Below are 115,343 nucleotides of genomic sequence, written 5' to 3'. Positions count from 1 at the left end.
AGGTGGGGGCCAATGATTTTATTGCCAAGTTTGATCCGGACATTCTGGCAGAACGGGTAGTACGACAAGTGAATGCAGCGGGTTAGGCCATGTGGATGAAATTATGACCAAAGAAATGTCAGTGGATGAATATAACCGCTTCCGGCAGATGCTGGAAAAAAGCAGCGGCATCATGCTCGGAGAGGGCAAAGAATATCTGGTTACCAGCCGTCTGCGACGCATGATGGAACGTGAGTCGGTGGCCAGTATTTCAGACCTGTTGGTCGCTATGGAGCGCAACCGCAGCCTGCAGGAAAGTGTGATTGATGCGATGACGACCAATGAAACTCTGTGGTTTCGTGATGAGCATCCATACCGCATTTTCCGCGAAAAACTGCTGCCGGAGTTTGCGTCGCAGCGGCGTCCGTTAAAAATCTGGTCAGCGGCGTGTTCTACCGGGCAGGAACCTTATTCTCTCAGTATTGAGATGGAAGAGTTCAGAAAGAAACATCCTGGTCAGCTGATGGCGGGTGAGCGTATTACCGCAACGGATATCTCTCCCAGCTCTCTGGCGTCGGCCAAAGAAGGCGTGTATCAGCAACTGGCTATCCGCCGTGGTATGAATGATCAGCATCTGAAAGTGTACTTTGATGAGGTTGATTCTGACCGCTGGCGTATTAATGCCCAGGTGCGCAGCCGGGTCGATTTCCGTGCACAGAACCTGCAGCAGAGCTTTTCGTTATTGGGGAAATTCGACATTATTTTCTGCCGCAATGTGTTGATCTATTTTTCCGCCGATCTGAAGCACGATATCCTGAGACGCATGCATGGCAGTCTGAATCCGGGAGGCTATCTGATGCTGGGCGCTTCAGAAGCGATGAATAACCTCGGTGATTACTTCGAAATGGTGCAGTGCCATCCGGGTATTGTTTACCGGGCGAAGAAGATCGGAGGGGCATAACCTGCTTGCCGCCGGTCGGTAAAGGTTTGCCGTTGCCGTCGGATTGCCGCTCTGTTGCCGCCTTTAAAGGCGGCTTTTTCTTTTTAAATCCTTGAAAAACAACAAAAAAAATATTTGGCACAAGGGTTGCTATCTTCCAGTCATAGTCACGTAAGAGAATCGGATTATGGCCTCTATCAATTTCACTAATGCCCTCGGCGTTCACCCTTCTGCACTCCAGCTGCGTGCTGCGCGGGCAGAGATATTGGCGAATAATCTGGCCAACTCCGATACTCCGGGATTCAAAGCCCGTGACATCAACTTTCAGGCCGTTCTCGCCGGAGAAGTCAATTCCCGTAACAGCGTCGCCATGGAGCGTACCCACAGTGGCCACCTCAGTGGCCATAGCCAGCGCGACGATGAGCTGCTGTACCGTAATCCCATTCAGCCGTCGATTGATGGCAATACCGTCGATTCGCAGATGGAGCAGGCTCTGTATGGCCGCAACAGCATGAATTACAACGCCAGCTTTGAGTTTCTGAGTGGCAAATTCAAGGGCATGAAAGGCGCGATCCGGGGAGAATAAGTATGTCGTTATCGAATGTATTTGATATTGCCGGTTCCGGCATGAACGCCCAGTCGATCCGGATCAACACTACCGCCAGTAACATTGCCAATGCGGAAAGTGCTTCCAGCTCAGTGGATGAAACCTATCGTGCGCGCAAACCCTGGTTTGCGGTAATGCATAAAAGCTTTATGGAAGTGAATGCCAATAATGAATTTCAGAGCATTGAAGACGGTACCGGCGCCGGTGTGCAGGTGATGGGGATTGTCGAAAAAGATGCGCCGCTGCAACAACGCTTTCAGCCGGATCATCCGATGGCGAATGAAGATGGTTATGTGTATTACCCGAATGTGAACATCGTAGAGGAGATGACCGACATGATGTCCTCATCCCGCAGTTATCAGATGAATGTTGAGGTGCTTAAAACGGCCAAACAGATGCTGCAACGTACATTGAGTCTGGGTCAGTAAGGAGCAGGTTATGGCAATTAATGAAGTTGGTAACAACACTGCTGCGCTGGATCAGTACCGCCAACCCAGTAACAGCACTGAGCCAAAAGATAATGAGTTAGGGCGTGATGCGTTTCTGGAATTGATGGTGGCGCAGCTGAATAACCAGAACCCTCTGGAACCGACCGATAACCAGGCGTTTGTGGCACAGCTGGCGCAGTTTTCCACCGTGGAAGGTATCGACAAACTCAATACCACCAGTGAAAACATGATGTCGCGCTTTAACTCGGCATCGGCGCTGCAGGCCTCCAGCCTGGTGGGTCAATCGGTGATTGTCGAAGGTAATGAAACCGGTCTGCTGCTGAGTGGCGGTGTGGTCAGTGGTTACACCGAAGTGCCGGACAGCGCCAGTAATCTGCAGCTGAGTATTGAAGATGAGAACGGCGTATTGCTGGAACAGATTCCTCTGGGTAACCGTACGTCAGGTTCCATGTCGGTACGCTGGGATGGTCTGAATATGATGGTGGATGGCGAAATTATCGACATCGATGTGAATAAGCTTAACCGCCAGGAATATTACAAAGACGAAGACGGTGAGCTGGTGCTTGATGCTAACGGCGACAAAATTCCTGTGCCTTATCCGGCCGGCGAGTACGTGTTTAAAGTCACCGGCACGATGGGTGGCAAGTCAGAAGAGTTAGGAATGCAGATGAGCTCGCGGGTCGACAGCGTCACCATGAGCGGCAGTGGAACGGTCACTCTGAATCTGGCGGGTGGCCGCAGTGCCTCGCTGGATCAGATTAAACAGATTCTGGATGAGTAGTTCGGAACGGGCAACGGAGACTAGATTATGGCTTTTAATATTGGTTTAAGTGGTATTCGGGCTGCCTCGACCGACCTTGAGGTAACCGGTAATAACATTGCCAACGCCAGTACCACCGGCTTTAAGCAATCGCGTGCGGAATTTTCCGACGTGTACACCACCACGCTGCTGGGAACCGGTGTTAAACCGGTCGGTAGCGGTGTGATGGTGGATAACGTTCGCCAGCAGTTCAGCCAGGGCAATATCAGTGGCACTGAAAACGCACTGGATATGGCGATTGATGGCAATGGTTTCTTTGTACTGGAAGATCGCGGCAGTGTGTCGTACACCCGTGCCGGGATTTTCTCCCTCGATAAAGAAGGGTATGTGGTCGCCAATAATGGCTCGCGCCTGCAGGGCTATGCAGCCAATGAAAACGGTGTGGTAAACGGCGTTTTAGGTGATATCCGCATTCAGATTGCCAACCAGCCACCACGTCTGACCAATCTGGCGACCGCCATCCTCAACCTCAATGCCAGCGAATCGGTTTTGCAGGAACAGGGCTTGCAGTTGGTTTCTAATGGTCTGGCAATTGGAGCGGCGGATTCCGGTATCAGTGAATCCACCCGTACGATTCTGGATGCCTCCGGTCAGCCGACAACCGGTGGTACACCGGCGCTGGTGGCCTTTGATGGTGTTGGCGGTGGTGGTAATACCGTGGCCAACGTCGCAACCGCCGGTACCGCCGGTGGCGAAACCTTTGATGTTGATCTGGGCGATGGCAATGGTCTGCAGACTATTACATTGCAGGCGATTCCGGCGGCATCGACACAGGCCGAAGCACTGACTCTGATTCAGCAATCCGTTGATGCGGTATTGGGCTCTCAGCAATTAACGGCATCGGTGGATGGCAGCGGCAACCTGGTGTTCCAGCGTGCGGGCTACCGCGCAACCGATGGTTCCAGTTTCGCCTTTACCAACTCGGCTACCATGGCAGCCTTTGGTGCGGCGGGTGCGGTCACCGCAGGTACCCAGGGCTCATTGCTCTTCGTTGGTTCTGGCGCATTGACCGCCGATTTCCGCAGTATTCCCGGAACGTCTACGACGACCCGTACGACCGCCACGCCCTCGTTGAACATTGTTTCTTCAGACCCAGGGCAGTATGCCCAGCTGACTGCCAGCAACCTCTATGGTGCGCTGGATATCAGCGCCGGGGGCGGTAATGTGCTGGCCTTCACGATTGCTACCGAGACCGGTGCCACCTATCCAATCAACCTCAGTCAGGCGGCCTGGCAGGGCGCCGCTCCGGGTTCAGGTTACGCAACATTAAGCATTGCGGATGCTGTCGCGCAGATTAATACGCAGATCACTGCGACAGCGGGGGCGGGTAACGAAGAAGTGCTGGCCGTTAATAATGCCGGTCGCATCGAATTCCAGGTGCAGGCACCGGCGACTCAGGGCGATTATCTGCAGATAGCGAATAATGCCGTGTCTTCCGTGGGACTGAGTCTGGACAGCATCGGTTTTCTGACAGGCAACCGCTTCGACAATGGCGTTGAGCCGGTGCAGGCCAACAATGTATTTCAGCTGGAAGTGACCAGTACTACCGGCAATGGCGGTGGCCCGTTCAATATCACCATTCCACCGGCTAATTACGCATCGCTTGATGATCTGGCGGTGGCCATTCAGCAGCAAATTGATGTGTATATCGGTGCTGCCGGTATCGCCGGTAAGGTATCGGTCGATGCGGTGGGCGGTCAGCTGGTCTTTACCAACACCAATGTGGGTTCTGGTGAAGGTATTTCGATTACCCCTACCGTGGGCGAACCGCAGGCGGTTGCCGCGCTGGGCTTTGATAGCCTGTTTGTGGTTACCGGTGAAGACGAGGTGGATAAGTCCAACAGCTTCCGCATCAACCTTACCGTACCGGCACCGGACAGCGAAAACCGCAGCGGTTCGGTGCTGATCACACTGGATGAAGAATACCGTTCGGTACAGCAACTGGCGGCCAGTATTAACCGCCAGCTGAACAGTCAGGATGCGGATGGCTATATCGGTGTGCAGGCTTCTGCCGTTGAGATTGAGCCGAATGTTGTGCCGCCGCAGTATCAGCTGGAGCTGCGCGCCACCGAAGCTGGCGAAGCCTCGATCCTTTCCATCAGTAATATCAGTGCCTCAGGCCCGGATATTACCGCGGCCGATCTGTACGGCTTGCTGCAGGCTAACCCGTCCGACAGCACGCTGCTGACCACCGGTATTGAAGGTGTCAGCAACGAGTATCCTAAGCAAACGGTGGTGCTGACCAACCCGGACGGTGAAGAAACCGAGATTGTGATTCCGGAGCGCAGTGAGGCGAATGCGATTGTTGCCTTGTTTAACAAGCAGCCGGGCGTAACGGCTTCGGCACTCACCACCATGAATATTCCGCTGTCGGGTTACAACAGCCCCGGCAATGATATGAAGCTGACGCTGAATGGTCAGGTATTAACCTCCACGTCACTGGAAGATATCGCCGACGAAATCAATTCTTACCGTGGCACAACCTTGCCGGGGTTTCATGCCGATATTACCGCCGCCGGTGATCTGGTGATCACCAATGAAATCGGCCGTGATATTAAGCTGAGCATCGACAGCCCGGTTACGTCCGATTCGCTGGTGGTACAAGGCGCCGATAACACCGGTCCGGTGGTGTTGGGTGGCAGTACCAGTGCCGACTTATCTGCGGCTGTAGGCGGGGTTGTGACTTTTATCCTCAACGAGAATTACACCCTGAGCCAGCCCGATCCGGTCGTGTCCGGTATTTTTGGTGCGCTGACGCCGGATGAGTTTACTGCCTACACCCTGAATGCCTTTGATCCGAAAGATCAGGACACCTACAACCACGCAACCTCAATGAATATCTATGACAGCCTGGGTAATACCCATGTGATGACGCAGTATTTTGTTAAGGAACCGGTTGATCCAAGCCGGCCAAACGAGGCCAACCTGTGGGCGATGTATGTGCAGGTGGATGGTTTAGATGTCGGCGATCCGGATTCCACTCTGCCATTCCCGCAGAATCTGGAACCTACTGCAGCACGTTTTGAGCTGTTTTTTAATCAGGATGGCAGCTTTGATCCGTTATCGACCGGCGATATTTACATCACCAACTGGGATCCTAAGGATGTTGATGGCAATCCGACCGGCGCGTTGAGCTCGGTGAATGTGCTTGAGGGTGGCTTGCCGCTGTCCGATCCGCCAAGTAACTCTAACTTCCAGATTGATCTGAGCGGCTCTACGCAGTTCGGCAGTGCCTTTGCGGTGAACGAAGTGAGCCAGAATGGTTACACCACCGGACGTCTGACCGGACTGGAAGTGGATCAGGAAGGGATTATCTTTGCCCGTTTTACCAACGGACAGGCACAGACACTGGGGCAGGTGGCGCTGGCTAACTTCCGTAACCCGGAAGGTCTGACGCCACTGGGCGATACCGCCTGGGCTGAGTCGTTTGAATCGGGTGATCCCACCATTGGCTCACCAAGAACGGCCTCGTTTGGTCAGGTACGTTCATCGGCTCTGGAAGACTCTAACGTGGATTTATCGGAAGAGCTGGTCGGGCTGATTATTGCCCAGCGTAACTTCCAGGCCAGTGCCAAAACCATTGAAACCACCGATCAGGTAACGCAGACCATTCTGAACATCTGATGACCGTCCGGCGGCAAGCCTCTTCCCCTATAGCGGAAGAGGCTGCCGTTTTTCCCACGCTTTTCCCCGCCTGATACCGTCAAAAAACCATAAGTTATTGAAAATAATGGCTTTTGTGGATTTGGCACGCCCTCTGCAATGTTCTTGTTAACTCATTCGGTAAGCTGGCTTTCCCAACTTACCCGCAAGAACAGAGGCAACATTATGGACCGCGCTTTATACATTGCCATGTCGGGTGCCAAGCAAAATACATTGGGCCAGGCAGCACACGCCAACAACCTGGCTAACGCCAGTACCAATGGTTTCCGCTCTGATTACACCCAAAGCCGGGCGATGGGTGTATTTGGCGATTACTTCCCCACCCGTGCTTATGCCATGACCGAACGTCCGGCCAGTGATTTCCGTCAGGGGCCTCTGGTCGAAACCGGACACAGTATGGATGTCACCATTGAAGGCGACGGCTGGTTTGCCGTGCAAGGGCCGGATGGTCAGGAAGCCTACACCCGTGCCGGTGATCTGAGCGTCGATGCCGATGGCCGGCTGGTGAATGGCAGCGGCCTGCAACTGATCGGTGATGGTGGCCCGGTGGTTCTGCCGGAATTTCAGAGTATTGAAATCAGCCGTGCCGGGATTGTGACGATTCAACCTTTGGGTGAAACACCGGCGGCCGTGGCCGAGCCGGTGCAGCTGAAACTGGTACGTCCGGATCTGCAGGCACTGGAAAAAGGCGAAGATGGTTTATTCCGCTTTCGTGATCCGGCGACACCTCCGGCACTCGCAGACCCTAACATCACGCTGGTGAATGGCTTTGTTGAAGGCAGTAACGTGAATGCGGTGAGCGAGCTGACCAGTCTTATTGCGCTCAACCGCCAGTACGAAATGCAGGTAAAACTGATGAAACGGGTGGACGAAAATACCGCCGCAACCACACAAATTCTGGCCAACCAGTAACAGGAGCTGACCTATGTTAAATGCACTTTGGGTAAGTAAAACCGGACTGGAAGCACAGGATCTGGCGTTAACCACGGTTTCTAACAACCTGGCCAACGTATCAACCACCGGCTTTAAAAAAGATCGCGCAGTATTTGAAGATCTGCTCTACCAGATTCAGCGTCAGCCAGGCGCCAACTCTTCGGCCGACAGTCGTTTGCCTTCGGGTCTGCAACTGGGTACCGGTGTGCGCACCGCCGGTACGCAGAAAATCTTCACCACCGGCTCACTGCAGTTAACGGATCAGCCGCTGGATATGGCGATTAATGGTCGCGGTTTTTTCCAGATCGCGATGCCGGACGGCACCATTGGTTATACCCGTGACGGTACCTTTCATATCAACAATGAAGGGGTGGTGGTTAACGTTAATGGTTATCCACTGGAGCCACAAATTACCATTCCGGAGCAGACCAATCAGCTCACCGTCAGTAAAGACGGTATTGTGCAGGCCACCCTGTTTGGTGATCCGACACCACAGGAGCTGGGGCAAATTGAAACGGTGGATTTTATTAATCCGGCGGGTCTGCAGGCGGTAGGCGGTAACGTATTTTATGAAACGGCTGCCAGTGGTGCGCCACAGGTTGGCGTGCCGAACGAAGAAGGTTTTGGCACGGTAGAGCAGGGTGCTCTGGAAAACTCGAACGTCGAAGTGGTGGAAGAGCTGGTCAAAATGATCACGGTGCAACGTTCCTATGAAATGAATTCGAAAGTTGTATCCGCCGCCGACCAGATGCTGCAATTCCTGACGCAGAACGTGTAAGGAGGTTGTTATGAATAATGTATATTTACCTCGCGCAATATCGGCAGTGCTGATGCTGCTGGCCTTACAGGCCTGCACCTCGGTACCACTGGAACCTGAGGTGTTTCCGGACGATCCGGATTACGCCCCGGTATCGGCCGAAAGCCTGCAGCCACCACCAATGGCCAATGGTTCTTTATTTCAGGCGCGCTACAGTTTTGGCCTGTACACCGATCAGCAGGCACGCCGCGTTGGCGATATTATTACGGTGATTTTTGATGAGCAGTATCAGTCATCAAAATCTGCTCAAACCAAGTCGGATAAAAATTCGACCAACAGCATTGTGCCCAACAGTGTGATGGGTACAGTGCCTGGCTGGAAAAATCTGGGACTGGATTCTGATACCTCTGCCAACCGTAAATTTAACGGTAAAGGCGAGGCGGATCGTTCCAACAGTTTGAGTGGTCAGATATCGGTGTCGGTGGCAGAGATTATGCCAAACGGTATTTTACGGATTCGCGGTGAAAAATGGCTGACCCTGAGTGAAGGTGAGGAATATATCCGTATCAGCGGTTTGATTCGTCCGCAGGATATTACGCCGGATAATACCGTATCATCGAGTAAAGTTGCCGATGCCCGTATTTCCTTCGGTGGTCGTGGCAATCTGAATAATGCGACCAAGCAAGGCTGGTTTGACCGCATTCTTAATTCGCCCTGGTGGCCGCTGTGATCAGAATGAGGAAAACCGTTATGTTACGTTTTTTGAGTTCCTTTATGCTGGCGTTTGTTGTGGCAGTGCCAGTGGTTCAGGCAGAACGTATTAAAGACATCACCAGTATTTCCGGTGTGCGTACTAACCAGCTGGTGGGCTACGGTCTGGTGGTAGGTCTGGACGGCACCGGTGATAAAGCACCGTTCACCACCCAAACATTCCGCAATATGATGGCCGAGTTTGGCATTACGTTACCGGCCGGTGTTGACCCGAAATTAAAAAACGTAGCGGCGGTATCCGTTACGGCAGAATTACCCGCCTTTGCCAAACCCGGCCAGCGGGTGGACGTAACTGTTGCCTCATTAGGGAATGCTAAAAGTCTGCGCGGTGGTGCGTTGATGTTTACTCCGCTTAAAGGGGCTGACGGCAATATTTACGCTGTGGCTCAGGGCAACCTGGTGGTTGGCGGGTTTGGCGCGGAAGGTAATGACGGTTCAAAAATTACCGTTAATATTCCCAGCGTTGGGCGTATTCCGAATGGCGCTTCGGTTGAGCAGACCGTCCCCAGTAATTTTTCCCGCGGCGACAGCCTTATTTTTAACCTTGATCAACCGGACTTTACCACCGCGCGTGCGATGGTTGAGCGTATCAACACCTTGCTGGGGCCGGGAACCGCTGAAGCTCTGGATGCGACATCCATCCGTGTGAGTGCTCCGCGTGATACCAGTCAGCGTGTCAGTTATTTATCCATCATCGAAAATCTGGAAATTGAAACCGGTAAAGAGCGTGCCAAAGTGATTATTAACTCACGTACCGGCACCATTGTTATCGGGCAGAATGTCATGATCGAACCCGTCGCCGTTACCCACGGCAGCTTGGTGGTCACCATCACGGAAGATTTTCAGGTGGCGCAGCCCAATGCGCTGGCTGGTGGTGAAACAGTCGTTGTGCCGCAAACCAATATTAATATTAACAATGGTGGCGACAATCGCATGTTCAAATTTGGCCCCGGAGTATCGCTGGACAGCATTGTTAAAGCGGTTAACGAAGTTGGCGCGGCACCCGGTGATTTAATGGCTATCCTTGAAGCTATGAAACAAGCGGGCGCGTTGAAAGCCGAGCTGATCGTAATCTGATGTGAATAACAAAAGAGAATAGAGATTTATGAGTGCTGAATTGTTTGAACAGGTCAAAAACCTGTCGCTGGAAGTCCGTTCCCTGATTCGTCAGGGCGTACGCGAAGGGGTTGATGAACGGATTCAGCAGCGTAACCAGTTATTGCAGCAATGGTTCAGTCAGATCAATGACCTGATTAACCTGACCAATGAGCAGCAAGTGTTTCTTGAAACTCTGTTGCAGGAAGAGCAGCAATTGCTGACGGAGTTACAGCAGGAACAAAAAAATATTGCCAGCCATCAGAGCGGCAAGAAAAAACTGTCTAAGTACGAACAGTTGCCGCACTGACCGCATACGACAGACTCGGATATCTTTGCTGATACCGTTGCATTCCCACGCGGAGCCTGGGAACGAGAAAAAGCAGCGTTTTTAACACCCAGACCTACATCTGGCTCCCACGCGGAGCCTGGGAACGAGAAAAAGCAGCGTTTTTAACATCCAGACCTACATCTGGCTCCCACGCTCTGCGTGGTCGTCTTTGCTGCACCGCTGCATTCCCACGCGGAGCCTGGGAACGAGAAAAAGCAGCGTTTTTAACACCCAGACCTACATCTGGCTCCCACGCTCTGCGTGGTAGTCTTTTCTGCACTGTTGCATTCCCACGCGGAGCTTACGCTTTTTCCCACCAATAAAATCGCTGATACGGAAATACACCGCGAAGTCTTGCCGGTAATAGTGGCAAGCATCTTGCATTTTCCATAACAAAGGAGATTGCTATGATCCAGACACAGCCTCAGAGCGCCCAGATTTATACCGACCTGAATGCCCTTCAGGGTATTCGTACGTTGGGAAAAGACGATAAAAATGCCGCACTGATGGAAGTCGCCAAGCAGTTTGAGTCGATGTTTCTGAACATGATGATGTCGTCCATGCGTGACGCCAACCAGGTGTTTGAAGAAGACTCAATGTTCAATTCTCCGGAAACCGATTTTTATCGCAAAATGTATGACGACCAGATGGCGTTGTCGCTCTCGGGCCAGCAGGGAATGGGGCTTTCGCAGGTGATTTATCGTCAGCTGATGTCTAATTACGGTGATGAAAAAGACGCCGGCAGCAAAGATCTGGATCAGAATAAATTATTTGATCGACGTGCACGTTCACCGTTGTCAATGGTTCCTCCATCCCATATCAACGCCCTCAATGCAGGCTCGCCGGATGCCAGCTCTAATGCAACAGCTCTTAATGTAACAACGCTCAATGCCACGATGGACGAAGTGGATGCCGAATTACATCAATTGCCACCGCTGGCAAAAGTGCCGCAGGAAACGCCACAGGCAGCGGCCAGCGGCAGCGGAAATAAAGGGCAACAATTTGCCACGCCGGCTGACTTCGTTGCCGCTTTGTATCCGCTGGCGGAAAAAGTAGGCGCTGAGCTGGGTGTTGAACCTAAAGCCATCGTTGCTCAGGCAGCACTGGAAACCGGTTGGGGTAAATATATGATCAGTGATGATCAGGGCCACAACAGTTTTAATTTCTTTGGTATCAAAGCCGACAAGCGCTGGCAGGGTAACAAAGTGGAGGTGGTGACTCATGAATATCGCGACGGCCTGGCGGTAAAAGAACGGGCTGAATTCCGTTCTTATGCATCGATGGAAGATGGAGTGCGTGATTATGCCAACTTTCTGCAGGGTGCTGAGCGCTATCAGCAGGCTTTGGGGCAGAACCTGGGTGCTGGTCACTATGGCCATGCACTGCAGCAGGCAGGTTATGCAACGGATCCACAATACGGCGCAAAAATTCAGCGTATTTCGCAAAGCAGCACGTTGAATGCGGCACTTGAACAGATGAGCTCCGGTACATCGCTGACAGGAGATCGCAACGATGGCTAGTATTCTTGAAATTGGCATTTCCGGCTTGCGCGCAAGCCAGACAGCATTGACCATTACCGGCCACAATATTACCAATGCCGGCACAGAAGGTTACAGCCGCCAGGTGATTGGCCAGAGTGCTGTCAGTCCGCAAAATAAAGGCGGTGTCTGGGTTGGTTCGGGCGTTAATGTTGATACAGTAAATCGTGTTTATGATCAGTTTCTGACGGAGCAGCTCTGGCGTGATACTTCAACCTTTAACGGTTTTGATACGCTGGCGTTAAACGCCGAGCAAATAGATAGTTTATTGGCCGATTCCGGCACCGGGGTTCAGCCAGGTCTTGAGCGCATGTTTTCTTCCTTGCAGGCGGTGGTGGATGACCCATCCTCTTTGCCAGCCCGTGCGGTATTGATTTCTGAAAGTAATGGCCTGGTTGATCGTTTTACCTCTATCAGCGATCGCCTGTATGCACAAAACGATATTATTAACGGCCAGATGGAAGTGATGGCCGGGCAAATTACCACGATTGCAGAAGGCATTGCCGAGTTGAATGAACAGATTCAGTTTGCCACGGCCTCAGCTAATGGTATTGAACCCAGTGATTTACTCGATGCCCGCGATAAATTAGTTAAAGACCTTTCTGAGCTGGTAAAAGTCAATGTGGTTGAACAGGATGACTCAGTCTGGAACGTATTTATCGGTAATGGTCAGGCGTTGGTTATCGGCAATGATTTTAACGAAGTGTTTGCTGATTCCGGTGCATCCGACCCTTCGCGTATGGATCTTTATTTCCGTAAAGAAGATGTTATTCAGAACGTTACCAAAGAAATCACGGGTGGCCAGCTGGGCGGCACGCTGCAGTTTCGTGAAGAAGTTCTGGATCCGGTATTAAATGGGTTAGGTCGGTTAGCGCTGGTTATTAACCAGACCTTTAATGAACAGCATAAGCTCGGCATCGATTATGATGGCAAGATGGGCGAGAATTTCTTTACCGATATTAACGCCCCGGAGAAAGCTTATAACCGTGCCCTGGGTGACAGTCAGAATGCCCGCCCCAATGATCGTCTGCTCAGCGTTCATATCAAAGATGCAGGTGCTTTGACGATCAGTGAATACCAGCTGGAGTTTCCTGGCCCGGATGATTATACCTACCGTATTAAACGTCTGGATGACAATAAAATCGTCAGCAGTGGAGCATTAAGCGGCAGTTTCCCGGATTCGGTAGAAGTCGATGGCTTTGAAATTCGCTTTGAGTCCGGTAGTTTTCAGAAAGGAGATGACTTCCGCATTATGCCAACGCGCAATGAGTCGACCAAAGTTCAGGTGAATATCACCCGGCCTGAACAGGTAGCCGTTGCTTCTCCGATCGTTACGGATTCTGCTATCGGAAACCAGGGGAATGCAGCGATTTCTCAGGGCGGTGTATATGATATTAATACACCGTATTTCGCCCGCGAAGGTGAACTGAACCCGCCATTGTTAATTCGTTTTACCTCGCCAACCACATACGATGTTCTGGATAACAGTGATCCGGGAAAGCCGATTCCACTGTTTCCTCCGTTAATGAACCAGACTTATGTTCCGGGTATCAGTAATTCGATTTTACCGGCTGATGAAGGTAAAACAGCTTTTACCAGTTTTGGTGGTTATTTACCGGTTAATACGACCTATCAGGCATCGCCGCCAGCCGCCAATATTGCGCCTAAAAACGGATTCTTTCCTGAGCGTATTGCAATCAGTTATACCGATCCGGTCAGTGGCAAGGTCAGTACTCAGCCAACGTTAATCACCAGAGCCAATGCCTCAGCCAAAGATATTGCAACCGAATTGAGCAAGCGTGAGGGCATCGAAGCGCTGGCGCGTACCACGGTAGAACTGAGCAATTTCACCAGCGACAGCAATCCATTTCAGCCCATGACATTCAGTCTGAATGGCATTGTTCTGACGGATACGCTAGGCCCGAATCAAACCAAATACGACGCCGGTTACCCGGAAGACGTTCCTGACCCGATGACGCCGGAATTTATTGCCGACCGTATTAACAGTAATCGTGACCTTCAGGATCTGGGGATTGTTGCCCGCAGCGATGGCGCTAAAGTCATTGTTACCGCGCTCAATGGCGATGATATTAACCTGGAAATATCTGGCGATAATGGTGATGGTTTCAGTGTCAGTAACGGCCATGACATTATCCTGCGCGAAACCGGCGAAGCGCCATTTACTCCGTTAACCGAGTTTGATGGTTATGATTTCAGCGAAGGCGGGCCGTATACCTACGAATTTGATGTACCTGGCCAGGGTACTTTTAATATCGAACTGAACGATACCTATGCAACAGGTGCTGAAGTGGTTGATGCCATCCGGACTCAGCTGGAAAACTCCGGTTTTACTTTTTCTGGCAACCTTGATGTTGATATTGATGAGCGCGGTACGATCAGTTTTCAGCCACGATTGCCAATGAACGCAACCGGTGTTCATGGCTCTTCGAAGATATCAATGGGCGGTCAGGTAAAGGTGATTGCTGACCCGGGTTACAGTTTGGACATCGAACCACCGGGTAATAACTTATTTTCAGAGAGCCCCGTGGGGGAGCCGGTACATTTTGGTTTTGATGTCGAAATCAGCGGTCTGGTGCAGAGCGGTGATGAGTTTACCGTCGGTTTTAATACGGATGGCACTTCTGACAGCCGTAATGGTGTGGCTTTGGCGGCGCTACAAAATGAGAATACGGTGGCAGGGAATACCAGCTATTCAGAATCATACTCGCGGTTGGTGGAAGAAATTGGCTCTGTGACCAGTCGTGCTCAGATTAACCGTGATTCCAGTGAAGTGCTGCTGAGAAATTCTGAGGGTGCAGTCAGCAGCCTGTCCGGTGTGAATCTCGATGAAGAAGCCGCCGCTCTGATTAAATACGAGCTGGCTTACAACGCCAGTGCCCAGGTTATCCAGGTGGCACGCAGCATTTTTGATACTTTGATTTCGACCTTCCGTTAAGGTCAGGCGCAGGAGATAACGTATGCGTATCGCAACCTTGCAAAGTTTTAATACGGGTCTTAATGGCATTCTGGATAACCAGTCATCGGTAAATAAAACCCAGCAACAGGTTTCCAGTGGCCGGCGGGTACTGACTCCCGCAGATGACCCTATTGCCGCAACGAAAATTCTGCAATTACAGCAGGATCAGGCATTGCGGGATCAATACGATCGTAATATGACCGCTGCCGATAACCGGCTGAAACTCGAAGATGCAACGCTTGGTTCTATTACCGATAACCTGACCCGTCTGAAAGAACTGACAGTAAAAGCCGGTGGGGGTACATTAACGATTACCGATCGTCAGGCCATTGCCGCCGAGGTTTATCAGATACAGGAAGGTCTGGTCGATTTATTCAATACCCGCGATGCCAATGGAGAATATGTGTTTGCTGGTTTTAAAGGAGGTAATGCGCCTTTCGTTAAAAACGACAGTGGGCGCTATGACTATAAAGGTGATGAGGGGCAGCGCTTCCTGACGATTGGTGCTTCTACCAACGTTGCTACGGGTGATAACGGGAAAAACTTGTTTGTTGATGTGGAAGCGGCTAAAAATACCTTTACTACAGAACTCAACCCACTCAACAAGGGTACGATGCGGGTCAGCCCCGGATTTGTAGTGGATGAAGAAAAGTACTCAGAATTTTATCCGGATGACCTGATTATTACCTTTAATCCGGAGTCGGCGGTTACGCCATCAGGTCCTAACTACACCGTGCGTCGTGCCTCTGATAACCGGGTTGTCGAAGGAATGAATAATATGGCTTACAGCCCGGGTTCCGATGTTGTGGTTGCCGGTATCAGTATTACGTTGAACAGTGATCCGGAACCGGGTGATGAAGTACTAATGAAATCTTCACCCAAACAAAGCATTACCGATACGATCTTCCGTCTCACCGCAGGGTTGAACACGCTGGATGATAATGTCGTTGATTCAGAGACCCTGGATATTTTAATTGAAGATACGCTGACTAACCTGGCCTTTGCTCAGGCTTCGATATCGGAGATCCGAAGTCAGGTTGGTGCACGGCTTAACGTTGTTGAAAACACCCGTAACCTGTCAGCGGATGTTGGTCTGGTTAATAAAGAAGTTCTGTCAAAACTGTCGGATGTCGATTTTGCGGAAGCGGTCAGCCGCCTGTCGTTGCAGAGTTTTCTGCTGGAGGCTGCGCAGCAAAGCTATACCACCATCTCAAGGCTGTCATTATTTAATCAATTATAATCAGAATTTTCTGTCTATAGAGGTATTTTAATCATCAAATTTGGCTAAAGGAGCCTCGCACTGCAGAAGTTCTCTTCTTGCGCTCGCCAAACCTTTTCCTACGAAATTGAATAGGTTTGCGGTTGCGGCAGCATCAATAAGTGGGTGTTCCAGAGCCTGGCTCAGGTGGCTGCTGTGGCCTGCTCCTCCGGCCATTATTATGGGTACTTTCCAGTCATTGGGGACTGCGTTCAGAGCATCAAAGTCATAGCCCTGTCCGGTACCATCACGGTGTATGGCGTTAAGATAAATTTCGCCAACGTTAAGTCCTTCGAGACGTTTCAGGTGATCGTGCAGAAGGCCTTGCTCCTGAGCCGCACTATGACTGAATACTTTGAGATTATCCGGGCCTGTCCAGTCAATACTGGCAACCATACATTGACTTCCATAGCGGGATACTAACTCTTCGACGAGCTCCGGTTGCTCGAAACAAGCAGTGTTTACAACAAGTTTATCCGCACCGTGAGCAAGAAGGGCAGAGGCCATTTCTACGCTTCTTATCTGTCCTCCTGCCGCTACCGGAATCATACAATGCCCAACCATCTCTTTCAGCGTATTCAGAAAGCCCGGAATTTTAGTCTCATCGTCATCTAAGTTGAGAACAATCAATTCATCAATAGCATCGGATATGGTTTCAAAATGATAGTTTTTGAAAAGCCACTGTATGTCTCCGACCCGCTGTAGTCGAAAGTTCCTGCTGAGCAGAAAACTGCCATTTTTATACAGTAGGGTGAAAATAAGACGTTTCTTAAGCACGCTTAATCTCCAGGAAGTTTTTCAGTAACTTAAGTCCGGTCCTCTGGCTCTTTTCCGGATGAAATTGAACTCCAAAGATATTGTGCTTTCTGAATCCGGCAACAAATGGAGCGCCATAATCACAGTATATGTAGTCAGCACTCTTATCACTGTCCGTCATGGCGTAACTGTGTGTAAAATAAAAGTCGCTGTTTTGGTTAAGTTCATCCGTCAAAGCGTTAGCAGTTTTCCAGTACACGTTATTAAATCCTACGTGTGGAATGCGTATACCTGAACTGCTATCCAGCTTGGAAATTTTATTGTCGATGAGATGGAGACCCTCAGATGTACCATCTTCCGTGCTTTCAGAGCCAAGAAGCTGCATACCAAGGCATATCCCCAGCATTGGAATACCGTTTTCTGTTGCAGCTTGTATAATGGCCTCGCTCAGTCCGAGGCCATTAAGATTCTCCATGGCCCGCCGGAATGATCCTACACCTGGCAGAATGATGAAGTCGGAGTTTTTTATGACAATGGGATCCTGACTGATGGATGAATTGTATCCAAGCCTGCTCAGAGCATTTCTGACAGAGAGATGATTACCCATGCCATAATCAATCAGAGTGATCTTCATACAATTTCAAATTTTGGCATCCAGCGATCGCCATCTTTGTAGAAAAGGTCTTTATTGGCAAACTTATCGATGGTTTCATCGAATATTTCCCGACTGATCTGATAGTAATCAAGATATTTTTCGATGAACGGTTCCGGGTAGCAATTGTCGTACATCTGAGCCAGCATTACTCCCTGATCGCGTGACATGGCACCGCGTCTGATATCAATACCAGCATCCTGAGTGGCTCTGCCAAAACCAAATTTAAGATACATCAGGTAGGTGTGCAAGTCATACAGGCAAGTATCGTTTTGGGCAAAATTTGTATAGGTTCCAGTGTTGGATTCTTCTTTTTCCTGCAGGCCGCAATGTTCCTTAGCAATCATATAATTACGGTAAGGATCCCAGCTTTCAAAGTATGAAAAATGGGCGCACTCAATATTGCCTAATTTCTGATCATCTGCATCAAAGCGCCAGAAATAGGTTTGCTGACTGCTGAGATATCGCAGGGTTTTCTCATATTGTCCTTCCAGATAAACCCGTTTCATAAATTCTGCTGTGAACACCGGGCGGTTTTTACTTTCGGTTGAACCACCATACTCAATTTCACCGTCCTCCCCGTACATAACCAGATTGACGCCAAAGTTAGCCGCAGTTCTTATAACGCCAGCAAGAATGGCAATCACCCATCCGTAGAGCGGTCTTCCCTGTTCCAGGAAGCCACGACGATTAAGCTCCTGCATGACTTTCTGATTAGGGTTAATCTGGATGGTGTCATATCCTGATGCAATGTAATTCTGCAGATTCTGGTCGCCGATTGAAAAGCTGAGCGGAGGGGTAATCGTAACTGCCAGCGGATGCATACCAAATTCATGCTTCAGCATATGGCTGACGTATGAACCATCCTTTCCGCCGCTTACAGGAATGACAACATCAAACTCTCCTGTTTTACTGCGGTGCTTTTCCAGCAGGGCTTTTAGTTCATTCATTCTGGAAGACCAGTCAAATGTCTTCTTTTCTTCTGACCATTGGCAGGCATTACATCGCCCTTGGTCATTGAACTCTATGCGCGGACGTGTGGACATGTTCAGACATGTTTTGCACCAAAATAACGCTGGCTGGCCGGTAGCGGTTGTCATGCCGGATTCTCCATAAAAAAATCATTTAGTACCGAACCATTGTTCGGTGTGACGCGAATGTTAGGGTACATTCCGCTGTATATTCGGTTGTTACCTGAATCTGTTAGTTTTCGTACAAAGCTTCTGGCACCGATCACTGAGTTTATTCCGATCTGGCAATCACCTATGACGCTTGAACCTGAATACAGCACATTTTCACCGGAAAAAGACGGATATACGCCGTCTTTGTCTGATCCGATGGTAACATTCTGATAAATTACCAGATAATCGGAAAATTTAGCATTGCCTATAACACTGCCAACGGGGTGTACGAGGATAAATATATCGGGCATTTTTACACTGTAGAATAAATCTAATCCGTTAAGCGCTTTGTTCAGATAGAAAGCTTTTTCTGCCAGAGGAATATTGCCGGATAAGTAAGCTTCATGGGAAAGAAAATAGAGAAATGTTGCATAGTGGTCAGCGTTCATGTGGTTGAACACCGGCTTACCATTGCTTTGATAGTACTTACCCGGGATACTGTGGAAGCAATACTCAACCCTTTCCAGTGCCTTGCTGCAGCAAGCTTTAATAGCTTTCTTCCAGTCAGTTGTGTTATCGGGGAAGAAGTGGGTAAGCTGATTCTCAATGTAATTCTCAAGTTGAGCAGAGCTGATACTGGTGTACACGCAATCTCTCCTACAACGTAAATCCATCGTCGACAATCATGTTTTGCCCGTTTATGTAGCGGGACTCCTCCGACAGGAGAAATAACAGTGTGCCACATAAATCGTCAGGGCTGAGCATTCCTTTACTTGAACAGTTGTCTCCATACGCTTTCAGAAAGGTTTCAGGTTGGTCATCAAGAATACCTCCGGGACTGATCGCATTTACCCGTATGTTGTAACCTTTCAGACGTTTGGCCATGTAGCGGGTCAGATGTAGTATTGCAGACTTAATTGCCGCATATTCCACTGGCATGGTCATCTTTGTATTATCGTAGATTTCAAATTTTGGTGCGATGCATCCATAAACTGATGCGATATTTATAATGGTGCCACTATTTACACTGCAAAAGTGCCGGGAAAATATTTTTGACAGTTCAAAGTATGGCGTCACATTGTCTGAGAGGTTTTGGCTGAAGTCGTTGTAGGTGACATCGAAAAAATCAGCGCCGTAGTTCCCACTGCGGATATAGAGGTTGTTAACCAGGGCGTGCACATTACCAAAGCGTGTCAGACTGGTGTCCAAAAGCTTCTGAATGTCATTCGGTCTGGTTGCGTCAAAAATGCAGGCGTATGCTTGGTGGCCGTCTGATCTTATTTTCGCAGCAAGAGCTTCTGATCTTTCTTCATTGTTGTCTGCAATCACCAGGTTGTATCCGTGGCTTGCCACTGCATTGCAGAATGATGTGCCAATTAACCCGGCAGCGCCGGTTATTACAACTGTTTTTTTAATGGGCATTTTGACCTTCAGTTATACTGGCGGAATACGGGTTTTACAGGCTCACCGATCAGGTATTGACCGATCCCATCATCCAGTGCTTTGCGGATAATAGTCAGTGATTGATCCAGAGCACGCTCTACATGTTTGAGTTCTTTTTCGCCGTGATGATAGGCAATGGAAACCCAGGGCATCATCACTTGGCTTTTAAGCATCTCCTGCATAAATAAGGTACGCAAAAGCATAGATACCTTACCATCATGATCTTTCAGTGTAACGCCGGGTGAGCAGTCAAAGCCGGAGGCTATCAGATTGTCTTTCAATCCGTGTTCGAGCGCTTTACGATTAATCAAGAGTTTGAGTTTCTTACCGAACTCCCACATGTGACCGATGACGTCGTGATTGTCATAAAAATCCATAGTGGCCACAAATGCACCCAAGCCACTCATTTCAGCTCCGTGAGTTGTAGATAACAGAAATACACGTTCCTGTCCGGCTTCATCAATCGACCCTAGATCCATGATGTCGCGCTTACCTGCAACGGCGGCTACTGAGAATCCGTTTGCCATTGCCTTACCAAATGTTGTCAGGTCTGGCTGAATATTGTAAAGCGCCTGTGCGCCATATTGATGCCAGCGGAATCCGGTTATCATTTCATCAAGAATAAAAACGATACCGTACTTTTTACAAAGTAATTCTACATCGTTCAGGTAGGATTTTCCTTGTTCAAAAATGGATGCAACTGGCTCTTCGGTTGTGGCTGCCTCCATCACTAGGCAGGCAATACCGGAACCGTGTTCAGCCAGAATACTTTGCAATGCCTGCGCATCATTGTAGGGAAACGTGATGGTCAGTCCGGATATTTCTTCCGGGATGCCCCGGTTGATAACCGTTGACCCGATGAACCAGTCGTCGAAGGAAAAAAAAGGGTGGTCTGAACAGCGCAATACTAACTTTCTGCCAGTATATGCTCTGGCAAGTTTCACCGCTGCAGATACCGCAGTAGAGCCATTTTTGGTGAACTTTACCATTTCGGCGCTGGCTATCATGCCAGTCAGTCGCTCAGCAGCTTCCAGTTCAATCAGGGACGCTCGCGTCAGATTGTTGCCTGCCATGACTTGTTGGATGGCAGCATTATTTACCGAGGATTCGGCATAGCCGATCGCAACGGATCTGAGCGCCATTCCAAAATCAAGGAATTCGTTACCTTCGGCATCTTTTACATAAACACCGGAGCCACTGCTCAGAATTTCAGGAGCATTAGCAGGAAACTGATCTGAACCACGTGAGTATGTATGTGCACCACCAGGAATAACTGCTTTCAGACGTTGCTGGTAGCTTTTGCTGGCTGTTTTTTTTGCCGGAAGATTCACGATAGTACCTCTCTGTTCTTCATGATCGCTTCAATGCATATGAAATCCGTTAAAGAATCAATTTCATAGCTCTTCCATTCCGGTACTACAAAGCCCATTGTCCGATCATGGTAAAAACCACGTTTTTTTTGTAATACATCCACTTTACTTATGTAGAGCGTGCCATCCATCCGGTACACCGCGGATAATTCCTGGCGTCGTACTGCTTTGGAAAAATCGGTGTTAAGACTATGAATTTTTTTGTCATCGCCGAGTGTTAATAAGTACGCAGGATGAGATTTTATTTCCTGTGTTACGCCAACAACGGCATCTGTCTTTTCCCATGATTCAATCAGTGATTCAAGAGCAATATCAACATCGTTTGCTTCAGTAAGCGGCGACGTGGGTTCCAGTAAGACGAGGATGTCGTAGTTTTCCTGCAGCTGGTTTAAAAGGTCGTTGACAACGTCAATGGTCGTTGTCGTATCTTGCGCAAGCCCGGTTGGTCGGAGAAAGGGAACATCTGCCTGGTATTGGCGGGCAATAACTGCGTATTTTTCACTATCTGTGGAAACAATAATGCGGTCTATATACTTGCTGTCGCGGGCACAACAAACAGGCCAGGCAAGGAGAGGCTTTCCTGCCAGTTCGCGGATGTTCTTATCTTTCAGTCCTTTGCTGCCACTTCTGGCCGGAATAATACAGAGCACACGTTTATCGTCGATCATCCGCGTATTTCCCGGCCACTGAAGTCATTCAGAAAGTCTTGTTGAGCTTGGTTGTAATCCGGCATTTTGCCTATGTCGAGCCAATATTCATGAATTGGGAAGAGAGATACATTTTTACCGGAATTTATTTGGGTCTGCAGTAAGTCCGGCATATCAGTAGGTGAAGATGAAGAGACTTTTCTGCGCAGCTCAGGACTAATCACATAAATACCTGCATTGATAAAAAACGACTGGATTGGTTTTTCCACAATTTTTTCTATCTGATGGCCGTCGCTGTGTATTACGCCATAGGGAATCTGATATTCGTGACGTCGAACGCACATTGTGGCCGTGGCTTCATGTTCTTCGTGGTACGAAAGAAGTTGATTAAAGTTTACCTTGGTCAGCAAATCGCCATTCATCATCAGAATAGGTTCCCGCAGATCATCTGGCAGAAGGCTTAGTGCTCCGGCCGTTCCCAGCGGATATTCCTCGTGAACGTAGTGAATATCGACTCCCCAGCGTTCACCATTGCCAAAGTAGCCGGTTATTTTTTCATGGAGATAGTGGGTTGAAATATAAAACTGGTGGAAGCCGTGCTCAATAAAACTTTCCAGAATGGTTTCCAGAATGGGTTTATCACCAATCTTCAGCAGTGGTTTCGGGCAGTCGTCGGTCAGTGGTTTGAGGCGTTTACCAAAGCCGCCTGCCATCAGAAAAACCGGGTTGGACTTTCTTCTGGCGGAATCAAGTTCCCGTGCGGTGTACAGGTCGATAATAACACCAGCGTCGACAACGGGTACCTGCTGAACTGAATGCCGGCTCATCAGTGCGCGTATCTGTGCAATAGACTGTAAAGGTGTTGCCGTAACGGGTTCCTTGCACATGATCTCATGTAGTGGACACGCAAGATTTCTGTCGTTCAGAAGTGCCCGGCGGATATCACCGTCTGTCACTGTGCCAAGCAATTGGCATCGATCGTCACAAACCAGTGCAATCTGCAGACTGGTATCATTAATGACTTTAATGGCACGTTCTATCGTATCTGTTTCTGAAAGCAACACGCTTTGCCAATGTGTCATGATTACCCCCGTCTGGCTTCAGTGACGACCTCCGGACTACGTACCACCTGCATGGAATCGATTGACTGGGTGATGGTTGTACCGGCTCCTATTACAGTATCGGCACCAACGTCAATTTCTTGAATGATGGTCGCTCCTGCTCCTATATGCACCCTTTGTGCCAGCCGTACTGAACCACACAACGTGGCGCCGGGAGCAATGTGGCAAAACCCGTCTATTGCGCAATCGTGGTCGATGCGGGCACCAGTATTAATGATGACGTGCTTGCCGAGTACAGCGCCCGTCTGAATGATTGCACCGGCAAGTATTTGCACGCCTTCGGCAAGTTTTGTATCGGCGGCAATAATGGCTGATGGGTGAATAACACGGCAGAAGGAAAAGCCCGCGTTTTCATATTTTTCTGTTACCCGGTTTCGTGTATCTGTGAAGGGGACGGAACCAACGCCGTTAGCGAGTCTGACGGTGTCGGGTGAAAAGCTGGATAGAATGTCATCTGTGCCGAGATAAGGGATGTCCCGCCACTCAGTAAATTGAGGTACCGGATCCAGAAACCCTTGTATCTGTTGACCGTTGCACAGCAACGCGTCGGCCACGACTCTTGCATGTCCGCCAGTGCCTAATATGAGAATGGGTAAATCAGATGAATTCATCCTGATCGTAGTCCTTGCTGGCGATTGTATTGATGGTGTCCCAATAACAGGCTGGTGAGAGGCCATTGCCGGGTCTTTTGGCGGTAATATCGCGAGCTGTCAGTGTCTGACCACTTTTAATCCGTTGCGCAGCTACCAGGCTTTTTCTGGCCGCTTGCATATTGATGGCTTCGGCTGGACTGGCGCGTTTTTCGGCACTACCGAGCAGCGTTTCTGTGCGCCGGATAGCATCAACCAGCTGCCGTAGTTCATCGGCTTCCAGTGATGCCTGATGGTCAGGACCGGGAAGGTTGCGACTCAGCGTGAAGTGCTTCTCTATTACCGTTGCTCCGGCAGCGACCGCCAGTGGCGTGGCAAATATATCCGCTGTGTGATCAGAAAACCCGACGGGGCAGCGAAAGCGTTTACTCAGTCTTGGAATTACCCGCAGGTTTGCGTCTTGATCCGCAGTGGGGTAGGCCGTAGTGCACTGTAATATGGTAACCCGGTTTGAAAGAGTGTCATGCGGAATGTTTTTAAGGGCTGCGGCAAGTTCTTCCCGGCTGACGGGCTCGCGATCCGGGTAGCGAATAGCAAAAGCGACGGTTGCCAGCGCTTCTTGTATTTCTTCTTCCGAAGCCATGCCGGTTGACAGTATTAAAGGCAGGCCAGACTGTGCGTGGCGCAGAATGAAGGGCAGATTGGTCAGTTCTCCGGAGGGTATCTTCAAACGTTTTACATGCAGTTCTGACAGCATAAAATCTAATGAAGGTTCATCAAATGCAGTGGCCAGGAATTCGATCCCTTTGTCATGACAGTATTGGCTGATTTTTATAAAGTCTTCATGGCTCAGCTCCAGTGCCTTTAACATTGTCTGCTGGTTTTGGTTTCGATCACCTGATGCTTTTTGATAGTCAGCCTTTTCTGCCTGACGGGTCGTCAGCATGGTACTGTCAAAAATCTGGAATTTAACAATATCTGCTTTGGCATTGAGTGCTGCATCGACAAGTTGCAGGGCCATATCGAGACTTCCATTATGGTTGACTCCAGCTTCAGCAATAATCAGTACGTGCCCCGGGTTATTCATAAAACTCTTTCTCCAGCAGCGATGAGAAGCTCAAACCTCTCAGGGCATGCAATACGTTTGCGCTTGTATCGCCCTGATCATAAGGATTACTGAATGGACCTTTATTGCTATTCAGAATCGTTTTCAAGGCAGACAGAATGTCCTCTGTAATGGGCTCCGCGTCTGTGACCGAGAGTGCGCGTTCTCTGCCTTTTTGCCTGCTGCCTATATTCAGTGTTCGTGTGCCCATTGATGGCGCTTCAATGATGCCGCTTGATGAATTTCCGACGACGGCATCCACCGCTTTGATCAGGGTTAAATAACGCTGCACGCCCAAGCTCTTATGAACGCTTATCCGTTCCGGATTTCTGGACTGAAATTCATGAATTTTGTTGATGATTGCCTTGTGCCCTGAATCGGAGTTTGGGTAAGTAATAATGATGCCAAGCCCAGGTATTCTTTCAAAGGCAGAGAGTATTTCATTCAACTCTCGTTCGCTTACGTCTGTTTCCAGGCTGTCTGGGTGATAGGTAAAAAGAATATTTTTCGGCTGCCATTTGATGTCCTGTTCCTGAATAAGCTGCTTCAGGTTCACTAGTGGCTGTTTCCGGCAGTTTTCGACGCCTGGCGCACCGACCAGAAATACGTGCGCTGGTGATTCCCCCATTTTCATCAGTCGCGTTTGAGCGGTTTCTGTAGCGCAAAAATGAATATGTGACAGTTTGCTGATGGCATGACGGAATTGATTATCCTGGGAACCAAAACTCAGTTCTCCACCGTGCATATGCAGAATCGGGATATTCATCATGCAGCAGGCCTGAGCTACCGCCAGCGTTTCATAACGATCACCGAGAATTAACACAGCGTCTGCCGCCAATTCAGGCAGAATTTCAGCCAGTCCGTTCAATACCGCAGCCGAACGTGTAACATTCCCTTTGGGGCTATCGTCTGAATAGTTCAGAGGAAGTGTTTTATATGAGGTAATTCCATCGTTTTTAATGTCTTCAATGGTGTTACCAAATGTTTTATCCAGGTGTGTGCCGCTGATAATCAGGCTGACCGAAAAGTCGTCAGCTTCATTCAGCACTTTCAGTACAGGGTGCAGCAGTCCATATTCTGCACGGGTTGCAGTAAAGCATGCAATTTTAATCATAACGGCGAGCCTCAAGTGGCACGCTGCTTGGCAGGCTCACTGCTCTGCTGTATAGCCAGTCTGTTTGTGGCAGCGGAATTTCAACCGCCGATTGCAGATGTTGTTGCCGGTGTAGTGGATACCAGGCGGGTCTTGCCTGGATATCGTGTTCTTTAAGGAACTGTAACAGCTCTTCTTTTTCTTCAGCACTGTTCATGATGACAGTATTGAGCCAATGATTAGATTGAGCTTCCGGGTTATTTACCAGGTTGTAGCCAAAAGGCTGAAAGAATTTCTTATATTCTTTATAAATTCCTTTTTTTATGCTGAGGAAATTTGGCAGTTTTTTGAATTGCGCGATTCCCAGGCTGGCATTCAAATTGGGTAAACGGTAATTGAATCCGGCCTCACTGTGACGAAACTCAAATGGGTCCGGGATTTTGGCTGTTGTCGATAAATGTTTCAGGCGCTTGGCTAGTGTTTCATCTTTGCAAAGGATCATGCCGCCAGCACCTGTGGTCATGATCTTATTGCCGTTAAAGCTTAAAATTCCACAGATACCAAAGGTTCCGCAATGCTTCCCTTGAGTAAAACTGCCCAATGCTTCGGCGGCATCTTCAATTAATGGGATTGACCAATTACGGCATATCTCGGCAATTTCCGCTATCTTTGCCGGCTCGCCGAATGAGTGCATGGGAACGCATGCCGCAATCCGGCGTTTACTGGCTTTATGAATGCAGATGTTTTCCTGCTGTTTGCATTCTTCTTCGAGAAATTGAAGTAAGGCTACCGGGCACATACTACCTTCAGGTAAGGCAATATCGATATAAACCGGTTTAGCTCCTGTTTGCAGGATGGCATGTCCGGTAGCAGCAAAACTTAATGACTGAGTCAGTACAATGTCTTCGCTATGAACTCCTAAAGCATGTAACGAAAGATGCAGTGCAGCGGTGCCATTGACTGTCGCAATGGCATGCCCCGATAAACAGAAATCAGCCATCAATTGTTCAAATTTCTGGATTTCAGGGCCAACTGAAGATACAAAGCTACCGCGAACGCAGGCGGCAACAGCAGACTCTTCTTCCTGCGTAAAAGATGGCCGGTGTAAAGAGATTGCACTTTCACCGGAATATAGAGATTGCATTAAATCTTTCAGCTGCTCAAACATTGTATTGGTCTGCTTTATAACGTGACAGATTATCGGGAATGCAGAACCATTCGATGGTTTTCTTCAGACCTTCTTCCAGTGATATCTGATGTTTATATCCGGTAAGCCGGAGCAGTTTACTGTTGTCGCACACCAGGCGATGAACCTCTGATTTTTCCGGGCGGATACGGTTGCTGTCGTGAATAATGTCGACACCGGAATTCATGATGTCACGGATCATATGAACGGTATCCAGAATGGATACTTCGGTGTTGCTGCCGATGTTGATTACTTCGCCAAGAGTCTGCTCTTTACCCAGTAAACTGATTAGACCATTACAGGTATCTTCAACAAAGTTAAAGTCGCGCGTCGGAGAAAGGTCACCAAGCTGTATATGGGTTTTGCCAGCAGCAATCTGCGTGATAATGGTCGGAATGACAGCACGTGCAGATTGGCGCGGACCGTAGGTGTTGAAAGGACGCGCCAGCGTGACTGGAAGATCAAATGCGTTGTAGTAACTCATTGCCATTGAATCAGAACTGATCTTGGACGCGCTATATGGAGACTGTGGCTGCAGTGGATGGTCTTCATCTATCGGTATATAGCGGGCAGTACCATAGACTTCGCTTGTCGATGTCTGAATAAAATGCTCGATGTTTTCGTTGCGTGCCGCCTGAAGTAAATTGACGGTGCCTTCAATATTGGTGGCAACGTAGCTGGCCGGCGCCTGATAAGAGTAAGGAATTGCAATCAGTGCGGCCAGATTAAAGACAGAAGAGCAGCCCTTGACCGCTTGTTGGCAGAAAAATGGATCGCGGATGTCACCACTGATCATTTCCATATCTTGCGTAAACGCAGAATTGTCCAGCCATCCCCAGGAGTTAAAGGAATTATAGAGCGTCATAGCTCTCACCGGATATCCGGCTTTAGCCAAATGTTCGGCTAAGTGGGAGCCAATAAAACCATCTGCACCAGTAATCAGAATGGGTCTTTGCATCGTTATACTCCATCAACCGCTTCGGTAATCATTTTAGTCAGCAATGGATCATTTTCGACGCTGACATCGCGATAGACAATCGAGCAGTAGTGTTCCGGCCATTCGTTAAGGAAGTCTTTGAAAACTTTTAGCCAGAGCTTAATAAACTCTGTTCTTTTTTCGCCATCAAGTGCATAAGCATGTGCATAGCCGATTGATAAGAAAAACCAGACTGATCCGCGAAAAATGTAATAGATTGTCTTGAGTTTCTGGTAAATATCTTCCTCAAGAAAGCGTGCAATCCGATACGAAGTATCAGAAAGGCTGCTCATGCTTATTTCCATATGATCAAGTTCGTTAAGAATCCGTGTTGAGACGCGGCGTATGGCGTCTTCAAGTAATTTTAGCTTGTCATCTTGCTCTTCCTGGTAAACCGGATCTCCTGCTTGCCTGATGATGGTCAGTGCACTTTTATAATCACCAGGCAGGTTTCGAATCTTTTCTTTAAAAACACCGATATCATTCAGCCATTCTGCATTATCGATTTTTGCTCCTAATGAGCAGTTGTATGCATGAAGTGTTCGGGTGTTCATGACTGAGGCCAGCTCGACCTCAACACGACGTTTTCCGGTGTAAAGAAAAGGTATGGTTTTAATGTTATTTCCCTGAACACCGGGAGTTGGCATGCCTTGTTCAAGATTATCCCAGGTGCTGTCTATCAGATCTTCGGGATTCTCATCGGTATAATAGATGCTGTCTTTGGAATGGTGCTTCTCCGGGTCAATGTAACCAAAGTCCATTCCAAACAAGAAAAGATTTTCAAATCCAAGGTGAAGGAAAACACCAAGACCGGCATTGGTGGCTGACGGAGTGCAACCAGAAACCACATTGTTTTCAGAAAACAGACTGGCCATCGCGGTGGAATCTTTGAAGTACATCTGCCTGCTTTCATATAGAGCAAAAATCTTCGGAGGGACCTGAGCTGCCGCCATGAGAGTGGTGCCGTTGGTATCGGAACGGGTAACGGTTCTGGAATAAGCCTCTGCCGCAACATAATCGGATTCAAGTTCAACCTGAAAATCAGGATGAATGCCATTTCTGCGCAGTACGTCGCGGGCAGAACCGCAGGAAACAATAATAGCTTTCTTCTGTGCGGCCCGGATCCAATCCATTCTTTCATCTAATGACGGCCCTGATCCAATGATAAGTACAGGAGTATCGGTATGAGTGCTGAGTGGTTTGCGCAGGCGGGGGATACCTGCGCGGAAGTTGTGCAGAGCATTATTCAGCTGGTTGATCTCATCATCGTAGTTTCCCCACAGGCTGTAGTACATCGTGATGTCTTTGCGTACACGAGCCAGAATTTTTTCATTACGATTCGTTCCCCGGTGGTTATAGAAAACGGTTGCCGTAGGAAAAAACGGAGGTTGTTTAACCAGGTGATTCCATAAGATACCGAATGCCGCATTGTCGTTATTGCCTGGCAACAACATAAGCGTCACAGATCTATGCGGGTCATTAATCAGGGGGAGGAAGAGGGCTTCCCAGTCAATGGTAAACAGGCTGGCGTAAAACTCGTCTTTATCCTTTTCACATATCACCAGGTGGTCAACGGAGACACTTTGGAGCAACTTTTCAATATGTAAACCCAACCCGACCCCCATGACGCATAGCATGGGGATGTGGTTATCAAAGGGATAAAAATTGAAATTCTCTTGCGTCAGCGGGCTTTCGTCCACGATCTCAGCCAGCTTTTTTGCTGAAAATCTTGGAATGGTAAAAGTATTGCGGAATCCGGTGGCTACGGTGAACAGCCGGTTGTTCCGGTGGCAGCGGTTAATAAATGTCAACACTTCCGATTCGGCTGCTTCTTCTGCATTGTTGATTAGTATTTGACCAGTCTCGGTGTTCAGTAACTGGAATATGTCCTTTTGCGTATCGGCATTCAGTCGTTTTTTTTCAGGACTGTGCTCATTCAGTAGCGGATAAAGTGCCGGAAAATTATCTCTTATAAATGACAAATTTTTGACTTTCAATGCGGCAAGGCGCTCTAAATTCATAGCAGAGTCTCTGATTGGTGGATGGCCTCGGCAAGTCGGCGACTTGATGGCGTCTTTTTGACTTAACGTAGCAGAGACTGTGCCATATGGGCATGGGTTGATGGTTATATATAGTTTAATTTTTATTCCTAAAGGTTCTTATTATTCTTTAAAGGACTTGGAATTGTTGCCGTTAACAAGGATGTACAACACGAACGCGCTGTTCGGGACGATCCGGCGGCGATTGTGAAATCTGTCGGAGGAACGGTTATGCCTCAAATTATTAATACCAACATTGCGTCGCTGAATGCTCAGCGCAACCTGGATAAGTCCCAGTCATCAAATCAACAGGCTTTGCAACGCTTGTCTTCTGGTCTGCGTATTAACAGCGCAAAAGATGATGCTGCCGGTCTGGCGATTTCCACCCGTTTTACGTCTCAGATTAAAGGTCTGAACGTTGCTGTGCGTAACGCAGGTGACGGTATCGCACTGGCTCAGACGGCTGAAGGTGCGTTGGGTTCTATGAATGAAAACTTGCAGCGTATCCGTGAGCTTGCGGTGCAGTCTGCAAACGCCACTAACTCAGATGTTGACCGCGAGGCTCTCCAGGCCGAGGTGGATCAGCTGGTTGCCGAGATCAGTCGTACTTCTGAAGAGACCGACTTTAACGGCCGTAAGTTGTTGGACGGTTCTTTTTCTGCAACCTTCCAGGTTGGTGCCAACGCGGGTCAGACTGTTGATGTTTCTATCTCAGAACTGACAGCGAACAAGTTAGGTGCTTCTGAGCAATCAGGTATTTCTGCCCAAGGTAAAGGTGCGGCTCTGCAGAATGGTGATTTGATCATCAATAACATTGCTGTCAGCCCATCAAAAGCGGCAGACGATACAGCCTCTACCAAGAACGCTTCCTTTAGTGCTATTGCCAAAACGGCGGCTATTAATGATGTGTACGATCAGACTGGCGTTAAAGCTTTCGCTAACGAGAACGTAGCTTCGGGTTCTGAAATGACTGCTAAGGCCGGTACGGTTACGCTGACCTTAAATAATGTGGATATCTCCCTTTCAACATCGACCGACTCTGCGGGAACCCGGGCTTCTGTTGTTGAAGCTATCAATGCTGTTTCTGATCAGACGGGTGTAACAGCGGTTTCTTCCGGTACTGATGCCAATGGCGTGCAGCTGGTTGCTGCCGATGGCCGCAATATTGATATCGCGTTTGGTTCTTTCACTGGTGGTATCACCTCTGATGCGGATGCGGCTGCGGCTACAGGTCTGGCCGCAGAAGAGACTTACTACGGTGGCTATACCCTGGTGGCTGATGGTGATGTCGATTCTGTAGCGATTACCGGTGGTGATGGTACCGGTAACGGTAATCTGGCTAATGCAGGTCTTAATCGCGGTACTTATGAAGCCGGTGCTGCACAGGTTGCTTCGACAGTGACCACGCTGACTACTGGTGCAGAGTTCAGTACTGATTTACCAACAGGTACTGCTGGTGCCCAGTTGTCGACGGCTCAGGGTCTGGTTTCTGATGGTCGAATCGCTTTCGGTACTTCTGAAACTGTTACGGTAACAACGAATGATGGTCAGTCGGCCAGCTTCAGTGCAGGCAGTACAGGTAATCTGGGTGCTAAAGAAATTGCTGATGCTATTAACGGTTTGGATGGCATTTCTGTAGCAGCAGAAACCAAACTCAAACTGGAAGCCGCCGGTGGTGATGGTTATTTTACTGGTGGGCAGCTTCAGGTCTTTGACAGCTCTACCGAAGGTAACGCACTGATTTCCATCAGTTTGTCGTCAACCGCTTCAACGGTTGAAGATATCGCCAACGCGATTAATGCGACGCCGTCCTCTGGCCTTGTAGCTACCTATGTTGCTGGTGCGACCGGTGGTGCGACTAACGGTGATGTTTTTATCACTGATGCTGACGGTGACACACTGGTCATTACCGGCGGCGCTGCGGCGGGTGGTACCACATCCAGCTTTGATGTGACTGTATACGATGCAACAGGTACCAGTAGTGCCAAGGTTGCGGGTGTTGGTGGTACGCAGACCACTGGTGTTCTGGTAACCGGTTACTTAAAAGATGTTGATGTTACTGGTGATGACCTGAAAAGCATTAGTCTCAGCAGTAACCTGGCTGTTGCTGGAATTGCAACATCAGGTTCGGTCACTGGCGGTAGTATCTTCAACTTTCGTGAAACGAATACTGGTGCTACGGATATCAACAGTGTTTCTGTTGATGCTGCACAGGAACCGGTGCGTGGTCTTAAAGAAGGTGACCTGACTATTAATGGCGTGAATATCGAAGCTGCAGATGTAAGCGCAGATAAAGCGTCTGCGACGGTAGCCTCGGATGGTTCAGCCATTCAGACTTCTGTTAAATCTCAGTCTGCAATCGCGATTGCTGATGCGATTAACAAGGTATCGGATAAAACCGGTGTTACTGCAACAGCCAATGAAACGGTTGTGGTTGGCTCTGGCTCAGCTTCAGATATGACGGCTAAGCAGACTGCTGCCAAGGCGGCCGGTTATGAAGCTGGTGAAAGTGGCAAGTTGTATATCAACGGGGTTGATATCGGTGTGGTGAGTCTCGTTGATGACGGTACAGGTAATATTGATACTGATGCGACCAAGGCGAATACCATTGATCTGATTAACCAGAAAGCTGGTCAGACCGGGGTAACTGCGGAAGATAACGGTGTGTCAATCACGTTACGTGCTGCAGACGGCCGTAATATCTCCGTCGCGCTGGATAACGATGGCTCTAACAACGGTGTCGACCCGGCAGCTGCAGGCGCCAATGGTTTTGGTTCCCTGATTGGTCTGGACTCAGCGGTTGCTGGTATCGGTGAGGCGGATATCGGTACCGCTACTGTATCCGATAACATCGGTACCCGAGGTTCTGCAACTGAAGGCGCAACTTACGAAACTACTTATGGCACCGTGAGTTTGTCTTCAGCCAAAGAAATTTCTTTGGAAGCGGGTTCTAACGGTAAAGATGAGATTGAAGCTCTGGGCTTCAAGGTTGCGCAGTATGGTGGTGGTGAAGATGGTCAGTTCCTGAGCGAAATTGATATCTCCACGTTTGAAGGCGCAACGGCAGCAATCACTGCGATCGACAATGCTATTGGTCAGGTGGCCAGTCAGCGTGCGGATCTCGGTGCGATTCAGAACCGTCTGAGCTCTACAGTAAGTAACCTGCAGGTTACCTCCGAGAACTTGAACTCTGCGAACTCGCGGATTCAGGATGCGGACTTCGCGGCAGAAACCGCCGAGCTGTCCCGTACTCAGGTTCTGCAGCAGGCAGGTATCTCGGTTCTGGCTCAGGCGAATGCGGCTGGACAGCAGGTTCTGTCCCTTCTGGGATAATAGCGGACTAACGGGGAAGGCCAGCCTTCCCCTGGCTGCTTAACCAAGAACCTGAGAGGTGATTTATGAACGAGCTGAAATTGAATGTGATTGACCATACAGCTGTATCACCCTCAGCGACTGCCGGGAAGAAAGCTTACGCCAAGGCGGCAAGTGATCCGACAGTGAGTTCCGACAGCGGCAAGTTATTGCCGCAAGGGACTGAGAAGGTTGCGGAACTGAGTCAGGACCAGGTCAGAGATGCAATCTCCCGCATTAACGAGTATGTACAGCAAACCGAAAGAACACTGGACTTCCAGCTGGATGAGGATAGCGGTAAAACCATTATCCGCGTCTATGACAGGGCATCATCGGAGTTAATCCGGCAGATTCCCAGTGAGCTGGCTCTGGAACTGGCGCAGAAATTGAATGATGAGGAACCATCTTTATTGTTCAGCGCGCAAGTCTAGGTGATCAGTGTATGGGTTAGGTAAACAACCCTTCAGAAAACCCTGCATTGGCCGATAAAGCCAGTACAGGGTTTTTTTGTTTGAGAGCCATCTAAGCTTGATACAAACCGGATGGTTCGGTAGCACGGGGGAGCAGGTATGGCGTCCATTGAGTCACTGGGATTAGGGTCAGGTGTTCTGACCACGGATCTGGTTGAGAAAATCATCTCAGCAGAGAAAGAAGTTGCCACCTTGCGTTTGGATCGGCGACAAGAGCTGGTTGAAGCTAAAATCACTGCCTATGGTGAAATTCAGTCAATGATGGCCAAGGTTCAGTCCGCCGCCAACAGCTTGTCCAGCCCCAGCCTGGTGAGCTCGACCACGGCTACATCATCCGATGAAGATATTTTAACGGCAACGACCTCCAGTTTATCTGAGCCTGGCACTTATAACGTCGAAGTGCTGAACACTGCGAAGTCTCACTCTCTGGCAACACAAACCTACAGCAGTTTTGACGAAATCATTGGCACAGGAAAATTGGTATTTACCTTTGGTGATATCACTTATGGCGGTGGTGGCAATTTTGTCAGTCAGGATCTGAATCCTGATCGCCTGGGAAAAACCATTACGATTGATGACTCTAACCGCACGCTGAGCGGCATCCGTGATGCTATTAACAACGCAGACATGGGTGTAAGCGCGAGTATTATTAATGATGGCAGCGGTTATCGTTTATTGATGACATCAGAAGAAACCGGCGAAGAAAATGCCATGCGCATTGCCGCCCTGGATGATTCCGGAAACATGCTGAGCGGTGGCCTGGCGGCATTAGCCTTTAATGAAAATCAGAATACTGCAGCCAACATGAGCCAGACCAGTAAGGGCGAAGACGCTCAGCTGAATGTCAATGGTCTTACCATTACCCGCAGCAGTAATTCGGTAGATGAAGTAATTAAAGGCGTTACACTTAATCTTAAAAACGCCGACGTCGGAAAAAATATCAGTGTTACGGTGTCGGCTGATACCGATAAATTAACGGAAAGCATTCAGGGGTTTGTCGATGCATACAACGAACTGAAGAGTTTTGTTGACGATTTATCAAGCTACGATGCAGACAAGCAGCAAGCAGGCTTATTACTTGGTGATTCCACAGTTCGTGGCATGATGTCACAAATACGTTCAATGATCAGTGAGCCGATCGTTGGCTTAACCGGTAAATACCGTTCTTTGACCGAGCTTGGGGTTGATACCAATAAAGATAATGAGTATCAGCTGGATTTTGATACGGCCAAGTTCCAGAAGGCTATGGGTGAAGATCGGGCCTCTATTGTTGGGTTGTTAGCTAAGTCTGGTAAAACCACCGATAGTCAGATCACATACGTGAATGACTCGATCAACACTAAGCCGGGTACTTATGATGTTAATATCACCCAGTTGGCGAGTCAGGCGAAATACTCAGGAGGCTCGTTGTCGGTACTGGATTTTTCTTCACCGGTTGTGATTGATGAAAGCAACGATAATTTCCGCATCAATGTAAATGGCCAAACGGCGAGTATTGGGCTTACCCATGGCAGTTACAGCTCCGGTGACGAGCTGGCGAAGCAGTTGGCATTGCAGATTAACAGCAGCGAAACATTGTCAAAATATGGTCACAGTGTATCCGTTGATTACAGCTCTTCGAATAAGAATTTTTCAATAACATCGAATAAATACGGTGCTGAATCGCAAATCTATTTTGCCACAGTTGATCCTAATACAGCTAATACGCTTGGCTTTAATACCCTGGGCCAGGGAACATATAAAAGTGTCGGTCTGACAACGCTGAATGCTGATGCTTTTAATGGCAAAGGTGCTGTTACCCAGGCTGGAAATAAAGCATTGTCAGAGTCGGCGGGGATCAATTTTCAAGCAAATAATGCGACTTTTTCTCTCGATGTCGATGGCAACGGCCCGGTTTCCGTAGTAGTTAATCAGAACGCCAGTGGCCAGGATCTTAATGGTGATGGTGTCTTTGGCGATCGTAAAGATACTTTGCAGGCTATTCAGACAGCCATTGATGCCACAGCACTTAATGGTCAGGTAACCGCTGCATTTGATAAAAATGGTTATTTAATTTTTGAAACCGTTGCTGAAGGTACGGCACGCAGTATTGAATTGACCGGGGTCGGCAGTAGTGTATCGGATACTCAGCTTGGCCTTGATGGAGCTCAGGGAGTGCAGGCCAATGGTAAGGATCCGGGGCTGACCTTTGGTTCTGCCGTGGAGTTTAATGTTCAGGTAGATGGCATTGAAAGTGCGACCAAGGTTTCAATTCCGGCCGGTACTTATGCGACCGGCGATGCCTTAGCAGCAGAAATTCAGAATCAGTTAAATATTACGTTGGCCGGTGATGCTAATTTTTCCGGTGTGGTTAAAGGTGCGGAAACAACAACCGGAAATCGTGATATCAGCACGAATGTTGATTTTTCTGCGACCAATGCTGGCTTCCGACTGAATGTATCGGGAGTAGAAAAAGATGTCCTGGTTAATACCGACTCCGGCGATAATATTGTTGATATTCAAACCGCATTGGATACTGCCTTTGGTGCTGGGGTTGTCAGTGCCAGCCTGGATGGTACTGGCCTGAAATTAACCACGGTTGCAACAGGTCACGAGGAGTATATTGAGGTTGTCAGTGATGGGCAGGGAGCCAAAAGCAGCAGCTTTGCTGATATATCTGCGGGTATCGATTTTAGCGGCGGTCAGAATGCAACCTTTACCCTGAATGTTGATGGCGTTGATATTAATGTTGACGTTAATTCTGATGGTACAACGGGTAGCAATAATGCAGATTCTAACTTAATCGTTATTCAGCAGGCGCTGGATAACGCATTAACTGCGACCGGACAATTCGCTGCCGGTGATGTTAAGGCCCGTGTTGATGACACAGGGCAGCTGTATTTTGAAACACAGAGTAAAGACGGCGTTAAAACCGCAGCAACCTTTGGTTCAGGTGCATCACTTGAAGTTAAAAACCTGGGCGGAACAGCGGCTTCAGCATTGGGTTTATCCGCAGAAACGGTAAATAACGGTTACGATGGCCTGGGTCTGACGGATACGGCCAGAACCTTTGGTTATGATCTCGATGCCGTCGTTGATTATGTCTATAACCCCGAAACTGACCTCGGTTCCTTTAATATCAGCGTTGGTGGGCAAGGCACGGCGGTGGGTTTTAGCGGTCTCGACAGTACTTCGATTGCATTTCTGGGATTGCAGGACGTCAGTGTCTATTCGCCAGTTGCGGCAAAAGGTAAAGATGTTGCCGGTACTATTAATGGCGTTGCGGCCACAGGCAGTGGACAGTTTTTACGGGCGGTTGATGGCAATGTAAAAGCCAGCAATGGCTATTATATTGGTAATGAGGCAACCGATTTTTCCACGCCAGTGGATATTGATGCCACTAATAACACCTTTAAAATTAAAGTCGATGGTGTTGAGGCAGAAATCACTCTGAATCAGCCCGCTACCTACAACAGCGGCGCAACTCTGGCGCAGGCTTTACAGCAAGCTATAAATGATAACGAAGCATTTAAAGATGAAGGCATCGCTGTCAAAGTAGAATTTACGGATGATCCTGAATCCTTTGCCAATAATAAATTCGGTATTATTTCTGCGTCGACGGGTGCATCTTCATCGGTTGAAATGACGGACTTCTCAAATGAAGCGGCTGCAATTTTTGGTTTCGTTCGTGGTGCAGGTGATGGTGAGGCCGGTAAAGATCAGGTTGGATCTATTGATGATGCATCGGGGTTAAGGCTGAAAGTGACCGGTGGCAGCGTTGGTGAGCGTGGCAATGTGACTTACATCACTGGCTTTGGTGATCAGTTGAAAGACATTATGGATAGCTTCCTTAATGGTCAGAAAAGTGTCATTAGCATAAAGCAGGCTGGGCTTGATGATGACCTTACCGGTGTTGACGACGACCGGGCTAAGATGGAAGCCCGTATTTCGGCTCAGGAGGCGCGGCTTAAATCGCAGTTTCTGTATAACGACGCTCTCATTTCTACCCTTAATACCACGCTGGATTATGTGAAGCAGCAGTTTGAGGCTATGAATAACTCGAAGAAATAATGTCTGACAGTGGAGGATGCTAAGGATGGCACCACCTGTGCGAGATATCGCACACGAGATTAGATTGGCAAATTGCGCCACTCTGGTACAGAATGCTCATGTACTTGGTTGGGCCGGAAATGCAGGTTCAGCAGGCGTTCCATTATTAAGGCAGGGATATGCCATGTCAGATCATAATAAACAACTCGTCGAGCATTTTATTAATCTGTCCTGGAATACCGGACGGTTCAATTTATTACGTCAGATTGTGACTCCCGATTTTGTCTATCACACAACCTTTGCCGAAGGGTTTAAGGACGTTGATTCGTTCGTCGAATACGTCAAACAGATTCGAACCGCCATCGTAGATCTTGATGTATCCATTGAAGAGATCATGGCTGAGGGGGATCGTGTGATTACTATCTCAACCTTTAGCGGTTCATTTCAGAAGCCATTATTTGGTTTTCCGCCTAACAATAAGGTCATCGGTTTCAGTGCGGTTTCCACCTGGGAAATCCGGCGTGGGCGGGTATGCAGCCAGAACACCTTGGTTGACCTGGCTGGTCTGCAACGTCAGATGGCGCAGAATTGGGGGAACGGTACGGTACGCGCTGCCGGTTAGTCCGGAGTGGTTGAATCGCAGATACAAAAAAGAGCCAGAACGGCTCTTTTTTTGTATCTGGACTGCTGCTTTCTCAACTGGCCACAGCAAATTCGCAGGGTGGCATGCGGGATATATGCTCACGCACCATCTGCTTGGCGCTTTGGCCACAACAGCCGCAGTCAGTACCAACGCCCAGCTTCTGGCGGATCTGTGCATAGCTGTCGCCTTGTTCGACGGCTTGCTCGATCTGTTGTTGCGTAACCGCTTTGCATAAACACACGTACATGGTAATCAAATCCGGATGCGAATCACTTTGATTTGTAATTTAATCTTAATGCGAAGGATTTGCAATAGCCTTATTGGCTGTTTTCTCTGATTTTCTGAGAAATATTGGGATGGCCAGGAAAAACCTGAGTGGATACGTTCAGTGTTGGCGCTATGGCTGGCCTGAACTGCGGCTGGCGGTCGCAGTAAGAGGATTGAATCGCCTTTTGTTTAAGGTTTGAGGTGTGATGCAAGGTTGACGGCTCTCTTTAACATACTCGCATCCAGCGCCTGAGTTCTGTAAAATGCGGCCTCTTTTTTGTTGCCGGCTTGCTGTACGCAGGCTGATCTGACTCCGCCCGGCCAATCGGCTGGATGACAACAGGGTATTACATTGGAAATCAATCCGATCCTCGAAACCATCAAAGACCTGACGGCGCGTACCGACGTGCTTAGGGGGTATCTTTGACTACGCCAACAAGCTTGAGCGTCTGGAAGAAGTAGAACAGGAACTGTCACAGGGCGACGTCTGGGATAACCCAGACCGCGCGCAGGAGCTGGGTAAAGAACGCTCAGCACTGGAACATGTGGTCAAAACCATTGATACCCTGGATACCGGCCTGAACGATGCCCGCGATTTGCTGGATATGGCCGTTGAAGAAGACGATGAGAACGCGGTAGACGATATCCGCGCTGAGCTGGCTTCTTTGCAGAAAGAACTGGAAGTGCTGGAATTCCGTCGCATGTTCTCCGGTGAACTGGATCCGAACAACTGCTATGTCGAGATCCAATCTGGTTCCGGCGGCACAGAAGCTCAGGACTGGGCCAATATGATGCTGCGGATGTACCTGCGCTGGATTGAAGCGCATGGCTTCAAAGGCGAGCTGATGGAAGTGGCCGAAGGCGAAGTTGCCGGTATTAAAGGTGCAACGATCCGTGTTGAAGGCGAATACGCTTATGGCTGGCTGCGTACCGAAACCGGTGTTCACCGCCTGGTGCGCAAAAGCCCGTTTGACTCAGGAAATCGCCGCCATACGTCGTTCTCCTCGGTGTTTGTCTCACCGGAAGTGGATGATGATATTGATATTGAGATTAACCCGGCAGATTTACGTATCGACGTATATCGTGCTTCCGGCGCGGGTGGTCAGCACGTTAACCGGACTGAATCCGCGGTACGTATTACGCACTTGCCGACCAACATTGTGACTCAGTGTCAGAACGACCGCTCGCAGCACAAAAACAAAGACCAGGCCATGAAACAGCTGAAAGCCAAGCTGTATGAGCTGGAAATGCAGAAGCGTAATGCTGAAGCGCAGGCGCTGGAAGACACCAAGTCGGATATCGGCTGGGGTAGCCAGATCCGTTCTTATGTACTTGATGACGCACGTATTAAAGACCTGCGTACCGGCGTTGAAACCCGTAATACCCAGGCAGTACTGGACGGTGATCTGGACCAGTTTATCGAAGCCAGCCTGAAAAAAGGCCTGTAAATCATCACGCTTCGACGTATCTAATTTTTAGGGTGACACCATGACAGACAACAATATGACCGCACAGCCAGCTCAGGATGAGAACAAACTGATTGCCGAACGCCGCGCCAAGCTCGAACAGCTGCGCAGCAACTGCAAGTCGAATGCCCATCCCAATGATTTTCGCCGCGAAAACCTGGCCGGTGAACTGAAAGCGGAACATGGCGGTAAGAGCCAGGAAGAACTGGCCGCTGCCGGTATTCGTGTTGCGGTTGCCGGTCGTGCAATGCGCCGCGGTGGTCCTTTTGTTGGTGTTCAGGATGGCACAGGCACCATTCAGATTTACATGGCCAAAGGCATGCAGAAAGAAAGCGAAGCCTGGCAGATGCTGGATCTGGGCGATATCGTTGCGGGTACCGGCACCCTGCACCTGTCGGGTAAAGGCGAGCTGTACGTTGAGATTGATGACCTCAGCAACTTTCGCATTCTGACCAAAGCTCTGCGCCCGCTGCCGGACAAATTCCATGGCCTGGCCGATCAGGAAATGAAATACCGTCAGCGCTATGTCGATCTGATCATCAACGAAGAGACCCGCCGTACTTTCCTGATCCGTTCAAAAATGATCGAAAGCATCCGTTTCTTCCTGTCGCAGCGTGGTTTTATCGAGGTTGAAACGCCGATGCTGCAGACCATTCCGGGTGGTGCTTCGGCTAAGCCCTTCGAAACTCATCATAATGCGCTGGGCATTGATATGTTCCTGCGTATTGCGCCGGAACTGTACCTCAAGCGTCTGGTGGTGGGCGGGTTTGACCGTGTGTTCGAGATTAACCGTAACTTCCGTAACGAGGGGTTGAGCACGCGTCATAACCCTGAATTCACCATGATCGAGTTCTATCAGGCGTATGCCGATTACCGCGACATGATGGACACCACGGAAGAGATGCTGCGTTTCCTCGCCGAAAGCGTATTGGGCACCACCACGCTGGAATACGGGGATGCGACGTACGATCTTTCTCAGCCTTTTACCCGCATGAGCATGGTCGACGCTATTCTTAAGTACAATCCAGACATGGATGGTGCCATTTTGCGTGATGCCGAAAACCACATGGAAACCCTGAAGGATTACGCACGCAGCGTTGGTATTCATTTGGGGCCGAAAGAAGCCGGTTGGGGGGCAGGTAAGCTGGTGTGTGAGATCTTTGAAGCCACCGCTGAAGAGAAACTGGATCAGCCAACCTTTATTACCGAATACCCATGGGAAGTATCGCCACTGGCCCGACGCAACGATGACAATCCATTTGTGACAGATCGCTTTGAGTTTTTCGTTGGCGGACGTGAACTGGCTAACGGTTTCTCCGAGCTTAACGATGCTGAAGATCAGGCCGCCCGTTTCCGTAAGCAGGTTGAAGAAAAAGACGCCGGTGATGACGAAGCCATGCATTACGACGAAGACTACGTCCGTGCTCTGGAATACGGTTTGCCACCAACGGCCGGTGAAGGTATTGGTATCGACCGCCTGGTGATGCTGTTTACCAACAGCCACACCATTAAAGATGTTTTGCTGTTCCCGCATATGAAGCCGCTGATGGATTAAAGCGCTTCCTATTATTGCGAAAAACAGGCAGCTTCGGCTGCCTGTTTTGCTAGGGCCTGTTTAATGGGTATTAACAGGCCCTGGGGCAGATGACAGATATTTTATTAAGGACATAACAACATGGGAAAAGCCGGAGAATTACATCCATCATGGCAGGCGGTTTTGGGTGAAGAGCTCGACCAGCCTTATATGCACAAATTGCGTGATTTTCTCAAAGCAGAAAAAGCCGCAGGTAAGGTGATTTTCCCCCCTGGTCCGCAGATTTTTAATGCGTTTAACCACACTCCTTTTGACCATGTTCGTGTTGTGATTATTGGTCAGGACCCGTATCACGGGCCGGGCCAGGCGCATGGTCTGAGTTTCTCGGTGCAGCCCGGGGTAAAAAATCCACCGTCGCTGGTGAATATTTTCAAAGAAATTGAAGGTGACCTTGGTGTCCGCATGAGCGGCAGCGGTGATTTAACTCCTTGGGCGGATCAGGGCGTGTTATTGCTGAACGCTACGCTTACGGTCGAACAGGCTAATGCGGGTTCGCATCAGGGGAAGGGCTGGGAGCAATTTACCGATGCGGCTATCCGTGCTCTGAATGAGCAGCGGGAAGGGCTGGTGTTTGTGCTTTGGGGCAGTTACGCGCAGAAGAAAGGAGCCGTCATTAATGGACAAAAACATTTAGTGCTGAAATCGGTTCACCCATCGCCGTTATCTGCGCATCGCGGTTTTTTTGGCAATAAGCAATTTTCGGGTATTAATGAGTATCTAATAACCCGTGGCGAAGCCCCGATAGAATGGCAGCTGTAATGCTGTTTTCTGCCATGATTAAACCAGCGTCATATCATGCTGGTTATTTTTTTCGGGCATAAAACTGATACATACCGGCAAACAGCTGTGGATTGGTTTGTTCCAGCTTGTGCCATTCGTCGATACTGATGCGACCGCTGTGCTTGCCGCCGATGTTCAGCAGTTCCTGTGAGTCCGGCGGTGGCAACATGCCCACCCATTCTAGCCCGGCTGAGGCAATAAACTCTGCCAGCTGCAGTACCTCAAATACATGCTCCTGTTCGTGAAACAGCAGGTCACGGCAGGCACTCAGGCTGTAAAAATCCGGGGAGTTATAAATCTCTTTCCAATCACCTTCGATTGATCCCTGCAGCAGAGCCTCCCGAACCAGGCGCATTTCTGAGGCCTGACGAGGCAATTTACTTCCCCAGAGTTGACGTAATTCAGTGATCTGTTGACGGGCGGTTGCGCTGTACAGGGCAATTTTAATAACACCGCCAGGCTTCAGCTGTCTGGCCAGAGCCAGCAGTCCGGCTTGTGGTGATTGCATATGATGCAGAACGCCAGAGCACTCAATGACATCAAAATTCTGCTGCAGGTTTTCAGCCTGCAGAATATCGCCCTGAATAAAGTGAATATTACGGCACTGACGCTTATCTGCCTGATGTTTTGCATACGCTAAGGCACTGTGGCTGAGATCCAGCGCGGTAACCTGAACCTGAGTGAAATATTGTGCCAGGCGAATCGCATGACGACCGGTGCCGCAACCGGCGACCAGAATATTCAATGGGCTGTCTGTCTGAGTAAGTAATGTATGGTCAGGGAAGGCAGCCTGAAGTGCTGCGCGGTAATCTCCGGGCTGACTGTAGCCAATATCCGTCCAGCGTGGATACGGATTTTGGTTGTATTGCTGTTGCACTCTGCGCGAGGTTCTGTCGGCACTGTCTCCCAGTGTTGGGATACTGCTAATCATGCTGTTCAGGCTCTGGGATTCAGCAATTGTGGTGCGGACTATGCCGTCCATTATTTTAGGCCACTGCAGTTTTTTACGGCTTAATTCAGGGAAAAAGTCACACTGAATTAACGGCTTATACATTTGCAATAGCAGCAAAGCAGGGTAAATGTCGTCGGCTTTTAACTCGTCAATGTTGAGCATTTTCCCGCAAAGAATTTCGAGTTGTTGCGCCAGAGATTCTTCCTGCGTCGTAATGTACCAAACCGATTCATTCAGTGAGCATTGTTGTGCCAGTGCCGCGACCAAAGGCAGCAGATCTTTCTTAATCGCGAGGTTGCTGCTGCAGGATAACAGTAATGATTTTCTCAGCGTCAAAAACAGACGTTCTATCAGCGGATCGCAGAAATAAAAGCGTGCCATGCATTTCAGCAGTAAGTTGTCACCGGCAATGGTTTCCAGCTCCAGCGGACAACCCGCTTCAGATAAACGCAGTTTATGCTTTAGCAATGATGTCGCCAGGCCGCGCAGTTGACTGTGGTCGGTATCGTTAAAATCCAGGTAGCGTAATAAATCCTGTTCAAGTTCTTCTGAATAAAAATCGGCTACAACATGAGAGGCGGATTCAAATAACTTGCTGCGGATTTGTTTATCGCGCGCCTGCGTTTTTATCAGTTCGCGATAATGACGGAAAGCTTCAACATAATCGCCTTGCAGCAATTTAACATGAGCCAGAAAATTCGCAGCTTTGGTCGCTACGCGCGAGATGCGGCTGGAACGGTTGAAATAATCTTCGGCTTTATCGAGCTGATGTTGACTCAGGGCGATATGACCTGCGCTGTACAGCAGGCTGGCGCTGTCAGGTTTGATACTGAGGCCGCGATTCACCCAATACTCTGCCGCCGTAACATGATGACGCTGTAGCTCAATGCGGGCCAGCAGGTTGAGTCCGGCAAGATTATCAGGTCGCAGCTGCTGCGCTGCTTCTGCCAGTGCACAGGCTTCCTGCAGCAGACGATCATCATGCTGTGTGACAGCATCGCTGTACAACTTGCTCGCCAGTTCGTACAGGTGGCGATGTTCCCCTGTAGCATTGCGGGCGACGGTCTGTAGTTGTGCGCTAGCCATAATTAAAGCCTCGTTAAAAAAATGCACTGACAATCCGGCTATCAGCACAATGCATGCCATTTCTTAACTTATTGAATACTATAGAGTTTATAGGTTTCTTCAGCGGCAATGACGCGTGCCGTGGGTTGCCGTCCGGCGAGGCATTGCCGGTTTTGTGAAATACTGAACCTTCTTTTGCGATGCCTGTTGAGCGTAAATAAGAGCCTAAAGAAATTCTCCGGGCGGCCGTAATACTGGTAACAGGCTTTTGCGAACTCAGGAGATGTGACATGTATAAGAGCGGTGCTAAGCAATATCAGCAGGTTAATGTGACTTCCGAGGTTCTGGATGCAGACCCTCACCGCCTGATCCAGCTACTGATGGAGGCAGCGCTGACGCGTATGTCGCAGGCAAAAGGCGCGATCGAACGCAAAGAAATGGATACCAAAGCGAATCTGCTGGGACGGGTCATGGAAATTATCCAGACCTTGCAGGGCAGCCTGGATCATACCGCCGGTGGTGAGCTGGCGCAGAACCTTGATAATCTTTACGACTATATGAATCGCCGCCTGTTGGAAGCTACGAGTCAGAATGATCAGGCCATGATCGATGAAGTGATGGGATTACTGCTGGAGGTCAAGCAGGGCTGGGATGGCATTCGGCAGGAATATCTGCAAAGCCAAAATGGCACAACCGCTTCATCTGCGGTAAGCGCCGTCAGTGATGCCCGATTAGAAAGCCATATTTCTGTCTGAAAACTAATCATTTCTCCGTAAAATTCCGGCGCAATTTGTTCATGGTGGACAGATTGTGCCTTGTCTTTTGACGACACATTCAGCTATAAATGCCCCCGACGTGAACGTTTAACAACAAATTATTATTTAACGTCAGAAGTTTGACTTGCTTGAGGATTGCTACTTAACTTAAGCGATCCTAGTCAATCTTATGGCGTTATAAAAAGAAGAATTGACAGATAGTCACATTGGGAAGGAAAGGCTGACCACCATGTGGAGAGAAATTAAAGTACTGCTGGTAGACGATGATGCGCAGCGGCGACACGACCTGAAAGTCATTCTCGATTTTCTGGGCGAAGAAGCTATTGTCGCTCAGACCACCGACTGGCGCAGGGAGGTGGAAGGTAAGATCGAAGACAGTACTGAAATCAGCGCCGTCCTTCTCGGTGACAGCAGCTCTATTGCGCTGGAAGATGTCATTGAAGGTTTATTGAGTTGGGATAAAGGTATTCCGATTCTTTTTATGGGCGACAGCTCATTACCCGGCACGATGCCTGAGCACATTCATCGCGCTCTGTTGGCGAATGTTGACATGCCGCCGAGTTACAACAAATTGTTGGACAGCCTGCACCGCTGTCAGGTGTATCGTGAGCAATATACCCACAACCGCAGTCGCGGCGAGCGCCGTGAAGTGCAGTTATTCCGCAGCCTGGTCGGTACCAGCCGTCAGGTTCAGCATGTTCGTGAGCTGATTATGCAGGTTGCCGATAAAGACGTCAGCGTGATGATTCAGGGCGAATCCGGCACCGGCAAAGAAGTCGTTGCGCGCAATCTGCATTATCATTCCCATCGTCGTAATAAACCGTTTGTGCCGGTTAACTGTGGCGCTATTCCGGCTGAATTGCTGGAAAGTGAATTGTTCGGCCATGAGAAGGGCGCCTTTACCGGGGCCATTAACAGCCGTCCTGGCCGTTTTGAAATGGCTGAAGGCGGCACGCTGTTCCTGGATGAAATTGGCGACATGCCACTGAATATGCAGGTGAAAATTCTGCGTGTTCTGCAGGAGCATACCTTCGAGCGGGTAGGCAGTAATAAAACGATTGAAACGAATGTACGAATCATTGCCGCGACGCACAAAAATCTTGAGCAAATGATTGAAGACGGGACTTTCCGTGAAGATTTGTACTACCGCTTGAATGTATTCCCCATCGATATGCCTTCCCTGCGCGAGCGTGTGGAAGATCTGCCGTTATTGCTGAACGAGCTGATTTCCCGCCTGGAAAATGAAAAACGTGGCTCTATCCGCTTTAACTCCGCCGCTATTATGTCTCTGTGCCGTCATGACTGGCATGGTAACGTCCGAGAGTTGGCCAATCTGGTTGAGCGGCTGGCCATTTTGCATCCATACGGTGTGATTGGTGTGAATGAATTGCCGAAGAAATTCCGCCATGTCGACGATACCGATGAAGGTTTATCCGTACCGGTGATTGCTGATGTTACCCAGAATGACGGACGCTTAGCCGGTATTGATTCTCCGGCACTGTTACCGGTGAATGGCCTGGATTTACGTGAATATTTGCAGGATCTGGAGTGTTCATTAATTCAGCAGGCGCTGGACGATGCGAATGGCGTAGTGGCCCGCGCGGCGGAAAAATTAAATATCCGGCGTACGACTTTAGTCGAAAAGATGCGTAAATATAATCTCCAGCGTAAAGAAAAAGATTTCGCCTGAGAACGCATTCGCACGGACTTTCAACCTGCTTTACGCCGCGCATTGCGCGGCGTTTCTTTTTCTTACGGGCATGGCTATTCGGCTGTTCTGCCTGAATTCCCCCTATTTTTTCGATACTGCTTTTTATTGACGCTTTTTTGCCGGGTTGGTGTTAGAAAAGCGGCACGCTAATTGCTCAACCCATGTTCAGACTGTTTTTTTGTCGGTTTTTCGACAAACAACTGAGGTGTACATGGCAAATGCAGCGTTGAGTCAGGTGAGAGAAAATCTTCCGCCGGCGTCAGGACATATGGATCAGGCCGAGTTACGGCAGGCTTTTGTGCTGTTTAATGAGATGTCTCAGCAGCTGACGGATTCTTATAGTTTTCTGGAAAACAAGGTCGAGCAGCTCAGTGGCGAGCTGGCCAATGTCTCGGCGCAGCGTATGCAGGAACTGGCGGAAAAAGAACGCCTCGCCCACCGTCTGGAAAGCCTGTTGCAGCTACTGCCTGCGGGGGTTTTGTTGCTGGATAAAAATGGCTATGTTCGGCAAAGCAACCCGGCGGCCGATGAGTTGCTGCTGGCTGCTTCCGGTGCGGCCGCGTTGCGCGGTCAGCGCTGGCGCACGTTAATTCAGAAATGTTTTAAGCCCCGTCGTGATGATGGTCACGAAATTTCTCTGGTGGATGGCCGCCGTGTGCATTTGCGCACCGCCCCGATGGCGAATGAGCCTGGGCAGTTAATTCTGTTAACCGACATGACGGAAACCCGCGCACTGCAGTCGCAGCTCAGTCAGCATGAACGACTTTCTGCCATGGGAAAAATGGTGGCATCGCTCGCTCATCAGATCCGTACACCACTGGCTGCAGCCACCCTGTATGCCGGGCATCTGAGCAGTGAAGACATCGCGAAAGATACCCGTATCCGTTTTGCCGGAAAATTGCAGGAACGCCTGCGCCACCTGGAAAATCAGGTGCGCGATATGCTGATTTTTGCCCGCGGTGAAGCGCCATTAAATGATGAAGTAACGCTTGAGCAATTGTTGCAGGGCGTCAGCGCGGCGATGGAAGTTCCGCTGGCGAACCACGGCGCGACCTGTCACATCGATAATCAGATCCCCAATACCCGCATCGTCTGTAACCATGACGCATTAATCAGCTCAATAATGAACCTGATTAATAACGCGCTGGAGTCAGGCAGTGATTCTGTGCACCTTGATATTTGTGTCAGCGCAACCCGGGAAGGTCGTGTACGTATTCAGGTTATGGATGACGGTCCGGGGATGAGTAGTGAACAAAAACAAAAAATAATGGAGCCTTTTTATACCACCAAAACCAATGGCACAGGCCTTGGTCTTGCGGTAGTTCAGGCTGTTGCCCGCGCACACCGCGCTGACTTTTTATTAACAGACAGTCCTGCCGGTGGTGTATCGGCGGAATTGATTTTGCCGGTTTAAACACCGCCAGAACGGAGGAAATGATTATGCGTTTATTGGTAGTGGAAGATGATCCGCGTCTGCGGGAAGCCATTGTTGATACCCTGATGCTGAAAGGTCATGAGGTGTGCGAGGCACCGAATGGTATTGAAGCCATTGCCATTGTCCGCAGTCAGAATCTTGACCTCGTGCTGTCCGATATCAATATGCCGGGAATGGATGGACTGGAATTACTGCAGACCGTCAAACAGGAACACCCGTGGTTACCGGTGGTGCTGATGACGGCTTACGGGGATGTCGGCCAGGCTGTTAAAGCCATGCAGCGCGGTGCTAACGATTACTTAATGAAGCCGTTTGAACTGCAGGAACTGGATGCGTTATTGCGACCATTCAATAACGACGCACCGGTGGCAGATGATTCTGAACCGGTGTGTGAAGCGCTGGCATCACAGCAATTATTTCAGATGGCGCAGCGCGTTGCGCAAACCGATTCCACGGTATTAATCAGTGGAGAAAGCGGAACTGGTAAGGAAGTTCTGGCGCGCTATGTTCATCAGCAATCCAGTCGTCGTCATCAGCCCTTTATTGCCATTAATTGTGCGGCGATTCCGGAAAATATGCTCGAAGCCATGCTGTTTGGCTACGAAAAAGGCGCGTTTACCGGTGCTTATAATGCCATGCCGGGAAAATTTGAGCAGGCAGAAGGCGGAACCTTATTACTGGACGAAATTACCGAAATGGATCTCGGGCTGCAGGCGAAATTGTTGCGTGTTCTGCAGGAGCGGCAGGTTGAACGTCTTGGCGGTAAAAAAGTCATCGATCTGGATGTGCGTATTGTTGCAACCACCAACCGCGACCTGTCCGATTATGTCGCGGAAGGTAAGTTCCGCGAGGATTTATATTACCGCCTGAGTGTGTTCCCGCTTATGTGGTTACCGCTGCGCGAGCGTAAAGACGACATTCTGCCATTGGCCGGACGTTTGCTGGCGCATCACGCCAAAAAAATGAAGCGCCCGGTTCCTAAGCTGATGGCCGATGCCGAGCAGAAATTGTTAAGCCACCCATGGCCTGGCAATGTCCGCGAACTGGACAACACCATGCAGCGCGCCTTGATCATGCAAACCGGTCCACAACTATTCGCCAACGATTTTATTCTGACTCCGGTGCCTAAAAACCGTCAGGAAAGCACACTCGTTAGTACACCGGTGATGGCTGAGGTTGTTACCGATGATGGCGAGCTGGGTAATGATTTACGCCATCGCGAGGTGGAATTAATTGTCCGGGCTTTAAAGGAAGAGCCCAGCCGTAAAGAAGCCGCGGATCGACTGGGCATTAGCCCACGAACCCTGCGCTATAAAATGGCGAAACTGCGCGATGAAGGCGTGGATGTTGAAGCGATGTTGGTTTCCTGAATTTCTCGGGAGTCAGGCGCTAAGCTGGCAAGCCTATTGCAGTGTCAGTAAAAGGAGTAGGAAAAGCGACTAAAAGCGTCAAATTTCCGAAGTAAAACACTGACTGCAATCGTAGTGCTGAGGGTAAAAACATGGTTGATCGCGTCGATATTAATTCGGTTCTTATGCAAATGCGGCAGGTAAAAACCCAGCTGCGCAATCAGAACGCCAGCGCCCCGCAGGCGGTTAATCCTCAGGATGCGCTGAATCAGGTCCGTCAGGCACGTTTGAGCGATAACGAAACCGCGGTACGGGGTGATAACACCGTACCCGATTTCCAGAGCATGTTTAAAAATGCAATCGATACCGTCAATGCCAATCAGAAAGTGGCCGGAAATCTGGCGACCCGTTTTGAGCAGGGCGACCCGGGCGTTGATCTTCCGGAAGTGATGATTGCTCTGCAAAAATCCAGCGTCTCTTTTCAGGCAATGACCCAGGTGCGTAATAAACTGGTCGAAGCTTATAAAGACGTTATGAATATGCCGGTCTGATTCTGGTACTGAATTATGGATAACGCTGCTGCACCAACTACCGACGATATGGAAATTTCCGCTCCTGCCAAGCAGGAACCGGAAGATTCCGGCCATCCGGTTTTATCGGGTTTTAACCGTCTTTCCATTGTCCGTCAGATCGGTGTTATTGCCGGTATTGCTTTGGTTATTGCCCTGGCCATTGCTATTTTAATGTGGTCGCGTGAACCCACGTACAAGCCGCTGATTCATCGCCTGCAGGATCATAATGCGCAGGAAATTATTGAAGTTCTGCAGCGCGAAAGTATTCCCTTCGAAATTGACCCCACCACCCAGATCTTGCTGGTACAGGCCGGTGATCTGCACGAAGCGCGGATGAAGCTGGCGGCAGCCAGTTTAATTGACGATAAAACCGTCGGCCTGGAGGTGCTGGATAAAGACAGCACGTTGGGCACCAGCCAGTTTATTGAAAATGCCCGCTATCGCCGTGGTCTGGAAGGTGAGTTAGCACGCACCATCGCCAGTGTTAAATCGGTACGGAATGCCCGTGTCCATCTGGCCTTGCCGAAACAGTCGGTGTTCGTGCGTGACCAGCGTAAACCCCGGGCGTCGGTTTTTGTCGAATTATATGCGGGGCGCGATTTATCCCGTGACCAGGTAGAAGCCATTGTTAATCTGGTCGCCTCCAGTGTCAGCGAAATGGATCACGCGGATGTTTCCGTGGTTGATCAGAAGGGCAATTTACTGTCAAAAATTGAAGAGCAAAGCGGTGAAATGCTGGCTCATAAGCAGCTCGAATATACCGAGAAAGTACAAAGCTCAATTACCCAGGCGGTGAATAATATTCTTAAGCCGGTTCTTGGGACCGATAATTACAAAGCCGAAGTATCCGCCGATGTTGATTTTACCGTGCAGGAACAAAGCGAAGAACTGTACAACCCGGATCTGATCGCACTGCGCAGTGAACAGCTGCTCAATGAAGAAAATGCCGATAAAACCAACGGCGGTATTCCCGGCGCATTATCCAATCAGCCTCCGGCAGCGGCCAATGCGCCGGAAGTGGCTAATGGTGGTGGCGGAGCCGGTGGTGCAGGCGTTAACCGTCGCTCCGAATCGACCCGTAATTACGAAATTGACCGGACGCTGAGTTACAAACAGCAACAGGTCGGACGTATTCGCCGACTGACGGTTGCCGTCGTCGTCAATGATCGTGCCAGTCTGAATGCCGACGGCGATACCGTCTACAGCCCGTGGACTGATAATGACCTGCAGCGCCTGGAAATACTGGTTAAAGATGCGGTTGGCTTTAATGCTGCCCGTGGTGACAGCGTGAACGTGATTAATTCACCCTTTATGGGTAAAGGCGAGATCGAACTGGGTGATCCGGATTTCTGGACGCAGCCATGGTTCTGGGAAATCATGAAACAGATTCTTGCCGGCCTGTTTATTCTGGTGCTGATCTTTGGTGTGATAAGGCCTACTATCAAAAGTATTGCCAACCGCGGCCGCGACGAAGCTTCCATCCTGCTGGATGAGCTGGAAGATGCCGAGGCCGGATTGGATGATGACAAGGTGACGCTGGCTGGCATGGACGAATTCCTGCTGCCCGGTGCCTCCGAGAGTTTTGAGCGCCAGCTGGATGCACTGAAAGGGCTGATTGCCGAAGATCCGGCGCGGGTAGCTCAGGTCGTAATCAAGTGGGTGAACGAAGATCATGGCAAATGAAAACACACCAGCAGAAGCTGACGGCGGCCTGACCAAACTTGGCCGGCTCGATCGCGCGGCCGTGCTGTTGATGAGTCTGGGCGAAAAAGACGCCGCCGAAATTCTGAAGCACATGGGGCCGAAAGAAGTTCAGCGTGTGGGTACCGCTATGGCGACCCTCAACAACATCAACCAAACCCAGGTTGAAGGCGTTGTTGCCGAGTTTCTTGAAGCTGTCAGCGGACAGACCGGTATGGGCCTGGGCTCGGATAACTACATCCGTAATATGCTGACCCAGGCATTGGGTAACGATAAAGCCGGCGCTTTGATTGACCGTATTCTGCTGGGCGGAAATACCACCGGTCTGGATTCCCTGAAATGGATGGAACCCCGCCAGGTGGCTGATCTTATTCGTCACGAACACCCGCAGATTCAGGCCATTGTGGTGTCTTATCTGGATGCCGACCAATCGGCAGAAATCCTCTCCAATTTTGATGAAAAAGTGCGCCTCGATATCATTATGCGTGTGGCTGCACTGGAAGCGGTACAACCGGCGGCTCTGCATGAGCTGAACGATATCCTGGAACGTCAGTTCTCCGGCAAAGCCGGTGCGCAGACTACAAGCATTGGTGGTGTCAAAGTGGCGGCCAGTATTGTCAACTTCGTCGACAGCACCATGGCCAGTGATCTGCTCGAACAAATTAAAGAAGTGGACGAAGATCTGGGCATTCAGATTCAGGACCTGATGTTCGTCTTCGACAACCTGGTCGACGTCGACGACCGCGGTATTCAGGCACTGATGCGCGAAGTATCCACCGACCTGCTGGTCATCGCCCTGAAGGGCGCAGACCCGATGGTGCAGGAAAAAATCTTCAAAAACATGTCCAAACGTGCGGCCGAATTGCTGCGTGATGACCTTGAGGCCAAAGGGCCGGTCAAAGTCAGTGAAGTGGAAGGCGCACAGAAAGAAATCCTTACCATTGCCCGCCGTCTGGCCGATGCCGGCGAAATTGTACTGGGCGGCGGCGGCGAGGCCATGATGTAACATGACGGAACTTCATCAGAAGCACCATCTCCCGCCTATTCCTGCGAAAGAAGCCAGAGAGATAAAACCCTGGCGTCTGCCGTTCTGGACCGAACCACCGGCCTGGATTGTCGAGAAAGAAGCCGCTGAAAAAAAAGCTGCAGAGCAAGCCGGTGATGATGATCGCGACGCTGTAAAGGTCAGTCTGCCGACAGCAGAAGAGCTGGAGAATATCCGCCGTGATGCCTACAACGCCGGACTGGAGCAAGGCCTGATCGAAGGACGGCAGCAGGGGCAGCATGAAGGCTACGATGCCGGTCATGCCGAAGGTTATAAAGCGGCATTCGATCAGGGCCATGCTGAAGGGCGGGAAGAAGGTTTTGCAGCCGGTGAAGCGGATGGCAAGCGTAAAGGCCAGGCCGACATTAATGCTGTGGTCGGACGACTGGAGCGGGTGTTTAAGCAATTACAAAGCGGCCTCAGTGAACGTGACCAGCAGTTGCCGGAAGTTCTGGCTGCGCTCGTTGCCGGTATGTGCGAGCGTGTGATTGGCTCACAGATGGCCGAGGGTGCCGTTAATATTCACCGCTTTGTACAGCATGCCTTAGCGGAATTACCGTCGGGTGAAGATGAAGTCAAAGTCTTTGTTGGCCCGGATGATGCCCGCCATCTGCAAATCAGCCTGGACAACAGTGGCCTGACGCTGAATTACAGCGTTGATGACAAACTCCCGGCCGGTAGTTGTCGCATCGAGAGTGAACACTCACTGTTGGAATACTCATCGGCTGACTATCTCAATCAATTGCTCGACAGCGTGCTGCCGCAACTGATGCATCAGGCGGCCAGCTTTCCTGATAATGACGAACAGCAGGGCTGGCAGGAGCGAACGGCTGCCGAAATCGCCGAAGCGCAAACCGCCGAAGCCCGGAACGCAGACGCTCAGGGCTCAGAACTTCCGGACTCAGAACTTCCTGACTCAGAACTTCAGGATTCCGCCGTTGAAGATTCAGCCGTTGAAGATTCCGGCGTTGAAGATTCATCCGCTCAGGACTCTGTCGTTGAAGATTCAGCCGTTGAAGATTCCGCCGTTGAAGATTCAGCCGTTGAAGATTCAGCCGTTGAAGATTCCGCCGTTGAAGATTCAGGCTCTGAAGATTCAGACGCCGGTGTTCATTCTGAGGTGCCAGCTGCCGGCAATGCCATTGCTGACGATGCCAAAGAAGAGCGCGCAGAGCCTTCAGAGACGTCTTCAACGGATACTGCTGTCGATGATGTCCCCGGTTCTGAACATCCCCCCCTGACCGATCAGGCTGCGCCAGAGGGCGATGACCATGAGCCTCAGTGAGCGTTGGCTTCATATTCAACTGCCGGATAAACCTTATCAGCCCAAAATCGCCGGGCGCCTGATCCGCATGGTTGGTCTGACGCTGGAAGCGGTGGGCCTGAATGTCCGTGTCGGCGATCGTTGCATGGTTGAACGTAAGCAGGCGGAAGACATTGAAGCCGAAGTGGTGGGCTTTGATCGTGAACGGATCTTTCTCATGCCCATTGAGCAGGTCGATGGGCTGCGTGCTGGTGCGCGCGTCTGGCCTTTGTCTGTTGCCGCCGATGTTCCGGTAGGTTTTAACCTGCTGGGGCGTGTTCTTGACGGCACCGGCCGGCCACTGGATCAGAAAGGACCGCTGCAGGATGTGGATCAGGGCAATCTGCAGGGCCGACCCATTAATCCACTGCACCGTGCTCCAATTCGCGAAACACTGGATGTTGGCATCCGCGCGATCAATGCGTTACTCACCGTGGGCCGGGGTCAGCGCATTGGTTTATTTGCCGGCTCCGGTGTCGGTAAGAGTGTTCTGCTGGGGATGATGACGCGCTTTACTCAGGCTGACATCATCGTGGTTGGGCTGATCGGCGAGCGTGGTCGCGAAGTAAAAGAATTTATCGACGAAATTCTGGGTGAAGAAGGTCTGAGCCGCTCGGTTGTCGTGGCTTCTCCGGCGGATGATTCGCCATTAATGCGTCTGCGTGCCGCGCAGTATTGCACCTCCGTTGCCGAATATTTCCGTGATCAGGGGCAAAACGTGCTGCTGCTGATGGACTCCCTTACCCGTTATGCTCAGGCTCAGCGTGAAATTGCCCTGGCGGTCGGTGAGCCGCCGGCGACAAAAGGTTATCCACCCTCGGTGTTTAATAAATTACCCAAATTGGTTGAACGCACCGGTAACGGCCAGGAAGGCGGTGGCTCCATTACCGCTTTTTATACCGTACTGAGCGAGGGTGATGACATGCAGGACCCGATTGCCGACGCCAGCCGGGCGATTCTTGATGGCCATATTGTGCTGTCACGTAAATTGGCAGAAGAAGGGCATTATCCGGCCATTGATGTTGAAGCATCGGTAAGCCGGGTAATGCCGCAGATTGTCAGTGAACAATGGTTGCGCAAGGCGCAATTGTGTAAGCAACTTATGTCTCACTATCGCCAGAATCAGGACCTGATCAGCGTCGGTGCTTATCAGCCGGGCAGCGATAATCTGCTTGATGTTGCCATCGAACGTCTGCCAAAAATCAAAGCGATGCTGCGTCAGAGCCTGCATGAAGGAGCGGATATGGCCGCCAGTGAAAAGCAGTTAAACGATTTGTTCCCCTCTCCACCGCAAGCTAAATCATGAGAAGGCATCCCCGCGCCCGGCGCTTGCAGATTCTGTTTGATATGGCAGAAAAGGCTGAGCAGCAGGCGTTGCAGGAGTGGGGACAGTTGCAACAAAAACTCCATCAGGAGGAAGAGCAACGGACACAGCTCAGTGGCTATGCTAATGAGTACCAGCAGCAGCTTTCGGTGCCAAGCGGTAAGGCGCTGAGTTCTGGTTTTCTGCACAACACGCTGGGTTTTATCGGCCAGATAGAAACGGCACTGAAAACACAGAATGAACAGATTAAATTATTACAGGATCGCGTTACCGCTGCCCGGAATCAGTATCTTGAGCATCATGGTAAAGTGAAAGCTTTATCCGGTCTTATGGACCGTCTGGATCATGAATACGATCAGCAGGCCGATAAAGAGCTGCAGAAACAGTCCGACGAATGGGCGAATCGTGCCGCTTTCCAGAACTCCCGCACTCCCCGAACCTGAGGCCAGCCCTCACCGCGTTTCACCCACTAATCTCTGATACTAAAGTCCGATTTTTCTGCATCGACTCTGCAGATTATGTCGCCAGTTGGCGATTAAACCTGCGTGCTCTCTGTGGCTTGACACACCTGCAGTAACTGAACGCGCCGGATTTATAAGCTTTTCAGACGGAAAATATTCACAGAATCAGGTTGCGCAGAGATTCCCTAGCAGCTTTGTAATCAGCGTCTAATCTTAGTAATCAGATATTCAACAGGACTTTGCTATGACTGATAACGTCATGATCGACTGCGGTGAGCGGCTCAGCATTGAGCAGGTCGAAACGCTGTATGCCAATGCTGAGCAGGCACTGGCCACGGCGGGTGATATCAGTCTGGTCGCGGGCCAGGTGCAGTATTGTGATACCGCGGGTTTGCAATTGCTGCTGGCATTACAAAAAACGCTGGAAAAAACCGGTCATAACCTTCACTGGCAAAGCGTCAGCGAATCGGTGCGGGAAATATCCGCTTATCTTGGCCTGACAAATGAATTAAATCTTTCTGAATAAGCATTCAGTCAGATGCCCGACTCTTTTTAAAACAACAGGAGCTGTAAACATGGCGAGTATTTTAGCTGTCGACGACTCTGCATCCATGCGACAGATGGTGTCCTTCACGCTTCGTGGCGCGGGGCATGATGTACAGGAAGCAAACGATGGTGTTCAGGCGCTGGAGTTTGCGAACAAGAAAAAATACGACCTGGTACTGTCTGACGTGAATATGCCCAATATGAATGGCATCGAATTAGTTAAGGAATTGCGTCAGCTGGCCGATTACAAGTTTGTGCCTGTACTTATGTTGACGACAGAATCCGCAGGCGACGTGAAAGCACAGGGAAAGCAGGCCGGAGCAACAGGGTGGATCGTAAAACCTTTTAATCCGGAACAGCTGCTGAGTACGATTAAACGCGTCCTGGGGTAGCCGGTATGAGCATCGATCTTTCGCAGTTCCATCAGATTTTCTTCGAAGAAAGTTTCGAAGGCCTGGATGTGATGGAAAGCCAGTTACTCGAACTGCAGCCACAGGAAGTCGATGCTGAAAGCGTCAATACTATTTTCCGTGCGGCGCACTCCATCAAAGGAGGGGCCGGCACTTTTGGCTTTATGCAGGTCTCAGAATTTACCCATGTACTGGAAACATTACTGGATGAGATACGCAGCGGCACCCGCACAATGCAACGCAATTATATCGATTTATTTCTGCAATCCGTTGATTGTCTGCGTGCCATGCTGGGCAGTATTCAGGCTGGGTCTGAACCCGATATGGAAAGAGCTGCGGCATTAAAAACCAGTTTTCAGGATATTCTGAAACAATCGTCATCCCCCGGTCAGGAGGGGGATGTCCCGGCAGAAACCGTGGCAGCCAACGCTGAGGATACTGCAGGAAATGGTGACGGCGATGACGCAGAAACAGGCTGGCGCATCATATTCCGGCCTTCTGAAGATATTTTACAAACCGGTAATGAACCATTCCGCATGTTCCGCGAGTTGCAGGAACTGGTTGGCACGGAGCATTTAACGGTTATTCCGGTTACCGAAAATCTGCCCGAATTTACCAGTCTTCATCCGGAAAATTGTTACCTCAGTTGGATACTGGAAGTCCGCAGCGACATCAGCCGTGATGATATCGCCAGTGTATTTGAATGGGTGGAAGACGACTGTGATATTGATTATCAGCCACTTTCGTCTGCGGCTGTAAAAGAACATACCAGCGATACTGGTGAAGCTCAGACTGACACTGAACAAAATTCTGTCGTTGATAATATGGCTGTTGTGAATGCAGAGCCGCCTGCGGCACTGGTTCCGGAAAAAGTATCAGAAGCACTCAGCGCAGCTGGCACACAAAAAGCCAAGCCTGCAGCGCGTGCGGCTAAAGCGAACGAACCATCCTCCATCCGGGTTTCCATCGATAAAGTCGACAGCCTTATTAATATGGTGGGTGAGCTGGTTATTACCCAGTCAATGTTAGGTGAGCTGGGTCAGGATTTTGATATGAGTCGCCTGGCGCGCTTACAGGAAGGCCTGTCGCAACTGGAACAGAACACGCGCGAACTGCAGGAAAGCGTGATGAAAATCCGCATGATGCCAATCAGTTTTGCTTTCAGCCGTTTTCCACGACTGGTGCGTGATTTGGGAGGTCAGCTGAGCAAACAGGTTAACCTGGTCATGCTCGGAGAAAATACCGAGCTGGATAAAACCGTTATGGAAAAAATTGGTGACCCCTTGGTTCACCTCGTGCGTAACTCGCTTGATCACGGTCTGGAAACCACGGAGCAGCGTCTGACCGCAGGAAAGTCTGGCGAAGGAACCATTACCCTGAATGCCTATCATCAGGGTGGCAATATCGTTATCGAAGTTAAAGACGACGGCGCTGGTCTTAATGAAGAGCGTATTTTAAACAAAGCCCGCCAAAAAGGTCTGGTACCCGAGGCTCAGGAACTGAGCAGCGAAGAAATTCATCAGTTGATATTTTTACCCGGTTTTTCAACCGCCGACGTGGTCAGTGATATATCGGGGCGTGGCGTGGGCATGGACGTTGTTCGCCGTAATATTGCCGAACTGAATGGCAGTATTGAAGTGAAATCGACGCGCGGAAAAGGATCAACTTTCATTATCCGGTTGCCTCTTACGCTGGCTATTCTTGATGGCCAGCTGGTTAAAGTAAAAGACGAAACCTATATATTCCCGCTGGTTTCCATTGTTGAGTCGATTCAACTACAGAAGCGTTCACTGAATCATGTAACAGGTAGTCAATACGTCATGAAATTACGTGATGAGTACATTCCCATTGTCCGTCTTGATGAGTTGTTTAATCTCCGCAGCAGCGATGAAGAATTTGAAAGTCCTATGTTGGTTGTGGTTGAAGGAGACAATGAAAAAGTCGGTATCGTTGTTGACGATCTTCTCGGGCAGCAGCAGGTGGTGATCAAGAGTCTGGAACAGAACTATCAACGGGTTACCGGGATATCGGGTGCCACTATTCTTGGTGATGGTACCGTGGCATTGATTATTGATGTTTCAGATGTCGGTAAAAATCTGGATAAATCTGTAAAAGGTCAGCCTCGCCCCGGCCAGGCTGCATAGGAAATATTATGGATGCGGTAGCAACTGCAGTAAAAAATGAATCAGGCAGTACTGACGAGCAGCAGTACCTGACATTTATGATGTCTGATGAAGAGTATGGTGTCGATATTCTGGCCGTTCAGGAAATTCGTGGCTGGGAGGAATCGACACTGATACCCAATGCACCTGAGTACATTCGAGGTGTTATTAATCTGCGCGGCACCATTGTTCCTATCATGGATTTACGCATCCGTTTTGGTTTAAAACGTGTGGAATACAGTCCTGTAACTGTCGTTATCATTCTAAAGGTCGATGGTGATCATGGCGAGCGGGTGATGGGTATCGTGGTTGATGCCGTATCCGATGTTTACACTATTTCTGATGCATCAACGCGTAAACCCCCGGAGCTGACTGAAGACAGAAACTCTGGCTTTATTAAAGGGTTGGTCAATGTTAACGAAAAAATGGTCATTCTTCTTGATGTGGATGATCTGCTGAATATTTCCGAAGATCAGCATCATTCAGGTGTTATCGATAATTAAATAAATGGTCTTCATGGCAGGGCATCAGTCCGGGCGTGCAGAGAGGAGAGTGAAATGGGTTTTCTGAGTAATATCTTTAGTTCCGGCGATACTCCAAGTGCGCGTGAAATGGCATCGACACTGAAAGCACTCGACTCCAGTATGGCGAGAATCGAGTTCTCAATGGATGGTGTTATTCTTAGTGCCAATAATAACTTCCTTGATTTACTCGGATACCGGCTGGATGAAGTGGTTGGTAAGCACCACCGGATCTTTGTCAGTCCGGGGTATCGTGAGAGTGATGAATACCATGAGTTCTGGAAAATTTTAAAGCAAGGCCGGTTTCATCAGGAAGATTACCTTCGGATCCGTAAGGATGGCCGTGAAATATGGATTCAGGCAACGTACAACCCTGTGCTGAACAATAGCGGAAAACCATTTAAAGTCGTTAAGTACGCCACAGATATAACTGCGCGTGTTGAAAAAGACAGAGAAAATTCTCTGAACGCCAACGTAGCCAGTGCTCTGAAAATATGTCGGGCAAACGTAATGTTGGCCGATAACGATATGAAAATTACTTATATTAATGAAAGCCTCAGGGAAATGCTTAAAGAAAGAGAGGATGAAATAAGAAAGGAATTGCCTGACTTTAATATGAACTCTCTGGTTGGTACTAATGTCGATGTGTTTCACAAGAAACCTGGTCATCAACGCAAGATGATTGCCGCATTGAATGATCCCTATAAAACCGATATTAAGGTTTCAAACCTTACCTTCTCGTTAACAGCTTCTCCCTGGCTGGATGTATCAGGGAAACGTATCGGTACGGTTGTTGAGTGGTTTGATAAAACGAACGATCTGGCTCATGAACAGCGTGAACGGGAAATCAGTAATGCCAATGCCCGGGTAAAGCAGGCACTTGATGTGGTGACGACCAACGCCATGATTGCTGACAATGATCTGCACATTGTCTATATGAATCAGGCAGTAAAAGACATGATGAAAAATGCAGAGTCGGATTTACGCCAGGATATTCCTGGGTTCGATGCCAGTCGCCTGGAAGGGCAGAATATTGATGTTTTCCATAAAAAACCGGAGCATCAGCGCTCAATGCTCGCGGCCTTAAAAAATACCTATAAAACACAGATCGCAGTAGGTGGACGTACGTTTGGGTTAATTGCGAATCCTATTTTTAATGATGAAAAAGAACGCATCGGTACCATTGTTGAATGGAAAGACCGTACCGACGAAGTCTCTGCTGAGCAGGAAATCGACCGTATCGTCGAGGCTGCAGCCTCCGGTGATCTGTCACGGCGTATTGATCTGACCGGCAAAGAAGGCTTCTTCCACAATCTTGGCCAGGGATTAAATCGTCTGTTAACTATTGCCGATAGCGTGGTCAGTGACACCATCCGGGTCTTCGATGCACTGGCGCATGGCAACCTGACCCGTAAGATTGATGATGATTATCAGGGAGCCTTTGATAAGCTCAAGCAGGATGCCAACGCTACGGTTGATCGGCTGACCGACATTATTACGCGTATCCGTGAAGCTGCATCGACGGTATCAACCGGTGCCAGTGAAATTGCCCAGGGCAATGCCGACCTGAGTAAGCGTACAGAATCTCAGGCATCCAGTCTCGAAGAGACTGCTTCCAGTATGGAAGAGATGACCAGTGCGGTTAAACAAACCAGCGAAAACTCGGTTCATGCTAATGAACTGGCCAGCTCAGCTAAACAAAAGGCCCAGGTAGGTGGTGAGGTTGTCAGCAAGGCCGTAGTGGCCATGGATGAAATTAATACAGCCAGTAAGAAAATTGCCGACATTATCAGCGTCATTGATGAAATTGCTTTCCAGACGAACTTACTCGCGCTCAATGCGGCAGTAGAAGCAGCAAGAGCTGGTGAACAAGGTCGTGGTTTTGCGGTTGTGGCTGGTGAAGTGCGTAATCTTGCACAGCGCTCTGCGGGTGCTGCACGTGAAATCAAAGATTTGATTCGCGACAGTGTCGATAAGGTTGATGCCGGTACATCGCTGGTGAATGAATCAGGCAAAACGTTAAATGAAATCATACATGCTGTTGATCGTGTATCGGTGATGATTCATGAAATCAGCACTGCAGCAAAAGAACAATCTTCTGGTATTGAACAGGTCAACAGTGCCGTCGCGCAGATGGACGAGATGACACAACAAAATGCCGCCCTGGTTGAGGAGGCATCGGCTGCCGGAGAGGCTATGGCTGAACAGGCTCAGTCAATGCTGCACATGATGGAATTTTTCAGTATTGATGGCCATCAGCGTAAGTCTGCAGCAGCGCTTTCTCCTGTACCGTCCGCCAAATCCTCTGTCGGCACATCATCCAAGCCCGCTGTCAGCATGGGAACACACAGTCATGGTCAGAAAAGCAGCGGGTTGTCGGTTAAGGATGACGATGATGAATGGGCAGAATTCTGATTACTGATTTTATGACTATGCAAACGGTGTCGTCGGGTGGTGATGGTGAAATCCGTGAATTTCTGATGACGGATGAAGACTTTGCTCAGATAGCTCGTCTGGCCGGAGAACTTACGGGCATTGTCCTGGGTGACCATAAACGAAACATGGTTTACAGCCGTATTGCCCGCCGGGTCAGAGCGTATGGGTTTACGACATTTCGCCAGTACCTGGATTATCTTGAGAAAAATCTGGATGCGGAATCAACGGAGTTTATAAACTCGCTGACAACGAATCTGACGTCTTTTTTTCGAGAAAATCATCACTTCAGCTTTCTGAAAGACACGCTTTTTCCCCAGCTGAAGTTCGCTAATAAAGACCGTAAGCGCCTGCGCATCTGGTCGGCCGGTTGCTCTATCGGTCAGGAAGCCTACTCCATTGCCATTACTTTAAGGCAGGTCGGTTTTCCGTCCGACTGGGATATTAAAATACTGGCAACCGACCTGGATTCAAATGTGTTAGATACCGGCCGTGCCGGCGTTTACCCAGCGTCTCATGTTGAAGGATTGGATGCGGCTCTGGTTAAACGGTTTTTCCTGCTCAGCCGCGATGAGCGATCTGTTCAGGTCAAGGATGAACTCCGGGATCTTGTCTATTTCAAGCGCCTTAATCTTCTGGAAAGTTGGCCTGTCAAAGGCCCATTTGACATAATTTTTTGCAGGAACGTGGTGATTTATTTTAATAAAGATACACAGCGAATCCTGTTTGATCGCTATGCCGATCTTCTGCCGGTCGGAGGACATCTGATGATAGGACATTCAGAAAACATATCCGGAATTACCGATCGCTTTGAATCAATTGGTAATACCATATACCGGAAGGTGAAATGACCATTATTCAACCCGGACGTTCTGTTCAGCCTCCTGTCAGTGCTGGTTTTGAGCATGTGAACCGCTACTGGGATAATGTTCATCAGACCTGGGCTGCGAAAATTCTTCCCGGAGAGTTTTACGTTTCTACCCATGGTGAAATGATCGTCACCGTTCTTGGTTCCTGTATCGCGGCCTGTATCCGTGATCGGGTCCGGGGCATTGGGGGAATGAATCATTTTATGTTACCGGAGCAGGGCGAGCATTCCTCCGATGTATGGGGTAGTAATCCCTCCACTCATGCATCGCGTTATGGCAACTGGGCGATGGAATATCTGATCAACGAAATTCTTAAGCGTGGCGGGCGGCGCGAAAATCTTGAAGTGAAATTATTTGGCGGTGGTCAGATGATTGCTTCAATGAGTGACATTGGTCAGCGTAATATACTGTTTGCATACAGTTATCTGGCCAATGAAAATATTACAGTGTCTGCCGCGGATGTCGGGGACGTTTTTGCACGTAAAGTACTTTATTTTCCTGACACAGGCTCGGTTAAAGTCCGGCGTATTAAACAGCTTCAGAACGACACACTGATTGTACGCGAAGCCGCGTATCAGAAATCGGTATCGCAACCGACTGTTTCCGATGCCGGCACTATTGATCTGTTCTGAGAGGTTTTATGAGAGAGAAGATCAGATTATTAATCATCGATGATTCTGTCCTTATCCGGAAAATGCTGAAAGAAGTGTTTGACGCTACCGATGATATTGAAGTGATTGGTATGGCGGCAGACCCGTTCATTGCCAGGGATAAAATTAAACAGCTGAATCCGGATGTACTGACTCTGGATGTCGAAATGCCGCGTATGAACGGCCTGCAGTTTCTGAATAACCTGATGCGTTTACGACCCATGCCGGTCGTGATGGTATCAACGTTAACGGAAGCCGGAGCGCCGGCCACGCTGGATGCCCTTGAAATGGGTGCCGTTGATTATATCACCAAGCCCCAGGCCCAGAACGAGCAGAGTTTTCTTGCGTTTGCTGCTGCTCTGACTGAAAAAGTGCGGATGGCCGCTCATGCCAGAGTTCAGCCGTTGCGTAGTACCAAAGTATTGCGGCCGTTACCGGTAGCCGATACCTCGGTTAATTATCGTCGCTGGATTGCCATTGGTTCATCAACCGGAGGTACGGAAGCAATACGTGATGTATTAAGCCGCTTGCCCGCTCATTGTCCACCGATAGTCATAACGCAGCATATACCGGCGGTGTTCAGTGCATCGCTGGCAATGCGTCTGGACCGGACTCTGGCCATTGAAGTACGGGAAGCCTGCGATGGTCTGGAGGTGCGTTCAGGCCGTGCGATTATTGCCCATGGTGATTACCATCTGCGCTTTCGCCGGGAAGGGCAGAGTTATTATTGTGTGCTGGATCAGGGCGAAAAAGTGAACCGGCACCGGCCGTCGGTTGACGTTATGTTTGATAATCTGGCGGAAGTATTTGACTGCAAGCGTCTGGTTGCGGTTATGTTAACGGGAATGGGGGCAGACGGAGCGAAAGCAATGCAGCGTTTGCATGATGCCGGGTCTTATACGCTGGCACAGGATGAGGCCAGCAGCGTGGTCTGGGGTATGCCTAAAGCGGCTGTGGATCTTGGTGCCGTCGATAAAATAGCACCTCTGGGTAAGATTGCTGAGTTAATGCTGGCCGCTGCCGTCTGAGATAATGGGCAGCGGCCTGTTATCTGACACAATGACAAAAGGCATCTTTGTGCTAAACCTATTGATGGGCGGGCAGGATAGTTACAGAATCAGTCAGTCCTGTTTAAAGTGCTCAGACAAAGTTTATAAACACTCAGAGCTATGCTCTCGGTGTCCATGACCAGGAGCGGAATCGTCCCGCTGGGTTAAAGGAATAATTATTATCCGTTGGAGAAAAACAGATGACTGTACAAGCATCTCTCGCAGGGAATGGGCGGGAACTGACGATTAAAGTCGACGGGCGCTTTGATTTCAGCGCACATCAGGAATTCCGTGATGCTTACGAAAGCAGAGGGGCGGATGTTCAGAGTTATATTGTCGATCTCGGGGGCACCTCTTATCTCGACAGTTCGGCGTTGGGAATGTTGCTGTTATTACGCGATCATGCAGGGGGAGATGGTGCCGACGTGCGGATCGTTAACTGCAATCAGGATGTGCGCAAAATACTGACAATCTCTAACTTCGAACAACTGTTCAAAATACAGTAAGCAAACATTGCATGGATGCCATTAAAGTTCTGATTGCGGATGATAATCAGATTGACCGGATGGTGCTGTCGCGCATCGTGCGTAATCAGGGCTATCAGGTTCTGGAAGCAGAGAATGGTCAGGAAGCCATTCATGCTTTTGAGCAGCACCGTCCGGATATCATCCTGATGGATGTCATGATGCCGGTGATGGACGGACGCGAAGCTGCACGCCGCATCAAAGCCGATGCCGGTGAAGATTTTGTCCCGGTTATTTTTCTGACTTCCCTTACGGACGCACAAAGCCTTGCCGATTGTCTCGAATCAGGCGGCGATGATTTTCTCAGCAAGCCTTATAATCACATTATTCTGCAGGCAAAAATAAGTTCATTTTATCGCATGCGCGAGATGCACCGTACGGTGCAGCGCCAGCGCGACACCATCGCCAGCAATAATGAACATCTTCTGCACGAACAGCATGTAGCCAAAGCGGTGTTTGATAACGTCGCCCATGCTGGCTGTCTTTCTGCTCCTAATATCCGCTATATGCTTTCACCTCTGGCAGTTTTTAACGGCGATGTCTTACTCGCTGCGCGTAAACCGGCCGGCGGCATGCATGTATTGCTGGGCGATTTTACTGGTCATGGTTTACCGGCAGCGATTGGGGCTATGCCATTGGCAGAAATTTTTTATGGTATGACCGCCAAAGGATTTGCTTTGCGCGATATCCTGCGGGAAATCAATCTCAAGCTGAAAGGCATTTTACCGGTTGGTTTTTTCTGTTGCGCGGTGGTGGTTGATCTGAACTTTGACCGTAAAACCGCCAGTGTCTGGATGGGTGGGGTGCCTGACTGTTATATGCTGCGTAGCGGTAACGGCGCTGTCGAAAGTCTGAAATCAACTCACTTACCACTTGGCGTGCTCAGTAATGAGCAGTTCAGTGATACATTGACAGAATTTCCGATGGGTAATGGTGATCGGTTATTTGTCTGGTCCGATGGCATTATTGAAGCCCGTAATCCGGCGGGTGAAATGTTTGGTGAAGAACGCTTACGTAACGTGTTCAGTCAGGCTTCCGATCCGCAGCATGTTTTTGACGATATTCAGCACGCTCTTGCTGACTTTATTGCCGACAGTGCACGCGATGACGATACCACGCTGCTGGAACTGCGCATGATTGAAGAAGATGAGCTGGAAGATATTGCCTTGCAGCTGGCGTCCGGGCCGTTATCCGGCCCGATTGACTGGCAGATGTCCTATCATTTGGGCCCTGAAACACTGCGGCACTTTAACCCCTTACCATTGATGATCCACATTATGATGGAGGTTCCGGGGTTGCGGGTTATGGGCGGGCAGTTGTATACGGTTATGGCTGAATTATTCTCCAATGCCTTCGAGCACGGTGTACTGGGGCTGAAGTCGGAGCTGAAACGCTCTTCTGACGGTTTTATGCAATATTACCAGGAGCGCGAGACACGGCTGGCGGGATTAAGTGAAGGCTATGTGATTATTCATATGCAACATCACGGCGACGGTCGCAGCGGACGTCTGGTTCTGACGGTTGAAGACAGTGGGCCGGGGTTTAATTTTGCTCCGGTTCTGGAAGAGCAGAAAGAGTCGGCCTCCGCTCAGTATTGTGGCCGGGGCATTCCACTGGTCAGTCAGATTTGTGAAACGCTGGAGTATCAGGGCAGGGGCAATATCGTTGAAGCAGTGATACGATGGCCGCAAATATTGGATGGGAGGCTATGATGTCGCTGGCAGAGCACTTTGACCTTGAGTCACTGGACATGCTTCGGGAAGTTATGGACGATGAATTTGCGGATCTGATGCGGGTGTATATTGACGATTCAAGGCAGCGCATGCCATTGCTTTCGCAGGCCCTGCAGCAGCAGGACGCCAAACAGTTACGAGAGCTTGCGCACAGCTTCAAGGGTGCCAGCAGTAATGTCAGTGCCAATGTACTGGCACAACTGTGTTATCAGTTGGAAATGGCTGGCCGGGAAGAGCAGCTGGCAGGTGCCGATGCTCTGATTGCAGCTATTGAAGCGGAGTACCGTAACGTCGAAATCCTGCTGCAGGATATGATGTAGGTCTGTTTGTTGCTGCGCCTTGTGCGTAGCTACCTTTCTTAAAACATTGATCCCTTTTTTTTATTCCACTCAGCAATCTGGCCCGGGCTTTGCCTATAGCTATGGGTAAAGCCTTATTGGGCCTCGGTAACGGAGATTGGAATGAACGCGACGGGATCAACGTCCAACGCAACAAATATACTGCTGTCGCTTGGCATGACCACAGACAGCGGCTTGTCTGGTCTTGGTGGCGAGACAGAGAGCAGTGGTTTTTCATCCTTACTTTCACAGTTGCTACCGGGTAATACGCAAGGGCAGAGTGCTTTATTGCTGCCAGGCACTGCTGGCGTACAGACTTTGCCGCCGGAGCAACAGACTTTGCCGCTTACGATGCCGCCAGTCCTGATGGAGGAAGCAGCAGACGTAAATGATCTGTTAGGACAAATCGGTATCGGTCTGGAAATGGCGGCGCAGGTAGCTGATGACGCATCATCGCTGCAGGGATTGGCCGGAAATTTAAAAGCGCTGGCGGTTGCGGCCGGTGAACAAGACGACACAACAGATACCTCAGACAACCCGGATGCAGAAGCAGCTGCAGCGCTAATGTTGTTTTCTGTACCCGTGCAGCCGGAACTGACAAAAACCGCGGATGCTGACGGCGCTGCGCGCCAGATGGATGATTTGATCAGGCAGGGCACGGTTCCGCCGCCATTGGCCAGCGCCGCGCAGGGAAAACCTGACAGGGCGAAGAGTGCCGGAGTTGAGACGCTGACGACGGCTTATTCCGCGATTACACCTGAAGACGCCGGGTCAGGCGCGGAAGGCGCAGACTTCCTGCTGCCCGGTGAAGAACGAACACTGGCCCCGGGCACTCAGGGACTGAGCCTGCAGGGGCAGCAACCCCTGACAGCGCAGAATCCAGCGGCGGCCAATGCTATGACCCCTTCTGCCACGATCGCGGTTGCTCCGGCCATCAGTGCAGATGACAGTGGTGATGCCAGCAGTTTTGTCAGTGACAGCAGCGGCGATACTCTGACCGATGCCGAACTACAGGCGCAGCGTCTGCAAGTCAGTAAAGACAAACTCGAATTTGGTCAGGATCGTCGTGAATGGGGTGGCGCGCTTGGAGCGCGCATAATGACCATGGTGGCGGAGGATGTGCAGAAAGCCAGAATTCAGCTGGACCCACCCGAACTCGGTAGCCTGGAGATTAAATTACACATAAGTCAGGATCAGGCCAGTGTACAGGTTCAGGCTCAGCATGCTCATGTGCGCGATGTTCTGGAAGCAAATGCACACCGTTTACGTGATGCTCTTGCGTCCCAGGGGATTACGCTCAGCGGCTTTGACGTCAGTGAGCGTGGTCAGGGTGACGGCAGTTCCGGTCAATCAGGTGATGGCCAGGGGTCACAGACAACAGGCGATGACTGGTTTGCTGAGGATGTGACAGCAGAGAATAAGCCGCAGCCACAGGTGAGCAGCAATAATCTGCTGGATACCTTTGCCTGACGGGTTTCATGCATAGTGCCGTACGAACGGACTGAGTGCCCTTAACTTTCTTAACCGGCTGGCGTTGTCAGCCGGGCTTTTGTTCTTTGCCGTTATTACCGTTGCCGGGAACCCCTTCTTACATCGCCGTAATTCCGGCACCCGTGGCAGAACCTTCTAGACTTACAGCAGCTTTTACCGGTTATTGGCCGGAATGCGATGGATTTTTGACGAAAATCTATGGCACAGCTATTGCTAAATTGACATCTACTGGGGAGATTTTCCGACATGGCAGCAGAACAAGATTTGAAACTGGATGGTGGCAATGCCACAGGCGAAGCACCGGCCGGAGGCAGTAAGAAGAAGCTTATTCTGATTATTGTCGGTGTGGTGTTATTAATTGCAGCGGCCGTCGGAGCAACGTTGTTTCTGGTGAGCGGCGATGACAGCAGCACCGATGAGGCCAGCGCTGACGTGGCAGAAGTGGTTGAAGAAGAGCCATTGTTACCTGCCCAGTATGTGATTCTTAAGCCCGAATTTGTGGTCAGCTTTCAGGTTGGTTCGCGGCAACGGTTTTTACAGGTGAGTATCGACGTGATGACGCGCAAACAGGCGGTTGTTGATGCCCTGACCCTGCATGAACCAATGATTCGTAACGACATTATCCGGGTGATTGGCGAACAGAATTTTGATCGCTTGCGTACCGCAGAAGGGCGTGTTGAGTTGCAGGATTTATTGCTGCAGCAGATTCGCCAGATTGTACAGCGTGAATCAGGCATAGAGGGTGTAGAAGCTCTCTTATTCACCAATTTTGTAATGCAGTAAGGGACACATAGCGTGCAAGATTTACTGTCGCAAGATGAAATTGATGCGTTATTGCATGGTGTTGATGAAGGCGATATTGAGCCGGAAGACGACATTGATGCGGCGGGAGTCAAGGCCTACGACCTGACCAGTAACGACCGCATTGTGCGCGGTCGTATGCCAACACTGGAAATGATTAACGAACGCTTTGCACGCTATACCCGTATCAGCATGTTTAATTTTTTACGTCGCAGTGCGGATGTTGCATCCGGCGGCGTACAAATTATGAAGTTTGGTGAGTACGTGCATACCTTATACGTACCGACCAGTCTTAATCTTGTAAAAATGCGTCCGTTGCGCGGAACAGCATTATTTATTATGGATGCCAAGCTGGTGTTTAAGCTGGTGGACAACTTCTTTGGCGGTGACGGCCGTCATGCAAAAATTGAAGGCCGCGAATTTACACCGACGGAAGTCCGTGTGGTGCAGTTGGTTTTGAGTCAGATGTTCAATGACATGATTGAGGCCTGGGGCCCGGTGATGAAACTTGAATTTGAATACGTAGGCTCAGAAGTCAACCCGGCGATGGCCAATATTGTAAGCCCCAGCGAAGTGGTGGTTGTCAGTACATTTCATATTGAACTGGATGGCGGCGGCGGCGACCTTCATCTGACCATTCCCTATTCCATGATTGAACCGATCCGAGAAGTACTGGATGCCGGTGTGCAAAGTGATGTAGACGATGTTGACGAACGTTGGTTGCAGTCATTGCGTGAAGATATTCTTGATGCTCGCGTCCCGATACATGGAACTCTGGTTGATCGCTATATCACATTGCGTGAAGTTGCCGCACTGAAAGCCGGTGATGTTATTCCCGTCGATCTACCGGAAGAATTTATTTTGCAAGCCAATGGAGTACCGATTTTCCGCGGGAAAATGGGCATCTCCGATGAGAATTTAGCGGTCAAAATTATTGATCAGCTCAAAAGCAGACGGCGCTGACAGGAGAGAAATATGAGTGATGAAAACGATAAAGACCTGCCGGACGAAGAGTCATCCGGGCTGGATGCAGATTCACTGGCCAATGAAGTGGCTGCCGGAGTCACCGATGCAGGTGAGGATGAAGCCGGGCTGGCTGATGAATGGGCCGCTGCTATGGAAGAAGCGGGTGAGCTGGACGGTGATGACGATGCCATTGCAGCTGGCGCTGACATTCGTCAGGTTGAACTCGATGAGCTGCACGATGAAGGCAAACCCAGTGAAAATAACGGCATAGGTCCGGAATTAGACGTCATTCTTGATATTCCGGTGCGCATCTCGATGGAAGTCGGTGCGACGCAAATCCCGATCCGGAATTTATTGCAATTAAACCAAGGTTCCGTTGTGGAGCTGGATCGTCTGGCGGGTGAACCGCTGGATGTGATGGTAAACGGTACCTTGATTGCCCACGGCGAAGTCGTGATGGTTAACGATAAATTTGGTATCCGCCTGACGGATGTGGTGAGCCAGAGTGAACGTATTCAACGCCTGCGTTAAAACATTCAGTGTGCTGGCGGTATGGTTGATCAGTCCGCTGTCTATCGCCGAGGCGGCCTTGCCAGCCGGTCCTGATCCCTTATCGTCGGTCGGCAAGGTGGTTATTTTCCTGCTGTTGATTATTGGCATTATTTTATTGCTGGCCTGGCTGGTGAATAAAACCCAGGGACAGCGCTTGATAGGAAACAACGGCAAACTGAAGATGGTCGCGGTTTTACCTCTGGGTATGAAGGAAAAAATTGCGGTTATCCAGGTTGGCAGCAAACAGCTGCTGGTGGGGATTACTCCTCAGCAAATCACGACGCTCGCTGAACTGGATGAACCACTACCGCTTGCTGAGAGTGGTAATACCGTCAGTTTTCAGGATCTGCTGAAAAAAGCGATACGTTCATGAAGATACACACAATAATAAAAATATTGATGGGTGGCGGCATGTTGCTGTTGCCGCTGTTGAGTATGGCGGCTGACCCGCAGCCATCTTACCTTGGAATTCCGGCAGTCGTTTATAAATCGACCGACAGTGGCGGCGAATACAGCGTTACTATCCAGATTCTCGCCATCATGACCATGCTGTCGGTGTTGCCATCGTTGCTGATTATGATGACATCATTTACCCGTATTATTGTGGTGATGGCCATCCTGCGTCAGGCCATTGGTTTGCAGCAGACACCATCCAATCAGGTGTTGCTGGGGTTATCGTTGTTTTTGACAATTTTTATCATGATGCCCATTTTCCGCACGATCAATGCCGAAGCTGTACAGCCATATCTGGCTGAAACCATCACACCATTGGAAGCTGCCGAGCGTGCGATCAAACCATTGCACGAGTTTATGTTGATGCAGACCAGAGAAAACGATCTGCAAATGTTTATGCGCATCAGTGGTCGTGATGATATTGCCGGGCCGGAGCAAACACCGATTCATATTCTGATTCCGGCTTTTATTACCAGTGAGCTGAAAACAGCTTTTCAAATTGGTTTTCTGATCTTTATTCCCTTTTTGATTATTGATTTAGTCGTGGCCAGTATCCTGATGGCGATGGGTATGATGATGTTGTCACCCATTATTATTTCGCTGCCATTCAAGATTATGTTGTTTGTACTGATTGATGGCTGGGTATTGATTATGGGTACGATGGCAAACAGCTTCGGAACACTTTAGGGGGTACCATGACACCATCAGAAATTGGCGATTTATTCACGCACGCTCTTTATCTGGTGCTGGCTATTGTTATGGCGATGATTATTCCCAGTCTGATTGTGGGGCTGGTGGTCAGTACCTTTCAGGCGGCGACACAGATCAACGAACAGACTCTGAGCTTTCTTCCGCGTCTGGTGGTGACCCTGCTGGCGATTATTGCGTTTGGCCCCTGGGCGGTAAATGCGGTGATCGACTTTACTAAAGAAATTTATACCAACATTCCCTTTATTATCGGATAACTTGTGCTGGAACTGGATGCTCTGGAAGTCAGTCACTGGGTAAGCCGGTATATTTATCCCTTCGCCCGGATTTCCGGTTTGCTGATGGTTATGCCGTTGATCGGTACCCGTATGGTATCGCAACGTATTCGGCTGATTCTGGCGGTTACCATTACGTTGGTGGTGGTTCCTGTACTGCCTCCTTTTGTCAAAGTAGACGCACTCTCACTGGCTTCCCTGATTATTATTCTGCAGCAACTTCTGATCGGCATTCTTCTTGGTTTTGTCGTGGAATTGCTGACGCAGGTGTTTGTGATTGCCGGGCAGCTGATAGCGATGCAAACCGGTTTGGGTATTGCGACAACGGTTGATCCGTCACAAGGTGCATCGGTGGTTGTGATCAGTCAATGGTTATTATTTATGATCAGTCTGGTGTTTCTGTCATTAAATGGTCACCTGGTACTTATCGAAATACTGATCGACAGTTTTTATACCATGCCGATAGGCTTTGATGGCTGGACCCAAAAAGAATTGGGCTTAGTCGTCACATGGAGTGGCTGGATGTTTGCCGCAGCGCTGGTTATCTCATTGCCGGCGATGACCGCCTTGCTCATCGTTAACCTCGCTTTTGGGGTTATGACCCGTGCAGCACCACAGCTGAATATTTTTGCGCTGGGTTTTCCGGTAACGATGATTGTTGGTTTATTTATTTTGTGGCTGAGCATGGGAGAGATGGCACAAAGTTTTCAAGGCTACATGGATACCTTGTTTGAATTCATCAAAAAACTGACGGAGATGACCTGATATGGCGGAAGATTCCGGTCAGGAAAAAAGTGAAGAGCCCACCGCGCGAAGGTTAGAAAAAGCGCGTGAAGAGGGCCAGACTCCCCGTTCAAAAGAATTAAACACCACCATGGTATTGTTGCTGGGGGCCCTGGGCCTGCTGGCATTCGGGCCGTGGATGGCTGAGCACGTGAATCATATTGCCCGTTTCAGTTTTGCCCTTGAGCGTGATGCCGCCTTTGATCAGAGCATTATGTATGCTCACCTGGGTGCCTCTCTGTGGCAGGCGACTCTGGCTCTTGCACCCTGGTTGTTGTTGGTTTTATTTGCCGCGCTTCTTGGTCCGCTAGGGGTTGGTGGCTGGATCTTTTCGACTAAAGCGCTGGCACCGAAAATGAACCGTCTGAATCCGTTCAGTGGTCTGAAACGCATGTTCTCGGCCAATTCTCTGGTGGAGTTGCTGAAATCCTGGGCCAAAGTGCTGGTGGTGGGACTGGTGGCCTGGCTGGTGCTGAACGCTTATTTTGAAGATGCCATGTTGCTGCAGCATAAAGACACCGAGCCAGCTGTCCGTGGTGCTGTTCATATTATTATCTGGAGCGTCATTTTTCTGTGTTTATCGACTGCCGTCATCGCCATTATTGACGTGCCGTGGCAGATATACAGTCATACCAAAAAACTGCGTATGACCATGCAGGAAATTAAAGACGAATACAAAGAGAGCGAAGGGCGTCCTGAGGTCAAAGGTCGAATCCGTCAGCTGCAGCGCGAAGCATCACAACGGCGCATGATGGCTGATGTGCCGACGGCGGATGTGGTCATTACTAACCCGACGCATTTTGCCGTGGCCCTGCGTTACGAGTCTGAATTGATGCGGGCACCGACTCTGGTAGCAAAAGGCTCTGATCAGGTCGCGATGAAAATCCGCGAAATTGCTAAAGAAAATAACGTGGCACAAATGCAGGCGCCACCTCTGGCGCGTGCGTTGTACACCCACGGCAAAATTGGTGAAGAAATTCCGGAAGGTTTGTATGTCGCGGTGGCTCAGGTGCTGGCATACATTTACCAGATGGATCTGTACGTTAAAGGTCGTGGTCCTAAACCGGAGCGTAAGCCGGATATGCCGATTCCGCGTGACCTGCGGGTTGATCCTGAGCCGCAGTAACTCCCCTAAGCCGGTTTTTACCGGCTTTTTTATTGATATTTTTCAATCACGCTGAAAGTAGGAAAGCTTTTTGCAAAGACATCTTCCAGTGATGTTTTTCTGACGGATGTTGTCATGGCGGTAGCCTCAAAAGATCAGGTGATGGGTCAGCTCAAAGGCGGTATGTCGCTGCTGGCGCAGGGTAACTTAAGTATTCCTGTCATGCTGCTGGTGTTGCTGGGCATGATGACGCTGCCGTTGCCGCCGTTTTTATTGGATACGTTTTTTACCTTCAATATTGCATTATCCATCGTAGTGTTGCTGGTCAGTGTGTACGCCCGGCGGCCGCTGGATTTTGCGATTTTCCCTACTATTTTGCTGGTTGCAACGTTGCTGCGCCTGGCGTTGAACGTTGCTTCGACGCGGGTTGTACTGCTTTATGGGCATGAAGGGGGGGACTCTGCAGGTAAGGTAATCGAAGCGTTTGGTGAAGTGCTGATCGGTGGTAACTATGCCGTGGGTCTGGTGGTCTTCATGATTCTGATGATCATTAACTTTGTGGTGGTAACCAAAGGTGCTGGCCGGGTGTCAGAAGTCAGCGCGCGCTTTACTCTGGATGCTATGCCAGGTAAGCAAATGGCGATTGATGCGGATCTGAATGCCGGACTTATTGACGCAGACCAGGCGAAAACCCGCCGCGCGGACGTAGCCGCCGAGGCAGACTTCTACGGTTCGATGGATGGTGCCAGTAAGTTCGTTAAAGGCGATGCCGTTGCCGGTATCTTAATTCTGATCATCAACGTTGTTGGTGGTTTCGGTATTGGTATGGCGCAGCATGGTCTGAGTTTTGGCGATGCGGTGTCTGCTTATACCTTGCTGGCCATTGGTGATGGTCTGGTCGCTCAGATTCCGTCGCTGCTGCTGTCCACTGCAACCGCCATTATGGTGACCCGTAATGGTGGCGATGAAGACATGGGGCAGCAGGTTTTTGGCCAGATGTTTGCGTCATCCCGCGCTCTGGCTGTAGCGGCCGGCCTGATGTTTATGATGGGTATTGTGCCCGGCATGCCACACGGTGTGTTTCTCGGTGCGGCTTTGATTGCTGCCAGCGTCGCCTACTTTATTCACTGGCGTAAAGACGGCGGCAAGTTTGGTGATGCCATTGCCCAGCGAATCGGTGCTCAGCCGAAAGCCGCTGCGGCATTGCCGGCTGGCAGTGGGAATGCGTTGGCGGCACCGAAAGAAAAAGCCGAAGCGGCCATTAAACAAATGGAAGTCAAAGAGCTGGGCTGGGACGACGTCGAGCCGGTTGATCGCGTTGGTCTCGAAGTGGGTTACCGTCTGATCCCGCTGGTGGATAAAAATCAGGGCGGACAGCTGCTGAACCGTATCAAGGGTGTGCGGCGCAAATTATCCCAGGAAATGGGTTTTCTGATGCCCTCTGTGCATATCCGCGACAACCTAGATCTGCTGCCTAATCAATACCGTATTACGCTGATGGGTGTGACTCTGGCAGAGGCCGAAATTTATCCGGAGCGGGAAATGGCGATTAATCCAGGTCAGGTGTTCGGTAAAATCGAAGGTCTGGCATCCAAAGATCCGGCGTTTGGTCTGGATGCCTTCTGGATTGATGCCACACAAAAAGACCGTGCCCAAACCCTTGGTTATACCGTGGTTGATGCCAGCACCGTGGTTGCCACACACCTTAATCAGAAATTGCAGCGCCACGCGCATGAATTGCTCGGCCATGAAGATGTTCAGCAGTTGGTGGATATGCTGGCCAAAGCATCACCGAAACTGGCTGAAGAACTGGTGCCTAATACTCTGAGCATCACCCAATTACTGGCTGTTTTGCAAAACCTGCTGCGCGAACATGTGCCTATCCGTGATATGCGCTCCATTGCCGAGTCTTTGGCGAATAGTGGCAGTGCGAGTCAAGATACCGCCGCTATGACGGCCGCTGCACGCCTTGCCTTGAGCCGCATGATCGTCCAGAACATCTTTGGTAATGCGGATGAACTGGTGGTTATGACCTTGGACCCAGGTCTGGAACAGTTGTTGCTTAAAACCCTTCAGCAAAGCGGACAGCAGGCCGGACAGTACGGTCTGGTACTGGAGCCGGGCATGGCCGACACGTTACAGCGCTCTCTGGCTGAAGCAGTTCAGGCGCAGGAAATGGCAGGTAATCCGGCAGTGTTGCTGGTTACCAGTCAATTGCGCGCAGCGATGGCTCAGTTCGTACGCAACAGCATCGAACAACTGCAGGTGTTGGCGTACCAGGAAGTTCCGGATAACAAGAGTATTACCATTGTCGCCAGTATTGGCGGCAAATAGGGTCCTTACGATAGCGAGTGCTGACTATGAAAGTGAAACGCTTCACCGCAGCCAATATGCAGCAGGCTCTGCGTCTGGTCTCCCAGGAACTGGGAGCGGATGCGGTGATTCTGTCGAGCAAGAAAGTGTCAGTGGGTTTCGAGGTAGTGGCCGCGCTGGATTATCAGCCTGGCCATGAGCAGGACCGTCCTGAAATTGAACGCCAGTTACGCTTGCAGCAGGAGCTGGAAGACGCCAGGTCGGCTTCCCGTGAACCTCAGCCGGCATTAAAAAAACGCGATGAGCGTTATGAAGAACGCATGGCCTTTGCCGGGCAGGGTGACCTGTCCAGCAAAGAGTCTCTGTCGGCGGTGTTAAGTGGTCTGAAAAACGATGACTTCAGCCGTAGCAATACCGTCACACCCGCAAGAAGTCCGGCTCCGGAAGAAACAGGCCGTAGCGCCGCAGAAGACGCGATGCTGCAACGGCGTGTTGAACAGGGCGAGGAGCGATACAACAGCGTCATTCAACAAATGAGTGGCGAACTGCGTGATCTGAAAGACTGGATGGTCAGTCATCAGGGCAGTGCCTGGGATACCCGGCGGCCACTGACCTGGCAGCAATCACAGTTATGGCAGCGCTGTCAGGATGTAGGCCTGGAAGCAGCCTGGGCGGACAGAGTCGCCAGCCGTATTGACGGTGATGTTCCTCTGGAAGATGCCTGGAATAAAGCGCTGAAACTGATCGCGTCAGATTTACCCGTGGCGCCCAATGGTTTACTGGATCGCGGTGGTATTTATGCCCTGGTCGGCCCGACCGGTGCGGGTAAAACCACCACCATTGGCAAGCTGGCAGCCCAGTTTGTCATCCGCCATGGGGCAGAATCGGTGGCATTGATCACCCTCGATAACTACCGCGTGGCGGCACATGATCAGCTCCGCACCTTTTCGCGGATTCTGGGAGTGGCGCTGCATGTAGTGCCGGTGAACGGTGATCTGAACAAAGTGCTGGATAGCGTACGCGACAAAAAACTGGTGCTGGTCGACAGCGCGGGATTGGCCAGTCAGGACCCACATTTTTCCGTGCAGTTGTCTATGCTTAAACAAGCCGGTGCGCGCTTGAAAAAGCTGCTCGTATTACCCTTGACCAGTCAGGGACGTTGCCTGCAGGAAAATTACGAACATTTTAAAGCAGCAGGGTTGGCGGGTTGCGTATTCACCAAACTGGATGAGTGTTTCAGTCTTGGGCCCGCTATTAGTATCTCGGCACTGACTCAGTTGCCGGTCACCCTGGTGACAGATGGACCGCACATCCCCGATGATGTGCATTATCCGGATGCTGACAAACTGGTGAAACTGGCGGAACAGATGGCGCGTATGGCGCGCACCCGCTGGCAGGCCGCCGAAGCGATGAGCTTCGCCACTCAGCATTCCAGTATTCAACACGGAGTATAACGACTAATGGCAAGGCATCCTGTGCAGGTCATCGCCGTCACCGGCGGTAAAGGTGGTGTCGGCAAGAGCAATGTCTCAGTCAATCTGGCCATTGCCCTGGCAGAAATGGGACGCAGAGTGGTTGTGCTGGATGCCGATCTCGGGCTCGCCAACATCGACATTCTGCTCGGCATCAGCTCCAACAAAACCATCGAGAATGTACTCACCGGAGAATGTGACCTGCGTGACGTGATGGTTAAAGGACCTGGTGGTATCCGGGTTGTACCGGCATCATCCGGTACCCAGAAGCTGTCACAGCTGAACTCTCTTGAGCATGCGGGTCTTATTCAGGCGTTCAGTGACATTGGTGATGATATTGATGTACTGATTATCGATACCGCTGCCGGTATTTCCGACAGCGTGATGAGTTTTGTCCGCGCAGCACAGGAAGTGCTGATGGTCGTGACTGATGAGCCAACCTCCATTACGGATGCTTACGCTCAGATCAAACTGCTGAACCGCGATTACGGTCTGTTCCGCTTCCGCATTGTTGCCAACATGGTGCGCACGCCGCAGGAAGGAAATGCCTTATTTGCCAAGCTCACCAAAGTGACGGATCGTTTTCTCGAAGTGGCTATGCAGTATGTCGGTGCAATCCCTCAGGATGATGCGTTACGACGTGCGGTACAGCGCCAGAAAGCGGTAATTGATGCGTATCCGCGTTCCAAGGCGGCTACGGCATTCCGTGCGCTGGCTAAAAAAGTAGATTCATGGCCGCTGCCTTCATCTCCCCGGGGGCATCTGGAGTTTTTTGTAGATCGGTTAGTTCAGGAAGCCGGGGCATAACGAGTGTCAGTAGGAAGTTGTCTGGTGTATTCCGACGTACAAAAACACGATTATGAACAGCTGGTGCGTGATCATGCGACGCTGGTAAAACGCATTGCTCACCACCTCATCGGCAGGCTGCCCGATAGTGTGCAGCTCGACGATCTTATTCAGGCCGGCATGATTGGTCTGCTGGAAGCTGCACGCAAATACGATGGTGGCAAAGGTGCCAGTTTTGAAACCTATGCCGGCATCCGTATACGTGGTGCGATGCTTGACGAAATCCGTAAAGGCGACTGGGCACCACGCTCAGTACACCGTAATTCCCGCCGTATCAGTGATGCGATCAAACAAATAGAAAGCGAGAAAGGCCGCGATGCAGAAGACAGTGAAGTCGCAGGCTTTCTTGGTATCAGTCAGGATGAATACCACGCCATCTTGAAAGACAGTGCCGGTTGTCGTTTATTCAGCTTTGAAGAAGTGGTTGAAAAAAGTGAAGCCGGTTTTGATGTTTTCGAAGAAGAATCTCCCAACCCACTTGATGGCATAGAACGTGAGTCCTTTCAGCGTCAACTCGCCGACGCTATTCGTCATTTGCCCGAAAGGGAGCAGCTGGTGCTGGCTCTTTACTATGACGAAGAACTTAACCTGAAAGAAATTGGTGCTGTTCTTGGTGTCAGTGAATCCCGGGTGAGCCAGTTGCACAGTCAGGCGGCCCATCGTCTGCGTGCCCGTCTTGGCGGCTGGTTGTCCTAAACCCTTCCTGTTATTGAAAAAAATCTTTTCTGGCTGCTTTGTTTCTGGATAAAGCGATAACTGTGTCTACACTAAACCTTAGGAACGACTTGGAATATAGAGAGTCGATTACTGGAGGTCGTTTTGGACAAAAACATGAAAATTCTGATCGTTGATGATTTCTCAACGATGAGACGAATCGTCAAAAATCTGTTGCGCGATCTGGGGTTCACAAACACCCAGGAAGCAGATGACGGCACAACAGCACTTCCCATGTTGCAGAATGGTGACTTCGACTTCTTAGTGACGGACTGGAACATGCCTGGCATGACAGGTCTCGACTTGCTGAAGAAAGTAAGAGCCGATGATCGCCTGAAAAGTCTGCCGGTACTGATGGTGACAGCGGAAGCCAAGCGCGACCAGATTGTTGCTGCTGCTCAGGCAGGGGTTAACGGCTATGTCGTGAAACCTTTTACTGCTGCGGTACTGAAAGAAAAGATCGATAAGATCTTTGAACGTGTCGAAGGTTAACCAGGAAGATAACTTGATGGCCGGGATCAATCTGGATACCGATAACAGCGCTGTCGGCACTGAAATCAAAAACCTAGCAGAAAACATGCTTCGGCAGTTGGAGCTTGGTGATCTCAGTAAGGCGGTAGCGTTGGTTAATAATCTCAATGAGGTTAGAGACCGTACGCTGTACAACGAAATCGGCCGACTGACCCGCGCGTTGCATGAAGCAATTAAAAATATGCGCGTTGATACTGTCGGTGCCGCATCAGACATTGATCATGCAACGGACAAGCTGGCCTACGTGCTGGAAATGACCGATAAATCGGCCAACCGTACGATGGACCTGGTGGATGCCGGGATGCCTCTGGCAACCGATATCCATGACAGAGCCAGTGCGTTATCGGTTGAGTGGCAGCGTTTTCTGAATAAAGAATTAAAGCCGGATGAATTCCGCAATTTAACGAAAGATATAAACCAGTTTCTTCTCGACAGTGCGAGTCAGTCTCAGCGTTTGCAGGGACAGTTATCTGATATTGTGCTGGCACAGGATTTTCAGGATTTAACCGGTCAGGTCATTCACAAAGTGGCTGCGCTGGTAACTGACGTTGAAGGCCGGCTGGTTCAGCTTGTTGCCATGGCCGGCAACGTGGATTCGATTACCGGAATTGTTCATGCCGATATGGAATCGGCAGAAGAGCCGACGGAAGGCGCAAATATCGCTGCGGAGGGACCGCAGATTAATAAGTCCAGTGAAGACGTAGTTGCCAGCCAGGATGATGTTGATGACTTACTGTCCAGTCTTGGTTTTTAAAGGAGCTAACGGATGAGTTTCGATGCTGATGAAGAGATTCTCCAGGATTTTTTGGTTGAAGCCGGGGAAATTCTTGAGCTGCTCTCTGAACAACTGGTCGATCTTGAACAACGCCCACATGATAAAGACCTGCTGAATGCTATCTTCCGTGGTTTCCACACGGTAAAAGGTGGTGCTGGATTTCTGCAACTTAATCCTTTGGTGAATTGCTGCCATGCAGCAGAAAACGTTTTCGATACCCTGCGTAATGGTCATCGTACTGTTAATTCAGATCTTATGGATGTGGTACTTCAGGCGCTCGATAATGTAAATGAGATGTTTGAAAGTGTGCGCTCGGGTGCTAAACCTGAAGATGCCGACCCTGAATTAATCGAACGTTTGCATAAACTGGCACGGCCTGAGTCGGAAGATGAAGTGCAGGTCAGTGAGCCTGAAATAGCTGCCGAGGAACCAATACAAGAAGATCTTGTGCAATCAGCCCCTGCTGCTGTGGAAGATAACGGCGATATAACAGACGATGAATTTGAGCAGTTGCTCGACGCTTTGGACGAAGAAAAAACCAATGCAGCTCCGGCATCTGCCGCCGCGGATGATGATTTCTTTGATATAGGGTCTGACAGCGTTGACGCCTCCAGTGATGAAATCACTGAAGATGAGTTTGAAGCGCTGCTTGATCAAATTCATGGTAAAGGCAAAAGTGCCACATCCCAGGAAGACAAAACAGCCGAGCCGGAAAAAACCGAACCTGCACCAGCCGCTGCAAGTCCTGCACCTGCAGGCGGAGATGATCTGATCAGTGATTCTGAGTTTGAAGAATTGCTTGATCGATTGCACGGTAAGGGTAAGCATTCGAGCGCACCAGAGGGAGAGGCTGAAGCATCTGTTGCAGCAGAAAAACCGGTTGCAGCCGCGCCGCCGGTCTCCCCTCCGGAAGCCGCCAAACCAGCGGCTAAAGTTGAGGCTAAAGTTGAGGCTAAACCTGCCGCTAAGCCTGAAGCCAAAGCTGCTCCGGTTGCCAAAGCCCCCGCTGCCGCTGACGAGGCGAAACGTCCGGATAAAGATGCTGCTGCCTCCGAAGCAACAGTGCGCGTGGATACCAAGCGTCTCGATGACATTATGAATATGGTCGGAGAGTTAGTACTGGTTCGTAACCGTCTGGTTCGTTTAGGTCTTAAAAGTACGGATGAGTCGATGGCCAAAGCGGTCGCTAATCTCGATGTGGTTACCGGTGATTTACAGGCTTCTGTAATGAAAACCCGGATGCAGCCAATCAAAAAAGTATTTGGCCGCTTCCCGCGTGTGGTTCGTGACCTTGCTCGTCAGCTTAAGAAAGAAATTAATCTTGAATTACGTGGTGAAGAAACCGATCTGGATAAAAATCTGGTGGAGGCTTTGGCCGATCCCCTTGTTCACTTGGTGCGTAACGCTGTTGATCACGGTGTTGAAATGCCAGATGTGCGTGAAAAAAATGGCAAGCCCAGGGTCGGCACTGTTGTCCTTTCCGCAGAGCAGGAAGGCGATCACATTCTGCTGATTATTCAGGATGACGGCGGTGGTATGGACGCCGATGTTTTACGCCGTAAGGCGGTAGAAAAAGGCGTTATGGATCAGGATGCCGCAGACCGTTTGACGGAAAATGAATGTTTTAATCTGATTTTTGCCCCTGGTTTTTCAACCAAAGATCAGATTTCAGATGTGTCCGGCCGTGGTGTCGGCATGGATGTTGTTAAAACAAAAATTTCTCAGCTTAATGGCACGATTAATATCGATTCCCGCCCAGGTGTGGGTACCGGTATTCGCATTAAAGTACCTCTGACTTTAGCGATTATGCCGACTCTGATGGTGATGCTGAAAAACCAGGCATTTGCTTTCCCATTGGTTAGTGTGAATGAAATTTTCCACCTTGATTTGACCAAAACCAATATTGTTGATGGTCAGGAAGTGGTGGTTGTACGTGAAAAACCGGTACCACTATTTCATCTGAAGCGTTGGCTGATCAAAGGTGAAGCTTATGCAAAAGCGGATGAAACGGCTCACGTTGTGGTCGTGTCGGTGGGTACCAAACGGGTAGGTTTTGTTGTTGATCAGCTTATCGGTCAGGAAGAAGTCGTTATTAAACCTTTGGGGAAAATGTTGCACGGTACGGCAGGAATGGCAGGGGCGACCATCACGGGTGATGGACGAATCGCGCTGATTCTGGATATACCAAGCATGCTGACCCGTTATGCATCATCACGGCAATCGACTGCAGCATAAGTAGTCCAACGACTAAGGAAGAGTTGATTTCATGAGTATTCGTGTTCTGGTTGTCGATGACTCAGGATTTTTTCGCCGCAGGGTAACCGACATTATTAATGCGGATGGTCGCATGGAAGTCGTCGGGGTTGCCTCTAACGGCCGCGAAGCTATTGAGATGAATGAATCTCTTAAGCCCGATGTGATTACTATGGACTACGAGATGCCAGTAATGGATGGCATCACGGCTGTGCGGAATATTATGCAGCGGCGGCCGGTGCCGGTGCTGATGTTTTCCTCCCTTACGTTTGAAGGCGCACGGGTCACGCTGGATGCACTGGACGCCGGTGCACTGGATTTTCTACCAAAGAATTTTGACCAGATTGCCAAAGATGCTATTCAGATTAAGCGCGCGCTGACCGATAAAATTGCCGGCGTTGCCCGCAGTCAGACGAAGGTCGCGCCTGCGCCGGTTGCGCGTCCTGCTGTACGCGGACGCCTGACTCAGACCGAGCTGGTGGTTATAGGAACTTCAACCGGTGGGCCTGCGGCTCTGCAAACCCTGTTTAAAACCATTCCAGGCAGTTTTAAAACGCCTATTATTATTGTTCAGCACATGCCCGGTTCATTTACCAAAGCCTTTGCCGAGCGTCTTAATTCCCTCAGTCCCCTGATCGTAAAAGAAGCGGCCGATGGCGATAAAATTGAATCCGGTCATGTCTATGTGGCACCTGGTGGTATGCAATTAATGGTCGACCGCCGTGGTGGTGGTGTTATTCACATCCGCGAAAGTGATGAGCGAGTTAACTATCGCCCCAGTGTCGATATCGCTTTTGCTTCGGCTGCTAAGCACTATGGCAACAAGACTCTGGCTATCGTGCTCACCGGAATGGGAGCGGATGGTCGGGAGGGGGCTCGTTTGCTGAAGCAGGGCGGAGCGAGTGTTTGGGCTCAGGATGAAGAAAGCTGTGTCATTTTTGGCATGCCGCTGGCCGTTATCAAGGAAGGGTTGAGTGATGAAGTATTGCCCCTGAAAGATATCGGCCCGAGGCTCGTTGAAGAGGTTGGCTAGTGGATCGGTGGACGTTAGTCACTGTCTTGTTGGCAGTGATTGCCGTACTGACCGGTTTCTCTCTTGAGGGAGGAGATCTTACTGCTCTTTGGAATCCTCCGGCCGCGCTGATTGTATTTGGTGGCGGTGTATTCGCCACTCTGGCGCAACTGCCGGTCAGCCAATACCGCCCTTTGGGAGAACTTTTGCTTTGGCTGGTTGCTCCCCCACAATATTCCCTTGATTCTCTCCTCAGTAAACTGACCACCAGTGGTAATGCCCTGCGTCGGGACGGCCCTCTGGCGCTGGAGAAAGTAGCTGGCTCCGAAGCCGACCCGGTGTTCCGTAAAGCGTTGCTGTTACTGGCGGATGGCAACGATGTCGATGCTATGCAGTCTGCACTGTACCTGGAACTGAAAAGTCGTGAAGAACGTGATCAGGACTTACTTTGTGTGCTGGATAATCTGGCAGGCTACCTGCCTACACTGGGGATTGTCGGAGCAGTGCTTGGCCTGATGCAGGTGCTTTCCAGTATTAAGCAACCGGAAGCTTTAGCGGCCGGGATTGCGACGGCGTTTGTGGCAACTTTTTACGGAGTCGCTGGCGCCAACCTGATTGTTATTCCGTTAACCAGTACCCTGCGCCAGCGTCTTGCGATCCGCAGTCGTTATTACGAGGCTTTGATGCTTGGTGTCGTCGCGTTACGCAATGGTGTAAATCCCATGGCGTTGCGCTATCGCATGCAAGGGATTGTGTTGTGAAACGCCCAGGTCCGGACCCGCATCGCTGGCTGGTATCTTATGCAGACTATATGACGCTTTTATGCGTCTTTTTTATCATGTTGTACGCGGTGCAACTGGTTGATGAAGAAGACGGTTCAGCGATCCGTAGCGAGCTCGAAGGCATCTTCTCGACCATATTACCTCCGGAACCGATTACTCCCCCGACACTCTCCACCCCTCTGGAAGACGGCAATGGCTTACTACCATTGTTGGCTGATATTCGTCAGGTTGCTCAATTTATTCCGGAGTCGGACGATATAAGGATAGAAGGGGACAAGGATTGGATCACCGTGTCGTTGAATGCGGATCTTTTATTTGCCCGTGGTGAGACACGCATACGTGACGAAGCTTTGCCGCTGATGCAGGCGATTGCCGCTGAACTGAAGGATTTTCCATTTCCAATCAATGTTCAGGGACATTCAGACGATACGCCAGCCAAAGGCATTACCAATTGGGAAATATCAGCATTGCGTGCAGCGTCGGTGGTACAGAATCTGGTGTTGTATGGTGTTGCTCCGCAGCGGATGGCGGCAGTAGGGCTTTCGTACTACCACCCGTTGAAAGCAGAAGACACTGAAGAAGCGCGGGCGGAGAATCGTCGTGTTGTGATTTTTATGACTCAAACGAGTGAGTCAGCTCCCTGGTCTCGTCCAACTGCAAATAATTGACATACTTTTTGCTTAATGAATTTCTTAACAGCAGAAAGTGTTTTTAGTGGCCTCTGGCGGGTCACGCGCTTATTGAAAACAGGGTGAAACTAGTGCGGATTTGGTCAATAGCAAATCAGAAAGGCGGGGTCGGTAAGACAACCAGCGTGGTTGCTTTGGGAGGCTTATTGGCCGAACAGGGTAAACGGGTATTGCTGGTCGATCTTGATCCCCATGGTTCATTGACGAGCTATTTCCGACAGAACCCGGACAATCTTGAGCGCAGCCTCTATCACCTGTTTTTTGAGCAACGTTACAAAGACAAAGACTTTATTCAAACGGTGATTAAACCCACCAGTTTGCCTAATGTGTCTTTACTGCCGGCAACAACATCGCTTGCCACGCTGGAACGTCAGGTCAGTGGCCAGGATGGTATGGGCTTGGTTCTGGCACGGTCGCTGGCCCAGTTATGGGATGAGTATGACTACGCCCTGTTGGATACGCCGCCCATTCTTGGTGTTCTGCTGGTGAATGCACTGGCCGCTTGCCAGCGCCTGGTGATACCGACGCAGACCGAACACCTGGCGATGAAAGGATTGGAGCGGATGATTCATACCCTGAAAATGGTGATGCGTTCGCAAAATCGCAACCTGCCTTACATGATCGTTCCTACACTCTTTGACCGGCGCACGCTGGCTTCGGTCACCACGCTGAAAGAAATGCGCCGCTTGTATCAGGACTCTTTATGGCAGGAAGCGATTCCGGTCGATACTCGTTTGCGTGATGCCAGTCATGAGGGTGTTTTTCCACATCAAATGGATGAGCAGGGGCGTGGTGTACGGGCCTATCGTCATTTATTAAGTGAAATCGATGTGGCGGATCCTGGTCGTGGCTAGTTATATCCCGCAGGTTTCAGCCGCTGCTAATAATCCGCTGGATGATTACTTTGATCATTTGCTGGCGGCTGATGGGGAGGTTGCCGACCAGGGGGTAAATTGGGATGCCTTGCTGCGTTCGGCGGTCAGTCCTCATCATTTAGAAGAGGCACTGGGCAGCAGTACGCTGAAAAGTGGTTATGCCCCAATCCCTCTGCGATCTCTCGGACAAGGGGGGAGAGCTGCACAGCGTACGCAGCTTTTTACGGCACTCGGATTGATACAACATTTACCCGAATCTTCGCTGCGGCGCTGTATGATCGCGGCGTGCCTTCCTGTTGCTGCGGAGGCTGCCCTCAATGGCTGATGTAACCCCTAAAACAGATCTGGCAAACCAGGTCGATTTTGTTTTACAGGACTATCTGGATCAGCTACTGGTCAGTGCGACGGACGTAAAGCCGGTATCTACGATTAAGTCAGAGGCGGCTAAGTCGGAAGCAACCCAATCTGAGATGATGAAAACGGAGCCTGCCGTTACAGAGGAGCCAGTTCCGGTGGCGGTGGTTACCGAAGCACGCAGTCTTCCCCGTTTTGACGTGCAGAGTACTGTTCCTTCGCTAAAAACCGCATTTTCAGACGTGATTCCATCATCTCCACTGCAGGAGATTCCGGAGGTTGCGGTTGCAGAGCGTGTCGAAACCCCGTCGCAAGAGCATGAGGTTGCAGAACCAGGGGTGGTAGATGTCAATGAATTGACTTTATCCACCGTAAAAACTGCGTCGCTTAATTGGCAGTCCAGTCAGGGTATCGATTGTCTTATCTTCAAAGTTGCAGGCCTTAAGCTGGCAATACCTCTGCCATTGTTGGGGGGCGTTCATAACGTGACTGACAAGGTGACCCCGCTGTTCGGGCAGGCCAGTTGGTCATTGGGGGTCTGGCAGGGCGATAAATCCAAGCTTACGATTATTGATAGCGCTCAACTGATTATGCCCGAGCGCAAGATCAGCCTTAACGATGATGGCTATAGCTTTTTTATTCAGCTGGACCGTTCTCCATGGGCGCTGGCGTGCCAGGAAATCTGTGACACCGTCACCCTGGTGCATGATTCGATTAAATGGCGTGGAGAGGGCAGTAAACGACCGTGGCTTGCCGGGACGGTGATCTCTGAAATGTGTGCTTTACTGGATGTACCAGGGGTATTAAAGCTGTTGGAAGAAAATCGTCGGGTAGCCCGGCGGGCTTAAAGAAAACCCGACATATCAGTGCTGTAGTCTCTTTTTAAAGCCATTATTTATTCCTGTCGGACCTGAAAAATTCCTTTTTTTTAACTGGTACACTTTGTGCTCTGTTCTATAGTTAAGAGAGGTTCGTCATGTTTTTTGACACAGTCAGGCATCGGCCTTTCTTAGCGAGGATGTTTTATGTCAGCGATTGCCGGAAATAAAGGTGCGGAAGATCCCGTCCTTCAATGGGTAACCTTCCGTCTGGAAAACGAGACGTACGGAATCAATGTAATGCAGGTTCAGGAAGTTCTGCGCTACAGCGAAATTGCACCGGTTCCCGGTGCTCCCCCGTATGTACTTGGCATTATTAACCTGCGTGGCAATGTCGTAACGGTGATCGATACACGGCTCCGTTTTGGCCTGCCAACGGCTGACACCACTGATCAGACGCGTATCGTAATTATTGAAGCGGAAGGTCAGGTGGTTGGCATACTCGTCGATGCGGTGGCTGAAGTGGTATATCTGCGTCAGTCTGAAATTGAAACCACCCCGAACGTCGGCAATGATGAGAGTGCCAAATTCATCCAGGGGGTTTGTCATAAAAATGATGAACTGCTTATTCTGGTGGATCTGGAGAAACTGATGACCGACGAGGAGTGGACAGAAATCCAGGGTTTATAGGAGTCTGTCATGGCGTCTCTGTCACTGATGCACTGGTTATTGATGGGTAATATGGGTTTGCTGTTATTGGTTGGCGCTTTTATGTGGTCACTGAAACGGCAGCAAAATCAGGATGCCAATCGTCTGGATCAGGCGGTTGGCAGCTTACAACAAGCGCATCAGGCGATGAGCAAAAGCACCATTGGCATGGGGCGTAAGCTCAAGCAAATAGATGGGCGCCTGCAACATGCCGAACGCAAAGTCGTATTGCCAACAACGGATGAGGCGACTTTTCAACAGGCCTCACGCCTGGTTGGATTGGGGGCGACAGCCAGTGATCTGGTCGACAGTTGTGGTGTCGCGCGTGGTGAAGCAGAGTTGATTGTTTCGCTGAAGCGCCAGACGGCGCATTGAAAGCTCACGACTGATCTGCTGCTTTTACCGGGCATTGCAAAGTGCCGAGTATACCAGAAAGCGGGTTTAATAACGCCGGAATAAAAAGTTATCAGCATAAAAAGCAGACCACAGGTCTGTTTTTTTATGCATGCTGTTCAGTTATTCAGTCTCGCTGGACTATTCCCGCTATGTTTGCCTGCTGCTGGCCTTAGCTGTGCCATGTAAAGTCACTGCTCGGTGAGCGGCTCACTCTTTATAACAAAACAATCCATGTCATGACGTACTCTCTTCCTATACTTGATTTAAGTATGTTGTCAGGAGTTAGGCCATGAAAGCTTCACTGCACCTCATGATTATCGGCTTGTCAGCGTTGCTTGGCTTTTATTCGCCTGCAGCTGTTTATTCTGCTGCGCCGGATACGCTGAATTCTCATAGTCCGGTTGCGAGCTTTATACGTAATGCAACGTTTCTGGAAAGAACGCCTGAATTTACCGACCTTTATATTATTCAGACGTCAGATAAAGGCCGGCAGATTGTTATTTATTGCAACTCAGCGTACTGCTACAAACGTAACGGTCATATGGTGACGGTTTAAACACCACTGACAAACAGCGCAACCGTACAGCCAACACCGGCCATCCATACCAGAGAACGCAGGCTTGCCTGGTTGCTCAGATACAGAATGCCGTACACAACCCGGATCGCAATAAAGGCCATGGCTAAGATATCAATCCGCTCCTGAGCGCCTCCGCTCAGGTGAGCAATGATAACGGCCGCCGCAAATGCCGGAAATGCTTCGAAACTGTTCAGTTGAACCCAGTGTGCGCGCTTGCGGTAACCTTCCTGTTTCTCCAGAAATTCACGCGGTGAGTAATTGTTGTAACGACGTCCCCCCGCTTTTGCCAGACCGGTAAAAACATAAGGTAATAACGCTGCGACGAGTACGCACCAATATCCGATAGTCATAATCTTTCCTGTTTTTTAGATTGAACGGGCAGTCTTACAAAACTGCCGTGGGCATTTTTAGCCTGTTGAAAAGATTTATACGAGGTTGGAGCGTGCCGAAATAGCGTCAGAGATTGCCGGCACAGGCCGTATCAGGGCAAGACAGGTGGTGCTTCTGCACCACCTGTCTGTCTTTTCAGGAGTATGGAATACCTAATTTACGGTAGATAAATCCCATCAGCCAGGCCGGTCCGATCAGTAAAAACTGGATATCTTTAAAGAAAGAAGGTTTTTTCCCTTCGACATAGTGACCAATAAACTGGAAGATCCAGAGAATGACAAAGCTGATCACACAAACTGCCCACAGTGGTGCCAGATTTTGTTGCTCAAACCAGGCCAGAAGAACGTAAGTTGCAATGGTAAAAGCGGTCAGGCCGATCGACAGACTGACTGACATACGCACATAAAAGCCCACCACAACAATGGCTGACAGGGTTGCCCAGTTCAGGTAGGGTACTTGCGCAAAGGCCGCAGGTACTGGTATCTCCCACAGCAGCCCCATAATGACAATAAAAATCAGGGGGACACAAATCCAGTGAATCAGTTTATTCAGTGGGTTCTGGTGGCTGGCACCGTACTCTTCAAACCACTGATCGGCTGTTTTTTTATTCATAGCAAAGTCCTCGTTTGTTTATTGTTATCAGATACCCATAATGTAACGCAGGTACAGATATTAAGAATTGTCCCCGCAGGACACCCGGTTTAACTGCAGAAGTCAGTCGATGAATACACCAAACCATAGCGCAGAAAAAACGGTCTCGATTCTTTGGATAAAGGCTCTGCTGCAGGGCGCAGAATTGCAGGGGATCGCGGCCGAGCCATTACTTCAGGCTGCGGGTATTAGCCGTGAGCTGCTGAATACTGCCTATGCCCGGGTGTCCTTAGCGCAAACGTTGAGAATGTGGCGTGCGGCAGAGGACTATTGTCCGGCAGAAGACTTCGGTTTATTAATGGGTGAACTGGTTAAACCTGCCCATTTCCAGCTTTTTGCATTGACGTTGATGCACAGTCCGGATCTGGGGGCAGCGTTTGAAAAATCAGTCCGTTACACCCGCTTATTAAGCGATGGTGGGCGCTATTTTCTGCAGTCAGACGCGACCGAGGCGGCCATTTGCTATGAGCCCCAGGCGGATAATTTCAGTCGCCATCAGGTCGATGCCGTATTGGTTTTGTTGCGCAGTTTTGCCAGCTGGCTGGCGTGTAAGCCGGTTCCTCTTCTGCGGGTAGAGCTGACGCATGCGCAGCCAGAGAATGTGGACAATTATCAGCGTATTTTCGCCGCGCCGCTGCAGTTTGATGCCCCGCGCAATGCCCTTGTTTTTGCCCCGGATATTATGGAAGAACCCTTGGCGCTGGGAGATGAAAAGCTGGCGGCGATGCATGAACAGATGCTGGAAGATCAGCTGGCATTGCTGCAGCAACCGGATACGGCTGGGCTGGTACAGCATTTTTTACGCAACAGCAGCGATTTGTCGGTTGATCGTGATCAACTGGCGCAGCGTCTGCACATGAGTGGCCGAACCCTGCAGCGTAAACTGCAGGAAGACCAGACGAGCTTTCAGCAGTTACTGGATGCAGAGCGTCAGCGCCGGGCGCTGATATTATTAACCACCACCAGTCAGCCGCTGACTCATATCAGTGAACAGCTGGGCTTTTCCGAAAGCAGTACCTTTACCCGCGCATTTAAACGCTGGGAGGGCATTACGCCGCTGGAGTACCGCCTGCAGCATAAAACCGCGTCGTCCTAGAAGCGCCAGTCAATACCACTGAGAAAGCGATAGCTGAAGCGGTTGATGTTCTCAACACGCAGATTGTCATCGTCACGCCGGCTGACGAACAGCACGTTCTGACTTTCGCCTTGCAGATGATTGTACCAATGCAGATGGGGTGTAATCCGCCAGCGCCAGGTGGTACCAAGCATCAGTCCTAGATTGATAAAATCATTGGCCAGTGCCGCGTTATCCAACAGCCCGGCGTTACCATCGTCATATACCTGTCCGTGCCCCAGACTGAACACCCATGACACCTGCCAGCCAGGTAATAACGGCTGGCGTTTAATGCTTAGCTGCCAATAATCGAATTGTGCGGGCGTTAAGGTATCTTGGTTATCATTCAGCACACGGATGTTTAGCGGTTGCCAGTGCTGTATGTGCGCAAGCTCCACTGAGCTGATCGGGCTGCCGCTCTGGCGGGTATCGAGTTCAATCCCCCATTGTGCCGTCCTGGCACTGAGTAGCAGGGCCTGATTCGGTTGGTATGTCTGGCCGGAAATAGTCGCCGGCTCACGCAGGCTGTGTAATTGCTGTAGTTGTTGCCGACGGGTTGTGACGGCAATCATCATATGGCTGATGCGATATAAGGGCAGGCCGATGCGCCAATCGCTGAACTCGGCATAACCTTTACTGCGTGACAGTTCGGTCCGCAGTCCTTGTGTCCACTCCAGTTGAGGCAGGGCAGGCAGCCAGCGCTGACGGTTTAACACGGGTTGAGGTTGCAAGTGGCATTCTACCGCCGCGTACTCATCGCCTTCCTCTTTCAGCTGGGCTGTTGCGAAGGGGATGTGCAGAACGCCGGCGGCGCAGCCAGCATAATGACCCGCGCCGGCGGTTGCCGCTGCAGGGAGTAAAAACAGGCTGCTGATTAAACGCACAAAAACAGGGATTTTCATACAGCCTGTATCGGCTGCCCGGCGCAGGAGTTGAGAGCCGGGCAGTGGCAGAAACCTCAGAGGTTTTTCAGGATTTCAATCACGTCGTCGTGATGGCTCTTGGTTTTCACTTTGGCCATGATGTGGCGGAGTTTACCTTCGGCATCAATGATAAAGGTTACGCGATGAATACCCATAAACTCCTTACCCATGAATTTTTTTAATCCCCAGACACCGTATTGCTCGGCAATGCTGTGGTCTTCATCGGATAACAGGTCAAAGTTTAGATCATGTTTATCGATAAACTTCTGCAGGCGAGAAGGGGCATCCGGACTGATGCCCAGTACCACGGTGTTCAATGCTTCGTATTCGCTGCGCGTATCGCGGATGCCACAGGCCTGAACGGTGCAGCCGGGTGTCATCGCTTTCGGGTAAAAATACAGCACAACGTTTTTGCCTTTAAGCGCACTCAGCGTGACGTTATGGCTGTTCTGGTCGGGAGTGGTGAAATCAGGAGCGGATTGCTCCAATGGCGGGAAATTCAGACTCATGATCAGGCCTCAGTGCAAAAGCACCAAGGCTACCGCAGCAGCCTGATAAATCAAGGGCATCCCTGAATTATTCAGAGGTGCCCAGACGGCTGTATTATCATCTCAACAGTTAATGCTGCGCTCAGACAAATATTTTTTCAGCGTGTCGCGTGCTTTATTGCCTGCGGGGCTGTTACGGAAAATAAATTCGTGGGTTTTATTTTCCAGCACCAGCAGAACGTCAGCGCAGAAGTCGCCTTCGTGCTCTTTACGCACTGCACGCATACGGGCTTCAACCAGAGTATCCAGGTTGATGTAAAAATCACCGGGCATCTCTTCCAGATGATCGCCGGCATTCATGCGTACCATTGCAACATTGGGGGTAATACAGATGTAAGCCATCGCTGAACTCCTTGACCTTGCGTATTGTTATGACTGCAGTCAGATAGTAGGAGAAGCACGGCCGGAGGATGTTGATTTAGCGCAGGCCCGGCGGTTTTACAGCTTAATTTTGATATCGCTTTTAGGGATGCAGCAGCAAGGCAGGATATCGCCTTCATTCAGCCACGCCATCGGCTCTTCTGCGTAATACACATCGCCTTCCTGCAATTGCACACGGCAGCTGCCACAGTAGCCTTCGCGGCACTGATAGTGAACGGCAACGTCCTGAGCTTCCAGAGATTCAAGCAGCGTGGCAGCATGCTGAAAATGCGCTTCGCGGCCATCATCCAGCAGCACATTAAACAACGGCTTTTGCATACCGTCGAATTCAATCTGTGGGCTGGCTTCCGGTTGTTCCGGATTGCTTTCGGGCAGAAACAGTTCAGCCTGAAGCGGAGCAGGTTGCTCAGCTTCAGGCTGCAGGGCTTCGAGTTCGAATGTGCTGTCGGGATGATCTTCCCCGGTCAGTTCAAAATCGTTGTCCGGGGTTTCAGTCTGGTTTTTCAAAGCGGCGGACATCAGAGGTCAAAGTCACCCAGATCCGCGGTATCCACTTCACTGTCGATGGCCCCCACCAGATACGAACTGATTTCAGCTTCCTGTGGAGCGACCTGCACGTTGTCGCTGTTCAGCCAGGCATTGATCCATGGCAGTGGGTTGTTACGCGGCGGGAAGACCGGCTCAAAGCCCAGAGCAGCAATACGCTGATTGGTAATGTACTCAACGTACTGACACAGAATGTCTTTATTCAGACCAATCATGGAACCGTCTTTGAACAGATATTCGGCCCATTCTTTTTCCTGCTGTGCGGCTTCGGCAAAAATACGCACAACGTCGTCGCGACATTCTTCGGCGATGATAGCGAATGCCGGATCGTCCTTGCCTTTCGCCATAATCTGCAGAATGTGCTGTGTGCCGGTCAGGTGTAATGCTTCATCACGGGCAATCAGCTTGATGATTTTGGCGTTGCCTTCCATTTTTGCACGTTCGGCAAACGCAAAAGAACAGGCAAAGCTGACGTAAAAGCGGATCGCTTCCAGCACGTTGACGGATACCATCATCAGGTACATACGTCGTTTCAGCTCGTGCAGGGTGACTTCGATGGTTTCGCCGTTAACCTGATGCGTTCCTTCACCCAGCTGGATGTAGTAATTACTCAGATGAATAAAGCTGTCGTAATACTCGGTCACGGAAATGGCGCGACGGGTAATGTGCTCGTTACGGGTGATATCGTCAAAGATCTGCGCCGGATTGGGCACAATATTACGCACAATGTGGGTATAAGAGCGGCTGTGAATCGTTTCGCTGAATGACCAGGTTTCAATCCAGGTTTCCAGTTCAGGTAAAGACACCACCGGCAGCAGAGCAATGTTCGGGGAGCGGCCCTGAACAGAATCGAGCAGTGTTTGATATTTCAGATTGCTGACGAAAATGTGCTTTTCGTGTTCCGGCAGATCGGCAAAATCTTTACGGTCGTTGGTCAGATCCACTTCTTCCGGACGCCAGAAGAACGACAGTTGTTTTTCGATCAGGTTTTCAAAAATCTTGTGTTTTTGCTGATCGTAGCGCGCCACGTTGACCTGCTCGCCAAAGAACATCGGCTGGGCAAAGGTATCAAATTCGTTGCGGTTAAATGTGGTATAGGCCATACGGAGTTCTTTCTCAAAGCAGCCACCGAAAGGTGGCTGCGACAGGTCTGAAATGATTAAATCTTACACGCGCCGCCTGCGCAGTCATCGTCTTCTTCGATCACAGCGTCTTTTTGCGGATCTTCCATACCATCACGGGTGTTGTGGTAATAGAGCGTTTTAAGGCCGTTTTTGTACGCGGTCAGCAGGTCTTTCAGCAATTGCTGCATAGGCACCTTGCCACCTTCAAAGCGTGATGGGTCATAGTTGGTGTTAGCGGAAATCGCCTGATCGACGAATTTCTGCATAATACCCACCAGCTGCAGATAACCATTGTTGTTCGGAATCTGCCACAGCAGCTCGTAGTTCTTTCTCAGTCGGCCAAATTCCGGCACAACCTGCTTGAGGATACCATCTTTGCTCTGCTTCACGCTGATATATCCGCGCGGCGGTTCAATACCGTTGGTCGCGTTGCTGATCTGTGACGAGGTCTCAGATGGCATCAGAGCGGACAGCGTGGAGTTGCGCAGGCCATAGGTCAGAATATCTTTGCGCAGTGCTTCCCAGTCGTATTGCAGTGGCTCTTCACAGAACTTATCGACTTCTTTTTTGTAGGTGTCGATTGGCAGAATACCCTGAGCATAGGTCGTGTCACTGAAAGCTTCGCAAGCGCCTTGTTCTTTCGCCAGGTTGTTGGAGGCTTTCAGCAGCCAGTACTGCATGGCTTCAAAGGCGCGGTGAGTCAGACCGTTGGCGCTGCCATCGGAATATTTCACGCCGTTTTTCGCCAGGAAATAGGCATAGTTGATGACACCCACACCCAGCGTGCGGCGACGCAGGCTGGCTTTCTGGGCGGCCATCACCGGGTAATCCTGATACGTCAGCAGACTATCGAGTGCGCGTACAATCAGGTCGGATAATTCTTCCAGCTCATCCAGGTTGTTCAGCGAACCCAGGTTGAAAGCGGCCAGCGTACACAGGGCAATTTCACCCTCGTCATCGTTGATGTCTTTCAGCGGCTTGGTTGGCAGGGCAATTTCCAGACACAGGTTGGATTGACGCACCGGGGCCAGTTTCGAATTGAACGGGCTGTGGGTGTTGCAATGGTCAACGTTCTGAATGTAGATACGGCCGGTGCTGGCCCGTTCCTGCATCATGCTGGAGAACAGGTCGACCGCTTTCAGCGTCTTCTTACGGATACCATCCTGTTGTTCGTATTTAACGTACAGCTGCTCAAACAGCTCCTGATCTTCAAAGAAGGCGTCATAAAGACCCGGAACATCAGAAGGTGAGAACAGTGTAATGTTGCCGTTCTTAATCAGGCGTTCGTACATCAGCTTGTTGATCTGCACGCCATAGTCGAGATGACGCACACGGTTTTCTTCAACACCGCGGTTGTTTTTCAGAACCAGCAGGTTTTCAACTTCGTAGTGCCACATCGGGTAGAACAGGGTGGCTGCACCGCCGCGCACACCGCCCTGAGAGCAGGATTTTACCGCGGTCTGGAAATGCTTATAAAACGGAATACAACCGGTGTGGAACGCTTCACCGCCGCGGATCGGGCTGCCCAGGGCACGGATGCGGCCGCCATTGATGCCAATACCGGCACGTTGAGATACGTATTTCACAATGGCACTGGCGGTGGCGTTGATGGAATCCAGGCTGTCGCCGGCTTCAATTAACACACAGGAGCTGAACTGACGGGTCGGCGTACGCACACCGGCCATAATCGGCGTTGGCAGTGATAATTTGAACGTGGATACCGCATCGTAGAAACGACGGATGTATTCCAGACGACGCTCTTTGTCGTAGCCGGCAAATAAACAGGCCGCGATCAGGACATACAGAAACTGTGCGCTTTCGTAGACTTCGCCACTGACGCGGTTCTGTACCAGATATTTGCCTTCCAGCTGCTTCACGGCGGCATAGCTGAAGGTCAGATCGCGACTGTGATCAATAAACGCGTCCATCGCCGCGATTTCTTCGGCGGTATAGTCTTCCAGCAAATGACGGTCATAGCGTTCGGATTCCACCATGCGTTTCACATGATCCAGCAACGCTGGTGGCTCAAAACGGCCATAGGCTTTTTTGCGCAGGTGAAAAATATTCAGGCGTGCAGCCAGATACTGATAATCAGGTGTTTCTTCTGAAATCAGATCCGCGGCTGCCTTAATCAGGGTTTCGTGGATTTCAGAGGTCTGAATACCATCAAAAAACTGTAAGTGGGCTTTCAGCTCCACTTCGGACACAGATACGTTATCAAGACCTTCGGCGGCCCAGGTGACCACCTTATGAATTTTATCCAGATTCAAAGGTTCTTGGGTGCCGTCACGCTTGGTGACTTTTAGCTCGCTGTTCATTTCTTCTGTGCCTGTATCCAAGGGAAACTTCTCCATCTGTCCTTGATCGGTATGGGTTCCGTAAAACGCTTGACGGCTGGCCTGATTGTCTGTAGGTGCCGGTGTAAGTAACTGAGTTACCGACATATTTTTAAGTCGAGACACAAGATAATGCGGTATACCTATGAATTCAACCCCAAGATATAGTGGGTTATCGGTTTTGCGTGTGGATAACTTGTGTGTAGTTGGTGGACAGGGTGTGGCTGTTTTTTCGCAGCGTTGATGCCCTCTGATTTTTACCAAATTAATGAATAGATTGGTTACTATGCAACAAAGCGTAACTCGGTCTAGAGTTAGTGTCAGATGCCTGTGGCAATACTCCGGGGTATAAACCTGTTTAAGGAATGGTAAGGAACCATGTTGAAGCAAGAAAATGGTCAAAGCCTTGAAGAAAACTGGCGCATTCTCATTGTTGAGGATGACGAACGTCTGGCGACTCTCACCAAGGATTATCTGGAAAGTAATGGTCTGAAAGTCGCAGTTGAAGGCGACGGCGGCCGTGCAATTGAGCGTATCAAGACGGAACAGCCTGACCTCGTGGTACTGGATCTGATGTTACCGGGTGAAGATGGCCTTGCGGTCTGCCGCATTGTCCGCCCGTATTACAAAGGTCCGATTCTGATGCTGACGGCCCGTACCGAAGATCTTGATCAGGTGCTGGGACTGGAAATGGGAGCCGATGATTATGTCGCCAAACCGGTTCGGCCGCGCGTATTGCTGGCCCGTATCCGCGCCTTGTTGCGCCGGGTTAAAGAAGTTCCTGAAGAACAGGTTGTGGATGGCGGCTCGGATAATCGTCTGACCTTCGGCAATCTGGTGGTGGATAACGCCATGCGTGAAGCCTGGCTGGAAGGCAAAAGCATTGATCTCACCAGTGCAGAGTTTGATTTGCTGTGGTTGCTGAGCAGCAGCGCCGGACGTGTCCTCACCCGGGAAGAAATTTTCCACCAGCTGCGTGGCATTGAGTATGACGGTCAGGACCGTTCTATTGATGTCAGGGTTTCACGCATTCGCCCTAAAGTCGGTGATGATCCGATGAACCCGAAACGCATCAAAACCGTACGCAGTAAAGGTTACCTGTTCGTTAAAGAAATCTGACGTCAGGAGACATCGCCATTTTTATCCGGGTTTACTCAGGGCTGCTGGGTGCTTTGCTGATGGTCGGTATCATCTGCACCGTTGCCTTACAGCTCGTCAACTTTGTGCGCAGTGCACAGTTCAATGAAGACATGGTGGGCGGCAGTGTTGCGTTGCTGGCCCAGCGCCTGCGCCAGGACCCTGGTGCATTGTCTGAGTTGTCATCGCGCTTTGATGCCGATATCAGTATTTTACCGCTGGCCGAAGGGCCGGTGGATGAATACCAGCAAAATCGTCTGGCCCGTGGACAACTGCTGGTCGATACCACCAACGAAGGGCGTACCGCCCGTTTGTTGTATCAGATGTCCGATGACGAATTACTCGATGTCCAGCTCAGCACCGTCACCGAAGTTCAGGCGCAGGCGTCAGCGTATCTGTTGCTGGAGGATTGGCAGCGTTCCGGTGAAACCATCGAAGCGTTTATCAAACGGATGCAGCCCCGTTTCGGATTTCCGTTGTCTGTGGTGGAGATTGATCAGCTTTTCCTTTCTGACTCCGATTTTGCGCGGATGCAATACGGTGACGTACTGGTGCGGATTTCCATCGAAGGGCAGCAGGCTGAAGCCTTGGCAAAATTACCCGGTCAGCCGCGTGCGCTGCGTCTTGGGCCCATCGATGCATTCAATCCCTATTCCTGGCAGGCCATTTTTGTCATCGCAGTGATCGGGATTATGTTGCTGGGTCTTGGCGTGTATTGGGTGGTTAACTCGTTTGAGATCCGGCTGCGCAAACTGGAACAGGCAACCAGCCGTCTGGCGCAAGGCCATCTCAGTGCCCGGGTTGCTATTACCGGCACCGATCCGGTCAGCCGCCTGGGGCAGGCCTTTAATAAAATGGCTGAACATATTCAGCGGCTTATCTCCATTCAGCGCGAAATGGTACGTGCGGTGTCCCATGAGTTACGCACCCCGGTGGCCCGTATCCGTTTTGGCTTACAGATTATTGAAGACAGCGTCGACGATGCTTACGTCAGCAAACAGCTGACGGGTATGGACTCTGACATTCAGGAGCTGGATGAACTCATCGACGAAATTCTGACGTATGCCCGTCTGGAAGAAGGCGGGCCGTTACTCGATTTCCAGAAAGTGAATGTGGCTGACGTTGCCGTTCAGGTGGTTGAGGAAGCGCGTCCGCCGGCGCATGTCAGTGTCAGCTATGCCGGCGCGTCGCCGGAAAATGCTCATTATGCTGAAGTTGAGCCGCGTTATATTCATCGCGCGATTCAGAATCTTGTCGGTAATGCTGGGCGCTACGCCAGTTCACGTGTCCGGGTCAGTTGTACCATTGGTACCGATACCTGCCGCGTGGATGTGGAAGATGATGGCCCGGGCATCCCGGAGGAAGACTGGGACCGGGTATTTACCGCGTTTGCCCGACTCGATGACAGCCGCACCCGCAGTTCAGGTGGTTATGGACTGGGTCTGTCGATAGTGCGGCGTATTGCTTATTGGCACGGTGGGCGGGCGATGGTCAGTCGCAGCGAGGCTCTGGGTGGGGCCAAATTCAGTTTGATCTGGCCGCGTCGTCATCACGAATGATGTAAAGCCTTATAATCAAAATTGTATACAAAGCGTTACACAAAGACACTTTTACACTACAGACTGAAAAGCGTCGGCAGATCATTATATGCCCCGCGTATCCCTAGGAGACGTGGTGAGAATGTAGCGAAGTTATTCGCTTTTTTGGGCTCTTTCAGAGCCCTTTTTTTTGCCTGAAATTCAGTGAGTAATTACTTTCGTGCTGCGCTCAACTGACCGGCAGAATGCCCGGTAAGTGGCGGAAACAGGTTTCAAGCGCCTGCTGAAAGAAGTCCTGAAGGTAGGCACTGTCCTGCTGATCTTTCCGCACGGCGGCGTACAGCGTTGGCCATACCCCTTCTTTGCCCAGTGGCCGGGCGGATACCAGCTTCGCGTCGATGTATGGCTGTAATGCCCAGTTTGGCAGGCAGGCAACACCTCGACCGCTGGCGACCAATTGCACCATCATCAGCGTCAGTTCTGTCTGGCGGGTTGCCAGAGGCTCAATCCCGCCGGGAGAGAGAAAGTGTTCGAAGATATCTAATCGGTTACGGCCTACCGGGTAGTGAATCAGAGTCTCGGAACTCAGATCCGTGGGCTGGATGCAGTCCTGCTGGGCCAGCGGGTGCTGGTTGGCGACCGCCAGAACCGACTGATAACGGAAGAGCGGCTGATAGTAAATTTCGTTATGTGGACCAGGGTCAGAGGTCACGACCAGATCAATGTCGCCACGAATCAGAGCCGGAATGGGCTCAAAATGAAAACTGGTACTCAGATCAATCTCAACTTCAGGCCAATGGTCACGAAAGCTGTTGATAGCGGGCATCAGCCAGTCAAAACAGCTGTGGCATTCAATCACCATATGCAGACGACCACTGTGTCCACCCGCCATTTTCTGCAGGTTGCGTTCAGACTGACGCAGCAGCGGCAGCACATCATCCGCCAATTGCAGCAATTCCAGTCCGGCGCGGGTAAAACGCAACGGTTTGGTTTTACGCAGAAACAACGACACACCAAGACGCTCTTCCAGATCTTTTAACTGATGGGAGAGTGCTGACTGGGTCAGGTGCATGCGTCTGGCGGCTTCCACCAGGGTGCCGCCGTCACGCAGAGCGGCGAGGGTGCGCAGATGTTTGATATCGAGCATGAAAGAAATTCATAAATATTGAATTCTGAATGTTAGCTTTTCATGAGCTTTGTTGAAAGCGCTGAATGATGCGATTCTGATCGTCCATCAATTGCGCCAATTGCTCACATTCGCTGTTCATACTGCCGGCCAGCTGTTCTGCTTCCTGGGCCAGGCTTTCCAGCTGTGTCAGGTGGTCGCGGATCTGGTCGGCTGCCTGATTCTGTTCTGAGGCCGAACGTGAGTTGGCGTTGGTCATCGCCTGAATCTCGCTGAGCTCATGGCGGATCGTAGAGAACACGCCGTTGACCTGTCGTGCCCGTTCCAGCGTTTGTTCTGTTGAGTGTTGCCCTTTATTCATCGCTTCGACCGCGTGACCGCTGTGCTGATTCAGGCCGGTCACAATCAGCTGAATTTCAGCTGCTGATTCCTGGGTACGCTGAGCCAGATTACGAACTTCATCGGCGACGACGGCAAATCCGCGTCCCTGTTCACCGGCTCTGGCGGCCTCGATTGCGGCATTCAGTGCCAGCAGATTGGTCTGTTCGGCAATGTCGCTGATGGCCTGCAGGAAACGGTCAACCCCCTGGGTTTCGCTGGCCAGGCGGCTGATGGCTTCGGCGGTGCCTTTCAGCTCATCCTGCAGGGATTCCGTCTGGGTCATCATTACCTTGATGTCGTTCTCGCCGGAGGTGGCATTGCTGACGGCTTGCTGGCTGGCCTGCTGTGATTGTTGATTGTTTTCGTTGAGCTGCAATGCGGTGTGCTGAATCGCGGTGCTGACCTGTTCCACTTGCTGGGTGTAGCTGTGCTGGCGACGTACACGCTCCAGCGTATTTTGTGACAGGTTCAGGGTGTTGCTGGTGGCGCTCACCAGCGAGCTGGTGTTGTCGGCGATACGCACCAACACCGTTTGCAGGCGACGGCGCATCGCATGCTGAGCAAAGGCCAGTTGTCCGTGGGCATCATCACGTCCGGTGTAAATCCAGGCCATCAGACGGTTATTAATCACATCCTGACCGTAGCGGATAAACGCTGCTTCCTGCTGATATTGGCGGAAAACACTGAAGGCCGCACTGAGTCCGATGACACCCTGCAGTAGCAGGTTGTCGGAGCCGTAAAGTGAGGCGCCGACCGCGATCAGCCAGGGCAGTGCCGTCGGCAGCATTGGCCGCAAATGGCTCCAGCGTTGCAGCGGGTTCTTGCCGCTGTTAAGTAATTGATAGGCTTTTTCCGCACGCTGAATCTGATCGCGGCTGGGTGCAATGCGCACGGATTCATAACCGACAATCTGATCGCGTTCGTACAACGGTGTAACGTAAGCATCGACCCAGTAATGATCGCCGTTTTTTGTGCGGTTTTTTACGATTCCCATCCAGTGCTGGCCCGCCTTTACGGTGTTCCACAAATCGGCAAACGCAGCGGTAGGCATGTCGGGGTGGCGCACCAGATTGTGCGGACTGCCGTTCAGTTCTTCTTTGCTGAAGCCACTGATGCGGATGAAATGATCATTGCAGTGCGTGATCACTCCTTTGAGATTGGTGGAAGACACCAGATGACCGTCGGCGGACAACATGACTTCGCGCTGAGTAACAGGTTGGTTATTACGCATTTTATTATCAAGGCAGCTTCATTATTCAAATAACTATAGTTCAGCGACTGTTTTTTGCCGTATTTAGCGGCATTTCCATTCGGGCCTTGGTCATCTTCGTTTCAGTCAGTAAACTCGCGCAAAAAATAATGAGGATAACATTCTATGCCACGTTGTTTGCTGAGCTTTGATCAGGGAACTACCAGTAGCCGCGCTATTCTTTTTTCTACCGAAGGCCAGATTCTGGCAACCGGCCAGCGCGAGTTTACCCAACATTTTCCTAAGCCCGGCTGGGTTGAACATGATCCGGAAGAAATTTGGCAGAGTACGCTCGCCAGTACGCGTGAAGCGTTAGCCGCTTCGGGTTGTGCGCTCAGCGACATTGCGGCTGCGGGTATCACTAATCAGCGTGAGACGACCATTGTCTGGGAGCGGGCCAGCGGTAAGCCGGTGTATAACGCCATTGTCTGGCAGGATCGCCGCACCGCCGATGTCTGTCAGCAGCTCAAAGCCGATGCCGAGCTGGAACCCCGTATTGCCGCTAAAACCGGCCTGCTGCTGGATCCGTATTTCTCGGCGACCAAACTGGCGTGGATTCTGGATAACGTCGATGGCGCGCGTGAGCGGGCAGAGCGCGGCGAGCTGGCGTTTGGTACGGTCGACACCTTTCTGCTCTGGCGTCTGACCGGCGGCAAGGTGCATGCCACCGATGCCAGCAATGCCTCGCGTACACTGCTGTTTAACATTCATAGCCAGCAGTGGGACGAAGAGCTGCTGCAGTTATTCCGCATTCCTGCCGCACTGCTGCCGGAAGTGAAGGATAGCGCTGCGGATTATGGCCGCGTCGACAGCAGCCTGTTCGGTGCCGAAATTGCCATCGGCGGTGTTGCCGGAGATCAGCAGGCAGCGTTGGTCGGACAGGCCTGTTTCCGTCCGGGTATGGCGAAGAGCACCTACGGCACCGGCTGTTTTATGGTGATGAACACCGGAAACGAGGCGCTGAAATCAACTCACCGTCTGCTGACCACGGTGGCTTACCGTATTAATGGCGAAACGACGTACGCACTGGAAGGTTCGATCTTTATGGCAGGGGCCACAATTCAGTGGATCCGCGATGGTCTGAATCTGATTTCCAGCGCCTGTGAAACGCAATCACTGGCGGAAGCGACAGGCTACGAAAATCCGGTGTATATGGTGCCGGCGTTTACCGGTCTGGGCGCTCCCTACTGGGACCCACAGGCACGTGGCGCCATTATGGGCCTGACCCGCGACACCGGCATTAAAGAGATCGTTACCGCAGGTTTGCAGGCGGTGTGTTATCAGACCCGTGATCTGCTCGAAGCGATGGCTCTGGATGGCGTTGAGCCGGCGCAATTACGCGTTGATGGCGGCATGGTGGTCAATGGCTGGCTGGTTCAGTTTCTGGCCGATGTGCTGGGGATTCCGATTGCGTGTCCGAAAGTGACGGAAACCACCGCACTGGGAGCGGCATTTTTAGCCGGATTGCAGGTTGGGGTGTATCAGAGTCTGGATGATGTTGAAGCATTTTGGGTGCATGATCGTGCGTATCAACCCAAGCTGGAAGAAAGTCAGCGTCAACATTTATACGAAGGCTGGCTCAACGCCGTGCAGCGGGTACGTTGCGGCAGCTGATCTCAGGGCCTGAGAGGGGGTTGGCGAATGTCAGGTACGCCAGCTCCGATTACGAATTTTACGTGAATTGACATAGCCGACGGAAAAATAGTCTCTATAATCGTGCGCTTTGTTCTCAGAGCACAGGATGCCGCCATGAGACAGCAACAACGGGACATTCTTCGCCGCCATGGGCTGGCCAGCAGTGGAGCATTGCTGTTCACACTGCTCTTCCTGGCGGGTTTTAAGCTGCAGGGCAATCCTGCCGATGCGCTGTTGCTGTATTCTGTTATGGGTGTTTACTGGGTTGGGCAGGCGGCTCTGTTGTACTGGGTTGGTTCTGGCCGCAGCCTGAATTATCACGATCCGGGCCTGACCACTTTCTTCATGGTCTGGGCCATCTCTTTTGTCTCCATCATTCTTTATCTTTGCAGCGAAAACCGCAGTGTGATGATGCTGGGCTATCTGGCCGTCATGCCGTATGGGGTTTTCCGCCTCACCTGGCGTGGTTTTCTCGGGGTGGCATTGTTCACCATGGCGTCTTACACGCTGGTGATGCTGCTGTTGCATCACCAGAATGCCGGTCACTGGCTGGCCGGTCAGGAAGCTTTACTCGGCGCCGCATTTTTTATCAGTTTGCTGGCGTACAGCTTTCTTGGTCGGGAGGTGGCGTTGCTGCGCGAAGCTTACCGCCATAAAAACCGCGAATTACGCCGTGCCATGGTACGTATTGAAGAGCTGGCCATTACCGACGAGCTGACCGGCTTATACAATCGCCGCTATTTATTGCGCACGCTGGAAAAACAGCGGGCGTTAGCCAATCGCGAAGGTCTGCCGTTTGTACTGGCTTTTGTCGATATTGATCACTTTAAACAGATTAACGATCAGCATGGTCACCGTATTGGCGATCAGGTGCTGGTGGAGCTGGCGCAGTTACTGCGCCTATCGGTACGCGAGGTTGATCTGGCCGCGCGTTATGGCGGTGAAGAGTTTGTACTGCTGCTCAGTGGTATGACGCTGGCTACCGCGGAAAATGCCCTGAACCGTATCCGTATTGCGGTGATGGAAGAACACTTTTCTGAGTCTTCGTTGCCGCTGACAGTCTCTGTCGGGGTTGCGCAATATCACGCCGGTGAAGAGGGCGATGAGTTGCTGAACCGCGCCGACCGGCTGTTGTATGAAGCGAAGCGTGCAGGGCGCAACCGGGTACGGACGGAAACCGTGGAGCAGCAGTCGCTGCACTCTTTCTGACGGCCAAAAAATTGCCCCGTCATGCCTCAGAGGCAGCGGGGCATTTTGCAGCACTGTGCGGATGTGCCGGACATCCGTCTGTATGACTCAGTCTTCCTGACAGAGCAGGAATTCCAGCAAAGCCTTTTGCGCATGCAAGCGGTTTTCTGCTTCATCCCACACCACGGAACGTGGGTCATCCAGTAAGTCTTCACTTACTTCCTCGCCCCTGTGTGCTGGCAGACAGTGCATAAAGAGTACGTCTTTGTCGGCCAGATCCAGTAATTCACGCGACACCTGGTAGTCACGGAATTTACGCAGACGTTGTTCCTGCTCATCTTCCTGGCCCATTGAAGCCCAGACATCGGTCGCCACCAGATCGACGCCGCGTACCGCTTCTTTCGGATCGCGCATCAGGGTGACGCGGTCTCCGGCTTCATCGACCAGGAACTGCGACGGTTCAAAACCTTCCGGGGTGGCAATGTTCAGTTTGAAATCAAACTGCTGGGCGGCATTGATATACGAGTGACACATGTTGTTGCCATCGCCGATCCAGGCGACGGTTTTACCCTGAATCGAACCGCGGTGTTCCACGTAGGTCTGGATATCAGCCAGCAGCTGGCACGGATGAAAATCATCGGTCAGTGCGTTGATGACCGGCACTTCGGAGAACGCGGCAAAGCGCTCGACCGTTTCGTGTTCAAAGGTACGGATCATAACGATATCGACCATGCGTGACAGTACACGGGCACTGTCTTCCACCGGTTCGCCACGGCCCAGCTGGGTATCACGCGGCGACAGGAAGATGGCATGGCCACCCAGTTGTGCCATACCGGCCTCAAACGAAACGCGGGTGCGGGTGGAGGATTTTTCAAAAATCATCCCCAGCACGCGGTTACGCAGTGGCTCGTAGAGTTCTCCGCGTTTGTGCATCTGCTTCAGCTCGATGGCGCGCTGGATAAGCCAGTTCAGCTCTTCCGGAGAATGGTCTAACAGGGTTAAAAAATGTCTCACGTTAGTTCCTTATTCAAACTCAACCGAGCGCCTCGATCAGGGCAGATACGGTTTCGATGATCTGGTCAGCTTCGCTCTGTGACAGATTCAGCGGTGGCAGCAGACGCACCACATTGCCGGAAGTCACGTTCAGCAGCAGACCCTGTTCCAGAGCAGTGGCCATCAGTGACGGGCAGTCCTGGTTCAGCACCAGACCAATCATCAGGCCGTGGCCACGGATTTCGAGCAGACGCTCGCTGTTGTTTAGGCGCGCACGGAAACCGTCACGCAGGTAATCGCCCATGGTGCGGGCGTGATCACACAGATTCTCTTGTTCAATGGTCTCAACGACCGCCAGTGCCGCCGCACAGGCCAGCGGGTTACCGCCATAGGTTGAGCCATGATTGCCTGGCTGCAGTATCTGAGCCGCTTTGCCCTGCGCCAGACAGGCCCCAATCGGTACACCGTTACCCAGACCTTTGGCGGTGGTGACGACATCCGGGCGGAAACCAAAGTGCTGGTAGCAGAAATAGGTGCCGGTCCGGCCGTTACCGGTTTGTACTTCGTCGAGCATCATCAGCAGCTGGTGTTCATCGCACAGAGCACGTACGCCGGTCAGATAGTCTGCGCTGGCGGTAGCCAGGCCACCTTCGCCCTGTACCGGTTCGAGCATTACAGCAACCACATTCGGGTTGGCTTTGAGAACCGCTTTAATCGCGTCCAGATCCTGATACGGCACCCGGATAAAACCATTGAGCAGCGGGCCAAAGCCTTCCTGCACCTTGGTATTTCCGGTGGCGGTCAGAGTGGCCATGGTGCGGCCATGGAACGCTTTGGTCATGACGATGATAACCGGCTCATGGATGCCGCGGTCGTGACCGTATTTACGCGCAATTTTAATCGCCGCTTCGTTGGCTTCGGCACCCGAGTTAGAGAAAAACACGTTTTCCATACCGGAGACACGCACCAGCGCTTCAGCCAGCGCCTGCTGCTTGCCGATGCCATACAGGTTTGAGGTGTGAATCAGCTTATCAGCCTGCTCACAGATAGCCGCCGTGACCGCCGGGTGGGCATGGCCCAGGCCGCATACGGCAATACCACTGAGCGCATCCAGATAGCGTCGGCCCTGAGTATCAATAACCCAGCTGCCTTGTCCACTTTCAAACGTCACGGGTAACCGCCCGTAGGTATTCATGATGGCTTGCATATCACTCAAATCCTCTGAAACGCAAAAAGGCAGCCTTGGCTGCCCCGGAAGGGTCAGCATCATACGAAAGGGCCGTAACTTTGTAAATGTTGCCCGATTGACAGGCGAATCCCCACTCGGGCTGAGCATTTCGGTTAATGTTGCACGGCGTTGTGATCATTGTCAGTGGCGGGTCGGCTGAGTAGTGTGGACGCTTATATAAAGATAAAGGCCACACCATGGAACAGTATCTGCAAAGCACCCGTTATTTTGATGCAACCAATCCGCAGGTTGTGGCACAGGCGCACGCGCTGGCTGGTGATGCCACCGATCCGCTGGAAATTGCCCGCCGGTTGTATCTCGGAGTGCGCGATGGTGTGCGCTACAACCCTTATACCTTCAGTGATGATCCGCTAAGTTTCAGCGGCAGTCATTGTCTGGCTGCTGGCCAGTCGTACTGTATTCCCAAGGCGGTGTTGCTTGGCACTATGGCACGGGCGCTGGGAATTCCTTCCCGGCTGGGGCTGGCCGATGTGCGTAATCATCTGTCATCGCCGCAGCTGCTGGCGTTTCTGCGCTCGGATGTATTCGTTATGCATGGCTATATTGAGCTGTGGCTGAATGAGCGTTGGGTAAAAGCGACACCGGCCTTCAATAAAGCATTATGTGAGCGTATGGGCGTGGCGGTGCTTGAGTTTGATGGTGAGCAGGATTCGGTGTTTCAGCCGTTTGATGAACAGGGCCGGGCACATATGGAATATCTGAAGGATCATGGCACCTTTGCTGATGTGCCCGTCGATTTTATTGTGGCTCAGGTTGCCGAAGCCTATCCGCATCTGGTGAAAACCGCCGATTTTGCCGAGCGCTCACTGGAAGGAGATATTGCAGCGCCAATGAGCTGAACCGGTCAGAAACTCTGATCGTCGCCACAAAAATTCTTTGCTGGCTGCCTGTTATCACAGTTCGCAGAATGCAGCTATTTGCGGAGAATACTATGCATAAGCGGAATGCTGGTTGGTCGTGGCTGTATATTACAGCCGCGCTCTGGGGACTGAGTGGCACTGTATGTGTGGCTGAAGAGCCAGCAGAGGATGCTGAAGAAACGATATCCGCGCCAGCGGATGACGGCGATGAATCATACCGCCGTGAGATTCAGCAGGAATGTGAATCTCAGGCGACGTCGATGGAGCTGGAAGGGTCCGACCGGGCCGATTACGTGCGTTTATGTCTGCAGCAATACGGACTGTAACGCTTGAATCAGCCGCGTCCGCGGGTACGGGTGCGGTTAGCGCGGGCGTTTTTCTCGATAAAAATCATGATCTTGGCGGCCACGTCAATACCGGTTGCTTCCTCAATGCCCTGAATACCGGGAGATGAGTTCACTTCCATCACCACCGGGCCGTGGTTGGAGCGCAGGATATCCACACCGGCCACGTTCAGGCCCATGGTGCGTGCGGCGCGTACCGCGGTGGCACGTTCTTCCGGCGTAATACGGATTAACGAGGCGCTGCCACCACGGTGCAGGTTAGAGCGGAATTCGCCTTCCTGCGCCTGACGCTTCATGGCGGCCACGACTTTATCACCCACCACAAAACAGCGGATATCGGCACCGCCGGCTTCCTTAATGTATTCCTGCACCATGATGTTGGCTTTCAGACCCATAAACGCTTCGATCACGCTTTCGGCCGCTTTACGGGTTTCGGCCAGTACCACACCGATCCCCTGAGTGCCTTCCAGCAGTTTAATCACCAGTGGAGCGCCGCCGACCATGCGGATCAGATCGGGAATATCGTCCGGGCTGTGGGCAAAGCCGGTAACCGGCAGACCAATGCCTTTGCGCGCCATTAGCTGCATCGAGCGCAGCTTGTCGCGCGAGCGGCTGATGGCCACCGATTCGTTCAGGGGATACACCCCCATCATTTCGAACTGGCGCAGTACGGCGGTGCCATAGAATGTAATCGACGCACCAATGCGTGGAATAACGGCGTCAAAATCGTCCAGTTCGTGGCCCTGATAATGAATACTGGAATCCAGACTGTTGATGTTCATGTAACAGTGCAGGGTATCCAATACGCTGACTTCATGACCACGCGCTGTGCCAGCTTCCACCAGACGGCGGGTGGAATACAGATTGGCGTCGCGGGACAGAATGGCAATCTTCATAGGGAGTCAATTCCTGGATACTGGCGTTCGACATCGACCAGAAAACGCCCACTGATGGCCCGGCGGCCGATCAGCATGGGGTATTTCATGCTGCCGCGGTGGCTGAGGCTGAGTTCGATGGTCCAGGTTTTCCCGGCAGCGAAAAGCTGAGTTTTAATAATGTAGCGATGGCTGCGCTGGCCATTGGAGCTGGCAATGACCCGACGATCGATCACTTCAGCTTCGCAGATCTGATCCAGGGCCGCCGTGTCATTATCGAATAACACATGAAAGCGGACCCAGGATTTTCCGTCTCGTTTAAAGGGCTCAATGCGTTCAGCGTGTAAACTGCTGGTACAGGCCCCGGTGTCGACTTTGGCCAGGCACTGGATGCCAAAGTCGGGGAGAGATACTTGTTCTATATAGCCGAGAACGGGCTTAATCATCGCTATCAATGCTGTCCGAGCCACCCTCTGCAACGGCAGCAGAAGAGGCGGTGAAGTAGATTTGTTTACGGCGTAAGGCGTTGAGATAAATGGCCCAGGTTTTTTCAACATCTGAGGCTGGTTTTTCGTGGCCATGGCAGGTTGCGACAAAGCGTTCTTCTTCGTCGTTCTGCGGCGCACGGTTACCCTCGTGCAGGGCTTTCATCGCCACACCTTTGGTTTCCAGAATCTGCGCCTGAGTACGGGTGAAATCCCCGGAGCGCTGGAAACCACGTGGAAAATTGCGGTCGTCAAAGAACTTTTTGTCGCAGTCAAAACTCTTCACTTGGCTATTGTCCATTCTGCACCTACTATCCCGATGAGGTAATTTTGGGCGGAGTATGGTCAGGCATGATTCGCCGGTAAAACAAAAAAAACTTATCGTAACGAAAATTTTATTTGGTTGATATGGATACAGAACTGCTTAAAACCTTTATGGAAGTTTCACGCACCCGACACTTCGGCCGGGCGGCGGAAAACCTGTATCTGACGCAGTCTGCCGTCAGTTTCCGGGTGCGCCAGCTGGAAGGACTTCTGGGGGTTGAACTGTTCTCCCGTCAGCGTAACAACATTCAATTGACACCGGCCGGTGAGAAACTCATGCCATTGGCTGAGAGCAGTGTTTTGCTCGAGCAGCGCATTCGTCAGGAAGTGGCGATGGCCGATGGCAAAAGCCAGCAGATGTCGCTGGGGGCAACCCCGAATCTCTGGGATGCTTTTCTGCAGGAACAGTTGCGCCTGTTTATGAGCAGCTCTCCGGGGATTGCGTTAAATGCGATGGCGCATTCAAGTGGTAACCTGGTGCGACAGATTATTGAGCGTACGCTCGACCTGGCCTTTGTATTTGATGCGCCCAAGGTTGATGAGCTGACTACTATCGAAGTGATGAATATCCCGCTGTATCTGGTTTCCGGCGAACCCTGTGACAGTTGGCAGGAAGCTTTGGCCCAGGACTATGTGCTGGTGGATTGGGGGACATCATTTCAGATCCAGCATGCGCAGGAATTCAAAGGTGCCAAACCGCCGGTATTGCAGACCAATACCGGGCGGATTGCACTGGATTGTATTCTTAGTAATGGCGGCTCGGCGTATTTACCGTCCAGCCTGATTCAGCCTTACCTCGACAGTGGGCAGATGCATGTGGTGCCGGATGCGCCGGTGATCAATCGCACCGTTTATGCCAGCTTTCATGCCAGCAGTGGTCGCGAAGAGCTGATTAATAAAGTGATCGAGCAAATTGCTACCAATGTCACGGCTGCTTCTGCATTGGCAGCTCCGCAGGGAGAATCCAAATGACGATTCATTGTCAGGCCTGGGCGATGGCTCAGACGGGTGGGGCGGATGTTCTGCACAAGGTACCGATTGAACTGCCGCAGCCCGGAGCCGGGCAGGTGCTGATTCGCGTTGCTGCCGCAGGCTTTAACCCGGTAGATACCAAGATTCGGGCAGGCTTGGCGGCGATTGCCCCTGAATCCGGCGTGCTGGGCTGTGATGTCAGCGGTTATATAGAAGCAGTAGGCGAAGGCGTCAGTGCATTTTCTCCGGGCGATGCTGTTTATGGCTGCGCCGGCGGGGTTAAGGGGCATTATGGTGCGCTGGCAGAATATATGATTGCCGATGCGGCTTTGTTGGCGCCCGCACCGGTTGGTATGCCGCTGGAAGAATGTGCTGCTCTGCCAGTAGCCGCCATCACTGCTTATGCCGCATTAGAACGTCTGCAGTTACAGGCCGGGGAGCGTTTGTTTGTGGTGGGGGCTTCCGGTGCGGTCGGTCTGATGATGACGCAGATCGCGCGCCAACAGGGATTGCTGATCGAGGGTTCTGCCGGTAATAAGGATCGTATCCGGCAGGTTGAAGCCTATGGCGGTCGTGGTTGGCTGCACAGCGAGTGCGCGCAATTGGTTGCTCAGGGTGAGCGTTTCAATAAAGTACTGGATACTTTTGGCGGAGCCGGGCTGCAAACCGCGCTTGAGTTGGCAGCGCCTTACGCCCAGGTGGCGACGATTAACGCCCGTAACCAGTATGATTTATCACAGGCTCACGCTAAGGCACTGACCTTGCACGCCATCTTTATTCTGTTGCCGTTACTCCGACAGGAGAATATGGCCGCTCATGGGGACTGTCTGCGTACGTTAACCGCCGGTATTGAGGCGGGCGAACTTAAGGGATTGCCGCTGCAGCGTTATGGCATGTCGGATGTGGCTGCGCTTCATTCGCGCTATGAAAGCGGAACGCTGACGAATAAGGCGATCATGCTGCCCGATTTTTGAGCAGCACGCCGTTAGTAACAGAAGATAGCGCGGATCAGTCGATCCCCAGCCATTTATGCGTTTGCAGGCTCAGCTTCCATTGCGGGTGGGCAAGACAATATTCGACGGTCTTGCGCATATTGCTGGTTGATAAGCCTTCTTTCGCCCCTTCATTCTTATCCGTTGCCAGAATCATGGCCTGATAGTCGGCCATCGGCTGCAGATAAAAATGCCGTGCATTAAAAGAAGCAAAGCGTTCCGGCATGGCTTTGCTCTGCGGATAGACCAGCTTCAGCTCATCACACTCGGTAAGCACAATCCCGGCATCGGCTTTGGGACTCAGGCAAAGCCAGTCGATACCCGCAGGTGCAGGCAGGGTACCGTTGGTTTCAACGCCGATTTCAAAACCCGCTTCGTGCAGTGCTTCTGTTAAAGGTACGTCGAGTTGCAGTAAAGGCTCACCGCCGGTGCAGACCACATAGGGAACTCCCTGAGCGGGGTCTGGCCACAGGCTGCTGATCAGGCTGACCAGTTCCGCTGCACTGTAGATTCCGCCATTGTCACCATCGGTGCCGATAAAATCGGTATCGCAGAAATCACACACGGCGTCAGCACGGGAATCTTCGCGCCCGTTCCACAGATTGCATTTACTGAAGCGACAAAACACAGAAGGGCGTCCGGCCTGTGCGCCTTCGCCCTGCAGTGTGTAAAAAACTTCCTTAACGCGGTAGCGGTCGGCGGCCATCAGCTGTTCTCGTAAGCCAGTGGGTCGGTGGCATGGTTATGGGCAAAGGCCTCCAGGCGTTCAACGCAGGAGCCGCACTTGCCGCAGGCTTTCTCACGACCGTTGTAGCAGGTCCAGGACTTACCATAATCCAGCCCCATCTTCAGACCGTCGGCGAGGATCTCTGTTTTGTCGCTGTTCAGGTAAGGCGTAACAATATCAACCGGCTCGTAGTTGGCCAGCTTGGCGACTTTATTCATAGCGTGAACAAAGTCCGGACGGCAATCCGGGTAAATTGCGTGATCACCGGAATGCGCGCCATAAAATACTTTGCTGGCCCCAATATCCACGGCATAGCCAATAGCCAGTGACAGCAGAATCATATTGCGGTTCGGCACCACGGTGGATTTCATATTGGCCGCTTCATAGTGGCCTTCCGGGATTTCGATGTCAGACGTCAGAGAGGAACTCTGCAGCAGCTGATTGATAGCGGTGATATCAATGATACGGTGATTGATACCCAGCTCTTCACACACGCGGGTGGCAAAGGCGATTTCCTTGCGGTGCTTCTGGCCATAATCAAAGGTCAGAGCATAGAGCTCGTATCCTTCTGTCTTAGCTTTATTAAGAATGGTAAAGGAATCCATCCCGCCGGAATAAATAACAACGGCTTTCTCGGCCATGACTAACCTCTTTCTTAAAAAGATACTGGAACAGATAAACAGTCCGAACCAGGGAGCCGGGTGGCTCCGGGAATTAAGGCGGCAAGTATACGTGCTTTATATAGAAGGGGGAAAAGGGAGGCTGAAAATGCTCCTGTAAATTTTTTTCAGAAACCTGTTGACCGCTGGCAGGATCTCTCTATAATGCGCCCCTCTTGACACGCTACGGCGTGTCGGGAAGATTGAAAAAGCTTTGCTTTTCAATGACTTACAAGATTCTAGCGAATCGCAAGTTGCTGGAAAGTTCTCGAAAAAGGTATTGATTTCGGTCGGTAAAAGCGTAGAATGCGCCACCTGCTTTGAGAGTGGCTCGAAAGGGTTATCTGAAGCTAAGTTAAGTGGTTGATTTTAAAAGAAATTTTGAAAATTAACGCTTGACACAATCTGAAGGTGCTGTAAAGTGCGCCGCCTGAGTTGAGAAGCGAAAGCGAAATGATTCAGGCAGTTAAGCGGTTGAAAAGATTCAAACAAATCGCTTGACATAAAGAGCTGCTTATATAGAATACGCAGCCCGCTTTGAGAGAAACGAAGCGATGTTCTTTAAAAATTCAAGCATTAAGTAATTCGTGTGGGTGCTTAC

109 protein-coding genes (1 of these 109 running past the window's edge) are annotated in these 115,343 nt (G+C 50.7%); 76 read left to right on the top strand and 33 right to left on the bottom strand.

Annotated elements, in window-relative coordinates; translation table 11 throughout:
- The 14 genes from NYR02_RS00565 to flgL form a co-directional block, all read left to right on the top strand.
- Positions 1-86: the end of a chemotaxis protein CheV gene (locus NYR02_RS00565; RefSeq protein WP_260974447.1), read on the top strand. 841 nt of this gene lie to the left of the window's left edge; the window shows 86 of its 927 coding nt (coding positions 842-927); the start codon falls outside the window, past its left edge; the stop codon is at positions 84-86.
- Positions 87-103: 17 nt separating this feature from the next.
- Entirely contained in the window at positions 104-940 is an 837-nt protein-coding gene (locus tag NYR02_RS00560) for a CheR family methyltransferase (protein WP_270049451.1), read from the top strand.
- A 166-nt stretch (positions 941-1,106) separates the two neighbouring features.
- Entirely contained in the window at positions 1,107-1,505 is a 399-nt protein-coding gene (gene flgB, locus NYR02_RS00555; RefSeq protein WP_260974446.1) for a flagellar basal body rod protein FlgB, read from the top strand.
- 2 nt (positions 1,506-1,507) lie between these two features.
- On the top strand, positions 1,508-1,954 hold the full coding sequence (gene flgC / locus NYR02_RS00550; RefSeq protein ID WP_260974445.1) for a flagellar basal body rod protein FlgC: 447 nt from the start codon (positions 1,508-1,510) through the stop codon (positions 1,952-1,954).
- Positions 1,955-1,964: 10 nt separating this feature from the next.
- Positions 1,965-2,756, top strand: a complete 792-nt coding sequence (locus tag NYR02_RS00545) for a flagellar hook assembly protein FlgD (RefSeq protein WP_260974444.1) — start codon at positions 1,965-1,967, stop codon at positions 2,754-2,756.
- A 27-nt stretch (positions 2,757-2,783) separates the two neighbouring features.
- Positions 2,784-6,419 carry a flagellar hook-basal body complex protein gene (locus NYR02_RS00540; RefSeq protein ID WP_260974443.1) on the top strand — a complete coding sequence of 1,212 codons (3,636 nt, stop codon included), beginning with the start codon at positions 2,784-2,786 and terminating at the stop codon, positions 6,417-6,419.
- Positions 6,420-6,623: 204 nt separating this feature from the next.
- A complete protein-coding gene (locus tag NYR02_RS00535) occupies positions 6,624-7,370 on the top strand; it encodes a flagellar basal body rod protein FlgF (RefSeq protein WP_260974442.1) in 747 nt (248 codons plus the stop codon).
- Between the two features lie 13 nt (positions 7,371-7,383).
- Positions 7,384-8,169 (top strand): flagellar basal-body rod protein FlgG, encoded by a 786-nt coding sequence (gene flgG / locus NYR02_RS00530; protein ID WP_260974441.1) that lies wholly within the window; start codon positions 7,384-7,386, stop codon positions 8,167-8,169.
- Positions 8,170-8,179: 10 nt separating this feature from the next.
- The gene (gene flgH, locus NYR02_RS00525) at positions 8,180-8,878 is read left to right on the top strand and encodes a flagellar basal body L-ring protein FlgH (RefSeq protein ID WP_260974440.1); all 699 of its coding nucleotides are present in this window, start codon (positions 8,180-8,182) and stop codon (positions 8,876-8,878) included.
- Between the two features lie 20 nt (positions 8,879-8,898).
- Positions 8,899-9,996 carry a flagellar basal body P-ring protein FlgI gene (locus tag NYR02_RS00520; RefSeq protein ID WP_260974439.1) on the top strand — a complete coding sequence of 366 codons (1,098 nt, stop codon included), beginning with the start codon at positions 8,899-8,901 and terminating at the stop codon, positions 9,994-9,996.
- 28 nt (positions 9,997-10,024) lie between these two features.
- Positions 10,025-10,324 carry a hypothetical protein gene (locus NYR02_RS00515; RefSeq protein ID WP_260974438.1) on the top strand — a complete coding sequence of 100 codons (300 nt, stop codon included), beginning with the start codon at positions 10,025-10,027 and terminating at the stop codon, positions 10,322-10,324.
- Between the two features lie 428 nt (positions 10,325-10,752).
- The gene (gene flgJ / locus NYR02_RS00510) at positions 10,753-11,865 is read left to right on the top strand and encodes a flagellar assembly peptidoglycan hydrolase FlgJ (RefSeq protein ID WP_260974437.1); all 1,113 of its coding nucleotides are present in this window, start codon (positions 10,753-10,755) and stop codon (positions 11,863-11,865) included.
- Positions 11,858-14,839 carry a flagellar hook-associated protein FlgK gene (flgK, locus tag NYR02_RS00505; RefSeq protein WP_260974436.1) on the top strand — a complete coding sequence of 994 codons (2,982 nt, stop codon included), beginning with the start codon at positions 11,858-11,860 and terminating at the stop codon, positions 14,837-14,839. The genes flgJ and flgK overlap by 8 nt, the downstream gene beginning before the upstream one ends.
- Positions 14,840-14,861: 22 nt before the next feature.
- The gene (gene flgL, locus NYR02_RS00500; RefSeq protein WP_260974435.1) at positions 14,862-16,100 is read left to right on the top strand and encodes a flagellar hook-associated protein FlgL; all 1,239 of its coding nucleotides are present in this window, start codon (positions 14,862-14,864) and stop codon (positions 16,098-16,100) included.
- Between the two features lie 27 nt (positions 16,101-16,127).
- On the opposite strand, the gene NYR02_RS00495 is transcribed toward flgL, so the two are convergent.
- Genes NYR02_RS00495 through NYR02_RS00430 form a run of 14 tightly spaced genes read right to left on the bottom strand, consistent with a single transcriptional unit; the run spans position 16,128 to position 30,199 of the window.
- Positions 16,128-16,895, bottom strand: a complete 768-nt coding sequence (locus NYR02_RS00495; protein WP_260974434.1) for a HisA/HisF-related TIM barrel protein — start codon at positions 16,893-16,895, stop codon at positions 16,128-16,130.
- Entirely contained in the window at positions 16,888-17,508 is a 621-nt protein-coding gene (gene hisH, locus NYR02_RS00490) for an imidazole glycerol phosphate synthase subunit HisH (RefSeq protein WP_260974433.1), read from the bottom strand. Before hisH ends, NYR02_RS00495 begins: the two co-directional genes overlap by 8 nt.
- Positions 17,505-18,626, bottom strand: coding sequence for an N-acetyl sugar amidotransferase (locus NYR02_RS00485; protein WP_260974432.1), 1,122 nt, complete (start codon positions 18,624-18,626; stop codon positions 17,505-17,507). Before NYR02_RS00485 ends, hisH begins: the two co-directional genes overlap by 4 nt.
- Positions 18,623-19,294, bottom strand: a complete 672-nt coding sequence (locus NYR02_RS00480; protein ID WP_260974431.1) for a serine acetyltransferase — start codon at positions 19,292-19,294, stop codon at positions 18,623-18,625. Before NYR02_RS00480 ends, NYR02_RS00485 begins: the two co-directional genes overlap by 4 nt.
- A gap of 10 nt (positions 19,295-19,304) precedes the next feature.
- Complete coding sequence (locus NYR02_RS00475) at positions 19,305-20,069, bottom strand: oxidoreductase (RefSeq protein WP_260974430.1); 765 nt, start codon at positions 20,067-20,069, stop codon at positions 19,305-19,307.
- A gap of 8 nt (positions 20,070-20,077) precedes the next feature.
- Complete coding sequence (locus NYR02_RS00470) at positions 20,078-21,421, bottom strand: glutamate-1-semialdehyde 2,1-aminomutase (RefSeq protein ID WP_260974429.1); 1,344 nt, start codon at positions 21,419-21,421, stop codon at positions 20,078-20,080.
- Positions 21,418-22,128, bottom strand: a complete 711-nt coding sequence (locus NYR02_RS00465) for an acylneuraminate cytidylyltransferase family protein (protein ID WP_260974428.1) — start codon at positions 22,126-22,128, stop codon at positions 21,418-21,420. Before NYR02_RS00465 ends, NYR02_RS00470 begins: the two co-directional genes overlap by 4 nt.
- Positions 22,125-23,189 (bottom strand): nucleotidyltransferase family protein, encoded by a 1,065-nt coding sequence (locus NYR02_RS00460; RefSeq protein WP_260974427.1) that lies wholly within the window; start codon positions 23,187-23,189, stop codon positions 22,125-22,127. The genes NYR02_RS00465 and NYR02_RS00460 overlap by 4 nt, the downstream gene beginning before the upstream one ends.
- Positions 23,190-23,191: 2 nt before the next feature.
- On the bottom strand, positions 23,192-23,839 hold the full coding sequence (locus NYR02_RS00455; protein ID WP_260974426.1) for an acetyltransferase: 648 nt from the start codon (positions 23,837-23,839) through the stop codon (positions 23,192-23,194).
- Positions 23,826-24,905 carry an N-acetylneuraminate synthase gene (gene neuB, locus NYR02_RS00450; protein WP_260974425.1) on the bottom strand — a complete coding sequence of 360 codons (1,080 nt, stop codon included), beginning with the start codon at positions 24,903-24,905 and terminating at the stop codon, positions 23,826-23,828. The genes NYR02_RS00455 and neuB overlap by 14 nt, the downstream gene beginning before the upstream one ends.
- Positions 24,898-26,037, bottom strand: a complete 1,140-nt coding sequence (neuC, locus tag NYR02_RS00445; protein WP_260974424.1) for a UDP-N-acetylglucosamine 2-epimerase — start codon at positions 26,035-26,037, stop codon at positions 24,898-24,900. Before neuC ends, neuB begins: the two co-directional genes overlap by 8 nt.
- Entirely contained in the window at positions 26,030-27,184 is a 1,155-nt protein-coding gene (locus tag NYR02_RS00440) for a LegC family aminotransferase (protein WP_260974423.1), read from the bottom strand. The genes neuC and NYR02_RS00440 overlap by 8 nt, the downstream gene beginning before the upstream one ends.
- A complete protein-coding gene (locus NYR02_RS00435; RefSeq protein WP_260974422.1) occupies positions 27,177-28,160 on the bottom strand; it encodes an NAD-dependent 4,6-dehydratase LegB in 984 nt (327 codons plus the stop codon). The genes NYR02_RS00440 and NYR02_RS00435 overlap by 8 nt, the downstream gene beginning before the upstream one ends.
- Before the next feature lie 2 nt (positions 28,161-28,162).
- On the bottom strand, positions 28,163-30,199 hold the full coding sequence (locus NYR02_RS00430; RefSeq protein WP_260974421.1) for a motility associated factor glycosyltransferase family protein: 2,037 nt from the start codon (positions 30,197-30,199) through the stop codon (positions 28,163-28,165).
- Between the two features lie 249 nt (positions 30,200-30,448).
- Here NYR02_RS00430 and NYR02_RS00425 point away from each other — a divergent pair, with 249 nt between their 5' ends.
- From NYR02_RS00425 to NYR02_RS00410, 4 genes are all read left to right on the top strand, one after another.
- On the top strand, positions 30,449-33,550 hold the full coding sequence (locus NYR02_RS00425) for a flagellin N-terminal helical domain-containing protein (RefSeq protein ID WP_260974420.1): 3,102 nt from the start codon (positions 30,449-30,451) through the stop codon (positions 33,548-33,550).
- A 65-nt stretch (positions 33,551-33,615) separates the two neighbouring features.
- Positions 33,616-33,999, top strand: a complete 384-nt coding sequence (locus tag NYR02_RS00420) for a flagellar protein FlaG (protein ID WP_260974419.1) — start codon at positions 33,616-33,618, stop codon at positions 33,997-33,999.
- Positions 34,000-34,137: 138 nt separating this feature from the next.
- The gene (fliD, locus tag NYR02_RS00415) at positions 34,138-38,088 is read left to right on the top strand and encodes a flagellar filament capping protein FliD (protein WP_260974418.1); all 3,951 of its coding nucleotides are present in this window, start codon (positions 34,138-34,140) and stop codon (positions 38,086-38,088) included.
- 163 nt (positions 38,089-38,251) lie between these two features.
- Positions 38,252-38,689, top strand: coding sequence for an ester cyclase (locus tag NYR02_RS00410; RefSeq protein WP_260974417.1), 438 nt, complete (start codon positions 38,252-38,254; stop codon positions 38,687-38,689).
- Between the two features lie 73 nt (positions 38,690-38,762).
- On the opposite strand, the gene NYR02_RS00405 is transcribed toward NYR02_RS00410, so the two are convergent.
- Complete coding sequence (locus tag NYR02_RS00405) at positions 38,763-38,957, bottom strand: (2Fe-2S)-binding protein (RefSeq protein WP_260974416.1); 195 nt, start codon at positions 38,955-38,957, stop codon at positions 38,763-38,765.
- A 372-nt stretch (positions 38,958-39,329) separates the two neighbouring features.
- Between NYR02_RS00405 and prfB the strand changes: the two genes are divergently transcribed.
- The 3 genes from prfB to ung all read left to right on the top strand — a co-directional run bounded on the left by prfB (position 39,330) and on the right by ung (position 42,796).
- Positions 39,330-40,425, top strand: a protein-coding gene (prfB, locus tag NYR02_RS00400) for a peptide chain release factor 2 (RefSeq protein ID WP_260974415.1) whose coding sequence is annotated in 2 segments (ribosomal slippage) — positions 39,330-39,401 and positions 39,403-40,425 — 1,095 coding nt in all. Because the reading frame shifts where the segments join, the coding sequence is not laid out codon by codon here.
- A gap of 40 nt (positions 40,426-40,465) precedes the next feature.
- Positions 40,466-41,998, top strand: coding sequence for a lysine--tRNA ligase (gene lysS / locus NYR02_RS00395; RefSeq protein WP_260974414.1), 1,533 nt, complete (start codon positions 40,466-40,468; stop codon positions 41,996-41,998).
- 120 nt (positions 41,999-42,118) lie between these two features.
- Complete coding sequence (gene ung, locus NYR02_RS00390) at positions 42,119-42,796, top strand: uracil-DNA glycosylase (protein WP_260974413.1); 678 nt, start codon at positions 42,119-42,121, stop codon at positions 42,794-42,796.
- Between the two features lie 43 nt (positions 42,797-42,839).
- Here ung and NYR02_RS00385 read toward each other — a convergent pair whose 3' ends face one another.
- Positions 42,840-44,855 carry a methyltransferase domain-containing protein gene (locus tag NYR02_RS00385; protein WP_260974412.1) on the bottom strand — a complete coding sequence of 672 codons (2,016 nt, stop codon included), beginning with the start codon at positions 44,853-44,855 and terminating at the stop codon, positions 42,840-42,842.
- A gap of 269 nt (positions 44,856-45,124) precedes the next feature.
- On the opposite strand from NYR02_RS00385, the gene fliS reads away from it, so the two are divergent.
- The 46 genes from fliS to NYR02_RS00150 all read left to right on the top strand — a co-directional run bounded on the left by fliS (position 45,125) and on the right by NYR02_RS00150 (position 89,974).
- Positions 45,125-45,589 (top strand): flagellar export chaperone FliS, encoded by a 465-nt coding sequence (gene fliS / locus NYR02_RS00380; protein WP_260974411.1) that lies wholly within the window; start codon positions 45,125-45,127, stop codon positions 45,587-45,589.
- 250 nt (positions 45,590-45,839) lie between these two features.
- A complete protein-coding gene (locus tag NYR02_RS00375) occupies positions 45,840-47,300 on the top strand; it encodes a sigma-54 dependent transcriptional regulator (protein ID WP_260974410.1) in 1,461 nt (486 codons plus the stop codon).
- Between the two features lie 289 nt (positions 47,301-47,589).
- Entirely contained in the window at positions 47,590-48,735 is a 1,146-nt protein-coding gene (locus tag NYR02_RS00370; protein WP_260974409.1) for a sensor histidine kinase, read from the top strand.
- A 26-nt stretch (positions 48,736-48,761) separates the two neighbouring features.
- Positions 48,762-50,126, top strand: a complete 1,365-nt coding sequence (locus NYR02_RS00365; RefSeq protein WP_270049450.1) for a sigma-54-dependent transcriptional regulator — start codon at positions 48,762-48,764, stop codon at positions 50,124-50,126.
- A 131-nt stretch (positions 50,127-50,257) separates the two neighbouring features.
- On the top strand, positions 50,258-50,656 hold the full coding sequence (gene fliE, locus NYR02_RS00360) for a flagellar hook-basal body complex protein FliE (RefSeq protein ID WP_260974407.1): 399 nt from the start codon (positions 50,258-50,260) through the stop codon (positions 50,654-50,656).
- 15 nt (positions 50,657-50,671) lie between these two features.
- Positions 50,672-52,360, top strand: a complete 1,689-nt coding sequence (fliF, locus tag NYR02_RS00355; protein ID WP_338055908.1) for a flagellar basal-body MS-ring/collar protein FliF — start codon at positions 50,672-50,674, stop codon at positions 52,358-52,360.
- Positions 52,350-53,384, top strand: coding sequence for a flagellar motor switch protein FliG (gene fliG / locus NYR02_RS00350; RefSeq protein WP_260974406.1), 1,035 nt, complete (start codon positions 52,350-52,352; stop codon positions 53,382-53,384). The genes fliF and fliG overlap by 11 nt, the downstream gene beginning before the upstream one ends.
- Before the next feature lies 1 nt (position 53,385).
- A complete protein-coding gene (locus tag NYR02_RS00345; protein ID WP_260974405.1) occupies positions 53,386-54,708 on the top strand; it encodes a FliH/SctL family protein in 1,323 nt (440 codons plus the stop codon).
- A complete protein-coding gene (gene fliI / locus NYR02_RS00340) occupies positions 54,695-56,032 on the top strand; it encodes a flagellar protein export ATPase FliI (RefSeq protein WP_260974404.1) in 1,338 nt (445 codons plus the stop codon). The genes NYR02_RS00345 and fliI overlap by 14 nt, the downstream gene beginning before the upstream one ends.
- On the top strand, positions 56,029-56,493 hold the full coding sequence (gene fliJ, locus NYR02_RS00335; protein WP_260974403.1) for a flagellar export protein FliJ: 465 nt from the start codon (positions 56,029-56,031) through the stop codon (positions 56,491-56,493). The genes fliI and fliJ overlap by 4 nt, the downstream gene beginning before the upstream one ends.
- Before the next feature lie 262 nt (positions 56,494-56,755).
- Positions 56,756-57,037 carry an STAS domain-containing protein gene (locus NYR02_RS00330; RefSeq protein WP_260974402.1) on the top strand — a complete coding sequence of 94 codons (282 nt, stop codon included), beginning with the start codon at positions 56,756-56,758 and terminating at the stop codon, positions 57,035-57,037.
- A gap of 49 nt (positions 57,038-57,086) precedes the next feature.
- Positions 57,087-57,449, top strand: a complete 363-nt coding sequence (locus NYR02_RS00325; protein ID WP_260974401.1) for a response regulator — start codon at positions 57,087-57,089, stop codon at positions 57,447-57,449.
- Positions 57,450-57,454: 5 nt separating this feature from the next.
- Positions 57,455-59,611: a chemotaxis protein CheA gene (locus NYR02_RS00320; protein ID WP_260974400.1), complete on the top strand. Its 2,157-nt coding sequence runs from the start codon at positions 57,455-57,457 to the stop codon at positions 59,609-59,611.
- An 8-nt stretch (positions 59,612-59,619) separates the two neighbouring features.
- Positions 59,620-60,132 (top strand): chemotaxis protein CheW, encoded by a 513-nt coding sequence (locus NYR02_RS00315; RefSeq protein ID WP_260974399.1) that lies wholly within the window; start codon positions 59,620-59,622, stop codon positions 60,130-60,132.
- A 54-nt stretch (positions 60,133-60,186) separates the two neighbouring features.
- Complete coding sequence (locus NYR02_RS19370; protein WP_270049449.1) at positions 60,187-62,565, top strand: methyl-accepting chemotaxis protein; 2,379 nt, start codon at positions 60,187-60,189, stop codon at positions 62,563-62,565.
- Positions 62,550-63,434: a CheR family methyltransferase gene (locus NYR02_RS00300; protein ID WP_260974398.1), complete on the top strand. Its 885-nt coding sequence runs from the start codon at positions 62,550-62,552 to the stop codon at positions 63,432-63,434. The genes NYR02_RS19370 and NYR02_RS00300 overlap by 16 nt, the downstream gene beginning before the upstream one ends.
- Positions 63,431-64,084 (top strand): chemoreceptor glutamine deamidase CheD, encoded by a 654-nt coding sequence (gene cheD, locus NYR02_RS00295; RefSeq protein WP_260974397.1) that lies wholly within the window; start codon positions 63,431-63,433, stop codon positions 64,082-64,084. Before NYR02_RS00300 ends, cheD begins: the two co-directional genes overlap by 4 nt.
- Positions 64,085-64,092: 8 nt before the next feature.
- A complete protein-coding gene (locus NYR02_RS00290; protein ID WP_260974396.1) occupies positions 64,093-65,130 on the top strand; it encodes a protein-glutamate methylesterase/protein-glutamine glutaminase in 1,038 nt (345 codons plus the stop codon).
- 221 nt (positions 65,131-65,351) lie between these two features.
- The gene (locus tag NYR02_RS00285) at positions 65,352-65,657 is read left to right on the top strand and encodes an STAS domain-containing protein (protein ID WP_260974395.1); all 306 of its coding nucleotides are present in this window, start codon (positions 65,352-65,354) and stop codon (positions 65,655-65,657) included.
- Between the two features lie 11 nt (positions 65,658-65,668).
- Positions 65,669-67,387, top strand: a complete 1,719-nt coding sequence (locus NYR02_RS00280) for an ATP-binding SpoIIE family protein phosphatase (protein ID WP_260974394.1) — start codon at positions 65,669-65,671, stop codon at positions 67,385-67,387.
- Positions 67,384-67,728: an Hpt domain-containing protein gene (locus NYR02_RS00275; protein WP_260974393.1), complete on the top strand. Its 345-nt coding sequence runs from the start codon at positions 67,384-67,386 to the stop codon at positions 67,726-67,728. Before NYR02_RS00280 ends, NYR02_RS00275 begins: the two co-directional genes overlap by 4 nt.
- 141 nt (positions 67,729-67,869) lie before the next feature.
- Positions 67,870-69,216, top strand: coding sequence for a flagellar hook-length control protein FliK (locus NYR02_RS00270; protein ID WP_260974392.1), 1,347 nt, complete (start codon positions 67,870-67,872; stop codon positions 69,214-69,216).
- A 267-nt stretch (positions 69,217-69,483) separates the two neighbouring features.
- Positions 69,484-70,020 carry a flagellar basal body-associated FliL family protein gene (locus NYR02_RS00265; protein ID WP_260974391.1) on the top strand — a complete coding sequence of 179 codons (537 nt, stop codon included), beginning with the start codon at positions 69,484-69,486 and terminating at the stop codon, positions 70,018-70,020.
- A 12-nt stretch (positions 70,021-70,032) separates the two neighbouring features.
- Positions 70,033-71,001 carry a flagellar motor switch protein FliM gene (gene fliM, locus NYR02_RS00260; RefSeq protein ID WP_260974390.1) on the top strand — a complete coding sequence of 323 codons (969 nt, stop codon included), beginning with the start codon at positions 70,033-70,035 and terminating at the stop codon, positions 70,999-71,001.
- Positions 71,002-71,013: 12 nt separating this feature from the next.
- The gene (fliN, locus tag NYR02_RS00255; RefSeq protein WP_260974389.1) at positions 71,014-71,535 is read left to right on the top strand and encodes a flagellar motor switch protein FliN; all 522 of its coding nucleotides are present in this window, start codon (positions 71,014-71,016) and stop codon (positions 71,533-71,535) included.
- A complete protein-coding gene (fliO, locus tag NYR02_RS00250; protein ID WP_260974388.1) occupies positions 71,510-71,929 on the top strand; it encodes a flagellar biosynthetic protein FliO in 420 nt (139 codons plus the stop codon). The genes fliN and fliO overlap by 26 nt, the downstream gene beginning before the upstream one ends.
- Before the next feature lie 38 nt (positions 71,930-71,967).
- Complete coding sequence (gene fliP / locus NYR02_RS00245) at positions 71,968-72,696, top strand: flagellar type III secretion system pore protein FliP (protein WP_260974387.1); 729 nt, start codon at positions 71,968-71,970, stop codon at positions 72,694-72,696.
- Positions 72,697-72,704: 8 nt separating this feature from the next.
- The gene (fliQ, locus tag NYR02_RS00240; RefSeq protein WP_260974386.1) at positions 72,705-72,974 is read left to right on the top strand and encodes a flagellar biosynthesis protein FliQ; all 270 of its coding nucleotides are present in this window, start codon (positions 72,705-72,707) and stop codon (positions 72,972-72,974) included.
- Positions 72,975-72,977: 3 nt separating this feature from the next.
- Positions 72,978-73,757: a flagellar biosynthetic protein FliR gene (fliR, locus tag NYR02_RS00235; protein ID WP_260974385.1), complete on the top strand. Its 780-nt coding sequence runs from the start codon at positions 72,978-72,980 to the stop codon at positions 73,755-73,757.
- 1 nt (position 73,758) lies between these two features.
- Positions 73,759-74,901, top strand: a complete 1,143-nt coding sequence (gene flhB / locus NYR02_RS00230) for a flagellar biosynthesis protein FlhB (protein ID WP_260974384.1) — start codon at positions 73,759-73,761, stop codon at positions 74,899-74,901.
- A 141-nt stretch (positions 74,902-75,042) separates the two neighbouring features.
- A complete protein-coding gene (gene flhA, locus NYR02_RS00225; protein ID WP_420864287.1) occupies positions 75,043-77,214 on the top strand; it encodes a flagellar biosynthesis protein FlhA in 2,172 nt (723 codons plus the stop codon).
- Between the two features lie 26 nt (positions 77,215-77,240).
- The gene (gene flhF / locus NYR02_RS00220; RefSeq protein WP_260974383.1) at positions 77,241-78,647 is read left to right on the top strand and encodes a flagellar biosynthesis GTPase FlhF; all 1,407 of its coding nucleotides are present in this window, start codon (positions 77,241-77,243) and stop codon (positions 78,645-78,647) included.
- Positions 78,648-78,653: 6 nt separating this feature from the next.
- Positions 78,654-79,472 (top strand): MinD/ParA family protein, encoded by an 819-nt coding sequence (locus tag NYR02_RS00215; protein WP_260974382.1) that lies wholly within the window; start codon positions 78,654-78,656, stop codon positions 79,470-79,472.
- 3 nt (positions 79,473-79,475) lie between these two features.
- Entirely contained in the window at positions 79,476-80,207 is a 732-nt protein-coding gene (locus tag NYR02_RS00210; RefSeq protein WP_260974381.1) for an RNA polymerase sigma factor FliA, read from the top strand.
- A gap of 135 nt (positions 80,208-80,342) precedes the next feature.
- On the top strand, positions 80,343-80,717 hold the full coding sequence (cheY, locus tag NYR02_RS00205) for a chemotaxis response regulator CheY (protein ID WP_444875578.1): 375 nt from the start codon (positions 80,343-80,345) through the stop codon (positions 80,715-80,717).
- A gap of 16 nt (positions 80,718-80,733) precedes the next feature.
- Positions 80,734-81,510 carry a protein phosphatase CheZ gene (locus tag NYR02_RS00200; protein ID WP_260974380.1) on the top strand — a complete coding sequence of 259 codons (777 nt, stop codon included), beginning with the start codon at positions 80,734-80,736 and terminating at the stop codon, positions 81,508-81,510.
- Between the two features lie 12 nt (positions 81,511-81,522).
- Positions 81,523-83,766: a chemotaxis protein CheA gene (locus NYR02_RS00195; RefSeq protein ID WP_260974379.1), complete on the top strand. Its 2,244-nt coding sequence runs from the start codon at positions 81,523-81,525 to the stop codon at positions 83,764-83,766.
- 31 nt (positions 83,767-83,797) lie between these two features.
- Positions 83,798-84,817 carry a protein-glutamate methylesterase/protein-glutamine glutaminase gene (locus tag NYR02_RS00190; protein ID WP_260974378.1) on the top strand — a complete coding sequence of 340 codons (1,020 nt, stop codon included), beginning with the start codon at positions 83,798-83,800 and terminating at the stop codon, positions 84,815-84,817.
- Positions 84,817-85,557 carry a motility protein A gene (locus NYR02_RS00185; protein WP_260974377.1) on the top strand — a complete coding sequence of 247 codons (741 nt, stop codon included), beginning with the start codon at positions 84,817-84,819 and terminating at the stop codon, positions 85,555-85,557. The genes NYR02_RS00190 and NYR02_RS00185 overlap by 1 nt, the downstream gene beginning before the upstream one ends.
- The gene (locus tag NYR02_RS00180) at positions 85,554-86,246 is read left to right on the top strand and encodes an OmpA family protein (RefSeq protein ID WP_260974376.1); all 693 of its coding nucleotides are present in this window, start codon (positions 85,554-85,556) and stop codon (positions 86,244-86,246) included. Before NYR02_RS00185 ends, NYR02_RS00180 begins: the two co-directional genes overlap by 4 nt.
- Before the next feature lie 92 nt (positions 86,247-86,338).
- The gene (locus tag NYR02_RS00175; protein ID WP_260974375.1) at positions 86,339-87,121 is read left to right on the top strand and encodes a ParA family protein; all 783 of its coding nucleotides are present in this window, start codon (positions 86,339-86,341) and stop codon (positions 87,119-87,121) included.
- A complete protein-coding gene (locus NYR02_RS00170; RefSeq protein ID WP_260974374.1) occupies positions 87,114-87,467 on the top strand; it encodes a hypothetical protein in 354 nt (117 codons plus the stop codon). Before NYR02_RS00175 ends, NYR02_RS00170 begins: the two co-directional genes overlap by 8 nt.
- Positions 87,460-88,344 carry a chemotaxis protein CheW gene (locus tag NYR02_RS00165; protein WP_260974373.1) on the top strand — a complete coding sequence of 295 codons (885 nt, stop codon included), beginning with the start codon at positions 87,460-87,462 and terminating at the stop codon, positions 88,342-88,344. The genes NYR02_RS00170 and NYR02_RS00165 overlap by 8 nt, the downstream gene beginning before the upstream one ends.
- Before the next feature lie 177 nt (positions 88,345-88,521).
- Positions 88,522-89,004, top strand: a complete 483-nt coding sequence (locus NYR02_RS00160; RefSeq protein ID WP_260974372.1) for a chemotaxis protein CheW — start codon at positions 88,522-88,524, stop codon at positions 89,002-89,004.
- 9 nt (positions 89,005-89,013) lie between these two features.
- Positions 89,014-89,397, top strand: a complete 384-nt coding sequence (locus tag NYR02_RS00155) for a DUF2802 domain-containing protein (RefSeq protein WP_260974371.1) — start codon at positions 89,014-89,016, stop codon at positions 89,395-89,397.
- Positions 89,398-89,707: 310 nt separating this feature from the next.
- Positions 89,708-89,974 carry a hypothetical protein gene (locus NYR02_RS00150; protein WP_260974370.1) on the top strand — a complete coding sequence of 89 codons (267 nt, stop codon included), beginning with the start codon at positions 89,708-89,710 and terminating at the stop codon, positions 89,972-89,974.
- On the opposite strand, the gene NYR02_RS00145 is transcribed toward NYR02_RS00150, so the two are convergent.
- Positions 89,971-90,345, bottom strand: coding sequence for an MAPEG family protein (locus NYR02_RS00145; protein WP_260974369.1), 375 nt, complete (start codon positions 90,343-90,345; stop codon positions 89,971-89,973). The genes NYR02_RS00150 and NYR02_RS00145 overlap by 4 nt on opposite strands.
- Before the next feature lie 175 nt (positions 90,346-90,520).
- Positions 90,521-90,997, bottom strand: a complete 477-nt coding sequence (locus NYR02_RS00140) for an Mpo1 family 2-hydroxy fatty acid dioxygenase (RefSeq protein WP_260974368.1) — start codon at positions 90,995-90,997, stop codon at positions 90,521-90,523.
- Between the two features lie 109 nt (positions 90,998-91,106).
- Here NYR02_RS00140 and NYR02_RS00135 point away from each other — a divergent pair, with 109 nt between their 5' ends.
- Positions 91,107-92,132 carry an AraC family transcriptional regulator gene (locus tag NYR02_RS00135; RefSeq protein ID WP_260974367.1) on the top strand — a complete coding sequence of 342 codons (1,026 nt, stop codon included), beginning with the start codon at positions 91,107-91,109 and terminating at the stop codon, positions 92,130-92,132.
- On the opposite strand, the gene NYR02_RS00130 is transcribed toward NYR02_RS00135, so the two are convergent.
- The 6 genes from NYR02_RS00130 to nrdA form a co-directional block, all read right to left on the bottom strand.
- Positions 92,129-93,052, bottom strand: a complete 924-nt coding sequence (locus NYR02_RS00130; protein WP_260974366.1) for a hypothetical protein — start codon at positions 93,050-93,052, stop codon at positions 92,129-92,131. The genes NYR02_RS00135 and NYR02_RS00130 overlap by 4 nt on opposite strands.
- A gap of 56 nt (positions 93,053-93,108) precedes the next feature.
- Positions 93,109-93,582, bottom strand: coding sequence for a thioredoxin-dependent thiol peroxidase (gene bcp / locus NYR02_RS00125; protein WP_260974365.1), 474 nt, complete (start codon positions 93,580-93,582; stop codon positions 93,109-93,111).
- A 102-nt stretch (positions 93,583-93,684) separates the two neighbouring features.
- Entirely contained in the window at positions 93,685-93,963 is a 279-nt protein-coding gene (locus tag NYR02_RS00120) for a hypothetical protein (protein ID WP_260974364.1), read from the bottom strand.
- Between the two features lie 96 nt (positions 93,964-94,059).
- Positions 94,060-94,509 (bottom strand): class I ribonucleotide reductase maintenance protein YfaE, encoded by a 450-nt coding sequence (gene yfaE, locus NYR02_RS19555; RefSeq protein WP_270049447.1) that lies wholly within the window; start codon positions 94,507-94,509, stop codon positions 94,060-94,062.
- Positions 94,510-94,520: 11 nt separating this feature from the next.
- Entirely contained in the window at positions 94,521-95,651 is a 1,131-nt protein-coding gene (nrdB, locus tag NYR02_RS00110; protein WP_260974363.1) for a class Ia ribonucleoside-diphosphate reductase subunit beta, read from the bottom strand.
- A gap of 56 nt (positions 95,652-95,707) precedes the next feature.
- Positions 95,708-97,990 carry a class 1a ribonucleoside-diphosphate reductase subunit alpha gene (gene nrdA / locus NYR02_RS00105; RefSeq protein ID WP_260974567.1) on the bottom strand — a complete coding sequence of 761 codons (2,283 nt, stop codon included), beginning with the start codon at positions 97,988-97,990 and terminating at the stop codon, positions 95,708-95,710.
- A 396-nt stretch (positions 97,991-98,386) separates the two neighbouring features.
- On the opposite strand from nrdA, the gene NYR02_RS00100 reads away from it, so the two are divergent.
- Entirely contained in the window at positions 98,387-99,127 is a 741-nt protein-coding gene (locus NYR02_RS00100; RefSeq protein WP_260974362.1) for a response regulator, read from the top strand.
- Positions 99,128-99,186: 59 nt separating this feature from the next.
- Positions 99,187-100,704: an ATP-binding protein gene (locus NYR02_RS00095; RefSeq protein ID WP_260974361.1), complete on the top strand. Its 1,518-nt coding sequence runs from the start codon at positions 99,187-99,189 to the stop codon at positions 100,702-100,704.
- A 208-nt stretch (positions 100,705-100,912) separates the two neighbouring features.
- Here the strand turns inward: NYR02_RS00095 and NYR02_RS00090 are convergent, their stop codons facing one another.
- Positions 100,913-101,830 carry a LysR family transcriptional regulator gene (locus NYR02_RS00090; protein ID WP_260974360.1) on the bottom strand — a complete coding sequence of 306 codons (918 nt, stop codon included), beginning with the start codon at positions 101,828-101,830 and terminating at the stop codon, positions 100,913-100,915.
- Between the two features lie 40 nt (positions 101,831-101,870).
- The gene (locus NYR02_RS00085; RefSeq protein ID WP_260974359.1) at positions 101,871-103,421 is read right to left on the bottom strand and encodes a methyl-accepting chemotaxis protein; all 1,551 of its coding nucleotides are present in this window, start codon (positions 103,419-103,421) and stop codon (positions 101,871-101,873) included.
- A 144-nt stretch (positions 103,422-103,565) separates the two neighbouring features.
- Between NYR02_RS00085 and glpK the strand changes: the two genes are divergently transcribed.
- Together glpK and NYR02_RS00075 are read left to right on the top strand one after the other, a co-directional pair.
- Positions 103,566-105,053, top strand: coding sequence for a glycerol kinase GlpK (glpK, locus tag NYR02_RS00080; protein WP_260974358.1), 1,488 nt, complete (start codon positions 103,566-103,568; stop codon positions 105,051-105,053).
- 135 nt (positions 105,054-105,188) lie between these two features.
- Positions 105,189-106,283: a GGDEF domain-containing protein gene (locus NYR02_RS00075; protein ID WP_260974357.1), complete on the top strand. Its 1,095-nt coding sequence runs from the start codon at positions 105,189-105,191 to the stop codon at positions 106,281-106,283.
- Between the two features lie 87 nt (positions 106,284-106,370).
- Here the strand turns inward: NYR02_RS00075 and argF are convergent, their stop codons facing one another.
- Together argF and NYR02_RS00065 are read right to left on the bottom strand one after the other, a co-directional pair.
- The gene (gene argF / locus NYR02_RS00070; protein ID WP_260974356.1) at positions 106,371-107,276 is read right to left on the bottom strand and encodes an ornithine carbamoyltransferase; all 906 of its coding nucleotides are present in this window, start codon (positions 107,274-107,276) and stop codon (positions 106,371-106,373) included.
- 19 nt (positions 107,277-107,295) lie between these two features.
- Positions 107,296-108,462: an aspartate aminotransferase family protein gene (locus NYR02_RS00065; RefSeq protein ID WP_260974355.1), complete on the bottom strand. Its 1,167-nt coding sequence runs from the start codon at positions 108,460-108,462 to the stop codon at positions 107,296-107,298.
- A 218-nt stretch (positions 108,463-108,680) separates the two neighbouring features.
- Between NYR02_RS00065 and NYR02_RS00060 the strand changes: the two genes are divergently transcribed.
- Positions 108,681-109,343 carry a transglutaminase-like domain-containing protein gene (locus tag NYR02_RS00060; protein WP_260974354.1) on the top strand — a complete coding sequence of 221 codons (663 nt, stop codon included), beginning with the start codon at positions 108,681-108,683 and terminating at the stop codon, positions 109,341-109,343.
- A gap of 92 nt (positions 109,344-109,435) precedes the next feature.
- Positions 109,436-109,690 (top strand): hypothetical protein, encoded by a 255-nt coding sequence (locus tag NYR02_RS00055; RefSeq protein WP_260974353.1) that lies wholly within the window; start codon positions 109,436-109,438, stop codon positions 109,688-109,690.
- Positions 109,691-109,698: 8 nt separating this feature from the next.
- On the opposite strand, the gene rimK is transcribed toward NYR02_RS00055, so the two are convergent.
- Genes rimK through NYR02_RS00040 form a run of 3 tightly spaced genes read right to left on the bottom strand, consistent with a single transcriptional unit; the run spans position 109,699 to position 111,369 of the window.
- Complete coding sequence (gene rimK, locus NYR02_RS00050) at positions 109,699-110,604, bottom strand: 30S ribosomal protein S6--L-glutamate ligase (RefSeq protein WP_260974352.1); 906 nt, start codon at positions 110,602-110,604, stop codon at positions 109,699-109,701.
- Entirely contained in the window at positions 110,601-111,029 is a 429-nt protein-coding gene (locus tag NYR02_RS00045) for an ATP-dependent zinc protease family protein (protein ID WP_260974351.1), read from the bottom strand. Before NYR02_RS00045 ends, rimK begins: the two co-directional genes overlap by 4 nt.
- On the bottom strand, positions 111,022-111,369 hold the full coding sequence (locus NYR02_RS00040) for a MaoP family protein (protein WP_260974350.1): 348 nt from the start codon (positions 111,367-111,369) through the stop codon (positions 111,022-111,024). Before NYR02_RS00040 ends, NYR02_RS00045 begins: the two co-directional genes overlap by 8 nt.
- Before the next feature lie 107 nt (positions 111,370-111,476).
- On the opposite strand from NYR02_RS00040, the gene hdfR reads away from it, so the two are divergent.
- Positions 111,477-112,364 carry an HTH-type transcriptional regulator HdfR gene (hdfR, locus tag NYR02_RS00035; RefSeq protein WP_260974349.1) on the top strand — a complete coding sequence of 296 codons (888 nt, stop codon included), beginning with the start codon at positions 111,477-111,479 and terminating at the stop codon, positions 112,362-112,364.
- A complete protein-coding gene (locus NYR02_RS00030; RefSeq protein WP_260974348.1) occupies positions 112,361-113,338 on the top strand; it encodes an alcohol dehydrogenase catalytic domain-containing protein in 978 nt (325 codons plus the stop codon). The genes hdfR and NYR02_RS00030 overlap by 4 nt, the downstream gene beginning before the upstream one ends.
- Before the next feature lie 34 nt (positions 113,339-113,372).
- Here NYR02_RS00030 and queE read toward each other — a convergent pair whose 3' ends face one another.
- Both queE and queC read right to left on the bottom strand, forming a co-directional pair.
- Positions 113,373-114,062, bottom strand: coding sequence for a 7-carboxy-7-deazaguanine synthase (gene queE / locus NYR02_RS00025; protein WP_260974347.1), 690 nt, complete (start codon positions 114,060-114,062; stop codon positions 113,373-113,375).
- On the bottom strand, positions 114,062-114,748 hold the full coding sequence (gene queC / locus NYR02_RS00020; RefSeq protein WP_260974566.1) for a 7-cyano-7-deazaguanine synthase QueC: 687 nt from the start codon (positions 114,746-114,748) through the stop codon (positions 114,062-114,064). The genes queE and queC overlap by 1 nt, the downstream gene beginning before the upstream one ends.
- Positions 114,749-115,343: the final 595 nt, after the last annotated feature.

Source organism: Thalassolituus pacificus (assembly GCF_025318105.1).
Taxonomy (GTDB): Bacteria; Pseudomonadota; Gammaproteobacteria; order Pseudomonadales; family Oceanobacteraceae; genus Venatoribacter; species Venatoribacter pacificus.
Note: the sequence above shows the minus strand (reverse complement) of the source record. Positions and strands in the feature narration are given on the sequence as shown.

What these genes read in the sequence shown, in the direction of transcription:
- NYR02_RS00160 (WP_260974372.1), top strand. Translation starts at nt 88,522, where the DNA reads ATGTCAGCGATTGCCGGAAATAAAGGTGCGGAAGATCCCGTCCTTCAA.
- NYR02_RS00040 (WP_260974350.1), bottom strand. Translation starts at nt 111,369, where the DNA reads ATGGACAATAGCCAAGTGAAGAGTTTTGACTGCGACAAAAAGTTCTTT.
- NYR02_RS00455 (WP_260974426.1), bottom strand. Translation starts at nt 23,839, where the DNA reads ATGAATTCATCTGATTTACCCATTCTCATATTAGGCACTGGCGGACAT.
- NYR02_RS00045 (WP_260974351.1), bottom strand. Translation starts at nt 111,029, where the DNA reads ATGATTAAGCCCGTTCTCGGCTATATAGAACAAGTATCTCTCCCCGAC.
- NYR02_RS00330 (WP_260974402.1), top strand. Translation starts at nt 56,756, where the DNA reads ATGACTGATAACGTCATGATCGACTGCGGTGAGCGGCTCAGCATTGAG.
- flhB (WP_260974384.1), top strand. Translation starts at nt 73,759, where the DNA reads ATGGCGGAAGATTCCGGTCAGGAAAAAAGTGAAGAGCCCACCGCGCGA.
- NYR02_RS00540 (WP_260974443.1), top strand. Translation starts at nt 2,784, where the DNA reads ATGGCTTTTAATATTGGTTTAAGTGGTATTCGGGCTGCCTCGACCGAC.
- NYR02_RS00140 (WP_260974368.1), bottom strand. Translation starts at nt 90,997, where the DNA reads ATGAATAAAAAAACAGCCGATCAGTGGTTTGAAGAGTACGGTGCCAGC.
- fliQ (WP_260974386.1), top strand. Translation starts at nt 72,705, where the DNA reads ATGACACCATCAGAAATTGGCGATTTATTCACGCACGCTCTTTATCTG.
- NYR02_RS00320 (WP_260974400.1), top strand. Translation starts at nt 57,455, where the DNA reads ATGAGCATCGATCTTTCGCAGTTCCATCAGATTTTCTTCGAAGAAAGT.
- flgH (WP_260974440.1), top strand. Translation starts at nt 8,180, where the DNA reads ATGAATAATGTATATTTACCTCGCGCAATATCGGCAGTGCTGATGCTG.
- NYR02_RS00425 (WP_260974420.1), top strand. Translation starts at nt 30,449, where the DNA reads ATGCCTCAAATTATTAATACCAACATTGCGTCGCTGAATGCTCAGCGC.
- NYR02_RS00155 (WP_260974371.1), top strand. Translation starts at nt 89,014, where the DNA reads ATGGCGTCTCTGTCACTGATGCACTGGTTATTGATGGGTAATATGGGT.
- fliP (WP_260974387.1), top strand. Translation starts at nt 71,968, where the DNA reads ATGTTGCTGTTGCCGCTGTTGAGTATGGCGGCTGACCCGCAGCCATCT.
- NYR02_RS00300 (WP_260974398.1), top strand. Translation starts at nt 62,550, where the DNA reads ATGGGCAGAATTCTGATTACTGATTTTATGACTATGCAAACGGTGTCG.
- fliS (WP_260974411.1), top strand. Translation starts at nt 45,125, where the DNA reads ATGTATAAGAGCGGTGCTAAGCAATATCAGCAGGTTAATGTGACTTCC.
- fliI (WP_260974404.1), top strand. Translation starts at nt 54,695, where the DNA reads ATGAGCCTCAGTGAGCGTTGGCTTCATATTCAACTGCCGGATAAACCT.
- NYR02_RS00055 (WP_260974353.1), top strand. Translation starts at nt 109,436, where the DNA reads ATGCATAAGCGGAATGCTGGTTGGTCGTGGCTGTATATTACAGCCGCG.
- NYR02_RS00375 (WP_260974410.1), top strand. Translation starts at nt 45,840, where the DNA reads ATGTGGAGAGAAATTAAAGTACTGCTGGTAGACGATGATGCGCAGCGG.
- NYR02_RS00200 (WP_260974380.1), top strand. Translation starts at nt 80,734, where the DNA reads ATGGCCGGGATCAATCTGGATACCGATAACAGCGCTGTCGGCACTGAA.
- NYR02_RS00345 (WP_260974405.1), top strand. Translation starts at nt 53,386, where the DNA reads ATGACGGAACTTCATCAGAAGCACCATCTCCCGCCTATTCCTGCGAAA.
- NYR02_RS00135 (WP_260974367.1), top strand. Translation starts at nt 91,107, where the DNA reads ATGAATACACCAAACCATAGCGCAGAAAAAACGGTCTCGATTCTTTGG.
- cheY (WP_444875578.1), top strand. Translation starts at nt 80,343, where the DNA reads ATGAAAATTCTGATCGTTGATGATTTCTCAACGATGAGACGAATCGTC.
- NYR02_RS00075 (WP_260974357.1), top strand. Translation starts at nt 105,189, where the DNA reads ATGAGACAGCAACAACGGGACATTCTTCGCCGCCATGGGCTGGCCAGC.
- nrdA (WP_260974567.1), bottom strand. Translation starts at nt 97,990, where the DNA reads ATGAACAGCGAGCTAAAAGTCACCAAGCGTGACGGCACCCAAGAACCT.
- hdfR (WP_260974349.1), top strand. Translation starts at nt 111,477, where the DNA reads ATGGATACAGAACTGCTTAAAACCTTTATGGAAGTTTCACGCACCCGA.
- queE (WP_260974347.1), bottom strand. Translation starts at nt 114,062, where the DNA reads ATGGCCGCCGACCGCTACCGCGTTAAGGAAGTTTTTTACACACTGCAG.
- NYR02_RS00195 (WP_260974379.1), top strand. Translation starts at nt 81,523, where the DNA reads ATGAGTTTCGATGCTGATGAAGAGATTCTCCAGGATTTTTTGGTTGAA.
- NYR02_RS00465 (WP_260974428.1), bottom strand. Translation starts at nt 22,128, where the DNA reads ATGATCGACGATAAACGTGTGCTCTGTATTATTCCGGCCAGAAGTGGC.
- NYR02_RS00285 (WP_260974395.1), top strand. Translation starts at nt 65,352, where the DNA reads ATGACTGTACAAGCATCTCTCGCAGGGAATGGGCGGGAACTGACGATT.
- NYR02_RS00520 (WP_260974439.1), top strand. Translation starts at nt 8,899, where the DNA reads ATGTTACGTTTTTTGAGTTCCTTTATGCTGGCGTTTGTTGTGGCAGTG.
- bcp (WP_260974365.1), bottom strand. Translation starts at nt 93,582, where the DNA reads ATGAGTCTGAATTTCCCGCCATTGGAGCAATCCGCTCCTGATTTCACC.
- neuB (WP_260974425.1), bottom strand. Translation starts at nt 24,905, where the DNA reads ATGAATAACCCGGGGCACGTACTGATTATTGCTGAAGCTGGAGTCAAC.
- NYR02_RS00430 (WP_260974421.1), bottom strand. Translation starts at nt 30,199, where the DNA reads ATGAATTTAGAGCGCCTTGCCGCATTGAAAGTCAAAAATTTGTCATTT.
- NYR02_RS00325 (WP_260974401.1), top strand. Translation starts at nt 57,087, where the DNA reads ATGGCGAGTATTTTAGCTGTCGACGACTCTGCATCCATGCGACAGATG.
- NYR02_RS00060 (WP_260974354.1), top strand. Translation starts at nt 108,681, where the DNA reads ATGGAACAGTATCTGCAAAGCACCCGTTATTTTGATGCAACCAATCCG.
- flgL (WP_260974435.1), top strand. Translation starts at nt 14,862, where the DNA reads ATGCGTATCGCAACCTTGCAAAGTTTTAATACGGGTCTTAATGGCATT.
- NYR02_RS00165 (WP_260974373.1), top strand. Translation starts at nt 87,460, where the DNA reads ATGGCTGATGTAACCCCTAAAACAGATCTGGCAAACCAGGTCGATTTT.
- fliN (WP_260974389.1), top strand. Translation starts at nt 71,014, where the DNA reads ATGAGTGATGAAAACGATAAAGACCTGCCGGACGAAGAGTCATCCGGG.
- flgK (WP_260974436.1), top strand. Translation starts at nt 11,858, where the DNA reads ATGGCTAGTATTCTTGAAATTGGCATTTCCGGCTTGCGCGCAAGCCAG.
- NYR02_RS00365 (WP_270049450.1), top strand. Translation starts at nt 48,762, where the DNA reads ATGCGTTTATTGGTAGTGGAAGATGATCCGCGTCTGCGGGAAGCCATT.
- NYR02_RS00420 (WP_260974419.1), top strand. Translation starts at nt 33,616, where the DNA reads ATGAACGAGCTGAAATTGAATGTGATTGACCATACAGCTGTATCACCC.
- flhF (WP_260974383.1), top strand. Translation starts at nt 77,241, where the DNA reads ATGAAAGTGAAACGCTTCACCGCAGCCAATATGCAGCAGGCTCTGCGT.
- fliD (WP_260974418.1), top strand. Translation starts at nt 34,138, where the DNA reads ATGGCGTCCATTGAGTCACTGGGATTAGGGTCAGGTGTTCTGACCACG.
- NYR02_RS00265 (WP_260974391.1), top strand. Translation starts at nt 69,484, where the DNA reads ATGGCAGCAGAACAAGATTTGAAACTGGATGGTGGCAATGCCACAGGC.
- NYR02_RS00145 (WP_260974369.1), bottom strand. Translation starts at nt 90,345, where the DNA reads ATGACTATCGGATATTGGTGCGTACTCGTCGCAGCGTTATTACCTTAT.
- NYR02_RS00275 (WP_260974393.1), top strand. Translation starts at nt 67,384, where the DNA reads ATGATGTCGCTGGCAGAGCACTTTGACCTTGAGTCACTGGACATGCTT.
- flgC (WP_260974445.1), top strand. Translation starts at nt 1,508, where the DNA reads ATGTCGTTATCGAATGTATTTGATATTGCCGGTTCCGGCATGAACGCC.
- NYR02_RS00385 (WP_260974412.1), bottom strand. Translation starts at nt 44,855, where the DNA reads ATGGCTAGCGCACAACTACAGACCGTCGCCCGCAATGCTACAGGGGAA.
- hisH (WP_260974433.1), bottom strand. Translation starts at nt 17,508, where the DNA reads ATGAAGATCACTCTGATTGATTATGGCATGGGTAATCATCTCTCTGTC.
- NYR02_RS00315 (WP_260974399.1), top strand. Translation starts at nt 59,620, where the DNA reads ATGGATGCGGTAGCAACTGCAGTAAAAAATGAATCAGGCAGTACTGAC.
- NYR02_RS00030 (WP_260974348.1), top strand. Translation starts at nt 112,361, where the DNA reads ATGACGATTCATTGTCAGGCCTGGGCGATGGCTCAGACGGGTGGGGCG.
- ung (WP_260974413.1), top strand. Translation starts at nt 42,119, where the DNA reads ATGGGAAAAGCCGGAGAATTACATCCATCATGGCAGGCGGTTTTGGGT.
- NYR02_RS00290 (WP_260974396.1), top strand. Translation starts at nt 64,093, where the DNA reads ATGAGAGAGAAGATCAGATTATTAATCATCGATGATTCTGTCCTTATC.
- NYR02_RS00150 (WP_260974370.1), top strand. Translation starts at nt 89,708, where the DNA reads ATGAAAGCTTCACTGCACCTCATGATTATCGGCTTGTCAGCGTTGCTT.
- NYR02_RS00370 (WP_260974409.1), top strand. Translation starts at nt 47,590, where the DNA reads ATGGATCAGGCCGAGTTACGGCAGGCTTTTGTGCTGTTTAATGAGATG.
- NYR02_RS00405 (WP_260974416.1), bottom strand. Translation starts at nt 38,957, where the DNA reads ATGTACGTGTGTTTATGCAAAGCGGTTACGCAACAACAGATCGAGCAA.
- lysS (WP_260974414.1), top strand. Translation starts at nt 40,466, where the DNA reads ATGACAGACAACAATATGACCGCACAGCCAGCTCAGGATGAGAACAAA.
- NYR02_RS00545 (WP_260974444.1), top strand. Translation starts at nt 1,965, where the DNA reads ATGGCAATTAATGAAGTTGGTAACAACACTGCTGCGCTGGATCAGTAC.
- NYR02_RS19370 (WP_270049449.1), top strand. Translation starts at nt 60,187, where the DNA reads ATGGGTTTTCTGAGTAATATCTTTAGTTCCGGCGATACTCCAAGTGCG.
- fliJ (WP_260974403.1), top strand. Translation starts at nt 56,029, where the DNA reads ATGAGAAGGCATCCCCGCGCCCGGCGCTTGCAGATTCTGTTTGATATG.
- NYR02_RS00190 (WP_260974378.1), top strand. Translation starts at nt 83,798, where the DNA reads ATGAGTATTCGTGTTCTGGTTGTCGATGACTCAGGATTTTTTCGCCGC.
- flgJ (WP_260974437.1), top strand. Translation starts at nt 10,753, where the DNA reads ATGATCCAGACACAGCCTCAGAGCGCCCAGATTTATACCGACCTGAAT.
- NYR02_RS00090 (WP_260974360.1), bottom strand. Translation starts at nt 101,830, where the DNA reads ATGCTCGATATCAAACATCTGCGCACCCTCGCCGCTCTGCGTGACGGC.
- NYR02_RS00085 (WP_260974359.1), bottom strand. Translation starts at nt 103,421, where the DNA reads ATGCGTAATAACCAACCTGTTACTCAGCGCGAAGTCATGTTGTCCGCC.
- NYR02_RS00560 (WP_270049451.1), top strand. Translation starts at nt 104, where the DNA reads ATGACCAAAGAAATGTCAGTGGATGAATATAACCGCTTCCGGCAGATG.
- NYR02_RS00440 (WP_260974423.1), bottom strand. Translation starts at nt 27,184, where the DNA reads ATGTTTGAGCAGCTGAAAGATTTAATGCAATCTCTATATTCCGGTGAA.
- flhA (WP_420864287.1), top strand. Translation starts at nt 75,043, where the DNA reads ATGGGTCAGCTCAAAGGCGGTATGTCGCTGCTGGCGCAGGGTAACTTA.
- NYR02_RS00280 (WP_260974394.1), top strand. Translation starts at nt 65,669, where the DNA reads ATGGATGCCATTAAAGTTCTGATTGCGGATGATAATCAGATTGACCGG.
- fliF (WP_338055908.1), top strand. Translation starts at nt 50,672, where the DNA reads ATGGATAACGCTGCTGCACCAACTACCGACGATATGGAAATTTCCGCT.
- NYR02_RS00475 (WP_260974430.1), bottom strand. Translation starts at nt 20,069, where the DNA reads ATGCCCATTAAAAAAACAGTTGTAATAACCGGCGCTGCCGGGTTAATT.
- fliE (WP_260974407.1), top strand. Translation starts at nt 50,258, where the DNA reads ATGGTTGATCGCGTCGATATTAATTCGGTTCTTATGCAAATGCGGCAG.
- NYR02_RS00460 (WP_260974427.1), bottom strand. Translation starts at nt 23,189, where the DNA reads ATGACACATTGGCAAAGCGTGTTGCTTTCAGAAACAGATACGATAGAA.
- cheD (WP_260974397.1), top strand. Translation starts at nt 63,431, where the DNA reads ATGACCATTATTCAACCCGGACGTTCTGTTCAGCCTCCTGTCAGTGCT.
- glpK (WP_260974358.1), top strand. Translation starts at nt 103,566, where the DNA reads ATGCCACGTTGTTTGCTGAGCTTTGATCAGGGAACTACCAGTAGCCGC.
- NYR02_RS00215 (WP_260974382.1), top strand. Translation starts at nt 78,654, where the DNA reads ATGGCAAGGCATCCTGTGCAGGTCATCGCCGTCACCGGCGGTAAAGGT.
- NYR02_RS00130 (WP_260974366.1), bottom strand. Translation starts at nt 93,052, where the DNA reads ATGAAAATCCCTGTTTTTGTGCGTTTAATCAGCAGCCTGTTTTTACTC.
- NYR02_RS00120 (WP_260974364.1), bottom strand. Translation starts at nt 93,963, where the DNA reads ATGGCTTACATCTGTATTACCCCCAATGTTGCAATGGTACGCATGAAT.
- NYR02_RS00100 (WP_260974362.1), top strand. Translation starts at nt 98,387, where the DNA reads ATGTTGAAGCAAGAAAATGGTCAAAGCCTTGAAGAAAACTGGCGCATT.
- rimK (WP_260974352.1), bottom strand. Translation starts at nt 110,604, where the DNA reads ATGAAGATTGCCATTCTGTCCCGCGACGCCAATCTGTATTCCACCCGC.
- flgG (WP_260974441.1), top strand. Translation starts at nt 7,384, where the DNA reads ATGTTAAATGCACTTTGGGTAAGTAAAACCGGACTGGAAGCACAGGAT.
- NYR02_RS00065 (WP_260974355.1), bottom strand. Translation starts at nt 108,462, where the DNA reads ATGCAAGCCATCATGAATACCTACGGGCGGTTACCCGTGACGTTTGAA.
- flgB (WP_260974446.1), top strand. Translation starts at nt 1,107, where the DNA reads ATGGCCTCTATCAATTTCACTAATGCCCTCGGCGTTCACCCTTCTGCA.
- NYR02_RS00095 (WP_260974361.1), top strand. Translation starts at nt 99,187, where the DNA reads ATGGTCGGTATCATCTGCACCGTTGCCTTACAGCTCGTCAACTTTGTG.
- NYR02_RS00435 (WP_260974422.1), bottom strand. Translation starts at nt 28,160, where the DNA reads ATGCAAAGACCCATTCTGATTACTGGTGCAGATGGTTTTATTGGCTCC.
- neuC (WP_260974424.1), bottom strand. Translation starts at nt 26,037, where the DNA reads ATGATTAAAATTGCATGCTTTACTGCAACCCGTGCAGAATATGGACTG.
- NYR02_RS00515 (WP_260974438.1), top strand. Translation starts at nt 10,025, where the DNA reads ATGAGTGCTGAATTGTTTGAACAGGTCAAAAACCTGTCGCTGGAAGTC.
- NYR02_RS00485 (WP_260974432.1), bottom strand. Translation starts at nt 18,626, where the DNA reads ATGACAACCGCTACCGGCCAGCCAGCGTTATTTTGGTGCAAAACATGT.
- NYR02_RS00535 (WP_260974442.1), top strand. Translation starts at nt 6,624, where the DNA reads ATGGACCGCGCTTTATACATTGCCATGTCGGGTGCCAAGCAAAATACA.
- NYR02_RS00410 (WP_260974417.1), top strand. Translation starts at nt 38,252, where the DNA reads ATGTCAGATCATAATAAACAACTCGTCGAGCATTTTATTAATCTGTCC.
- nrdB (WP_260974363.1), bottom strand. Translation starts at nt 95,651, where the DNA reads ATGGCCTATACCACATTTAACCGCAACGAATTTGATACCTTTGCCCAG.
- NYR02_RS00270 (WP_260974392.1), top strand. Translation starts at nt 67,870, where the DNA reads ATGAACGCGACGGGATCAACGTCCAACGCAACAAATATACTGCTGTCG.
- fliG (WP_260974406.1), top strand. Translation starts at nt 52,350, where the DNA reads ATGGCAAATGAAAACACACCAGCAGAAGCTGACGGCGGCCTGACCAAA.